This is a genomic window from Serratia sp. BNK-17 (genome assembly GCF_048684935.1).
Taxonomy (GTDB): Bacteria; Pseudomonadota; Gammaproteobacteria; order Enterobacterales; family Enterobacteriaceae; genus Serratia; species Serratia nematodiphila.
In genome coordinates, this window is the sequence record NZ_JBLQTR010000001.1 from 336117 (window position 1) to 451459 (window position 115343).

General features: G+C 60.4%; 103 protein-coding genes, 12 tRNA genes and 5 other RNA genes (2 of these 120 cut by a window edge). 52 read left to right on the top strand and 68 right to left on the bottom strand.

Annotated features, from left to right (window positions below; translation table 11 throughout):
* Together dmeF and ACMGF7_RS01660 are read left to right on the top strand one after the other, a co-directional pair.
* On the top strand, positions 1-238 hold the 3' end of the coding sequence (gene dmeF / locus ACMGF7_RS01655; protein ID WP_075201906.1) for a CDF family Co(II)/Ni(II) efflux transporter DmeF. The gene continues 731 nt to the left of window position 1, outside the view; 238 of the gene's 969 nt are visible here — the last part of the coding sequence; its start codon lies beyond the left edge, outside the window; its stop codon occupies positions 236-238.
* A gap of 32 nt (positions 239-270) precedes the next feature.
* Positions 271-753, top strand: coding sequence for a kinase inhibitor (locus ACMGF7_RS01660; RefSeq protein ID WP_049242115.1), 483 nt, complete (start codon positions 271-273; stop codon positions 751-753).
* Positions 754-817: 64 nt separating this feature from the next.
* On the opposite strand, the gene pgl is transcribed toward ACMGF7_RS01660, so the two are convergent.
* The gene (pgl, locus tag ACMGF7_RS01665; protein ID WP_197764060.1) at positions 818-1813 is read right to left on the bottom strand and encodes a 6-phosphogluconolactonase; all 996 of its coding nucleotides are present in this window, start codon (positions 1811-1813) and stop codon (positions 818-820) included.
* 178 nt (positions 1814-1991) lie between these two features.
* Between pgl and ACMGF7_RS01670 the strand changes: the two genes are divergently transcribed.
* Positions 1992-2810, top strand: a complete 819-nt coding sequence (locus tag ACMGF7_RS01670) for a pyridoxal phosphatase (RefSeq protein WP_033633884.1) — start codon at positions 1992-1994, stop codon at positions 2808-2810.
* Positions 2811-2841: 31 nt separating this feature from the next.
* Here the strand turns inward: ACMGF7_RS01670 and modC are convergent, their stop codons facing one another.
* From modC to ACMGF7_RS01715, 9 genes are all read right to left on the bottom strand, one after another.
* Entirely contained in the window at positions 2842-3909 is a 1068-nt protein-coding gene (gene modC, locus ACMGF7_RS01675) for a molybdenum ABC transporter ATP-binding protein ModC (protein WP_273890469.1), read from the bottom strand.
* Positions 3910-4599: a molybdate ABC transporter permease subunit gene (modB, locus tag ACMGF7_RS01680; protein WP_273890470.1), complete on the bottom strand. Its 690-nt coding sequence runs from the start codon at positions 4597-4599 to the stop codon at positions 3910-3912.
* Positions 4596-5369, bottom strand: a complete 774-nt coding sequence (gene modA, locus ACMGF7_RS01685; protein WP_273890471.1) for a molybdate ABC transporter substrate-binding protein — start codon at positions 5367-5369, stop codon at positions 4596-4598. The genes modB and modA overlap by 4 nt, the downstream gene beginning before the upstream one ends.
* Positions 5370-5527: 158 nt before the next feature.
* Positions 5528-5677 carry an AcrZ family multidrug efflux pump-associated protein gene (locus ACMGF7_RS01690; protein ID WP_004939813.1) on the bottom strand — a complete coding sequence of 50 codons (150 nt, stop codon included), beginning with the start codon at positions 5675-5677 and terminating at the stop codon, positions 5528-5530.
* Between the two features lie 145 nt (positions 5678-5822).
* Positions 5823-6611: an ABC transporter ATP-binding protein gene (locus ACMGF7_RS01695; protein ID WP_049242111.1), complete on the bottom strand. Its 789-nt coding sequence runs from the start codon at positions 6609-6611 to the stop codon at positions 5823-5825.
* A complete protein-coding gene (locus tag ACMGF7_RS01700; RefSeq protein ID WP_049242108.1) occupies positions 6608-7633 on the bottom strand; it encodes a FecCD family ABC transporter permease in 1026 nt (341 codons plus the stop codon). Before ACMGF7_RS01700 ends, ACMGF7_RS01695 begins: the two co-directional genes overlap by 4 nt.
* A gap of 1 nt (position 7634) precedes the next feature.
* A complete protein-coding gene (locus ACMGF7_RS01705; RefSeq protein ID WP_049242107.1) occupies positions 7635-8390 on the bottom strand; it encodes a class I SAM-dependent methyltransferase in 756 nt (251 codons plus the stop codon).
* 1 nt (position 8391) lies between these two features.
* A complete protein-coding gene (locus ACMGF7_RS01710) occupies positions 8392-9387 on the bottom strand; it encodes an ABC transporter substrate-binding protein (RefSeq protein ID WP_080356242.1) in 996 nt (331 codons plus the stop codon).
* A gap of 4 nt (positions 9388-9391) precedes the next feature.
* On the bottom strand, positions 9392-11554 hold the full coding sequence (locus ACMGF7_RS01715; RefSeq protein WP_049242104.1) for a TonB-dependent siderophore receptor: 2163 nt from the start codon (positions 11552-11554) through the stop codon (positions 9392-9394).
* A 188-nt stretch (positions 11555-11742) separates the two neighbouring features.
* On the opposite strand from ACMGF7_RS01715, the gene modE reads away from it, so the two are divergent.
* From modE to gpmA, 9 genes are all read left to right on the top strand, one after another.
* On the top strand, positions 11743-12534 hold the full coding sequence (gene modE / locus ACMGF7_RS01720; protein WP_015376996.1) for a molybdenum-dependent transcriptional regulator: 792 nt from the start codon (positions 11743-11745) through the stop codon (positions 12532-12534).
* 90 nt (positions 12535-12624) lie between these two features.
* Positions 12625-14112, top strand: coding sequence for a molybdate ABC transporter ATP-binding protein ModF (gene modF / locus ACMGF7_RS01725; RefSeq protein WP_197764057.1), 1488 nt, complete (start codon positions 12625-12627; stop codon positions 14110-14112).
* A 94-nt stretch (positions 14113-14206) separates the two neighbouring features.
* Positions 14207-14779, top strand: a complete 573-nt coding sequence (locus ACMGF7_RS01730) for a cysteine hydrolase family protein (protein WP_049242102.1) — start codon at positions 14207-14209, stop codon at positions 14777-14779.
* A 166-nt stretch (positions 14780-14945) separates the two neighbouring features.
* Positions 14946-15764, top strand: coding sequence for a CPBP family intramembrane glutamic endopeptidase (locus ACMGF7_RS01735; protein WP_164095984.1), 819 nt, complete (start codon positions 14946-14948; stop codon positions 15762-15764).
* Between the two features lie 286 nt (positions 15765-16050).
* Positions 16051-17103 (top strand): galactose-1-phosphate uridylyltransferase, encoded by a 1053-nt coding sequence (galT, locus tag ACMGF7_RS01740; protein ID WP_049242098.1) that lies wholly within the window; start codon positions 16051-16053, stop codon positions 17101-17103.
* A complete protein-coding gene (gene galK / locus ACMGF7_RS01745; RefSeq protein WP_021504595.1) occupies positions 17100-18251 on the top strand; it encodes a galactokinase in 1152 nt (383 codons plus the stop codon). Before galT ends, galK begins: the two co-directional genes overlap by 4 nt.
* Positions 18245-19288, top strand: a complete 1044-nt coding sequence (galM, locus tag ACMGF7_RS01750; protein ID WP_420286341.1) for a galactose-1-epimerase — start codon at positions 18245-18247, stop codon at positions 19286-19288. Before galK ends, galM begins: the two co-directional genes overlap by 7 nt.
* Before the next feature lie 197 nt (positions 19289-19485).
* A complete protein-coding gene (locus ACMGF7_RS01755) occupies positions 19486-19833 on the top strand; it encodes a PsiF family protein (RefSeq protein ID WP_033633898.1) in 348 nt (115 codons plus the stop codon).
* 216 nt (positions 19834-20049) lie between these two features.
* Positions 20050-20802: a 2,3-diphosphoglycerate-dependent phosphoglycerate mutase gene (gene gpmA / locus ACMGF7_RS01760; protein WP_004939834.1), complete on the top strand. Its 753-nt coding sequence runs from the start codon at positions 20050-20052 to the stop codon at positions 20800-20802.
* A 46-nt stretch (positions 20803-20848) separates the two neighbouring features.
* Here gpmA and ACMGF7_RS01765 read toward each other — a convergent pair whose 3' ends face one another.
* The 3 genes from ACMGF7_RS01765 to aroG form a co-directional block, all read right to left on the bottom strand.
* Positions 20849-21886, bottom strand: coding sequence for a M48 family metallopeptidase (locus ACMGF7_RS01765; RefSeq protein WP_004939835.1), 1038 nt, complete (start codon positions 21884-21886; stop codon positions 20849-20851).
* A gap of 7 nt (positions 21887-21893) precedes the next feature.
* Positions 21894-23084, bottom strand: a complete 1191-nt coding sequence (locus ACMGF7_RS01770) for a YjgN family protein (RefSeq protein ID WP_197798638.1) — start codon at positions 23082-23084, stop codon at positions 21894-21896.
* 267 nt (positions 23085-23351) lie between these two features.
* Positions 23352-24404 (bottom strand): 3-deoxy-7-phosphoheptulonate synthase AroG, encoded by a 1053-nt coding sequence (gene aroG, locus ACMGF7_RS01775; protein ID WP_004939837.1) that lies wholly within the window; start codon positions 24402-24404, stop codon positions 23352-23354.
* Between the two features lie 212 nt (positions 24405-24616).
* On the opposite strand from aroG, the gene ACMGF7_RS01780 reads away from it, so the two are divergent.
* The 3 genes from ACMGF7_RS01780 to zitB are packed head-to-tail and all read left to right on the top strand — an operon-like array spanning position 24617 to position 29381.
* Entirely contained in the window at positions 24617-25222 is a 606-nt protein-coding gene (locus ACMGF7_RS01780; RefSeq protein ID WP_049242094.1) for a response regulator, read from the top strand.
* Positions 25219-28419, top strand: coding sequence for an ATP-binding protein (locus ACMGF7_RS01785; protein ID WP_420286342.1), 3201 nt, complete (start codon positions 25219-25221; stop codon positions 28417-28419). The genes ACMGF7_RS01780 and ACMGF7_RS01785 overlap by 4 nt, the downstream gene beginning before the upstream one ends.
* Complete coding sequence (gene zitB, locus ACMGF7_RS01790; RefSeq protein WP_015376984.1) at positions 28419-29381, top strand: CDF family zinc transporter ZitB; 963 nt, start codon at positions 28419-28421, stop codon at positions 29379-29381. Before ACMGF7_RS01785 ends, zitB begins: the two co-directional genes overlap by 1 nt.
* A gap of 35 nt (positions 29382-29416) precedes the next feature.
* Here the strand turns inward: zitB and pnuC are convergent, their stop codons facing one another.
* The 24 genes from pnuC to cydA form a co-directional block, all read right to left on the bottom strand.
* Positions 29417-30142 (bottom strand): nicotinamide riboside transporter PnuC, encoded by a 726-nt coding sequence (gene pnuC, locus ACMGF7_RS01795; protein WP_021504601.1) that lies wholly within the window; start codon positions 30140-30142, stop codon positions 29417-29419.
* A 20-nt stretch (positions 30143-30162) separates the two neighbouring features.
* On the bottom strand, positions 30163-31224 hold the full coding sequence (gene nadA, locus ACMGF7_RS01800; protein WP_164095980.1) for a quinolinate synthase NadA: 1062 nt from the start codon (positions 31222-31224) through the stop codon (positions 30163-30165).
* A gap of 321 nt (positions 31225-31545) precedes the next feature.
* Positions 31546-31670: non-coding RNA, RtT sRNA (locus ACMGF7_RS01805), on the bottom strand.
* A gap of 74 nt (positions 31671-31744) precedes the next feature.
* A non-coding RNA gene (locus tag ACMGF7_RS01810) (RtT sRNA) lies at positions 31745-31869 on the bottom strand.
* A 75-nt stretch (positions 31870-31944) separates the two neighbouring features.
* Positions 31945-32069, bottom strand: a non-coding RNA gene (locus ACMGF7_RS01815) — RtT sRNA.
* 75 nt (positions 32070-32144) lie between these two features.
* A tRNA-Lys gene (locus tag ACMGF7_RS01820) sits at positions 32145-32220 on the bottom strand.
* 6 nt (positions 32221-32226) lie between these two features.
* A tRNA-Val gene (locus tag ACMGF7_RS01825) sits at positions 32227-32302 on the bottom strand.
* A gap of 45 nt (positions 32303-32347) precedes the next feature.
* Positions 32348-32471: non-coding RNA, RtT sRNA (locus tag ACMGF7_RS01830), on the bottom strand.
* 13 nt (positions 32472-32484) lie between these two features.
* Positions 32485-32560 (bottom strand) — tRNA-Lys (locus ACMGF7_RS01835).
* 152 nt (positions 32561-32712) lie between these two features.
* Positions 32713-32837: non-coding RNA, RtT sRNA (locus ACMGF7_RS01840), on the bottom strand.
* Positions 32838-32852: 15 nt separating this feature from the next.
* Positions 32853-32928 (bottom strand) — tRNA-Lys (locus ACMGF7_RS01845).
* Between the two features lie 7 nt (positions 32929-32935).
* Positions 32936-33011 (bottom strand) — tRNA-Val (locus ACMGF7_RS01850).
* A 29-nt stretch (positions 33012-33040) separates the two neighbouring features.
* A tRNA-Lys gene (locus ACMGF7_RS01855) sits at positions 33041-33116 on the bottom strand.
* Between the two features lie 178 nt (positions 33117-33294).
* On the bottom strand, positions 33295-34089 hold the full coding sequence (gene cpoB, locus ACMGF7_RS01860; RefSeq protein ID WP_004939852.1) for a cell division protein CpoB: 795 nt from the start codon (positions 34087-34089) through the stop codon (positions 33295-33297).
* A gap of 9 nt (positions 34090-34098) precedes the next feature.
* Positions 34099-34614, bottom strand: a complete 516-nt coding sequence (pal, locus tag ACMGF7_RS01865; RefSeq protein ID WP_004939853.1) for a peptidoglycan-associated lipoprotein Pal — start codon at positions 34612-34614, stop codon at positions 34099-34101.
* A 44-nt stretch (positions 34615-34658) separates the two neighbouring features.
* Positions 34659-35951 (bottom strand): Tol-Pal system beta propeller repeat protein TolB, encoded by a 1293-nt coding sequence (gene tolB / locus ACMGF7_RS01870; protein WP_004939856.1) that lies wholly within the window; start codon positions 35949-35951, stop codon positions 34659-34661.
* A gap of 132 nt (positions 35952-36083) precedes the next feature.
* Positions 36084-37310, bottom strand: a complete 1227-nt coding sequence (gene tolA / locus ACMGF7_RS01875) for a cell envelope integrity protein TolA (RefSeq protein WP_420286343.1) — start codon at positions 37308-37310, stop codon at positions 36084-36086.
* Between the two features lie 81 nt (positions 37311-37391).
* On the bottom strand, positions 37392-37820 hold the full coding sequence (gene tolR, locus ACMGF7_RS01880) for a colicin uptake protein TolR (RefSeq protein WP_004939859.1): 429 nt from the start codon (positions 37818-37820) through the stop codon (positions 37392-37394).
* Between the two features lie 12 nt (positions 37821-37832).
* Positions 37833-38516 carry a Tol-Pal system protein TolQ gene (tolQ, locus tag ACMGF7_RS01885; RefSeq protein ID WP_004939862.1) on the bottom strand — a complete coding sequence of 228 codons (684 nt, stop codon included), beginning with the start codon at positions 38514-38516 and terminating at the stop codon, positions 37833-37835.
* Complete coding sequence (gene ybgC / locus ACMGF7_RS01890; protein WP_004939863.1) at positions 38513-38917, bottom strand: tol-pal system-associated acyl-CoA thioesterase; 405 nt, start codon at positions 38915-38917, stop codon at positions 38513-38515. Before ybgC ends, tolQ begins: the two co-directional genes overlap by 4 nt.
* Positions 38918-39047: 130 nt before the next feature.
* On the bottom strand, positions 39048-39344 hold the full coding sequence (ybgE, locus tag ACMGF7_RS01895; protein ID WP_004939866.1) for a cyd operon protein YbgE: 297 nt from the start codon (positions 39342-39344) through the stop codon (positions 39048-39050).
* On the bottom strand, positions 39344-39457 hold the full coding sequence (gene cydX / locus ACMGF7_RS01900) for a cytochrome bd-I oxidase subunit CydX (protein ID WP_004939868.1): 114 nt from the start codon (positions 39455-39457) through the stop codon (positions 39344-39346). Before cydX ends, ybgE begins: the two co-directional genes overlap by 1 nt.
* Before the next feature lie 17 nt (positions 39458-39474).
* Positions 39475-40614 (bottom strand): cytochrome d ubiquinol oxidase subunit II, encoded by a 1140-nt coding sequence (gene cydB, locus ACMGF7_RS01905; RefSeq protein ID WP_015376980.1) that lies wholly within the window; start codon positions 40612-40614, stop codon positions 39475-39477.
* A 14-nt stretch (positions 40615-40628) separates the two neighbouring features.
* Positions 40629-42197 carry a cytochrome ubiquinol oxidase subunit I gene (gene cydA, locus ACMGF7_RS01910; protein WP_004939873.1) on the bottom strand — a complete coding sequence of 523 codons (1569 nt, stop codon included), beginning with the start codon at positions 42195-42197 and terminating at the stop codon, positions 40629-40631.
* Between the two features lie 683 nt (positions 42198-42880).
* Between cydA and ACMGF7_RS01915 the strand changes: the two genes are divergently transcribed.
* A complete protein-coding gene (locus ACMGF7_RS01915; RefSeq protein WP_049240190.1) occupies positions 42881-44779 on the top strand; it encodes a bifunctional metallophosphatase/5'-nucleotidase in 1899 nt (632 codons plus the stop codon).
* A gap of 72 nt (positions 44780-44851) precedes the next feature.
* On the opposite strand, the gene sucD is transcribed toward ACMGF7_RS01915, so the two are convergent.
* The 8 genes from sucD to sdhC form a co-directional block, all read right to left on the bottom strand.
* Positions 44852-45724 carry a succinate--CoA ligase subunit alpha gene (gene sucD, locus ACMGF7_RS01920; protein ID WP_197842919.1) on the bottom strand — a complete coding sequence of 291 codons (873 nt, stop codon included), beginning with the start codon at positions 45722-45724 and terminating at the stop codon, positions 44852-44854.
* A complete protein-coding gene (gene sucC, locus ACMGF7_RS01925; RefSeq protein ID WP_015376978.1) occupies positions 45724-46890 on the bottom strand; it encodes an ADP-forming succinate--CoA ligase subunit beta in 1167 nt (388 codons plus the stop codon). Before sucC ends, sucD begins: the two co-directional genes overlap by 1 nt.
* A 122-nt stretch (positions 46891-47012) precedes the next feature.
* Positions 47013-48230 carry a 2-oxoglutarate dehydrogenase complex dihydrolipoyllysine-residue succinyltransferase gene (gene odhB / locus ACMGF7_RS01930; RefSeq protein WP_015376977.1) on the bottom strand — a complete coding sequence of 406 codons (1218 nt, stop codon included), beginning with the start codon at positions 48228-48230 and terminating at the stop codon, positions 47013-47015.
* 64 nt (positions 48231-48294) lie between these two features.
* Positions 48295-51102, bottom strand: coding sequence for a 2-oxoglutarate dehydrogenase E1 component (gene sucA, locus ACMGF7_RS01935; protein WP_015376976.1), 2808 nt, complete (start codon positions 51100-51102; stop codon positions 48295-48297).
* A 275-nt stretch (positions 51103-51377) separates the two neighbouring features.
* On the bottom strand, positions 51378-52094 hold the full coding sequence (locus tag ACMGF7_RS01940; RefSeq protein WP_015376975.1) for a succinate dehydrogenase iron-sulfur subunit: 717 nt from the start codon (positions 52092-52094) through the stop codon (positions 51378-51380).
* 16 nt (positions 52095-52110) lie between these two features.
* Positions 52111-53877 (bottom strand): succinate dehydrogenase flavoprotein subunit, encoded by a 1767-nt coding sequence (sdhA, locus tag ACMGF7_RS01945; RefSeq protein WP_015376974.1) that lies wholly within the window; start codon positions 53875-53877, stop codon positions 52111-52113.
* A complete protein-coding gene (gene sdhD, locus ACMGF7_RS01950; protein WP_004939891.1) occupies positions 53878-54225 on the bottom strand; it encodes a succinate dehydrogenase membrane anchor subunit in 348 nt (115 codons plus the stop codon).
* A complete protein-coding gene (sdhC, locus tag ACMGF7_RS01955) occupies positions 54219-54608 on the bottom strand; it encodes a succinate dehydrogenase cytochrome b556 subunit (RefSeq protein WP_004939893.1) in 390 nt (129 codons plus the stop codon). Before sdhC ends, sdhD begins: the two co-directional genes overlap by 7 nt.
* Before the next feature lie 729 nt (positions 54609-55337).
* On the opposite strand from sdhC, the gene ACMGF7_RS01960 reads away from it, so the two are divergent.
* Positions 55338-56630, top strand: coding sequence for a citrate synthase (locus ACMGF7_RS01960; RefSeq protein ID WP_004939895.1), 1293 nt, complete (start codon positions 55338-55340; stop codon positions 56628-56630).
* A gap of 57 nt (positions 56631-56687) precedes the next feature.
* Here the strand turns inward: ACMGF7_RS01960 and nei are convergent, their stop codons facing one another.
* From nei to ACMGF7_RS02020, 12 genes are all read right to left on the bottom strand, one after another.
* Positions 56688-57479 carry an endonuclease VIII gene (gene nei / locus ACMGF7_RS01965; RefSeq protein WP_049240191.1) on the bottom strand — a complete coding sequence of 264 codons (792 nt, stop codon included), beginning with the start codon at positions 57477-57479 and terminating at the stop codon, positions 56688-56690.
* Positions 57480-57533: 54 nt separating this feature from the next.
* The gene (gene pcp / locus ACMGF7_RS01970) at positions 57534-58178 is read right to left on the bottom strand and encodes a pyroglutamyl-peptidase I (RefSeq protein ID WP_049186579.1); all 645 of its coding nucleotides are present in this window, start codon (positions 58176-58178) and stop codon (positions 57534-57536) included.
* An 8-nt stretch (positions 58179-58186) separates the two neighbouring features.
* Entirely contained in the window at positions 58187-59206 is a 1020-nt protein-coding gene (locus ACMGF7_RS01975; protein WP_004939900.1) for a DUF979 domain-containing protein, read from the bottom strand.
* Positions 59203-59934, bottom strand: a complete 732-nt coding sequence (locus tag ACMGF7_RS01980; protein ID WP_015376970.1) for a DUF969 domain-containing protein — start codon at positions 59932-59934, stop codon at positions 59203-59205. Before ACMGF7_RS01980 ends, ACMGF7_RS01975 begins: the two co-directional genes overlap by 4 nt.
* A gap of 55 nt (positions 59935-59989) precedes the next feature.
* The gene (gene pxpA / locus ACMGF7_RS01985; protein ID WP_049240192.1) at positions 59990-60730 is read right to left on the bottom strand and encodes a 5-oxoprolinase subunit PxpA; all 741 of its coding nucleotides are present in this window, start codon (positions 60728-60730) and stop codon (positions 59990-59992) included.
* On the bottom strand, positions 60720-61652 hold the full coding sequence (pxpC, locus tag ACMGF7_RS01990; protein WP_049186577.1) for a 5-oxoprolinase subunit PxpC: 933 nt from the start codon (positions 61650-61652) through the stop codon (positions 60720-60722). The genes pxpA and pxpC overlap by 11 nt, the downstream gene beginning before the upstream one ends.
* Positions 61646-62302, bottom strand: a complete 657-nt coding sequence (gene pxpB, locus ACMGF7_RS01995) for a 5-oxoprolinase subunit PxpB (RefSeq protein ID WP_049240193.1) — start codon at positions 62300-62302, stop codon at positions 61646-61648. Before pxpB ends, pxpC begins: the two co-directional genes overlap by 7 nt.
* Before the next feature lie 156 nt (positions 62303-62458).
* Positions 62459-63202, bottom strand: a complete 744-nt coding sequence (locus ACMGF7_RS02000) for a type 2 GTP cyclohydrolase I (RefSeq protein ID WP_004939910.1) — start codon at positions 63200-63202, stop codon at positions 62459-62461.
* A gap of 18 nt (positions 63203-63220) precedes the next feature.
* A complete protein-coding gene (locus tag ACMGF7_RS02005; protein WP_076740480.1) occupies positions 63221-64201 on the bottom strand; it encodes an MBL fold metallo-hydrolase in 981 nt (326 codons plus the stop codon).
* Between the two features lie 22 nt (positions 64202-64223).
* Positions 64224-65654 (bottom strand): deoxyribodipyrimidine photo-lyase, encoded by a 1431-nt coding sequence (phrB, locus tag ACMGF7_RS02010; RefSeq protein WP_197763900.1) that lies wholly within the window; start codon positions 65652-65654, stop codon positions 64224-64226.
* A 16-nt stretch (positions 65655-65670) separates the two neighbouring features.
* Positions 65671-66627, bottom strand: coding sequence for a YbgA family protein (locus ACMGF7_RS02015; protein WP_049240196.1), 957 nt, complete (start codon positions 66625-66627; stop codon positions 65671-65673).
* Positions 66628-66769: 142 nt separating this feature from the next.
* Positions 66770-66979 carry a YbfA family protein gene (locus tag ACMGF7_RS02020; RefSeq protein WP_004939916.1) on the bottom strand — a complete coding sequence of 70 codons (210 nt, stop codon included), beginning with the start codon at positions 66977-66979 and terminating at the stop codon, positions 66770-66772.
* A 441-nt stretch (positions 66980-67420) separates the two neighbouring features.
* Between ACMGF7_RS02020 and ACMGF7_RS02025 the strand changes: the two genes are divergently transcribed.
* From ACMGF7_RS02025 to kdpE, 6 genes are all read left to right on the top strand, one after another.
* A complete protein-coding gene (locus tag ACMGF7_RS02025) occupies positions 67421-67510 on the top strand; it encodes a K(+)-transporting ATPase subunit F (protein ID WP_016928742.1) in 90 nt (29 codons plus the stop codon).
* Positions 67510-69198, top strand: a complete 1689-nt coding sequence (gene kdpA / locus ACMGF7_RS02030; RefSeq protein ID WP_420286344.1) for a potassium-transporting ATPase subunit KdpA — start codon at positions 67510-67512, stop codon at positions 69196-69198. The genes ACMGF7_RS02025 and kdpA overlap by 1 nt, the downstream gene beginning before the upstream one ends.
* A 26-nt stretch (positions 69199-69224) precedes the next feature.
* Positions 69225-71294, top strand: a complete 2070-nt coding sequence (kdpB, locus tag ACMGF7_RS02035) for a potassium-transporting ATPase subunit KdpB (RefSeq protein ID WP_197763898.1) — start codon at positions 69225-69227, stop codon at positions 71292-71294.
* 18 nt (positions 71295-71312) lie between these two features.
* Positions 71313-71882 (top strand): potassium-transporting ATPase subunit KdpC, encoded by a 570-nt coding sequence (kdpC, locus tag ACMGF7_RS02040; protein WP_015376963.1) that lies wholly within the window; start codon positions 71313-71315, stop codon positions 71880-71882.
* Between the two features lie 73 nt (positions 71883-71955).
* Positions 71956-74652: a two-component system sensor histidine kinase KdpD gene (kdpD, locus tag ACMGF7_RS02045; RefSeq protein ID WP_049240199.1), complete on the top strand. Its 2697-nt coding sequence runs from the start codon at positions 71956-71958 to the stop codon at positions 74650-74652.
* Positions 74653-74668: 16 nt separating this feature from the next.
* The gene (kdpE, locus tag ACMGF7_RS02050) at positions 74669-75358 is read left to right on the top strand and encodes a two-component system response regulator KdpE (RefSeq protein WP_019454051.1); all 690 of its coding nucleotides are present in this window, start codon (positions 74669-74671) and stop codon (positions 75356-75358) included.
* Positions 75359-75385: 27 nt separating this feature from the next.
* Here the strand turns inward: kdpE and ACMGF7_RS02055 are convergent, their stop codons facing one another.
* From ACMGF7_RS02055 to seqA, 4 genes are all read right to left on the bottom strand, one after another.
* Positions 75386-75685 carry a DUF3861 domain-containing protein gene (locus tag ACMGF7_RS02055; protein ID WP_420286345.1) on the bottom strand — a complete coding sequence of 100 codons (300 nt, stop codon included), beginning with the start codon at positions 75683-75685 and terminating at the stop codon, positions 75386-75388.
* The gene (locus ACMGF7_RS02060) at positions 75685-76323 is read right to left on the bottom strand and encodes a PadR family transcriptional regulator (protein WP_049240200.1); all 639 of its coding nucleotides are present in this window, start codon (positions 76321-76323) and stop codon (positions 75685-75687) included. The genes ACMGF7_RS02055 and ACMGF7_RS02060 overlap by 1 nt, the downstream gene beginning before the upstream one ends.
* A gap of 191 nt (positions 76324-76514) precedes the next feature.
* Positions 76515-78158 carry a phosphoglucomutase (alpha-D-glucose-1,6-bisphosphate-dependent) gene (pgm, locus tag ACMGF7_RS02065; RefSeq protein ID WP_041922314.1) on the bottom strand — a complete coding sequence of 548 codons (1644 nt, stop codon included), beginning with the start codon at positions 78156-78158 and terminating at the stop codon, positions 76515-76517.
* Between the two features lie 77 nt (positions 78159-78235).
* The gene (gene seqA, locus ACMGF7_RS02070; protein WP_049240201.1) at positions 78236-78778 is read right to left on the bottom strand and encodes a replication initiation negative regulator SeqA; all 543 of its coding nucleotides are present in this window, start codon (positions 78776-78778) and stop codon (positions 78236-78238) included.
* A 224-nt stretch (positions 78779-79002) separates the two neighbouring features.
* Between seqA and ybfF the strand changes: the two genes are divergently transcribed.
* From ybfF to fur, 4 genes are all read left to right on the top strand, one after another.
* Entirely contained in the window at positions 79003-79776 is a 774-nt protein-coding gene (gene ybfF, locus ACMGF7_RS02075; protein WP_420286346.1) for an esterase, read from the top strand.
* Positions 79777-80032: 256 nt separating this feature from the next.
* The gene (ybfE, locus tag ACMGF7_RS02080) at positions 80033-80320 is read left to right on the top strand and encodes a LexA regulated protein (RefSeq protein WP_004939936.1); all 288 of its coding nucleotides are present in this window, start codon (positions 80033-80035) and stop codon (positions 80318-80320) included.
* A gap of 255 nt (positions 80321-80575) precedes the next feature.
* The gene (gene fldA, locus ACMGF7_RS02085; RefSeq protein ID WP_004939938.1) at positions 80576-81115 is read left to right on the top strand and encodes a flavodoxin FldA; all 540 of its coding nucleotides are present in this window, start codon (positions 80576-80578) and stop codon (positions 81113-81115) included.
* A gap of 329 nt (positions 81116-81444) precedes the next feature.
* A complete protein-coding gene (fur, locus tag ACMGF7_RS02090; RefSeq protein WP_004939939.1) occupies positions 81445-81891 on the top strand; it encodes a ferric iron uptake transcriptional regulator in 447 nt (148 codons plus the stop codon).
* A gap of 248 nt (positions 81892-82139) precedes the next feature.
* On the opposite strand, the gene ACMGF7_RS02095 is transcribed toward fur, so the two are convergent.
* The 5 genes from ACMGF7_RS02095 to nagE all read right to left on the bottom strand — a co-directional run bounded on the left by ACMGF7_RS02095 (position 82140) and on the right by nagE (position 91106).
* Positions 82140-84797: a beta-N-acetylhexosaminidase gene (locus tag ACMGF7_RS02095; RefSeq protein ID WP_420286347.1), complete on the bottom strand. Its 2658-nt coding sequence runs from the start codon at positions 84795-84797 to the stop codon at positions 82140-82142.
* Between the two features lie 13 nt (positions 84798-84810).
* On the bottom strand, positions 84811-85137 hold the full coding sequence (gene chiQ / locus ACMGF7_RS02100; protein ID WP_049240203.1) for a ChiQ/YbfN family lipoprotein: 327 nt from the start codon (positions 85135-85137) through the stop codon (positions 84811-84813).
* 46 nt (positions 85138-85183) lie between these two features.
* Complete coding sequence (gene chiP / locus ACMGF7_RS02105) at positions 85184-86587, bottom strand: chitoporin ChiP (protein ID WP_004939945.1); 1404 nt, start codon at positions 86585-86587, stop codon at positions 85184-85186.
* 577 nt (positions 86588-87164) lie between these two features.
* A complete protein-coding gene (gene glnS, locus ACMGF7_RS02110; protein WP_049240204.1) occupies positions 87165-88829 on the bottom strand; it encodes a glutamine--tRNA ligase in 1665 nt (554 codons plus the stop codon).
* 240 nt (positions 88830-89069) lie between these two features.
* Positions 89070-91106, bottom strand: coding sequence for an N-acetylglucosamine-specific PTS transporter subunit IIBC (gene nagE / locus ACMGF7_RS02115; RefSeq protein ID WP_033633925.1), 2037 nt, complete (start codon positions 91104-91106; stop codon positions 89070-89072).
* A 334-nt stretch (positions 91107-91440) separates the two neighbouring features.
* Between nagE and nagB the strand changes: the two genes are divergently transcribed.
* From nagB to ACMGF7_RS02175, 12 genes are all read left to right on the top strand, one after another.
* On the top strand, positions 91441-92241 hold the full coding sequence (nagB, locus tag ACMGF7_RS02120) for a glucosamine-6-phosphate deaminase (protein ID WP_004939952.1): 801 nt from the start codon (positions 91441-91443) through the stop codon (positions 92239-92241).
* Between the two features lie 18 nt (positions 92242-92259).
* On the top strand, positions 92260-93399 hold the full coding sequence (nagA, locus tag ACMGF7_RS02125) for an N-acetylglucosamine-6-phosphate deacetylase (RefSeq protein WP_015376951.1): 1140 nt from the start codon (positions 92260-92262) through the stop codon (positions 93397-93399).
* Between the two features lie 27 nt (positions 93400-93426).
* On the top strand, positions 93427-94647 hold the full coding sequence (gene nagC / locus ACMGF7_RS02130; RefSeq protein ID WP_049240205.1) for a DNA-binding transcriptional regulator NagC: 1221 nt from the start codon (positions 93427-93429) through the stop codon (positions 94645-94647).
* A 67-nt stretch (positions 94648-94714) separates the two neighbouring features.
* Entirely contained in the window at positions 94715-95467 is a 753-nt protein-coding gene (locus ACMGF7_RS02135; RefSeq protein WP_004939957.1) for an HAD-IIA family hydrolase, read from the top strand.
* Positions 95468-95657: 190 nt separating this feature from the next.
* Positions 95658-97100 (top strand): carbohydrate-binding protein, encoded by a 1443-nt coding sequence (locus ACMGF7_RS02140; protein WP_164095841.1) that lies wholly within the window; start codon positions 95658-95660, stop codon positions 97098-97100.
* A gap of 284 nt (positions 97101-97384) precedes the next feature.
* Positions 97385-99049: an asparagine synthase B gene (gene asnB / locus ACMGF7_RS02145; protein ID WP_004939961.1), complete on the top strand. Its 1665-nt coding sequence runs from the start codon at positions 97385-97387 to the stop codon at positions 99047-99049.
* 219 nt (positions 99050-99268) lie between these two features.
* Positions 99269-99345, top strand: a tRNA-Met gene (locus ACMGF7_RS02150).
* Between the two features lie 16 nt (positions 99346-99361).
* Positions 99362-99446 (top strand) — tRNA-Leu (locus ACMGF7_RS02155).
* A 30-nt stretch (positions 99447-99476) separates the two neighbouring features.
* Positions 99477-99551, top strand: a tRNA-Gln gene (locus tag ACMGF7_RS02160).
* 44 nt (positions 99552-99595) lie between these two features.
* Positions 99596-99670 (top strand) — tRNA-Gln (locus ACMGF7_RS02165).
* A 41-nt stretch (positions 99671-99711) separates the two neighbouring features.
* Positions 99712-99788, top strand: a tRNA-Met gene (locus ACMGF7_RS02170).
* A 4-nt stretch (positions 99789-99792) separates the two neighbouring features.
* Positions 99793-99867 (top strand) — tRNA-Gln (locus ACMGF7_RS02175).
* Positions 99868-99954: 87 nt separating this feature from the next.
* Here ACMGF7_RS02175 and ubiF read toward each other — a convergent pair.
* Positions 99955-101136, bottom strand: a complete 1182-nt coding sequence (gene ubiF / locus ACMGF7_RS02180) for a 3-demethoxyubiquinol 3-hydroxylase (protein ID WP_197763893.1) — start codon at positions 101134-101136, stop codon at positions 99955-99957.
* 197 nt (positions 101137-101333) lie between these two features.
* Here ubiF and miaB point away from each other — a divergent pair, with 197 nt between their 5' ends.
* The 12 genes from miaB to ACMGF7_RS02240 all read left to right on the top strand — a co-directional run bounded on the left by miaB (position 101334) and on the right by ACMGF7_RS02240 (position 113016).
* Positions 101334-102758: a tRNA (N6-isopentenyl adenosine(37)-C2)-methylthiotransferase MiaB gene (miaB, locus tag ACMGF7_RS02185; protein ID WP_004939964.1), complete on the top strand. Its 1425-nt coding sequence runs from the start codon at positions 101334-101336 to the stop codon at positions 102756-102758.
* A 118-nt stretch (positions 102759-102876) separates the two neighbouring features.
* The gene (locus ACMGF7_RS02190; protein ID WP_004939967.1) at positions 102877-103212 is read left to right on the top strand and encodes a zinc ribbon domain-containing protein YjdM; all 336 of its coding nucleotides are present in this window, start codon (positions 102877-102879) and stop codon (positions 103210-103212) included.
* Between the two features lie 234 nt (positions 103213-103446).
* On the top strand, positions 103447-104502 hold the full coding sequence (locus ACMGF7_RS02195) for a PhoH family protein (protein WP_004939969.1): 1056 nt from the start codon (positions 103447-103449) through the stop codon (positions 104500-104502).
* A complete protein-coding gene (gene ybeY, locus ACMGF7_RS02200) occupies positions 104499-104972 on the top strand; it encodes an rRNA maturation RNase YbeY (protein ID WP_004939970.1) in 474 nt (157 codons plus the stop codon). The genes ACMGF7_RS02195 and ybeY overlap by 4 nt, the downstream gene beginning before the upstream one ends.
* An 85-nt stretch (positions 104973-105057) precedes the next feature.
* Complete coding sequence (corC, locus tag ACMGF7_RS02205; RefSeq protein ID WP_004939973.1) at positions 105058-105936, top strand: CNNM family magnesium/cobalt transport protein CorC; 879 nt, start codon at positions 105058-105060, stop codon at positions 105934-105936.
* A gap of 7 nt (positions 105937-105943) precedes the next feature.
* Positions 105944-107473 carry an apolipoprotein N-acyltransferase gene (lnt, locus tag ACMGF7_RS02210; protein WP_044031767.1) on the top strand — a complete coding sequence of 510 codons (1530 nt, stop codon included), beginning with the start codon at positions 105944-105946 and terminating at the stop codon, positions 107471-107473.
* 394 nt (positions 107474-107867) lie between these two features.
* The gene (locus ACMGF7_RS02215; protein ID WP_004939976.1) at positions 107868-108764 is read left to right on the top strand and encodes an amino acid ABC transporter substrate-binding protein; all 897 of its coding nucleotides are present in this window, start codon (positions 107868-107870) and stop codon (positions 108762-108764) included.
* A gap of 213 nt (positions 108765-108977) precedes the next feature.
* Positions 108978-109718, top strand: a complete 741-nt coding sequence (locus tag ACMGF7_RS02220; RefSeq protein WP_004939979.1) for an amino acid ABC transporter permease — start codon at positions 108978-108980, stop codon at positions 109716-109718.
* Complete coding sequence (gene gltK, locus ACMGF7_RS02225; protein WP_004939982.1) at positions 109718-110392, top strand: glutamate/aspartate ABC transporter permease GltK; 675 nt, start codon at positions 109718-109720, stop codon at positions 110390-110392. The genes ACMGF7_RS02220 and gltK overlap by 1 nt, the downstream gene beginning before the upstream one ends.
* A complete protein-coding gene (locus ACMGF7_RS02230; RefSeq protein ID WP_004939983.1) occupies positions 110392-111117 on the top strand; it encodes an amino acid ABC transporter ATP-binding protein in 726 nt (241 codons plus the stop codon). Before gltK ends, ACMGF7_RS02230 begins: the two co-directional genes overlap by 1 nt.
* Before the next feature lie 113 nt (positions 111118-111230).
* Positions 111231-112163, top strand: a complete 933-nt coding sequence (gene rihA / locus ACMGF7_RS02235) for a pyrimidine-specific ribonucleoside hydrolase RihA (protein WP_015376943.1) — start codon at positions 111231-111233, stop codon at positions 112161-112163.
* Between the two features lie 148 nt (positions 112164-112311).
* Positions 112312-113016 carry an FMN-dependent NADH-azoreductase gene (locus tag ACMGF7_RS02240; protein WP_015376942.1) on the top strand — a complete coding sequence of 235 codons (705 nt, stop codon included), beginning with the start codon at positions 112312-112314 and terminating at the stop codon, positions 113014-113016.
* 40 nt (positions 113017-113056) lie between these two features.
* Here ACMGF7_RS02240 and ACMGF7_RS02245 read toward each other — a convergent pair whose 3' ends face one another.
* The gene (locus ACMGF7_RS02245; RefSeq protein ID WP_049242704.1) at positions 113057-113539 is read right to left on the bottom strand and encodes a zinc ribbon-containing protein; all 483 of its coding nucleotides are present in this window, start codon (positions 113537-113539) and stop codon (positions 113057-113059) included.
* Positions 113540-113825: 286 nt separating this feature from the next.
* Here ACMGF7_RS02245 and leuS point away from each other — a divergent pair, with 286 nt between their 5' ends.
* Positions 113826-115343 carry the 5' portion of a leucine--tRNA ligase gene (leuS, locus tag ACMGF7_RS02250; RefSeq protein ID WP_031299996.1) on the top strand. 1065 nt of this gene lie beyond the right edge of the window, so the window shows 1518 of its 2583 coding nt (coding positions 1-1518); it begins with the start codon at positions 113826-113828; its stop codon lies beyond the right edge, outside the window.

The following is a 115343-nucleotide window of genomic DNA, read 5'->3' on the forward strand; positions in this document are numbered from 1 at the left end:
TCAGACCCTGGCCACCTCCGGCCACCCACTCACGCTGACCGATTTGCATTTAGGCCGCATCGGTAAAGGAAAATATCATTGCGTCCTCGCCCTGAGCAGCGCCGATCGCGCCCTCACCGCCGATCGGGTGCGCCAACTGTTGGCCGTTCATCCCGAACTGGTGCATGTTACCGTCGAGATCAACCGCCCGCCGCTGGCACAAGGGGTTGTATTGTTCCACCGAAAAGATCTAGCTTAAGGGCTCTGCTTTTATCGCAACTGGGAGTCATTATGGCTTTTCGTTTGTACAGCAACGATCTGCAGGACGGCGGCACAATGCCGCAGACGCAGGTCTTCAACGGCATGGGCTACCACGGCGATAACCTGTCGCCCCACCTGGCCTGGGACGGCGTGCCCGCCGGCACCAAGAGCTTCGTCGTCACCCTGTACGATCCCGATGCCCCTACCGGCTCCGGCTGGTGGCACTGGGTGGTGGCCAATATTCCGGCCGACGTGCGTGAGCTGCCGCAGGGCGCAGGCTCCGGCAAAGCGCCGCTGCCGAGCGCCGCGCTGCAAACCCGCACCGACTTCGGCTCGGCCGGTTACGGCGGCGCCGCGCCGCCGAATGGCGAAAGCCACCGCTATCAGTTCACCGTGCATGCGTTGGACGTGGAGCGCATTGACGTGGATGAGGGTTCCAGCGGCGCGCTGGTGGGCTTCAACGTCCATTTCCACAGTCTCGGCAGCGCCACGCTGACGGTGATGTTCAACTGATCCCCCGCCAATAAAAAAGCGCGGTCAACCGCACCGCGCTTTCCACTCGAGTCAGGCTGACGAATTACTTCGCCAGCACGCTCACCCACATCGGGCCCTTGCCCACCGGATAACGCGCCAGCATCGTCAGCTCGCCGCTGCTCTGGTCAATTTCATGCACCGCGATGTGATCGGACTTCTGGCCGGACGAAATCACGAAGCGGCCGCTGTGATCGATATTGAAACCGCGCGGCTGCGTTTCGGTCGGATAATAGCCGGCCACGCTCAGCGTGCCGCCGTCTTCGGAAACGCTGAAGAGGGTCAGAATGCTGGCGGTGCGATCGCTGGTATACAGGAAGCGGCCGTTCGGCGTGATATGAATGTCCGCCGCCCAGCGGGTGCCGTCGAAATCGCTCGGCATGATGTCCAGCGTCTGCGTCACACTGTATTTGCCGCCGTTTTCCGAAATCGCCAGCACGTCTACCGTGCCGTTCAACTCATTGACGCAGTAGGCGAACTTGTCGTTGTGGTGGAACGCCATATGGCGCGGACCGGCGCCGGTAGCGATATCCACCGCGTCCTGCGCGTGCGGCGTCAGTTGGCCCGCCAGGCTCAGGTTAAACAGACGAATGCGGTCTTCTTTCAGACACGGCACCAGCACCAGTTGGTTGGTCGGATCGATGTTCGCCGAGTGCGGCGCGCTCAGGCCGTCGATCTGTTGGATCGGCGCCGTTACTACGCCGTCGTGGCCGATCGGGCTGATGCTGGCGCAGTTGCCGCTGTAGGAAGCGGAGAACAGGTAACGCCCCTGCAAATCGGTCGAGATATGGGTCGGGCTGCCCGGCAGCGGCGCCATGCCCGCCTGCTGCAACGTGCCATCCGCCTCGATGCGATAGCTGACGATACCGAACGCCGGACGCACGCCGACGTACAGGTGAGTCTTGTCCGGATGAAGGGTCATCGGCTGCACCTGGCCCGGCACGTCAACGGTTTGCAGCAGCGCCAGCGCGCCGGCGTCGTCCAACTGCCAGACGTGGATCTGCTGGCTCTCCGGGCTGGCGACATAAACGATTTGCTTCATGTGTTCTCCTTGCAAAGGGTAAAAGAGGAACCGGTTTCAGGCCGTTCGCTTGCCCCTAGCTTACCGCACATCCGTCGCATGGCAACCCTGCTTAGCACCGGAAGCTCACGCGGTTTTCTCCATAGGCTATCCGGTGTACCATCGGATTAATTTTATGGCTAACGATAACGAGAACCCTATGAGCTACCGCGTCATCGCCCTCGATCTTGACGGCACCCTGTTGGACAACCAAAAACGCATCTTACCGCAGTCGCTGGAAGCGCTGGCGCAGGCGCGCGCCGCCGGCGTCCAGGTGGTGGTGGTCACCGGCCGCCACCACGTCGCCATCCATCCGTTTTACCAGGCGCTGCAGATAGATACCCCGGCCATCTGCTGCAACGGCACCTACCTGTATGATTTTCAGCAGAAAAAGGTGCTGGCCGCCGATCCGCTGGCGAAAGATCAGGCCAAGCAGGTGCTGCAGATGCTCAAACAGACCGACATTCACGGGCTGATGTACGTTGACGACGCCATGCTGTATCAGGAACCGAGCGGCCACGTGATTCGCTCGCTGGCCTGGGCCGAAACTTTGCCGGCGGCGCAGCGCCCGACGCTGCTGCAGGTCGGCAGCCTGACGCAGGCGGCCGACGACGCGCAGGCGATCTGGAAATTCGCCACCTCGCACGCCGATATTCCGGCGCTGCGCGAGTTTGCCGACACGGTGGAAAAAGAGCTGGGGCTGGCGTGCGAATGGTCCTGGCACGATCAGGTGGATATCGCCAAAGGCGGCAACAGCAAAGGCAAACGCCTGCGTCAATGGGTAGAGTCGCAGGGGTTGAGCATGGATCAGGTGGTGGCGTTCGGCGACAACTACAACGACATCAGCATGCTGGAAGCGGTCGGGTTGGGCGTGGCGATGGGCAATGCCGATGACGCCATCAAGGAACGTGCCGATCTGGTGATCGCCGATAACCTGCAGCCGGGCATCGCCGAGGTGATCCGCACCCGCGTGCTGTAATCTTTTCGCCCTCCCGCCGGGAGGGTCTGCCTTAGCGGCTCTCGCGGCTGATAGACACGCTCTTCACCTGCGCATACAGCCACTGCCCGGGGCGGATCGCCAGTTCATCGCGCGCCCATGGCGTAATGCGCGCCCACAGCACGTGTTCGCCGACCGCCAGTTTCACTTCCACCTGTCCGTCCACGTCCAGACACTCGCTCACCTTGGCCGGCAAGACGTTGCGAATACTGCTGTTGACCGGCGGCTGCAGCACCAGCGAGACGTCGGCGGCGTTGATGCGGATGCGCAGTTGGGTGCCCAATTCAGCGTCGATGCCGCTGACCCACAGCCTTTGATCGCCAAGCGCCAGCGCCGTCATGGCATAACGTTGATGATGCTCAATCACGCTGACGCGCAGCACGCTGCTCTGATCTTCACGCTGCAGCCACGGCCGCAGCGCGCTGCTGGCCCAGACTTCTTCCAGCCCGCCGAACGCGCGCACTTCACCGCGATCCAGCACCATCACCTGCTCGGCCAGGCGCAGGATCTCGTCCAGGCTGTGGCTGACGTAAAGGATGGGGATGTTCACGTCCTGCGCCAACCGCTCCAGATACGGCAGCAGCTCGCGTTTGCGCGGCAGATCGAGCGAAGCCAGCGGTTCATCCATCAGCAGCAGTTCCGGCGCGGTCAGCAGCGCGCGGCCGATCGCCACCCGCTGTTTTTCACCGCCGGAGAGCGTCAGCGGCAGCCGGTTCAACAGCGGCCCGATGCCCAGCAGCTCGACGATGGTATTGAACTGCGCGCGCATGCCGACCGCCATGCCGTACTGCAGGTTGCCGCGCACCCGGTAGTGCGGGAACAGCCGCGCATCCTGAAACACATAGCCGATACGGCGCTTTTCCGGCGGCAGGCAGAGGCCGGAGGCGGTATCCACCAGCGTACGGCCATTGAGCGCGATACGCCCCTGCTGCAAACGGGTCAGGCCGCCGATGGCGTTGATCAGGGAGGTTTTGCCCGCGCCGGACAGGCCGAAAATCGCGGTGATGCCCTGCGCCGGCAAATCGGCGCGGACGTTGAGATTGAGGTCGCCCAGCTGCTGCGAGAAATCCAGCTCCAGCATTTACACCCCCATCCGTTTGCGGCCCCAGCGGGCCAGCCATTCGGACACCATCAGCGAAGCCAGCGACAGCACGATGGCGATCACGCACAGACGCGCGGCGGCGGCCTCCGCCCCCGGCGTTTCAATCAGCGTATACATCGCCAGCGGAATGGTGCGGGTTTCACCGGGAATGTTGGAGACGAAGGTGATGGTGGCGCCAAACTCCCCCAGCGAACGGGCGAAGGCCAGCACCACGCCGACAATGACGCCGGGCAGCGACAGCGGCAGCGTGATGGTGAAAAACACCCGCCACGGATTGGCGCCCAGCGTGCGCGCCGCCTGCTCCAGCCGGGTATCCACCGCCTCCAGCGCCAGCCGAATGGCGCGCACCATCAGCGGAAACGCCACCACCGCCGACGCCAGCGCGGCGCCGCGCCAGCTGAAACTGAAGCTGCAACCGAACCAGTCGTACAGCCACTCGCCGATAACGCCGCGCCGCCCCATGGCGATCAACAGCAAATAGCCGACCACCACCGGCGGCAGCACCAGCGGCAGGTGAATGACGCCGTCCAGCAGCGCCTTGCCGGGGAAGCGGCAACGCACCAGCACCCAGGCCATCAGAATGCCGAACGGCAGGCTGCAGACCACCGCCAAACCGGAGACTTTCAGGCTCAGCTCAACCGCCTGCCACTCGTACTCACTCAGAATCATTTACGCGGGGTGAATCCATAATGTTCGAAAATAGCGGCCGCTTCCGGGCTCTTCAGATAGGTATAGAAAGCGCTGACCGTCGGATTTTGACGATCTTTCACCATCGCCATCGGATATTCAACCGGTTTGTGGCTGTCTTCCGGGAACACGCCCACCACTTTCACCTTGTCGCTGGCGACCGCGTCGGAGCCGTAGACGATGCCGAGCGGCGCTTCACCGCGCTCCACCAGCGCCATGGCGCTACGCACATTGTTGGCGCGCGCCAGTTTCGGCTCCAATGCGCTCCAGGTGCCCAGGTGTTCCAGCGCTTCCTTAGCGTAGATGCCGGCCGGCACATGATCCGGATCGCCCACCGCCAGGCGGCCGCCGTTGAGCAGCTTGGCCCAGTCGGTCTGCTTGTCGATGGCGATCTTGTCTTGCTTATCGCTCTTGGCGGCGATCAGCACCAGTTCGTTGCCCAGCAGCGTGTAACGGGTGTCTTTCACCATCTGTTGCTTGTCGATGGCGTAATCCATCCACTGTTGGTCGGCGGAGATGAACAAATCGGCCGGGGCGCCCTGCTCAATTTGGCGCGCCAGCGTCGAGGACGACGCAAAGGAGGAAACCACCTGCACGTCCTTGCCTTTTTGATACTGGGTGGCGATGTCTTGCAGCGCATTGGTCAGCGACGCGGCGGCGAACACGGTGATCTTTTCCGCCGCCGCAGCCTGAGCCACCAGACCCGATGCCAGAACGATCCCGCCAACCCATTTAGTCCATTGCTGTTTCATTGTTTTTCTCCGCAAGTTAACGTGCATTATCACTCTTCGTTATATAAAAAATAATATAACGTTGCGCGAAAGCTTGTCATGCGGTTTATCGGCAAAGCGTGAGATAACTTGAGGAATGCCCGCCGGGGAATGCCGGCGGGTATCGGGATGGGGAACGGTCAGTGCTGGGTGCGGTTTTCTTTCGAACGGCCCACTTTGGAGAAGACGTTGAACACTTCGCCAAAACCGTAGATCAGGCCGAGAATGAGCGCCATGACCACCGGCACCATCACCACGGCGAACAACAGACTTTTCAATAATTCCAACATGATAGCCTCGCTTAACTGCCCATTGAGCGGCAAATGCCTTTCACCGCATATCAGGTTATTCTAACCCAAAAAAATCGGTAAAACGGAGTTATTTTAGCCAGCGAGGCGAAATTGTGATCGGCCAAACGTGCCCTTTCAGCCGCCCTCATCCCGGCGCGGGGTAATAGATCAACAGCGGCGCATAGCCGGCGGGCGCCGCCAGCCTGGCCTCCACACCATATACCGCGTGAATGTTCTCCGGCGTCAGCGCCTGCCGCGGCGCGCCCGCCGCACAGATCCCGCCCCGCTGCAGCAGCGCGACCCGATCGCAATAACAGGCCGCCAGATTAAGATCGTGCAGCGTCACCACCACGCTGAGTTTCAGCCGCCGCAGCAAGGCCATAAACTGCTGTTGATGGGCGATATCCAGATGATTGGCGGGCTCGTCCAGCAGCAGCCACGGCGTTTGCTGCGCCAGCGCGCGCGCCAGATGCACCCGCTGCCGTTCGCCGCCGGACAGCCGCTGCCAATCGCGATCGGCCAGGTGGCTGATGCCCACTTGCTCCATCGCCTGCCCGGCGAGGCGGCGATCCTCGGCGCCGAAACCGCGCCAGCGGCCGGTATGGGCCAGGCGCCCCAGCAGCACCGCCTCCTTCACCGGCAGCGCGAAGGCGCCGGGGGCGGATTGCTCGAGAAAGGCGATGCGCCTGGCGCGCTCCCGCCCGGAAAACGCGGTAATTTCGCGCCCTTCCAGCCAAACGCGGCCCCCGGCGGCGGGCTGCAGCCCGGCCAGCAGCTTGAGCAGCGTGGATTTACCGCTGCCGTTGACGCCGAGCACGCCGGTGACCTCACCGGGCAAGGCGCAGAAGCTGAGATTTTCCAGCACCGTACGCGCCCCCGCTCGCCAGCTCACCGCTTCGGCACACAGGCCAGAGCGCGCTTTTTCAATCGTCATGCATTGACCTTCCGATACAGCAACAGCAGGAATATCGGCACCCCCAGCAGTGCGGTCAGCACCCCGACCGGCAGCTCGCGCGGGGCAAACAGCGTTCTGGCCAGCGTGTCCGCCGCCACGGCGAACAGGGCGCCGCACAGCGCGCTGGCCGGCAACAGCAGCCGATGCCGCGAACCGACCAGCCGCCGGGCGACGTGCGGCACCGTCAGCCCGATAAACCCCACCGCGCCGCTGAACGCGACGATCGCCGCCGTCAGCGCGGTGGTCGCCACATACAGCAGCAGCTTCAGCGGGGCCACCGCCACCCCCAGCGAAGCGGCGGTCACGCCGCCAAACGCCAGCGCGTCCAGCTCACCCGCCCGCAGCCAGCAAAGCAGCAGCGCCGCCGCCAGCGCCAGCCCGCACAGCCCGACCTGCGGCCAGCGCGCGTCGCTGAACGATCCCAGCAGCCAGAACATCACGCCGCGCGTGGCGTTGGCGTCCGCCTGCCAGAGGGTGATCAGCGAAGTCAGCGCGGAGAGCAGCTGCGTCACCGCCACCCCGGCCAGAATAAACAGCGTGGACTCCCCCTGCAGCGAACGCCCGGCCAGCAGCATCACCAACGCAAACGCCGCCAGCGCGCCGATAAACGCCCCGCCGGACACCGACAGCAGGCCGCCTCCCAGCCCCAACACCAACACCGTCACCGCCCCCACGCCGGCGCCGGAGGAGATCCCCAGCACCCAGGGATCGGCCAGCGGGTTGCGGGTCAGCGACTGCAGCACGGTGCCCGCCAACGCCAGCCCGGCGCCGGCCAGCGCCGCCAACAGCGCGCGCGGCATCCGCAGCGACCAGATGATGCGCTGATACACCTCGGCATCGGACGCTGCGCCGCCGCTGACGCCGAGTACAATGCGCCAGGCGTCGCGCCACGCGATCGGCGCGGGCCCCGACAAGGTGGCGCCCAGCAGGGCCAGCGGCAGCGCCGCCGCCAGCAGCAACAACCAGCCGGCCTCACGGCCGGGCAGTAACCGCCGGCTCATGCTATTTCCAGCCTGCGATCACATAGTCGTCCAACAGTTGCCATACCGTCCCCGCCTCGCTGAAACCGGCTTGTCTGAGGGTCGCGAGCTGGAAATCCACCGGCGTCGGCGGCGGTACCGGGCGGCCGGCGAACAGCGCTTCGCGCTCGGCCTGATAAGCGGCCAAGGCCGGCGATTGCAGCGCGCCGGCGAACCAACGATCCCAATCCTCAACGCCGCTGTCCCAGGCGCGCTGTTGGGTCTGCTCGTCGTGCCGCTCCGCCAACGCTTTCAACCTCGGCTGACGGTGATCACAGCGCTGATGATCGGCATTGAGGAATACGCCGCCGGCGGCCAGCAGCCCGGCGACGTTACGGTACAATGCCAGCTGCTGCTCCGGCATCAGCCAGTGCAGCGCCGTGCTGGACACCGCCGCCTGCGGCGTAGGGCCGGACAGCACGGAAAAACAGGCCGGATCCGCCAGATCGGCCTGCAGAATGCGGATCCGATCGCCATACTCCGCCAGTGCGCCGCGCGCCACCGCCAGCAGCAGCGGATCGAGATCGATGGCGGTCACTCTGGCCTGCGGAAAGCGCTGCAAAATACGCAGGCTCAGCGATCCCGGGCCACAGGCCAGATCCAGCACGTGAAAATCCTGGCCGACGGCCAGCGCCAGCACGTCCAGCAGGGCGTTAAAACGCGCTTCGCGTTCGGCGATGTAGGCCGCCTGCTGGCGATCCCAGGAGTCCAGCAGCGAAGAGAATGAAACGGCAGTCATATCAAGGTTCCTTGTTGGAAAGCGTCGGAGCCTGCGGCGGCAAGGCCGCCAGGCCCCGAATCAAACGGCCCAGCGCCGCCACGGTGCGGGCGGAAGGGTCCATGTCGTAACCGGGGAGGATCACGTAGCGCCGCTGACGCACGGCGCGCAGCGTCGCGGTCAGCGGGTGATGCTCCAGAAAGGCGATCTTGTCGGCCGCGCTGTCGCCGAAGCCGCCGCGCGGCAGATCGCCAAGCACGATCGCATCCGGATCGCGGGCGGCGATAACCTCCCAGGACACCGTCGGCCACAGTTCGGGCAGATCGCCGAACAGGTTCTCGCTGCCGACGCTGCGGCTCAGCAAGCCTGGCGCGCCGCAGCAGCCGGCCACATAGGGCGTCTGCGCGCCGGCATACCACCACAGCAGACGCCGATGCGGCAATGGCGCGCGCTGCGGCTCAAGCGCCCTCAACTGCCCGCGCAGCCGTTCGATCAGCGCTTCACCGGCGCGGCTGACGTTGAAGATACGCGCCAGCTCCCGCAGCTCGGTGAAAATGTCTTCGAACGTCAGCGCGGCGGCGATCACGCTTTGCTGGCCGCTGCAGGCGCCGGGAGAGAGATAAGTGCCGATGCCCCATTCCGCCAGCCGCGCCCGATCGGGCGTTTCCGGGCTGTGCAGCCAGTAATAACTGGCCGAATAGACAAAATCCGGCCGCATCAGCAGCAACGCTTCCGCCGTGGGCGGCGCCGGGCTGGCAGGCGCCCGCAACGCCTCGGCCGGCGCCGTCGGCGCGGGATCGCGCGCGCGGTCATACCCGACCACGCCGATCGCACGGCCGGCCAGCCCCAGCGCCAGCAGGTTTTCCAGCGCCGGATTGGCGTAGACCAGCACCCGCTGCGGCGGCTGCGGGTAATCGCGCATTGCCCCACAATTGTGCAGGCTGACGGCATTGGCGGGCAGCGAGACGCCCCACATCAAGCCCAGGGCATACAGCAGCGAGTAAAACGAATGTTTCACGCCGTCAGAACCTGACCGACACGAAGGTTTCATAGCTGCGCGGCGGCGCAATCAGCGCCTGATCCGGATAGGTGCGCTGATAGGCGTACAGCTGGTTGGTGGCGTTGCGAATGCGGAAACCGACATCGACGATCGGCGTCAGCTGATAGTCCGCCGCCAGATCAAGCGTGGTGTACGCGCGCATCTTGCGCCGGTTGGCATCGTCGTTGTAACTGCTGCCGACGTAGCGCAGCGAAGAAGCCAGCCCCAAACGTTCCGTCGCCTGATAATGCACGCTGAGGTTGGCGGTCCAGTCCGGGATATAGGCCGGGCGATTGCCGTTGTAGCTGCGCAGCGGGCTACCGCCGCGATAGTCGTCGTAGCGGGCGTGCGTGTAGGCGGCGTTGCCGGCCAGCTCCCAGCGCTCGTCGGGACGCAGCACCACGCCAAGCTCGATGCCGCGCGACGTCTGCCTGCCTACCGCGTTCAACGCATCCGGCCGCTGCGCGTCGGGCACAAACAGGTTGTCCTTGCGCAGTTCGTACAGCGCCAGCGTCGCCTCGCCCTTGTTACCCCAAAACTGCCCTTTGGCGCCGGCCTCCCACTGGCGCGCTCGCGTCAGCGGCAGATCGATCTGCGCCGGGCTGAGGAAGAACAGATCGTTGCCCGGCTCCTGGCCGGTGGTGTAGTTGGCGTAGAGCGTGAGGTTATCGGTCAATGCATAGCTGGGGCCCAGGCTCCAGGTGCTGAAAACGTAGGTGCGCGCGCGGCTCTCTTCCTGCGGCCCCTGGAAGCGCCAGTCCATGTCCATATGGTTATAGCGCAACTGGCCCAGCAACGCTAAACGCTCGGTCAGGCTGAAGCGATCTTCAAGAAAGGCGGCGTACTGATTCTGGGTGACGTGGCGCACCGGCGCGCGTTGGCGATCGGTGCCCTGCGCGAACGGCTCTCTGGGCGGCGCGCCGAGCGGCACGTCTTCGGAACCGGGGAAACCGTTGGAGTAGTACTGAAAATGCCGCTTGCTCAGATCGAAGCCGACCAGCAACCGGTTATCGAAACCGGCAATGGCGCGATCGAACACCAGCGAACTGCGGTTGCCGATAAGATCGTCGTCGTGCGCCAGGGCGCCGAAAGAGTCGCGGTTGACGTCGCCGGGCCGGGCCGCCGCCGCAACGCGGAAACGCTCGACGTTGCGCCATTCGCGAAAGCCGCTGTAGTAATAGAATTGGTTATGCCATTCCACTTCGGGCGTCATAAACCAGTCCAGACCGGCCTGAAATGCGGTGGCGTTGCTCTGAATACGGCTGTCGGTCAGGTTGTTGTAATTGATGTCGCGCAGCTCGCCGGCAATGCGCCCATCCAGCAGCGGCGTGCCGTAGTAAGGGTTGTTGGTGCGGTTGAGCATGCGGTCCAGGCTCAGCGTCAACAGCGCATCGTCGGTCAGCTTAAACAGCAGCGAGCCGGAAACCCGCTTCTGCCGATCGCGCTCGTCCTGCACGTTGCTGCCGCTGTCGTTGCCGCTGACGTCCAGCCGGTACGCCACCGCATCGTCCACCAGCGCGCCGCCGGCTCCCAGATGCAAACGCTGGCTGCGGTAGCTGCCGAAGCCATAGTCGAGTTCAACCGGCTGGCGGCTGAAGGTCGGCCGCCGCGAGATCAGGTTGACGCTGCCGCCTGCGGCGCTCAGGCCGTTCAAGGCAGATCCCGGCCCGCGCAGTATCTCGATGCTGTCGTAATGCGCCGGATCGCCCAGCTGCAGCGTGCTGCCGGGCATTTCTACGCCGTTATACAGCCAGGCGATCGGCCGGAAACCGCGCGCGGAAAAGTTGTTGGACAACGTTGGCGAAGCGACGCCGGACAGACCGGTGGCGCGCTCGACGGCGGCAGCCAGCGAGCGATCGCCCCGCTGTTGGATCGCCCGCGCGCTGATGATATCGATGCTGCGCGGCGTCTCCCGAGCGGTCAGCCCGAGCTGTGACGCGCTGCGGCTCACGGCGTTCAACGCATCGTAGCGCCCGGCGGGAGCCGCCGCCTCCACGGTGAGATGTTCTTCGCATCCCGTGGCACTGCGGGCTTTATCGCAGTCGGCGGCGAAAGCCAGCGGCGCCGTCAGTGCGCCACCGACCCAGGCGACGGCCAGGCATAAAGATTTTCTGGGCGTGACAAGACGCCGGCGTGTCGTACTCATGTGGAGCATCCCTGTGGTGAAATAAAAACCGGCCGCAGCCGGCGTAAAGCCTTATCGTTTTTCTGTTATGTTATATTATAACAACAAAACAATGCCAGTCTTTATTACCCCGCTCTCCAGCGCACTGCGTTTGGCGCTTTGCCGCCAAATCGGCGACAATAAGATTTTTGCCGCCGACAGGATGCGCTATGCAGGCCGAAATTCTTCTGACTCTCAAACTCCAGCAAAAGCTGTTCGCCGATCCGCGCCGCATCGCGCTGCTGAAACAGGTGCAGCACACCGGCTCCATCAGCCAGGGCGCCAAACTGGCGGGCATCAGCTACAAAAGCGCCTGGGATGCCATCAATGAGATGAACCAGCTGGCGGAACAAACGGTGGTGGACCGCGCCACCGGCGGGAAAGGCGGCGGCGGCGCACAGCTGACGCGCTATGGCCAGCGGCTGATCCAACTGTATGACCTGCTGGGTCAGGTGCAGCAAAAGGCCTTCGACGTGTTGCAGCAGGACGATCTGCCGCTCGACAGCCTGCTGGCGGCCATCTCGCGCTTCTCGCTGCAAACCAGCGCGCGCAATCAATTCTTCGGTACCGTCATCGAACGCGATCATCAGCAGGTGCAGCAGCACCTGGCGATTTTATTGAACGACGGCAGCACTCGCCTGACGGCGGCCATTACCCAGCAAAGCGCCGACCGGCTGCAGCTGACGCCGGGCAAAGAGGTGCTGGCGCTGATCAAGGCGCCCTGGGTGCGGTTAAGCGTCGAGACGGCGGAACATGCCGGCGCGGATAACGCGCTGGCGGGCGTGGTGGCCGGCATTCAGCCAGGCGCCGAACACAGCGAGGTGCTGGTGACGCTGGCGGGGGGCGAAACCCTGTGCGCCACGCTGACGACGGCGGAGCTGCAGCGTCTGCAACTGAGCGTCGGCGCCGCCGTACACGCCCTGTTCAACGCCGACCACGTGATTGTCGCCACGTTGTGTTAAGCGCAACGTAACGTTGCATTTTTGTTGATTGACATCCCCCTGCAATGCGCCTATTTCTAAGGCAAATAATTGCAAAAAAAGGAACAGGTGATGTCGTCGTTGCACATTTCGCAAGGTTCATTCCGCTTAAGCGATACCCGCACCCTGACGCTGGACGCGCTGGAAATCCAGGCCGGCGACAGCTGGGCCTTCGTCGGCGCCAACGGCAGCGGCAAATCCGCCCTGGCGCGGGCGCTGGCCGACGAACTGGTTCTGCTCGGCGGCGAGCGCCGCAGCGACTTTCAGCACGCGGTGCGCATCTCCTTCGAACAGCTGCAAAAAATGGTCAGCGACGAGTGGCAACGCAACAACACCGATCTGCTCAGCGCGGACGAAGACGACACCGGCCGCACCGCGGCGGAAATCATTCAGGAAGAGGTGAAAGACGCCGCGCGCTGTGAGCGGCTGGCCGCACAGTTCGGCATCACCGCCCTGCTGACGCGCCGCTTCAAATACCTCTCCACCGGCGAAACGCGCAAGACCCTGCTGTGCCGGGCGCTGATGCCCGAGCCCGACCTGCTGATCCTCGACGAACCCTTCGACGGGCTGGACGTGCACTCACGCACGCAGCTCGCCGCGTTGCTGAGCGAGCTTTCCGCCCAGGGCCAAACCGTGGTGCTGGTGCTCAACCGGTTCGACGAAATCCCGGATTTTGTCCGGCGGGTGGGCGTGCTGGCGGACTGCACCCTGACCAGCCGCGGGCCGCGCAGCCAGGTGATGGCGGACGCGCTGGTGGCGCAGCTGGCGCACAGCGAAAATCTCAGCGGGCTGGCGCTGCCGGAAACCGAGGATCCGACGCAAAAAGTAGCCCTGCCGGCGGATCGGCCACTGATCGTCCTGCGTGACGGCGTGGTCAGCTATAACGATCGGCCGATCCTCAATCACCTCGACTGGCAGGTAAATCCCGGCGAACACTGGCAGATCGTCGGCCCGAACGGCGCCGGCAAATCCACATTGCTCAGCTTGATCACCGGCGATCATCCACAGGGCTACAGCAACGACCTGACGCTATTCGGCCGCCGCCGCGGCAGCGGGGAAACCATCTGGGAAATCAAACGCCATATCGGCTACGTCAGCAGCAGCCTGCATCTGGATTATCGCGTCAACACCAGCGTGCGCAACGTGGTGATGTCAGGGTTTTTCGATTCGATCGGCATTTATCAGGCGGTTTCGGATCGTCAGCGGCAGCTGACAGAGCAATGGCTGGCGCTGCTCGGGCTCAACGGCGCGCGCGGTGACGCCCCGTTCCACAGCCTTTCCTGGGGCCAACAGCGGCTGGCGCTGATCGCCCGCGCGCTGGTGAAACACCCGGCGCTGCTGATCCTCGACGAGCCGCTGCAGGGGCTGGATCCGCTCAATCGCCAGCTGGTGCGCCGCTTCATCGACGTGCTGATCGGCCAGGGCGCCACCCAGCTGCTGTTCGTCTCGCACCATGCCGAAGATGCGCCGCAGTGCATCACTCACCGCCTCAGCTTCGTGCCCGACGGCGAAGGCGGCTATGGTTACCAACAGCAACGGCTGGAGGCGGCCTCCGCCTGAAACGCGGCGTAAACATATCCGGCAACACTTCACCGCAGCACATCACATTTGGCCTTTTATCATAGAAAGGAAGAAGGCCATTTCTGGAGACGCCATGTCCGCTGCGTTGATTATCATCGACCTGATCGAAGATCTGATCGGGCCCAAAGGGCGCGCCAACCACTGCCACGAACAGGTGGCAGCGACCCACCTGCTCGCCAACGTCAATGCCGCCGCGGCCTATGCCCGGGTGCGAAAAATCCCGGTGATTTGGGTGCGGGTGGGATTCGCCGACGATTATCATGACATTCCGCCCCATTCGCCGCTGTTCAACCATCTCAAGCAGATCGGCGCGCTGCGGTTAAACGGCCCGGGCTGCCGCTGGATGCCCGAACTGCATCAGGAAGAGACCGATCTGCAGTTTGAAAAAACGGCAGTCAGCGCTTTCTCCGGTAACAATTTGTTAGCCTGGCTGCGGCAACATCGGTGCCACCATCTGCTGCTGGCGGGCGTCAGCACGCCGCTCGCCATCGAGAGCACCGCGCGGCAGGCGCACGACGCCGGCTTTCAGGTGACCGTACTGCACGATCTGTGCGCAGCCCCCACGCAGGAGATCCACCAGCAGAGCCTGGATACCCTGCAAAACCTGGCCGAAATCACCCGTTCGCAGGCCTGGATGAAAGGCTAACCCTCATCGCCGCCGGTCGTGTGGGCCGGCATCATGCACAAATGCATCACTGCCCCGACCTTTAGCGTCATCTTGGTGTGCTACTATCCGCTCTAGCGCTCAATTTCGCCATCATCGCACGCCGCAAAGGCGCTGAGCGCCGTGTACATATTTAAAGGGACATATTATGTGGGGCGTACTGGCTGCTTCGTTATTTTTCTTGCCGTTCAATCGGCTGATAGCCTGGGTGATCCTGGCCGCCTCGGCGGGCATGGGGCTTTATCATGGGGTACTGACGCCGCTCAGCCTGGGTTGCCTGTTGGCCATCGTGGCACTGGCGGGGCTGCGCCACCATTTTCGCGAGCAGCGTAATCTGGCGATTGCGCTCGAAGGGCTGGTGGTCGCCGGCTGCGTGGCGCTGTTCTTGCACCTGGTGCCGGGCATCCACAATCAGCTGATGATCGACGGCGAAAAAGCCGGCCCGCTCAGCGCACCGTTCACCATGTATTACAACTTCGATAAGGCGATGGTGCCCTTCCTGCTGTTCGCCTGCTTGCCCACGCTGTTTTCCGCCGAACGCGGCGGCAACGCCGGCAAAACGGGCTGGATTGCGCTGCTGCTGGCCGTGCCGGCGCTGTTGCTGCTGGCCGTCGCGCTGGGCGGCTTAAAAATCGAGTTGCATGCGCCCGCCTGGATCCTGCCTTTCGTGATGGCAAACCTGTTCTTCGTGTGCATGGCCGAGGAAGCGCTGTTTCGCGGCTACCTGCAACAGCGTCTCAGCCAGTGGCTGGGCGCCTGGCCGGCGCTGATCGTCGCCTCCCTGGTGTTCGGCGCCGCGCATCTGGCGGGCGGTACGCTGATGGTGATCTTCGCGACCCTGGCCGGGTTGATCTACGGCCTGGCGTGGATGTGGAGCGGCCGTCTGTGGGTGCCGATTCTGTTCCATTTCGGGCTTAACCTGACCCATCTGCTGTTCTTCACCTATCCGCTGTACCAGCATTCTTAGCGGCTGAAGCCGGCAGAGAGCCCCCTCTCTGCCGGCTGGTCGGGTGAAAACGCTATCACCGGCACCTCACCGCAATGCCCTCAATCACGTTGTCGCCCGCTTTTCTTCGCCCTTCCTGCGCTTTTCAATGAAGTGTAAACGATTCCATTTTTCGCGTTAGATCACCTTTTTACCCCCGCGGGCGTGCTATCTTTCTGCGCAATAGCCTCTCCCTGTTCAGCAACGGGCGTCTCAAGACGGTAATTGGAAGCGATTACACTTTCGTCGGCGCCAAGAAAGGAACCGTATGACGGAATTTAACCCTATCGATCATCCGCACCGCCGCTACAACCCGCTCAGCGGCCAGTGGGTGCTGGTTTCACCGCACCGCGCCAAGCGCCCCTGGCAGGGCCAACAAGAAGCCGTCCCGACGGAAACGCTGCCGACGCACGATCCCGACTGTTTCCTGTGCCCGGGCAATGCGCGCGTCACCGGCGATCGCAATCCGGATTATCGCGGTACCTATGTTTTCGCCAACGATTTCGCCGCGCTGATGAGCGATACGCCACCGGCGCCCGATAGCCAGGATCCGCTGATGCGCAGCCAGAGCGCGCGCGGCGTCAGCCGGGTGATCTGCTTCTCTCCCGATCACAGCAAGACCCTGCCCGAACTGGCGCTGCCGGCGCTGGAACAGGTGGTCGCCGCCTGGCAGGCGCAAACCGCTGAGCTGGGCAAGCACTATCCCTGGGTACAGCTGTTTGAAAACAAAGGCGCGGCGATGGGCTGCTCCAACCCGCACCCGCACGGGCAAGTCTGGGCCAACAGCTTTCTGCCGAACGAGGCCGAACGCGAAGATCGCCTGCAGCACGACTATTTTCAGGAACACGCCTCCCCGCTGCTGCTGGATTATGCGCAGCGCGAGCTGGCCGCAGGCGAGCGCATCGTGGTGAACACCGAACACTGGTTGGCGGTAGTGCCCTACTGGGCCGCCTGGCCGTTTGAAACGCTGCTGCTGCCGAAAGCGGCGGTGCAGCGCATCACCGATCTCAGCGCGGCGCAAAGCCAAGATCTGGCGCTGGCGCTGAAGAAGCTGACCAGCCGCTACGACAACCTGTTCCAGTGTTCCTTCCCCTATTCGATGGGATGGCACGGCGCGCCGTTCAACGGTACCGACAACCGGCACTGGCAGCTGCACGCCCATTTCTATCCGCCGCTGCTGCGTTCAGCCAGCGTGCGCAAGTTTATGGTCGGTTACGAGATGCTGGCGGAAACCCAGCGCGATCTGACCGCTGAACAGGCCGCAGAGCGTCTGCGCGCCGTCAGCGATATTCATTACCGTGAAGCCGGAGCCCAAGCATGAGCCTGAAACCGCTTACCCATTCCCTGTTTACCGAACACTTCGGCTACGCGCCGGCGTTGACCATCCAGGCGCCGGGGCGGGTGAACCTGATCGGCGAGCATACCGATTACAACGACGGCTTCGTGCTGCCCTGCGCCATCGATTACCAAACCGTCATCGCCTGCGCCAAGCGCGACGACCGCCAGATCCGCGTGCTGGCCGCCGATTATCAGAATCAGCAGGATCAATTCTCGCTCGACGAGCCGATCGTCAGCCACCCCGATCAGCGCTGGTCCGACTATGTGCGCGGCGTGGTGAAACATCTTCAGCGCCGCAACGCCGACTTCGGCGGCGCGGATCTGGTGATCGCCGGCAATGTGCCGCAAGGGGCGGGGCTCAGCTCCTCCGCCGCGCTGGAGGTGGCGGTGGGCCAGGCGCTGCAGGCGCTCTATCAGCTGCCGTTGGACGGCGTGGCGCTGGCGCTGAACGGCCAGGAGGCGGAGAACCAGTTCGTCGGCTGCAACTGCGGCATCATGGACCAGTTGATCTCCGCGCTCGGCCGGCGCGACAGCGCTCTGCTGATCGACTGCCGCTCGCTGGAAACCCGCGCGGTGCCGATGCCGGACAACGTCGCGGTGGTGATCGTCAACTCCAATGTGCAGCGCGGGCTGGTGGACAGCGAGTACAACACCCGCCGCACACAGTGCGAAGAAGCGGCGCGATTCTTCGGCGTCAAGGCGCTGCGCGACGTCAGCCCCGAACAGTTTGCAGCGCGTCAACATCAGTTGGATCCGTTGGTGGCCAAACGCGCGCGGCACGTCATCAGCGAGAACGCCCGCACGCTGGCGGCGGCCGACGCGCTGGCGGCCGGCGATCTGCAACGCATGGGGCGGCTGATGGCGGAATCCCACGCCTCGATGCGCGATGACTTTGAAATCACCGTGCCGCCGATCGATCGGTTGGTCGAGATCGTCAAAGCGACGATCGGCCCGCGCGGTGGCGTGCGTATGACCGGCGGCGGCTTTGGCGGCTGCATCGTCGCGCTGATGCCGCAGGATCTCGTGGAGACAGTGCGTGCCGCCGTGGCGCACGAGTATCCGCGGCAAACCGGCGGATTGCAGGAAACCTTCTATGTCTGCCAGGCTTCGCAGGGGGCCGGCCCATGCTGACGGTGAACACGGAAGCGGCGCCCGATGGGCAACCTTACCAGCTGACACTGCTGCAAAACGCCGACGGCATGACGGTGATGCTGATGGACTGGGGCGCCACCTGGCTGTCCGCCGTCTTGCCGCTCAAATCCGGTGAAAAGCGCGAGCTGTTGCTGGGTTGCCACAGCCCGGCGGACTACCCACGTCAGGGCGCCTATCTGGGCGCCACCGTCGGCCGTTACGCCAACCGCATCGCCAACGCCAGTCTGCCCATCGGCGGGAAACCCCATGCGCTGGCCGCCAATCAGGGTGCCCACCAGCTGCACGGCGGCCCCGACGGTTTTCATGCCCGCCGTTGGCGCCGGGTGCAGCATGATGCGCAGCAGGTCTGCTATGCGCTGCATTCGGCGGAGGGCGATCAGGGTTTCCCCGGCAATCTCGACGTGCAGGTTTGTTACCGCCTGACCTCGGATAATCGCCTGGAAATCAACTATCTGGCGCAGGTCGATCGCCCCTGCCCGGTCAATCTGACCAACCACGCCTATTTCAATCTGGACGGCGCCGGCACCGACGCCCGCGCCCAACGGCTGCAGCTGTTCGCCGATCGCTATCTGCCCGTTGACGCCGAGGGCATTCCCTGCGCCGATCTGACGCCGGTGGACGGCAGCGGCATGGATTTCCGCCAGCCGAAAACGCTGCTGCAGGATTTCCTGCGCGATTGCGACCAGCAGCGGGTAAAAGGCTACGATCACGCCTTTCTGCTGCATCGTACCTGCGGGGCGCTGGAGAGCCCGGCGGCGCATTTGTGGTCCGCCGACGGGCAAGTGCAAATGAGCGTGTTCACCGACGCGCCTGCGCTGCAGCTCTACAGCGGCAATTATCTGGCCGGCACGCCGGCGCGCGATGGCGGCAGCTACGCCAACCATGCCGGCGTGGCGTTGGAGAGCGAGTTTTTGCCGGACAGCCCGCACCACCCCGAGTGGCCGCAGCCGGACTGTTGGCTGCAACCGGGGAGCCGCTACCGCAGCGCCACGCATTATCAGTTTTATCCTATCTGACCCGCTACGCCCCTCGCCGTGCGGCCGGGGGCAATTTGTTATAAATGCTTACCTTTTAGCGCCATCCCCCCACCGGCGCCCACCTTCCCTTATTCCAAAGCGCGCACTACACTCAGGCTACCGTGATAAGCACAACGCCTTGTGCAACGTCACAATTTTCGGCCGATGGCGGCCAATCAATAGCTGAAGGAACACCTATGCGTCTGATTACTGCACTTCCATTGCTGGCGGGCTTAATGCTGAGCACCAATCTGATGGCGGCCGACGCGACGACGGCGACGAAAACGCCTTCGCCGGCGCAGGCGGCCCAACAGAAACGCATGACCGATTGCAACCAGCAGGCATCCACCAAGTCGCTGAAAGGCGCCGATCGCTCCACCTTTATGAGCACCTGCCTGAAGTCCGAAGGCACCGCTGCGTCCGGCAAAACCCTGACGCCGCAGCAGCAGAAAATGAAAAGCTGCAACGCCGACGCCAAGACCAAGGATCTGAAGGGCGACGCGCGTAAAACCTTCATGAGCAACTGCCTGAAAAAATCGGCCTGATTTTCCCTACGCCACGGCGCGTCCGGAGCGATTCCGACGTGCCGTTTCTCCCCCTTCCGCATCAGCCTGAACGATTCAGCTTTTTCCTTTCGCCAGCCCTTACTTTGCGGCAAGAAATTGGCTATGGTTAGACACTATCGATTGCCGAGCCCCGGCCCGCGGCAATATAATGATTTTCGTTATCATTGAAATGTCAGATTATTAAGGAGTTAAGCTATGGCTGTAACTAAGCTGGTTCTGGTGCGTCACGGCGAAAGCCAGTGGAACCAAGAAAACCGCTTCACCGGTTGGTATGATGTTGATCTGTCCGACAAGGGCCGCACCGAAGCGAAAGCAGCAGGCAAGCTGTTGAAAGAAGAAGGTTTCACTTTCGACTTCGCTTACACCTCCGTACTGAAGCGCGCGATCCACACCCTGTGGAACATCCTCGACGAGCTGGATCAGGCCTGGTTGCCAACCGAAAAATCCTGGAAGCTGAACGAACGTCACTACGGCGCGCTGCAGGGTCTGAACAAAGCGGAAACCGCGGAAAAATACGGCGACGAGCAGGTGAAACAATGGCGTCGCGGCTTTGCGGTGACCCCACCTGAGCTGACCAAAGAAGACGAACGTTACCCTGGCCACGATCCGCGCTACGCTTCGCTGACCGAGCAAGAGCTGCCGCTGACCGAAAGCCTGGCGCTGACCATCGATCGCGTTATCCCTTACTGGGACGAAGAGATCCTGCCACGCATCAAGAGCGGCGAGCGCGTGATCGTTGCGGCGCACGGCAACTCCCTGCGCGCGCTGGTGAAATACCTGGATAACCTGAGCGAAGATGAAATCCTCGAGCTGAACATCCCAACCGGCGTGCCGTTGGTGTATGAGTTCGACGAGAACTTCAAGCCAACCAAACGTTACTACCTGGGTAACGCCGACGAGATCGCAGCAAAAGCGGCGGCGGTAGCGAACCAGGGTAAAGCGAAGTAATTTCGCCCGTTCACGAAAAAGCCCCCGGTTTTCACCGGGGGCTTTTTTATTGCTGCTGCGCCATCGCCTCATTCACCGCGTCCAGCCGTTCCTGCATCGCCGGATGGGTGCTGAGCCAGGCAGGCAGCGCCCAGTCATCGGTCTTTTCTCGTTCAGGTGCCTGCGCCAACGCGCGGTAGATCGCCGCCATTTCCGCCAGCGAACGCCCCTGGCGCTGCATTTCCGCTATCGCAAACGCATCCGCCTCACGCTCCATCCCGCGAGAAAACTGCATCTCATTCACGAAGGACGCAGACTGCAGCAGCGTATCGCCGATGCCGCTGACGTCACCCGTCATCCACATCAGCGTCAACGCCACCAGTGACGAACGCACCAACATGCGCATCGGGTGACGATGAGCGTGATGCCCCATCTCATGCAGCATCACCGCCGCCAGGCCATCGTCGTTTTTTGACAAGGTGACCAGGCTATCGCTGAGCACCAGCGTGCCGTCGGGCAACATAAAGGCGTTCGGCGCACCGGGCGCCGCCATCAGCTTCAGCGAGAGCGGCGTGCGCTCCTGGCGCATCTCGGCCGGCATCACCTGCCGAAATAGCTGCTGCAACGCCCGTTGCCGCTCGGCCGGCAGTGCAGAGGGCGCGAAGCCGCTCTGGTCCAAAAACGTCTGCGTATGTTTGCCCAGCGTCTGTTCCACCGAGGTGGGGATGCGCATGGCGATCTCGCTGCTCGCCCACGGCAGCACCACGTAAACGTAAGCCACTACCGCCAGCAGCGTCATCAGCAGCGCCAGAGCGACGCCGCGTTTATGGCGTTCCAGGCGATGCACCCACCCTGGCGAACGGCGCTGATAGAACCAGCGGCGAAAGGCTGCGTCGTCGTCAGGCACAAAGCGCCCGCCGCCCTTGAAGGTGAGCGTCAGCGGAATATTACCCAGCGCGGCAGAAACGGTAATGTCCGTCAGCGGGATGTAACGCTGTTCATCCTGCCGCTGCAACGTCACGCCTTCGCCGCTTTCGTTCACCAGCAGACGAGCCGCCTCACGTGCGGCCCGTCCCGGCAACTGATAAGCGCCTTCAAGGATCATCGGCGCCTCAGAAGTTGCCGCCCAGATCCAGCGCCTGCAGCGCTTCTTCGGCCACCGCGCTGTTGGCACTTTCCTGATGCGCCGTAATGTCCAGCAGCGCCAGATCGCCTTCAACCGCCGTGCAGGCCGCCAGATAACGGGCATGACGCACTTCCGCCACCGGCGCCGCCAAACCGAGCGAGAACAGGGTAATCAGGGTATTGGTGATCAACAATCCCATGTATGGCAGCGTTTTCATTGAGGAATGCAGCTTGATGTCGCCGTTCAGCCTTGCCTGGTTAAACAGATAGTTGCGCTGGGCAACGACCTGGTAGCTGCTGGCCACCAGCGCGCCGATTAACAGCACCACCATCATCAGCAGAAGGCTGCTGATATTGTCCAGCACCAGCACATCAATGGCTTCGTTGGTTAACATTCCCATCAACACCATCTGATAGAGAGTAAAGAAGAACGAACCGATGCACACCAACGCGACCAACATGAATGGCAGGAATATGAGCAGGCCGAACAAGGCAAATTTGATAAAGGCCGATTTCTTCAGTTCGGCAATAAACGGAGTGCGCCCGAAGAACAGGTTATTAACGTACAAATCATGCTGCAGTGCGCTAATAATACCATTTACCGCCGCAAATGCCGGCACGGCCAAAATCAGCGTCAGCACCAGCATAAAAGCGATGGCGTTGATGCTGCCAAGACCGCTGCCAATGCCGAGCAAGATGATCAGACCGACATACAGCCCGATAATCAGCAATAACGGGCAGAACAGTAAAGCCCAATAGGCGCGCCCGGTGCGGCAGACATAATTAAATCGCACGCCGCGATAGCTCGACATAATCGCATTGTAGCGCCAGCTGCGGATAACGATCCACGGCAGCAGGGCAAGCAACACCAGCAAAGCCAGCAGCCCCAACAGTGGCGTTATCGCCAGCAAGATATAAAACACGATGATGCCGCCGATCACCAACAGCCGCCCTTTCAGAATTTGCAGCGGTTGTGCATGGTAGTCGAAACGATCGCCGTCCAATTCCGTGTTGCCGTAAAAATAGCGGCGACGGCGCACCGTCGCCCAGGCGGAATAGATTCCCAGGGTCAGGGCGGTCAATAATGCATTGACTAACCAAATAGCGAAGTACTCACCACCTTTCCCATGGAATTTAATCCGGTGCAGCCCCAGCGGCTGCGAGGTATTGTTTGTCATAATTCTTTCATCCTGAAAGGAATAAGGTCATACCACTCCCCGCTTATTAGGCCTGCGGGGTTTATGGAATAAAAAAAGCGTCTTATATAAGCACAATGCCGCGAGCAGTGACAATTATTCTTTTCTTAAATAGGAATAATGCGAAGGGGGTCGCTTAATGACTTAATTGGCCCATTAACTGTAAGCCTTAAAGTCGTGGAATATAGAGAAGTGCAATGGCAAAGATAAAACAAGGGCCCGCTATCGGGCCCTTTTCATTGTTTGCGGTTATCCGCGGCGCGCTTTTACCGCCGCCGCCAGATCGCGCAGCACGGTTTCGGTGTCCTGCCAGCCGATGCAGCCGTCGGTCACGCTCTTGCCGTAAACCAGCGGTTCGCCGCTTTCGAGGTTCTGGTTGCCTTCCACCAGGTGGCTTTCGATCATCACGCCGATGATCGCTTTTTCACCGCCGCTGATCTGCCCGCACACGTCCGCACTCACGTCCAGCTGCTTTTTGAACTGTTTGCTGCTGTTGGCGTGGCTGAAGTCGATCATCACCTGCGCCGGCAGCCCGGCTTTGCTCAGGCCGGCTTTGACGTCCTTCACGTGCGCCGCGCTGTAGTTCGGCTCTTTGCCGCCGCGCAGGATAATGTGGCAGTCGCCGTTGCCGCTGGTATTAACGATCGCCGAGTGGCCCCACTTGGTCACCGACAGGAAGCAGTGCGGCGCGCCAGCGGCGTTGATGGCGTCGATCGCCACCTTGATGGTGCCGTCGGTACCGTTCTTGAAACCGACCGGGCACGAGAGGCCGGAGGCCAGCTCGCGGTGCACCTGCGATTCCGTGGTGCGCGCGCCGATGGCACCCCAGCTCATCAGATCCGCCAGGTACTGCGGCGTGATCATGTCGAGGAATTCGCCGGCGGCCGGCAGGCCGCTGTCGTTGATCTCCACCAGCAGCTTGCGCGCCAGGCGCAGGCCGTCGTTGATGTTGAAGCTGTTGTCCATCTGCGGATCGTTGATCAGGCCTTTCCAGCCCACGGTGGTGCGCGGTTTTTCGAAGTATACGCGCATCACCACTTCCAGCTCGCCGCTCAGTTCTTCACGCAGCGCCAGCAGGCGCCCCGCGTACTCTTTGGCGGCTTGGGTATCGTGGATGGAGCAAGGGCCAATCACCACCAGCAGGCGATCGTCGCTGCCACGAAGGATATTGTGAATTGCGCTGCGGGCCTGGGACACCGTCTTTGCCGCGCGTTCAGTGGCCGGGAATTTCTCCAGCAGAGCCACCGGCGGCAGGAGTTCCTTAATATCATTAATGCGTAAATCGTCGTTTTGGTAATTCATAGCTTTTCCATTCGGTATCGAGGGGTATTTCGCAGTGCGTAACGGTGTAGATCCCAACAATCTAGCCTGTGGGACTGGCGCTGTAAATCACCTTTGCCCCCCTCCGCTGGAACCGCCAAATTAACAGCAGATTGTGCTGTTTCATCAGGGGAGCACAGAGCCTCCTTTTTCGCTATGCTAGCGATCGGAATATAAAGCGACCCGAGTTGAACATGCCTTCTCTGTTATTAGTTGATGACCACCCGGTGGTTCATGTCGCACTGGAAGCGGCGCTAATGAAATCATCCCGCCCCTACCGTCTGCAGGCGGCGCAGGACGACGTCCAGGCGCTGGCTCTGCTGGCCGAGGCCGCTTTCAGCCTGGTGATCCTGGATATCGGCCTGCCGCAGGTCGACGGGCTGCAGCTGTTGAAAAAAATCCGCCGCCACTACCCGCAACAAAAGATCCTGATCTATACCGCGCAGGAAGCCGATGTGTATGCGCGCATGGCGCATGCCGCCGGCGCCGACGGTTTCGTCAACAAAGGCAGCTCGCTGGCAGAGTTGGTGCAGGCGATCGAGCAGGTGCTGGGCGGTGAAACCAGTTTCCCCACTGCCGCGCTGGCCGAAGAAGCGCCGACGGCGGACGGCGGGCTGCTCACGCCCAAGGAGCTCGAAGTGCTGGGTTTGCTGAGCCAGGGGCTGTCCAACCTGCAGATCGCCGACCGGCTGCACATCAGCAACAAGACCGTCAGCACGCACAAGAAAAACATCCAGCGCAAAACCGGCGCCGGCAATTTGCTGGAGCTGGTGGCGGTGTTTAAAGAGCTGGCGCCATGATGCGCCGCGCCCTGCTGCTGCTGATCCTGTGGTGCGGCCTGGCGCAGGCGGGGGAGCCGGTGCGCTATCAGCTGGTCAGCAACCTGAATCCCCCCGAGAATATGCTGATCGTCGGCGAGAAAAATCCCTGGCGCGACCGCACGCTGCGCGTCGGCATCATCAGTGAGAACACCAGCCCGTACAACATCATTGTGGATGACGATCTGTATGGGCTGAACGCCGACTACCTCGGCTATATCCAGCAGGTAACCGGCATCCGCTTCGCCATTTACGGCTTCGCCGACCTGACCCAGCTGGAGCAGGCGCTGCACGACGGCAAGGTCGATCTGTTGTACGGCATCCCGCAGAGCGAAGCGCTGCACGGGCTGGAGATCTCCCAGCCTTACTACGTCAGCAACCTGCGCGTATTGCGCGATCGCAGCAACGATCGGCCGGTGATGCTCAATTCCGCCAACGCCCGCGTCGCGATCGGCGCGCTGACCGACATGCAGTCCGGCGGCGCCCTGCAGGCGGTGGCGTCGCAGATCCAGCGCTACGACAACAATCTGCAGGCGGTCTATTCGCTGCTGAACGGCAGCAGCGACTACTTTATCGCCGACGAGGCCAGCGCCAGCTTTATCATCGACCAGCTGCAGCTTGGCCAGCTCTATCAGATTGAAAGCAACGAGAACCTGGGCAACCTCTCCTTCGTGTTCGCCGCCGCCGATCCGCGGCTGATAGACACGCTGAACACCGCCATCGCCGACGCGCCGATGGAACTGATGAATGCCCTGCAGAGCCGCTGGAGCAAAAAGATCCCCAGCTACCTCGATACCGGCAATGCCGATCTGACGACGATGGAGAAGAATTGGGTAGCAAGCCACCGCGTGGTTTACTACGCCGCCATCGAGAACAACTTCCCGTTCGCCTACCGCGGTTCCGACGGCCAGCCGCGCGGCTACGCCATCGATATTCTCAACATCATCGCGCAAAACACCGGGCTGCGTTTCGCGCCGCTGTGGGCGCGCAATGCCGAGCAGGCCGATCAGCTGGTGCAGTCCGGCCAGGCCAGCTTCCGCGCCGCCCTGCCGCTGGCGCGCGGCGTCAAGGCGCGCTACGGCGCCAGCATGCCGATCCACCGTTCGCTGTGGGGCGTTTACGTCGGCCAGTATGCCAACGGCGTCTCGACCTGGGGCGATCTGGCCGGCAAGCGCATCGGCGTGCTGCAGGGCGATTTGGCTCAGGGGCTGGTGCCGGAGCAGGAACAGACCGTCAGCTTCGCCGACAGCAAGTCGATGTACGACGCGCTGGCCAACGGCCAGCTGGATGCGCTGGTGGATAACGTCATCTCCGCCAACTTTTTGGCGCTGTCGCGCTATTCCGGCGCCATCAAGCTGGCCTTCGCCGCCAACAACATCCCCTATCCGGTGGCCTTCGGCGTGCGCCGCGATCAACCGCTGCTGCTGGCGATCCTCGATAAGAACCTGATGCAGATCCCGGCGGATACCCTGCAATCGCTGCGCGACGAGTGGATCGTCGACCGCAGCAACCTGATCGACGCGGTGAACGACAACCGCATGCCGCCGCAGACCACCTGGCTGCTGGCGCTGTTGGCCGCCGCCACCGTGCTGCTGCTGGCGCTGACGCTGCGCCGTTTCATGCTGCAGCGCCGTGAAAAACGCGAACGCGAAGAGCTCGAGCAGGCGCGCCGCCGCGCCGAAGCGGAAAACCGCATGAAGAGCAAATTCCTCGCCACCGTCAGCCATGAACTGCGCACGCCGATGCACGCCATCCTCGGCCTGCTGGAACTGGAGCTCAAACGCCAACCTGCGCCGGAAGGCCTGCCGGTGATTTACAGTTCGGCCTCATCGCTGCTCAACTTGCTCAACGACCTGCAGGATCACGCGCGGCTGGAAACCGGGTCGTTGACGCTGGCGCCGAAACCGGTGGCGCTGCGCCCCTGGGTCGCGCGCATCGACGCCCTTTACCGGCCGCTTATCGGCGAACGGCCGTTGACCTTGAGCGTGGTGGCGGATCCGGCGCTGCCGGAGGCGGTGATTATTGATGGTGAGCGTTTACTTCAGGTGGCTAACAACCTGATAAACAACGCGATAAAGTTCACGCCGCGCGGCGCCATTCAGGTCGACGTCGGCTGGCGCGCACAGGATGAACGGCGGGGAGAGTTGCAGCTAACGGTGAACGACAGCGGCTGCGGCATCGCCGCCGATGAGGTAGGCAAGCTGTTTCAACCGTTTTACCGCGCGCGCGGCGCACAACGCATCTCGGTGCAAGGTACCGGTTTGGGCCTGTCGATCTGCAAAGAAATCGTCGAACAGATGGGCGGCCGCATCGAGTTGCACTCGCAGCCGGGCGTCGGCACCCGCGTCGAGGTCGCGATACCGGTCGAGCTGAGCGGCGCCGCGACGGCTGGCGCCCAGGAGGAGCACACCTTTGCTCTGCCGTCTTCCGCCTTGCGTACCGCGCTGATCGACGACCATCCCACCAATTTGTTGTTGCTGGAACGCCAGCTGCGCCACTTCGGGCTGCAGCCGGCCCGCTTTGAACAAGGCTATGCGCTGCTGAAGGCCCAGCGCCGGCAGCCTTTCGATCTGCTGTTTATCGACTATAACATGCCGCGCCCGGACGGCCTGACGCTGGCCAGGCTGATTCGCCGCGACGAACAGCGGCTACGGCGCCCGCCTTGCCGCATCGTGCTCTGCTCGGCAGACGTGCAGGAGTTTACCCGCATCCCGCCAGGGCTGGTGGCGATCGACCACTTCCTGACCAAGCCGATTTCACTGGCGGCGATCGGCCAGGTATTGGCTCAGCAACCGCAGGTTCAGGAAGAAAAGTCAGTCCTTACTGACCTGCGGCAAACGCTGGCCGAAATGGCGGGCGGCGATCGCGCCATGATGCAGCGGCTGGCGCAGACGCTCAGCGACACGCTGCGGCAAGACCGGCAGCGGCTCGCGGATGCCGTCGCCGCGAGCGACTGGCCACGCCTGGAACAGGCGGCGCACCGCATCAAGGGCAGCCTGCTGATGCTGCAGCTGCCGGAAGCCGCGCAGCTGTGCCAGCAACTGGTGGAAACCGCACGTCGGGGCGAGTTTGCCGCCGCCGCTTATACTAAATTAAAGGCGTTAGTGGCGCAGATAGAACCGGAGCTGGACGCTCTGCTCGCCGCCGCCCCCACTTTCGCTATGCATAAGGATGAATAATGTCGGACACTCCACACGTACACCTGCCGAAAGACAGTAATAGTAAACGCCTACTGACCGCTTTTTTAGTCACCGCCGTCTTTATGGTGGCCGAGGTGGTCGGCGGCCTGTTGTCCGGCTCGCTGGCGCTGTTGGCCGACGCGGGGCACATGCTGACCGATGCCGCCGCGCTGCTGGTGGCGCTGATGGCGGTGCACTTTTCCCAGCGCAAGCCCAACGCGCGCCACACCTTTGGCTATCTGCGCCTGACCACCCTGGCGGCCTTCCTCAACGCCGCGGCGCTGCTGGTGATCGTGGTATTCATCCTATGGGAGGCGATACGGCGTTTCTTCGAACCCCAGCCGGTGATGGGCACTCCGATGCTGATCATCGCCATAGCGGGGCTGCTGGCGAACCTGTTCGCCTTCTGGCTGCTGCATCGCGGCAACGAAGAGAAAAATATCAACGTGCGCGCCGCCGCGCTGCATGTGCTGGGCGACCTGCTCGGCTCGGTGGGCGCCATCGTCGCCGCCATCGTCATTCTCGCCACCGGCTGGACGCCGATTGACCCGATCCTGTCGGTGCTGGTCTCCTGTCTGGTGCTGCGCAGCGCCTGGCGGCTGCTGAAGGAGAGCTTCCACGAGCTGCTGGAAGGCACGCCGCAGGAGGTCGACATCGCCAAGTTGCAAAAAGACCTGTGCCTGAACATCCCGGAAGTGCGCAACATCCACCACGTACACGTCTGGCAGATCGGCGAACAGAAGCTGATGACGCTGCATGCGCAGGTGATCCCGCCGCATGACCACGATGGGCTGTTGCAACGCATCCAGGCTTATCTGTTGGAACACTACAAGATCGGCCACGTGACCATTCAGATGGAGTACCGGCACTGCGAGACGCCGGACTGCGGCATCAACCGGGCGCCGGAGCCGAGTGAACACTCACATGCCGAAGCGCATTCGCACCTGGGGCATCGCCACTAAGCCAAGAGGGCGCCATCACGGCGCCCTCTGCGTTGTTACGGAGCGGAAGATAACGGATTGGAATGGTTGCGCCCGGCGCTCTTGATCCACAGCCAGGAGCCGTTCAGGGCGATCAGCGTCAGAATGACATACTCCAGCGCCATCGCGTACACGCCCTGGTAGGCAAAGATCGCCACGCTGATGACATCGATCACCACCCACAGCAGCCAGTTTTCCACGTACTTGCGCGTCATCAGGATCATCGCCACGATGGAGAGCACCATCATCGCCGAATCCCAGAATGGGAAGGCGTCCGGCTGCAGCGTCGGCATCTGTACGTTCAGCCCCAGCCCTTGCATCACCGCCACCGCAATCTGCGTCAGCCAGGCGAACACGCGGTCAATATTGAAAGTCATCAGGCCGATGCCGATGACGCAAACCGCCGCCCAGGCCAACGCTTTCGGCAGCGGCAGCCAGCGGATCTGCAGCTCGGCCTGGTTATCCTGGGTTTGGCGGCTCCAGGCATACCAACCGTAAATATTGGCGCCGAAGAAAAACAGCTGCAGCAGCAGGCTGGCGTACAGCTGGATCTGGAAGAAAATCACCGCGAACAGCGTGACGTTGATCAGGCCGAACAGGTAGTTGATGATTTTTTCCTTGCTGGCGTACCAGATGCACAGCAACCCGAACAGTGTGCCGATGGCTTCGATCCACGACAGATCGTAACCGCCCGCGCCAAGCGGAATATGCACCAGAATATTGCTGGTACTGAAGAAGCTCATGAGGTCATCCTTTTAAACGGTTAAGCGTTGCCTTTAACCTGCATCTTAAGCTGAGCGGCGAAATCCAGCATGCGGTTCAGCGGCACCAGCGCCTTTTCACGCAGCGCGGCGTCCACATGGATCTCATGCTGCGCGCCCCCCTGCTCCAGCCCTTCGGCAATCGCCTTCAGGCCATTCATCGCCATCCACGGGCAATGCGCGCAGCTGCGGCAGGTCGCGCCGTCTCCGGCGGTCGGCGCCTCGAACAGTTCCTTGTCCGGACAAGCCTGCTGCATCTTGTAAAAGATACCGCGATCGGTGGCGACAATCAGCTGTTGATGCGGCAATGTTTTCGCCGCCTGAATCAGTTGGCTGGTCGATCCTACCGCATCCGCCAGCTCGACCACCGCCTGAGGCGATTCGGGATGCACCAGGATGGCCGCCTGCGGATAGAGCGCCTTCATGCGCCGCAGCGCCTGGGTCTTAAACTCGTCATGGACAATGCAGGCGCCTTGCCAACACAACACGTCGGCACCGGTCTGCTTCTGCACATAGCTGCCGAGATGACGATCCGGCGCCCAGATAATTTTCTCGCCCAGGCTATCCAGATGCTCGATCAGTTCGACGGCGATGCTGGAGGTCACCACCCAGTCAGCGCGCGCTTTGACCGCCGCCGAGGTGTTCGCATAGACCACCACGGTGCGATCGGGATGACTGTCGCAAAACGCATGAAACTCCTCTTCCGGGCAGCCCAGATCCAGCGAACATTCGGCAAACAGCGTCGGCATCAGCACCTGCTTTTCCGGGCTGAGGATCTTGGCGGTCTCCCCCATGAAGCGCACGCCGGCCACCAACAGCGTCGAAGCCGGATGCGCGCTGCCAAAACGCGCCATTTCCAGCGAATCCGCCACGCAGCCGCCGGTTTCTTCCGCCAGCGCCTGGATTTCCGGGTCGGTATAATAATGGGCGACCATTACCGCGTTGCGCTGCTTGAGTAGGGTTTTGATCTTCTCGCGATAAAAGGCTTTTTCCGCTACGTCCAGCGGTACCGGTTTCGGCGGGAAGGGATACACCGCCGCGTTGACATCAAACATTTCACTCATCGCTGCAATCTCATGCTAGGCTGGGCGCCTGCCGCGTGAATATCGCCTGCCGTAACGCCCCTCGTTTTATATACTAAACAAAATACCTAAAACCGCGCGAAAAGTCCGCTGATATTTTCATATTTACGCACTCAGTGTTTAATAGATTAAAAAGACAGACATTGACCACGCAGATCCCGGCGGATAATGTCCTGGTGGGGGCGTATGGCGTTCAGAGAAAAGCGGGATGATGATCGGTGTGTTGTTGAAACGAGAAAGCAGGGATTCAGGTTGGGGTGCTGCAGATGCGAAAAAAGCGCCAAAAGGCGCTTTTTTCTGAATTGGTGGGTCGTGCAGGATTGATTCGGCCTCTGGCCTCACCCTGCGGGCAACGCTGCGCGTTGTCGTATCGCTACGCGATGCTCGAACCTGAACGCAGGATCTCACCCGCACGACTCAGTGGGCCATGTCAGTAAGAGGATAAAGGCAGAGCCAGGTGGCGCAGATGCGAAAAAAGCGCCAAAAGGCGCTTTTTCTGAATTGGTGGGTCGTGCAGGATTGATTCGGCCTCTGGCCTCACCCTGCGGGCAACGCTGCGCGTTGTCGTATCGCTACGCGATGCTCGAACCTGAACGCAGGATCTCACCCGCACGACTCAGTGGGCCATGTCAGTAAGAGGATAAAGGCAGAGCCAGGTGGCGCAGATGCGAAAAAAGCGCCAAAAGGCGCTTTTTTCTGAATTGGTGGGTCGTGCAGGATTGATTCGGCCTGTGGCCTCACCCTGCGGGCAACGCTGCGCGTTGTCGTATCGCTACGCGATGCTCGAACCTGAACGCAGGATCTCACCCGCACGACTCAGTGGGCCATGTCAGTAAGAGGATAAAGGCAGAGCCAGGTGGCGCAGATGCGAAAAAAGCGCCAAAAGGCGCTTTTTTCTGAATTGGTGGGTCGTGCAGGATTCGAACCTGCGACCAATTGATTAAAAGTCAACTGCTCTACCAACTGAGCTAACGACCCGCAGTGTGGTGGGTGATGACGGGCTCGAACCGCCGACCCCCTCCGTGTAAAGGAGATGCTCTACCAACTGAGCTAATCACCCACTGCTGTGGTACTGCTATTTTTCACACCTTGCTCTATCAAAGAGTGGTGGGTCGTGCAGGATAACTCGGCCTTTGGCCTCGCCCTAACGGGCCATCACCGGGGTGATGTTGTCTCGCTTTGCGAGACTCGAACCTCTACGGTTCTCATCCTGACGATTTAACACCTTGCTCTATCAAAGAGTGGTGGGTCGTGCAGGATTCGAACCTGCGACCAATTGATTAAAAGTCAACTGCTCTACCAACTGAGCTAACGACCCACTGATGTGGTTTACTGCTGATGGCGAATAGGTTACAAAAACCGACTCGCGGAAAACAAGGATGGGGATGTTCAGGACAACTCGACGGGTACTCGACTCGGACCTTTACTTTGCCACATCAAACCGATTCTGAAGCTGCCATTCTCTAAGAATGGTGGATCGTGCAGGATAACTCGGCCTTTGGCCTCGCCCTTGCGGGCCATCACCGGAGTGATGTTGTCTCGCTTCGCGAGACTCGAACCTTTACGGTTCTCATCCTTTACGATTCTCTATTGCAGCCATTCTCTAAGAATGGTGGGTCGTGCAGGATTCGAACCTGCGACCAATTGATTAAAAGTCAACTGCTCTACCAACTGAGCTAACGACCCATAACAGTGGTGGGTGATGACGGGCTCGAACCGCCGACCCCCTCCGTGTAAAGGAGATGCTCTACCAACTGAGCTAATCACCCACTGTTGTGGTTACTGCTACTTCAGAAATTGGTGGGTCGTGCAGGATTCGAACCTGCGACCAATTGATTAAAAGTCAACTGCTCTACCAACTGAGCTAACGACCCAATTTCCCTGCCGCTTTAACATCTTGCAAGATGTCTTGGCAACGGCGGCATATATTACTAATTTATCTTGGCAGCGCAACCTAAATTTTTTACCGATGCGTTCAACTGCTTGTTCTTCACGCGAATGAGCCCAGAAATCGGTCAAATCGACTAACTTCTGGGCTCATTTTTCTAACCGTTAACCGCCTACGCGACTTTTCGCCTGCTTGGCCGCCGCACTGGTTGGGTATTGTTTAATCACCTGCTGGAACACGGCCTTGGCTTTATCAGCCTGCCCTTTTTCCTGCATGATGATACCCACCTTGTACATGGCGTCCGGCGCCTTCGGTGATTTAGCGTAATTCTTCACCACCACCGCAAAATAATAGGCCGCATCGTCTTTTTTACCCTTGTTGTAGAACAACTGGCCCAGCCAATAGTTGGCGTTGGGCTGGTAAGTAGACTTCGGGTACTGTTTTACGAAGGACTGAAAGGCGGAAATCGCCTGGTCGTACTGTTTTTTTTCCAGCGCCAGAGAAACAGCGGCGTTGTAATCGCTGTTCTCATCACCGCCGCTCGGCGTTGCAGAAGCGGCTGCAGGCGCGCTGCTGCCCGCATCGGAAGATGCGCCTGCGGCTGCCCCGCCGGCAGCGCCCGCTGCCGCAGAGGCGCTCTGAGCGCCGCCCTGGCTGAGGCTATCCATCTGTTGATAGATTTGCTTCTGGCGTTCAACGACCTGATTCAACTGATACTGGCTTTCCTGGATTTGCCCACGGAGAGAATCAATGTCGCGTTGATTGTCAGAGAGTTGCTGCTGGAGTTGGTTTAAAAGCTGGCCTTGAGCATTGCTGATGCGCTCAAGCGAGGTGACACGGTCTTCGACCGAGCCGGAGCCGACATTACTGATTGGCGCTTGGGCAGTAGCGGCCCAAGGGGCCGCTACGCCAACCAGTAACGACAGACTCAACAGGTGACGTCTGAAGTTACTGTTCATGCGATTCTCTTAGTAAACCAGAACGGCACGACGGTTTTTAGCATAAGCCGCTTCGTCGTGGCCCAGTACTGCTGGTTTTTCTTTACCGTAAGAAACGATAGAGATCTGGTCAGCGGAAACGCCTTTACCCTGCAGGTACATTTTAACGGCGTTAGCACGACGCTCACCCAGAGCGATGTTGTATTCCGGCGTGCCGCGTTCGTCAGCGTGGCCTTCAACGGTCACTTTGTAAGACGGGTTGTTACGCAGGAATGCAGCGTGCGCGTCCAGCATCTGAGCGAATTCGGAGCTTACGTCATACTTGTCCAGGCCGAAGTAAACGATGTTGTTCTTCTGCAGTTCTTGCATCTGCAGACGAGCTTGTTCTTCGGAAGACAGGTTGCTGCTGCCGTTTTCCATACCAGTGCCGGCGCCAGCGCCCATACCAGATTGGTCGTTGTTCGCGCTTTTGTTAGAACTACAAGCTGCTACAGCCAGAACTGGCAGTGCCAGCAGAAGCCCTTTCAGCACTTTGTTCAGTTGCATTTCTTTGATCCTTTTATAGTTTGCCATACATATTTACACATGCATCACAGATACGGCGACCAGGCAGGGAATTTGACCTGTCCATCAGTTGCCGGAAGACGCGCTTTGAAACGCCCATCAGTTGACACCAACTGCAGCACGGAGCCCATACCTTGCGTGGAGCTATAGATCACCATGGTGCCGTTTGGCGCAATACTAGGCGTTTCATCCAGGAAGGTGCCGGTCAAAACCTGAACGGCGCCCGATCCAAGATCTTGTTTGGCGATGTGTTGTGCACCACTGTTGGTGCTCACCATCACCAGGAATTTACCATCGGAGCTGACTTCAGAATCCTGGTTCTGAGAGCCTTCCCACGTCAGACGCTGCGCGGCACCGCCGCTGGCGCTGATTTTATAAATCTGCGGACGCCCGCCCTGGTCGGAGGTAAACGCCAGAGACTGGCCATCCGGGAACCAGGTCGGTTCGGTGTTGTTGTTGCGGCCATCGGTCAGCTGCGTGATCTGGCCGGAGCCGAGGTTCATCACGTACAGGTTCAGGCTGCCGCTCTTGGATAGCGCGAAGGCCAGCTTGCTGCCGTCCGGCGAGAACGCCGGCGCACCGTTGTGGCGCGGGAACGAGGCGATCTGGCGGATAGCGCCGTTAGCCAGGGTCTGCACCACCAGCGCAGAGCGGCCGCTCTCGAAGGTCACGTAAGCCAGTTTGCTGCCGTCCGGCGACCAGGCCGGCGACATCAGCGGCTCAGGCGAACGGTGCACCGTGAACTGGTTGTAACCGTCGTAATCCGCTACGCGCAGCTCATACGGGAATTTCCCGCCGTTGGTCTGCACCACGTAGGCGATACGGGTGCGGAACGCGCCCTTGATGCCGGTCAGCTTCTCGAACACTTCGTCGCTGGCGGTATGGGCAGAATAACGCAACCACTGTTTGGTCACTTTATACTGGTTCTGTGCCAAGACAGTGCCCGGCGAACCCGAGGTGTCCACCAGTTGGTAGGAAATCAGGTAGCTGCCGTCGGCGCCAGGTTGAACCTGGCCGACCACCACTGCGTCGATGCCCAGCGCAGTCCAGGCCGCTGGCGTCACTTCAGACGCGGAGGTCGGTTGCTGCGGCATGCGCGCCACGTCGATCGGGTTGAATTTGCCGCTGTTGCGCAGATCCGCGCCGACAATCTTGCCGATATCTTCCGGCGGCGTGCCTGGGCCCGCCCATTTAAACGGCACCACGCCAATCGGGCGAGCGGAGTCGACCCCTTGGGTGATTTCAATGCGAACTTCCGCGTGCAGCACGGACGCCCACAGAATTAAAAAACCTAGCGCTACTCGAAATGCCTGCTTCATCTCATCTCCCTTATCCAGGCGGGATGCCTGCGATAAATTAGCAGAATTTTAACAAACCAACTTACGCAAAACTACATAATCCCTGTTGGTTACCTTAGTACATCCCTGTGATATTACTCACTCAATCAACCGTTATTGCGGTTTGAATTCAAGGATAGAATTCTTAAAGTGCTGATAAACGGCATCGCTCGGCGGCTTCGGTATATGCGCCAACTTGGCGGCAGAGACCGCGGCCTGACACAAAGCAGGATCGCCGCCCGCCGCTTGTACACTTATCAACAGGCCGTCCGGCGCCAGCTTGATACGCAGGTCGCAGGTTTTGCCGGCGAACGAACTGGCGTCATAGAATTTGCTCTGAATCGCCCCTTGGATCTGCCCCATATAACCGCTGATATCCGCCCCGCTGGCGCCAGCCGTCTTGGCATTGCCCTGCCCGGCCGGTTTACCGTCGCCCTTCGATTTGGCACCGCCGCCCTTCGGCGCGTTCTTGCCGTCCGCCAGGCCGCCAAACAGATCGCTAACTTCCTCCGATTGTTTCGCAGCCTCAGCGGCAGCCTTCTTCTTGGCGTCCGCAGCGGCTTTTTTGGCGGCAGCCGCTTTCTCTGCCGCAGCTTTCTTCTCTGCTTCAGCGGCAGCCTTCTTCTCGGCTTCCGCTGCGGCTTTTTTCTCAGCTTCAGCGGCCGCTTTCTTCTCCGCAGCCTCTGCAGCTTTTTGCTCTGCCGCGGCGGCGGCGGCTTTCTTCGCCTCTTCCGCCTGTTTCTTGGCGGCGGCTGCGGCGGCCGCTTCTTTCTTGGCTTCCGCTTCGGCTTTCTTCTGGGCTTCCGCCTGCGCCTTGGCGACCTTGTCCGCTTCAGCCTTCGCCTTGGCGGCGGCGGCTTCGGCGACCTTCTGTTGCTCTTTGGCTTTCGCTGCGGCGGCTTCCGCCGCTTTTTGCTGCTCGGCAGCCTGCTTCTGCTGCTCCGCCGCCTTCTGCTGTTGCTCAGCCTGCGCTTTGGCGTCCTGCGCGGCTTTCTCCTGCGCCGCCAAACGCTCTTTCTCCAGCTCTTTCAGGCGCTGCTGTTGCTCCGTCTGCTTCTGCTGAAGCTCTTCGGCCTGTTGCTCCGCTTTTTTCTGGCGCTGCTTTTCGGCACGCTGCGCATCGTTGCTCTGCTGCTGCTGGCGGTTGTACTGCTCAACCACCGCGCCGGGATCGACCATCACCGCACCGACCACGGTGCCATCGCCACCGCCGCCGGCGCCCATGTCGACCTTTTCCTGCAGCGATCCCCAAATCAGCAGGGCAATCAATATGAAGTGCAGAACGACCGAAACAATAACGGCGCGGTTCAGCTTATCGTTTTGCTCAGTTGCCTTTACCAAAATAGATTCCCAAAAACTGGTGTTGCTTATACGGGGTTCCTGGGCCGCAGCGCAGGAACCGGGTTGCCGTTGGCCTTACGGTCAGATCGGCTGGGTCATCAGCCCCACGGAAGCCACGCCCGCCTGATGGAGAATATTCAATGCCTTGATAATCTCATCGTAAGGGACTTCCTTCGCACCGCCGATCAAAAAGACCGTTTTCGGGTTAGCCGCCAAACGCGACTTGGCTTCGGCCGCGACTTGCTCAGGCGGCAGCAGCTCCATACGGTTGTGATCCACCACCAGGGTGTATTGACCTACACCGGAAACCTCGAGGATCACCGGCGGATTGTCATCGCTGGACACCGTCTTGGAATCGGTGGCGTCCGGCAGGTCAACCTCCACGCTCTGCGTGATGATTGGCGCGGTTGCCATAAAGATCAGCAGCAGCACCAGCAACACGTCGAGCAGCGGAACGATGTTAATTTCGGACTTCAGCTCACGCCGACTACGTCCACGTACTCTCGCCATGCTACCTCCTACTTATTTGCTGTCGCTGGAGAAGGCCTGACGATGCAGAATAGCGGTGAACTCTTCCATAAAGTTGTCGTAATTCTGCTCAAGCTTGTTGACGCGCTGGTTGAGACGGTTGTAGGCCATTACCGCCGGGATGGCGGCGAACAGACCGATCGCGGTGGCGATCAGCGCTTCGGCGATACCCGGCGCCACCATCTGCAGCGTGGCTTGCTTCACCGCGCCCAGCGCGATAAAGGCGTGCATGATCCCCCACACGGTGCCGAACAGGCCGATGTACGGGCTGATCGAACCGACGGTGCCGAGGAACGGAATATGGGTTTCCAGCGTTTCCAGTTCGCGGTTCATCGAAATGCGCATCGCGCGCGACGCCCCTTCGATCACCGACTCCGGCGCATGGTTGTTGGCGCGGTGCAGGCGGGCGAACTCTTTGAACCCGGAATGGAAGATCTGCTCAGAACCGGTCAGGCTATCGCGACGCGCCTGACTTTCCTGGTACAGACGGGAAAGCTCGATACCGGACCAGAATTTGTCTTCAAAGGCTTCGGCGTCACGCGTCGCCGCATTGAGGATACGGGTGCGCTGAATGATGATCGCCCAGGAGGCTACCGAGAAGCATATCAAAATCAACATGATAAGCTTAACCAGCAGGCTCGCCTTCAAGAATAAATCTAGGATGTTCATGTCAGTCACTGCTTAAACTCCGCGACAATAGACTTAGGAAGCGCTCTTGGCTTCATTTGGTGTGGATCAATACAGGCAATCAGGACATCTGCCTGGCTCAGTAGGGCCCCGTCAGAATTGACAATGCGTTGAGCAAACGTGAGAGAAGCCCCGCGCAGAGAGGTGATTTCACTCTGGACCTCCAGTTGCTCGTCGAGACGAGCCGGAGCCAGATAATCCACCGTCATGCGCCGGACGACAAAAGCGACTTGTTCACTGAGCAGCTGCTGTTGATGAAAGTTGTGCTGACGCAGCATCTCTGTGCGCGCTCTTTCAAAAAAGGCGACGTAGCGGGCGTGATAGACCACACCACTGGCATCGGTATCCTCGTAGTAAACGCGAACCGGCCATCGAAACAACGTATTACTCACTCTACTTCCCAGCAATGCAATTTAACGCTGCTACTATACGCAAGACGGATCGGGTTGGGAATGGGTTACAAGATGGGAATGAAAATAATTATGGGCCGTGAGGGCCCATAACGTGGGGACATCGGGGAGATTATAAAGAAACGTAAAGTAATCCTGCGCACAAGATCACAATTGCAGGAAGCGGCGCGAAAAAAGCGCGCCAGACGCTGCGCTGCGGGCGAAATCCGAAACCGTGGATCACTCCGGCGCATACGGCCCAAATCAGCAACAGCCCTTCCCAAATCTCCAGCGAGCTGGTTTTGGCGGCGAAACGCGTCGGATCCCAGAACACGCACCCCGCCAAAATCAACGCCAGCACCAGGGAAAGGGCCCGAACCGGGCCCTTGTCGGTGACAGCGTACAGCTTGTCAATCACGGACGAGCTCATTACTTACCGTCTTGCTGAGCTTTGGTCGCTTCGCTCTGCTCAAGCGCCAGCGCCGTGATGATGCCGAAGGCGCAGGCAAGAAGCGTTCCGAGAATCCAGGCAAAATACCACATGGTTTAGCTCCTTATCCTTAGTACAGCGAATGCTTGTTGTTTTCGATGTAGTTCTTGTCGAGGCGACCGAACATTTTGTAGTACGACCAGCTGGTGTACGCCAAAACGATAGGCACGAAAATCGCCGCCACGACGGTCATCACTTTCAGCGTCAACAGGCTCGACGTCGCGTCCCACATGGTCAGGCTGACGTTAGGCACGGTGCTGGACGGCATCACGAACGGGAACATGGTGACCCCGGCGGTGAGGATGACGCAGGCGATGGTCAGCGACGAAGTGACGAACGCCAGCGCGCCTTTCTCCAGACGCGAGAACAGGATGGTGAACAACGGCAGCACCACGCCCAGTGCAGGCAAGGCCCACAGCAGCGGATACTTGTTGAAGTTGATCAGCCATGCGCCGGCCTGATGCGCCACTTCTTTACGCAGCGGGTTGGATTCCGCCATGGTGTCCAGCGCCGAAGTGATCACGTAGCCGTCGATGCCTTTCACCAGCCACACACCCGCCAGCAGGAAGCATACCGCCATGATCAGCGTCGCGATCTGCGCTGCGGCGCGTGACCGCAGGTGGATCTCGCCGGTGGTGCGCATCTGCAGGTAGGTCGCGCCCTGAGTGACCAGCATGGTCAGACTGACCACGCCTGCCAACAGACCGAACGGATTCAGCAGTTGGAAGAAGTTGCCGGTGTAGAACAGACGCAGGTATTCGTCCACATGGAACGGCACGCCCTGCAGCAGGTTGCCGAACGCCACGCCGAATACCAACGCAGGCACGAAGGAACCGATGAAGATGCCCCAGTCCCACATGTTGCGCCAGCGGCTGCTCTCCAGCTTGGAACGGTAGTCAAAACCGACCGGGCGGAAGAACAAGGCCGCCAGCACCAGGATCATGGCGACGTAGAAGCCCGAGAAGGCCGCTGCGTAGACCATCGGCCAGGCGGCGAACAGCGCGCCGCCGGCGGTGATCAGCCACACCTGGTTACCGTCCCAGTGCGGGGCGATGGAGTTGATCATCACCCGGCGCTCGGTATCGGTTTTACCGATGATGCGCACCAGGATGCCGACGCCCATGTCGAAACCGTCGGTGACGGCGAAGCCGATCAGCAGTACGCCAACCAGCACCCACCAGATAAATCGCAGTACTTCATAGTCAAACATACGTGGACTCCTGTTTAGCGCGCTTCCTGCACGGCGGCAGTCGGTTGTTCAAAGTGGTAGCGGCCGGTTTTCAGGCTGCTTGGACCCAGACGCGCAAACTTGAACATCAGGTACATTTCAGCCACCAGGAACAGGGTGTACAAGCCGCAAATCAGCCCCATCGAGAACAGAATGTCGCCCGCGGTCAGCGAAGAGTTGGCGACTGCAGTCGGCAGCACCTCACCAATCGCCCACGGTTGACGGCCGTATTCCGCCACGAACCAGCCGGCTTCCACCGCGATCCACGGCAGCGGCAGGCCATACAGCGCCGCACGCAACAGCCATTTTTTCTGGCCGATGCGGCCGCGCACCACGCTCAGGAAGGACAGGCCGATAATCAGCAGCATCAGCACGCCACAGGCCACCATGATGCGGAAGGCGAAGTACAGCGGCGCCACGCGTGGAATGGAGTCCTTGGTCGCCTGCTGGATCTGCGCTTCCGTCGCGTCGCTGACGTTCGGGGTATAACGCTTCAGCAGCATGCCGTAGCCCAGGTCTTGCTTGGTTTTGTTGAATTCCGCACGCACCGCAGGATCGGTATTGCCGCCGCGCAGCTCTTCCAGCAGCTGGTAGGCTTTCATGCCGTTGCGGATGCGCACTTCATGTTGCGCCAGCAGATCTTTCAGGCCAGTGACCTGCGTGTCGGTGGAACGCGTGGCGATCAGGCCAAGCGCATACGGGATCTGAATAGAGAAGGAGTTTTCCATCTTGTCCTGATCGGGAATGCCGAACAGGGTGAAGGACGCCGGCGCCGGCTGGGTATCCCACTCCGCTTCGATGGCGGCCAGTTTGGTTTTCTGTACGTCGCCCATTTCGTAACCGGATTCGTCACCCAGCACGATCACCGACAGCACCGCAGCCATGCCGAAGCTGGCGGCGATGGCGAAGGAGCGTTTGGCGAAAGCGATGTCGCGGCCCTTCAGCAGGTAGTAAGCGCTGATGCCCAGCACGAACATGGCGCCGGTGGTGTAGCCTGCAGCCACGGTGTGAACGAATTTCACCTGCGCAACCGGGTTAAGCACCAGCTCGGAGAAGCTGACCATCTCCATGCGCATGGTTTCGAAGTTGAAATCCGACGCGATCGGGTTCTGCATCCAGCCGTTGGCGACCAGGATCCACAGCGCGGACAGGTTTGAGCCGAGGGCCACGAACCAGGTTACCGCCATGTGCTGCACCTTGCTCAGACGATCCCAGCCGAAGAAGAACAGGCCGACCAGCGTCGATTCAAGGAAGAACGCCATCAAACCTTCGATGGCCAGTGGGGCCCCGAAGATATCGCCGACGTAGTGAGAGAAATACGACCAGTTGGTCCCGAACTGGAACTCCATGGTCAAACCGGTGGCCACACCCAGAGCAAAGTTAATCGCAAATAACTTTCCCCAGAATTTGGTCATATCTTTATAGATTTGTTTGCCAGACAGGACATATACCGTTTCCATAATTGCCAGCAAGAACGCCATACCGAGCGTTAATGGGACAAATAAGAAATGGTACATCGCCGTTAAAGCAAACTGTAAGCGCGACAGTTCGACAATATCAAACATCTTGACTCCTTGCTCCTCGCAGGAAGACTCCGACACGCGGTTATCGGCATACTTCTTTCAAAGCCGCCAGTAACGCCCCGCAGTGAATGCCCTTAAACACAACAAATTTGATCCAGCTTCTCCGCTTTCAACCGCACACTCGGCCAATAGCCCCTCGGGCCGCCGACAAGCACGCCACTGAAAACCGACAACGGGTAACAAATGCAACAAGATCAACCATCCATAATCACAACATGGATGATACTCGCCCAATCCCACACAATAAATAGGTTTTTACGTGACGTGGGTTGGACTTTTGGTTACAGGTCAAATCTTAGCCGAAAGAGGTACTTCGGGCTAATTTGATCTGAGACAATTTAAGCCTATCCGCATATTATTTCCATATTCATCAGCACATTTCGCCTATTTTTCTTGAGGGCATGTTGCGCAATGGTTTAATTGTTTTTTAATGATATTTTTGTGTTAAATAAATGTAATTTAAAAGAGCCGCCATTGTATTATTACGCGCTTATTCTGCGACATAATTAACCTTTTATTTCCATTAAGCCGTGACAGTGATTGCAGTCACAAAACAACAAATCTCTCTCCAATATTAGTCTATTTCTCGCGATGGGATCGTAAAGGTTGCGATTTTGTAGCAAAATGACCACTTATGTTAAAATTCCATTGAGTGACAATAAGTTATGAAAAAAATCATCTTTGCCTCTGTCTTGGGACTCTCGGGAAACGCCATGGCCGCCGAAACGGTAAACATCACCCTGCTGGGCACCTCCGATCTGCACGGCACCTTCGTGCCCTGGGACTACGCCAGCGACACGGAAAACCTGGCGGGCAGCCTGAGCCAGATAGCCACTCAGGTCAAAAAGGTGCGCGCCGAGCAGCCTAACCTGATCCTGGTGGACGCCGGCGACACTATTCAGGGCAACTTCGTTGAAACCTTCAAGCATGAGGCCATCAGCCCGATGATGCTGGGCCTCAATGCGCTCAATTACGATGTCTGGGTGATGGGCAATCACGAGTTCGACTTCGGCCTGCCGGTGCTGGCCACCCCGCTCAAGCAGTTCAAGGGCGCGGCGCTGGCGGGCAACATCGTCTGGGACAACGGCAAGCCTTATCTGCCGGCCTACACCATCCTCGAACGCCAGGGCGTGAAGATCGGCATTATCGGCATGGACACGCCGATGACCGCTGAATTCGCCAAGGGCACCGATCGCATCAAAGGGCTGAACTTCACCGATCCGGTGCAGGCGGTGAAACAGGTCATCAAACAAATCGACGGCCAGGTCGACGCCATCGTACTGGTGGCGCATATGGGCATCGACAACGAGAACCAGCGCCCGGGCACCGGCGTGGCCGACATTGCCAACGCCAACCCGGAACTGGCGGCAATCGTCGCCGGCCACATGCATGTGAAGATCGACAAGGCGGTGGTCAACGGCGTCATCATCACCGAACCGGACAAATACGGCCGCGCGTTGTCACGCATCGATCTGCAATTTGAACGCCGCGACGGCAAATTCACGCTGATCGACAAAAACAGCTACACCTACCCGATCAAAGGTCTGACGCCGGACAGCGCCATGCAGGCTCTCTACCAGCCGTATCATGACATTTTGCGCGCCAACGCCAACCGGGTGGTAGCGAAGCTGAGCGGCAGCGATCTGGTGCCTGCCGACGAGTTCCGCGGCATTCCTCAGGTGCACGTGCAGGACACCGGCATCAGCGCGCTGTTCCAGCAGGCCGCCCGGCACTATGCGCCGCTGGCGCAGGTGATCGCCCTGCAGATCGACAACGATCGCGCCAAGCTGGACGTCGGCGACATCAAGGCCAAGGATATCGCCTTTAACTACCAATACGCCGGCGGCGAGATCACCGTTTATCAGCTTAACGGTAAAGCGCTTAAACGCTACATGGAGTGGTCCGCCGGCTACTTCAATCAACTGCAGCCGGGCGACGTCACCTACAGCTTTAACCCGGCGCGGCGTTCGTCCAAATATTCCACCAACGATTTCTTCGATGGCGTCACTTACACCATTGATCTGCGCCAACCCGCCGGTTCGCGCATCGTCGATCTGCGCCTGGCGGACGGCACGCCGGTCACGGACGATATGCCGATCCGTCTGGGCATGAACAGTTACCGCATGGGCCACCTGACGCAAAAGGGCGGCGCGCTGGAAGGGCAATCCTTCCCGGTGCTGTTCGACAGCAAAGCGCAGTACGGTGAAGAAGAAGGCACCATTCGCCACCTGGCCCTGCGCTACCTGACGGAAGTGAAACACGGCCAATACCAGGGCGTGCCGCCGCAGCGCTGGAAACTGATCGGCATGGAGGGATACGAACCGCAGCGGGCGATCGTTAAACGGCTGCTGAATGAAGGCGTTATCCAGGTGCCGACCACCGACGATGGCCGCTACACCAACGTCGCCTCGATCAACGTCAAAGACGCGCTGTTCCGCAACGCCGACGATTACCGCGCCGCCCTCGCCTCGCTGGAGCAGCAGCGGCAAGCCGCCGCGGATCCGGTGCAGCAGCGCCGCCTGCAGGATCGGATCGCGCTGATCAAGGCGCTCAACGGTTTCTGAGTTTCGCCCATAAAAAAGGCCACCCAATGGGTGGCCAAACATGTCGAGATATTGTTATTTCGTACTAGGTTCTTAGTGCTTCAGCACCGCTTTTACCGCATCGCCGATGTCCGCCAGGCTGCGGACGGTTTTCACGCCCGCCGCTTCCAGCGCAGCAAACTTCTCGTCTGCCGTGCCTTTGCCGCCGGCGATGATGGCGCCTGCGTGGCCCATACGCTTGCCTTTCGGCGCGGTCACGCCGGCGATGTAGCCGACAACCGGTTTGGTGACGTGTTCTTTGATGTAAGCCGCCGCTTCTTCTTCAGCGCTGCCGCCGATCTCACCGATCATCACGATCGCTTCGGTCTGCGGATCCTGTTGGAACATCTTCAGGATATCGATGAAGTTGGAGCCCGGGATCGGGTCGCCGCCGATACCCACACAGGTGGACTGGCCCAGACCGGCATCGGTGGTTTGTTTCACCGCTTCATAGGTCAGGGTGCCGGAGCGGGAAACGATGCCCACTTTGCCCGGCAGGTGGATGTGGCCAGGCATGATGCCGATTTTGCACTCGCCCGGGGTGATCACGCCAGGGCAGTTCGGCCCGATCATGCGCACGCCGGCTTCGTCCAGCTTCACTTTCACGGTCAGCATGTCCAGGGTCGGGATGCCTTCGGTGATGGTGATGATCAATTTGATGCCGGCATCGATCGCTTCCAGAATGGAGTCTTTGCAGAACGGCGCTGGAACGTAGATGACCGAGGCCGTCGCGCCGGTCGCTTCAACCGCTTCGCGCACGGTGTTGAACACCGGCAGACCCAGGTGCTGAGTGCCGCCTTTGCCTGGGGTGACGCCGCCAACCATTTTGGTGCCGTAAGCGATAGCTTGTTCGGAGTGGAAAGTCCCCTGGCTACCGGTGAAGCCCTGGCAAATTACTTTGGTGTTTTTATCGATTAAGATGGACATTATTTACCCTCCACTGCTGCAACAACTTGCTGAGCCGCATCAGTCAGGCTGGTCGCAGCAATGATATTCAGGCCGCTGTCCGCCAGTTTCTTGGCGCCCAGTTCGGCGTTGTTCCCTTCCAGGCGCACCACGACCGGGACGTTAACGCCCACTTCAGCCACTGCGCCAATGATGCCGTCGGCGATCAGATCGCAACGTACGATACCACCGAAGATGTTAACCAGAACCGCTTTCACCTTGTCGTCGGACAGGATGATTTTGAACGCTTCGGTCACGCGCTCTTTGGTCGCGCCGCCGCCTACGTCCAGGAAGTTGGCCGGTTCACCGCCGTGCAGTTTAACGATGTCCATGGTGCCCATCGCCAGACCGGCGCCGTTCACCATGCAGCCGATGTTGCCGTCGAGGGCAACGTAGTTCAGCTCCCACTGGGCCGCACGGGATTCACGCTCGTCTTCCTGAGAAGGGTCACGCATTTCACGCAGTTCAGGCTGACGGAACAGGGCGTTGCCGTCGGCGCCCAGTTTGCCGTCCAGGCACACCAGATCGCCCTGCTTGGTGATCACCAGCGGGTTGATCTCAACCATCGCCAGGTCGCGCTCCAGGAACAGCGTCGCCAGGCCCATGAAGATCTTGGCGAACTGGCTGACTTGCTTGCCGGTCAGGCCCAGTTTGAAGGCCAGCTCACGGCCCTGATAAGGCTGTGGACCCGCCAACGGATCGATGGTCATTTTGTGGATCAGTTCTGGGGTTTCTTCCGCTACTTTCTCGATTTCCACGCCGCCTTCGGTAGACGCCATGAATACGATGCGACGGGTCGCGCGGTCTACGACGGCGCCCAGGTACAGTTCTTTATCGATGTCGGTCGCCGCTTCAACCAGGATCTGGTTAACCGGCTGGCCCAGCGCGTCAGTCTGGTAAGTCACCAGGCGCTTGCCCAACCAGGCTTCCGCGAAAGCACGGATATCTTCTTTGCTGTTGACGACTTTAACGCCGCCCGCTTTACCGCGGCCGCCAGCATGAACCTGACATTTCACCACCCACGGGCCGGAGCCGATTTTGGATGCGGCTTCTTCTGCTTCACGCGGAGTGGTACAGGCGTAACCGGTCGGTGCCGGCATGCCATACCGAGCAAACAGCTGTTTTGCCTGATATTCGTGTAAATTCATGATGTTCTATCCATTCAGTTCTGAAGGTTTTTAGCCGGACCATTATTACGCGGTAAACCGCATGGTTTTCCGGCCACATAGCACAGAGTGCGGGCGCGGCACGCCGCGCCCGGCAAGGGTTACTAGACGTCCAGCAGCAGACGAGCCGGATCTTCCAGCATCTCTTTGACCGTCACCAGATAACCGACGGATTCCTTACCGTCGATCAGGCGGTGGTCATAAGACAGCGCCAGATACATCATCGGCTGGATCACCACCTGACCATTGACCGCCATTGGGCGATCTTTGATGGCGTGCATGCCCAGGATGGCGCTCTGCGGCGGGTTGATGATCGGGGTGGACATCAGCGAGCCGAATACGCCGCCGTTGGTAATGGTGAAGTTACCGCCGGTCAGCTCTTCCACGGTCAGTTTGCCGTCGCGGCCCTTAACGGCCAGCTCTTTGATTTTCTTCTCGATGTCAGCCATGCTCATGGCGTCTACATCGCGCAGTACCGGCGTCACCAAGCCGCGCGGGGTAGAAACCGCGATGCTGATGTCGAAGTAGTTGTGGTAAACCACGTCGGAACCGTCGATCGACGCGTTCACTTCCGGGAAACGCTTCAGCGCTTCAACCACCGCCTTGATGTAGAAGGACATGAAGCCCAGACGCACGCCGTGGCGTTTCTCGAAGGCTTCGCCGTACTGCTTGCGCAGATCCATGATCGGCTGCATGTTGATTTCGTTGAAGGTGGTCAGCATCGCGGTGCTGTTCTTCGCTTCCAGCAGACGCTCGGCGACGCGTTTGCGCAGGCGGGTCATCGGCACGCGTTTTTCGCTGCGGCCGGCCAGAGCCGGCTGCGGTGCGGCTTCAGCGGCGGCGGCCGGTTTGGCGGCGGCGCCGCCTTTGGCCAGGTGCGCTTCCACGTCTTCACGAGTGATGCGGCCACCCACGCCGGTGCCTTTGATGGCGCCGGCATCGAGGTCGTGTTCGGCGATCAGGCGGCGAATCGCCGGGCTGAGCGCGTCATTGCTTTCTTCTTCCAGGCTCGCGGTCGCGCGCTGTGCAGGCGTGGACTCTTTCTCCTGGCTCTTCTCGGCGGTCGGCTTGCCGGAGCTGTCGCCTGGGCGGATGCGGCCGAGCAGCTGGCGAGACAGCACGGTCGCGCCCTCTTCTTCCACGATAGCATCGAGAATGCCCGCTTCACTGGCCGGCACTTCCAACACCACTTTGTCGGTTTCGATTTCAACCAGGACTTCATCACGCTGCACGCTGTCGCCCGGTTTTTTGTGCCAGGTGGCTACGGTCGCATCGGCAACCGATTCAGGAAGGTCAGGAACCAGAATATCTACGCTACTCATTTAGCTTTCCCTTAAGTTTTTTATCATCTGCTTGCCGGCCCCTCGGCCGGCAAGCGAGCGAACATTAGTCAATATTCAGCGCGTCGTTCACCAGAGCCTGCTGCTGCTTCTGGTGTACGGACATATAGCCCACCGCCGGAGAAGCGGAGGCCGGACGTCCTGCGTAACGTAAAGAAGCCCCGAACGGCACCACTTCACGGAAGTTGTGTTGGCTGCAGTACCAGGCGCCCTGGTTCAGCGGCTCTTCCTGACACCAGACGAAATCATGCACGTGAGAGTATTGCTCCAGCACGGCCTGCACGGCCTGATGCGGGAACGGATACAGCTGCTCGATGCGCACGATGGCCACGTCTTTCTGCTCGTTCTTGCGACGCTGTTCCAGCAGGTCGTAGTAGACCTTGCCGGAGCACAGCACGACGCGCTTGACCGCTTTCGGATCCAAGTCGTCGATCTCGCCGATCGCCGGCAGGAAGGTGCCGTTGGCCAGCTCGTCCAGCGAAGAAATCGCCAGCGGGTGACGCAGCAGCGACTTCGGCGACATCACCACCAACGGACGGCGCATACCGCGCAGCGCCTGGCGACGCAGCATATGGTAAACCTGCGCCGGCGTGGACGGGACGCACACCTGCATGTTCTGCTCTGCGCACAGCTGCAGATAGCGTTCCAGACGCGCGGAAGAGTGCTCAGGGCCCTGGCCTTCATAGCCGTGCGGCAGCAGCATCACCAGGCCGCACATACGGCCCCATTTTTGCTCGCCGGAGCTGATGAACTGGTCGATAACAACCTGTGCGCCGTTGGCGAAGTCGCCGAACTGCGCTTCCCAGATGGTCAGCGTGCGCGGTTCCGCCGTGGCGTAGCCGTATTCGAACGCCAGCACCGCTTCTTCGGACAGCACGGAGTCCCAGACCTTGAATTCGCCCTGGCCGCTGTGGATGTTCGCCAGCGGAACATAGACCGAACCGTTTTTCTGGTTGTGCACCACCGCGTGACGGTGGAAGAAGGTGCCGCGACCGGCGTCTTCGCCGGAGATGCGGATTGGAATGCCTTCATCCGCCATGGTGGCGTAAGCCAGCGTTTCGGCGGCGCCCCAGTCGAACGGCTTGTTGCCTGCGGCCATCTCGGCGCGGTCCGCGTAGATTTTCGCCACACGCGACTGCATTTCGATCGCTTCCGGCACGGTGCTGATGCGGCGGCCCAGCTCCTGCAGACGCTTCATCTCAACCTTGCTCGGGTACTCTTCGTCCCACTCGTGGTTCAGGTACGGCGACCAGGTGAAGGAGTGCAGGTTCATCGGACGCCACTCTTCAACCACGCAATCGCCGCGGTCGAGCGCATCACGATACAGGTTGACCATTTCCGTGGCATCTTCCAGGCTGGCCACTTTCTGTTCGGTCAGAACGTCAGCGTAGATTTTGCGCGGCGTAGGGTGTTTCTTGATCTTCTGATACATCACCGGCTGGGTGGCGCTCGGCTCGTCGGCCTCGTTGTGCCCATGGCGACGGTAGCAGACCAGATCGATCATCACGTCACGCTTAAAGGTGTTACGGAAATCCAACGCCAGGCGGGTGACGAAGGCCACGGCTTCCGGATCGTCCGCGTTAACGTGGAAGATCGGTGCCTGAACCATTTTGGCGATGTCGGTGCAGTATTCGGTAGAGCGCGCATCCAGCGGGTTGGAGGTGGTGAAACCAACCTGGTTGTTGATGACGATACGCACGGTGCCGCCCACTTCGTAGCCGCGAGCCTGAGACATGTTCAGGGTTTCCTGAACCACGCCCTGGCCGGTGATGGCGGCGTCGCCGTGGATGGTGATCGGCAGCACCATGTTGCTGCGCGCTTCGTCCAGACGATCGCGACGGGCGCGTACCGACCCCATGACCACCGGGCTGACGATCTCCAGGTGCGACGGGTTGAACGCCAGCGCCAGGTGAACCATGCCGCCTTCGGTTTCCACGTCGGAGGAGAAGCCCTGGTGATATTTCACGTCACCGGTGCCGAGGTGTTCTTTATGCTTGCCGGCGAATTCGTCGAACAGATCGGCCGGCTTTTTGCCCAGCACGTTGATCAGCACGTTCAGACGGCCGCGGTGGGCCATGCCCAACACCACTTCGCGCGTGCCGTTCTTGCCGGCGTGGCGCACCATCTCTTTGAGCATCGGCACCAGCGCGTCGCCGCCTTCCAGCGAGAAGCGTTTGGCGCCCGGGAATTTGGCGCCCAGGTAGCGCTCCAGGCCTTCCGCCGCGGTCAGCTCGTTCAGGAAACGGCGTTTTTCGTCGGCGGTAAAGCTGGCGCGCCCCACCACCGACTCGATGCGCTGCTGGATCCAGCGTTTCTCTTCGGTGTTGGTGATGTGCATGTACTCAGCGCCGATCGACCCGCAATAGGTCTGTTTCAGCGCGGCGTACAGATCGCCCAGCTTCATGGTTTCTTTGCCGATGGCGAAAGAGCCCACGTTGAAGGTTTCCTGGAAATCGGCTTCGGTCAGGTTGTGGTAAGCGGGATCAAGGTCAGGAACTTGCTCGCGCTGCCACAGGCCGAGCGGATCGAGGTTGGCATGCTGATGCCCGCGGAAGCGGAAGGCGTTGATCAGCTGCAGTACCTTGACCTGTTTGGCGTCGGTTTCCGGATCGGTGATGGTGGTGTTGTAGCGCGCGGAGTCTTTCGCCAGGCGGCGGAAGTAATCGCGCGTTTGAGAGTGAAGCTGATCGGGTTTGACACCCGCGGTTGGTAGCTGTTGAAAAATGGAACGCCAGCTATCTTCAACGGAACCCGGATCGGTTAAGAAGTCTTCATAGAGCTGCTCTATGTAAGACTGGTTCGCGCCCGCCAGATAGGAGGAATCCAGCCAGGCCTTCATTGCGCCGTTCTGCATCATGATCCCTTAAGCTTTGAAGCTTTAGTTTTCGCCGTGGTTAACATAATTACCGTGATGAATACGGTTTGCCGTAAAACGGTTCACTCGACGTACTTGCGGCCATGTCGGCCCGATACGTTCTGTTATGGACCTTGCGGTCCCTTACAAGGAACCTCTAAAAACCGGCGGAAGAACCAGGCTGCATAGCGCCGCAGCCGCGGGTCAGTTTTTAGAGGTTCCCTCCCCTATGGGACGTGCGCCGGAAAAGAGCCCGGCGCAGCATCTCATTCCGTTTATGCGCCGCGTTGCAGCAGCATGGACTTGATATGCCCGATCGCACGCGTCGGGTTCAAGCCTTTAGGACATACACTGACACAATTCATAATGCTATGGCAGCGGAAAACACTAAAAGCGTCGTCCAGATCATCTAAACGTTCTTGCGTTTCCGTGTCACGGCTGTCGATCAGGAAGCGATACGCCGCCAACAGACCGGCTGGGCCGATGAACTTGTCCGGGTTCCACCAGAACGATGGGCAAGAGGTCGAACAGCAGGCGCACAGGATGCACTCGTACAGACCGTCCAGCTTGGCGCGCTGCTCCGGCGACTGCAGGTGCTCGCGCGCCGGCGGGTTCTTGCCGTCGTTCAGCAGGTATGGCTTGATCTTTTCATATTGGGTATAGAACTGGCCCATATCCACCACCAGATCGCGCACCACCGGCAGGCCCGGCAGCGGACGGATCACGATCTTGCCGTTGCCTTTGCGCAGCGACGAAACCGGGGTGATGCACGCCAGGCCGTTTTTACCGTTCATGTTCAGGCCGTCGGAACCGCACACGCCTTCGCGGCATGAACGACGGAACGACAGGGTCGGGTCTTTTTCTTTCAGCTGGATCAACGCATCCAGCAGCATCATGTCGCGACCTTCTTCCGCTTCCAGGGTGTAGTCCTGCATGTGCGGCGCGTCATCGACATCCGGGTTGTAGCGATAAATGGAAAATTCGAGTTTCATCTGTCGATCTCCGCAATTAGTAAGAACGCACTTTCGGCGGGAATGCCGGGCGCAGCTTCGGTTGCATGTTCACTTCGCGGCGCGTCATGCTTTCCGATTGCGGCAGATACAGCGAATGGCACAGCCAGTTGGCGTCATCGCGTTCCGGATAGTCGAAGCGGCTGTGCGCGCCACGGCTCTCGGTACGGAAGTTGGCCGACACGGCGGTGGAATACGCGGTCTCCATCAGGTTATCCAACTCCAGGCATTCGATGCGCTGGGTGTTGAACTCGCTGGAGGTATCGTCCAGGCGTGCGTTCTTCAGACGTTCACGGATCACTTTCAGTTCTTCCAGGCCCTTGGCCATCGCATCGCCTTCGCGGAATACCGAGAAGTTGTGCTGCATGCAAGACTGCAGCGCTTTGCGAATTTCGACCGGGTCTTCGCCGGAACGGGTGTTGTTCCAACGGTTCAGACGATCCAGCGAAGCTTCCACGTCGGAGTCGCTGGCGTCACGGCTCACACCCTGCTCTTCCAGCGATTCCTGCAGGTGCATGCCGGCGGAACGGCCGAACACCACCAGGTCCAACAGCGAGTTGCCGCCCAGGCGGTTGGCGCCGTGCACCGATACGCAGGCGATTTCGCCCACGGCGAACAGCCCCGGGATCACCACGTCTTCGCCTTTCTCGTTCACGGTCAGCGCCTGGCCGGTCACCTTGGTCGGAATGCCACCCATCATATAGTGACAGGTTGGGATAACCGGGATCGGCTCTTTCACCGGATCGACGTGCGCGAAGGTGCGGGACAGTTCCAGAATGCCCGGCAGGCGGGATTCCAGCACCTCTTTGCCCAGGTGATCCAGCTTCAGCTTGGCGTGCGGGCCCCAAGGACCGTCGCAGCCGCGGCCTTCGCGGATTTCGATCATGATCGAACGGGCAACCACGTCGCGGCCCGCCAGATCTTTGGCGTTCGGCGCATAACGCTCCATGAAGCGCTCGCCGTGCTTGTTCAGCAGGTAGCCGCCTTCGCCGCGGCAGCCTTCGGTCACCAGCACGCCCGCGCCGGCGATGCCGGTCGGGTGGAACTGCCACATTTCCATGTCCTGCACCGGCACGCCGGCGCGCAGCGCCATGCCGACACCGTCGCCGGTGTTGATGTGGGCGTTGGTGGTGGACTGGTAAATGCGGCCAGCGCCGCCGGTCGCCAGCACGGTGGCCTTGGCTTTGAAGTAAACCACTTCACCGGTTTCGATGCAGATAGCCGTGGTGCCGACCACCGCGCCGTCCTGGTTTTTCACCAGATCAAGCGCATACCACTCGGAGAAGATGGTAGTGTGGTTTTTCAGGTTCTGTTGATACAGGGTGTGCAGCAGCGCATGGCCGGTACGGTCGGCTGCGGCTGCGGTACGCGCCGCCTGCTCGCCGCCGAAGTTCAGCGACTGGCCGCCGAACGGGCGCTGATAGATGCGGCCGTCGTCCAGACGAGAGAACGGCAGCCCCATGTGTTCCAGTTCCAGAATCGCTTCCGGGCCGGTTTTACACATATATTCGATGGCGTCCTGGTCACCGATATAGTCGGAACCTTTCACCGTGTCGTACATATGCCATTCCCAGTTGTCCTCGTGGCTGTTGCCCAGCGCGACGGTGATGCCGCCCTGTGCGGACACGGTATGGGAACGGGTCGGGAAAACTTTGGACAGCAGGGCACAGGTCGAGCCCGCTTGGGAAATTTGCAGCGCGGCACGCATGCCCGCACCGCCGGCGCCGATTACGACGGCATCAAACTCTCTGACTGGCAGTTTCATTTAAGCACCCCACACTACGATTGTTCCGTACAGTAAATAGACCAGCAACGCGACCACGACAGCCAGCTGCAACACCAGGCGAACCGCCAGCGGCTTGACGTAGTCCGTCAGCACCTGCCACAGCCCGATCCAGGCGTGCACCAGAATCGACAGCAGGGTCAGCAGAGTGAACACTTTCGTAATGGAAGTGGCGAAGAAACCGCGCCAGATGTCATAAGTGAGTTCCGGAGCCGTGACGAAAAAGCCCAGGATATACAGGACGTACAGGGTAATGATGATAGCGGAAGCGCGCAGCAGCAGCCAATCGTGCACGCCGTTGCGCCCTAATGCAGAAACGTTGTTTACCATACGAGGACTCCAGCCAGAACTGACAGCACGACGGTCAGACCGATCGCCACCTGGGCGGAACGGGTGCCGGCGGCCAAACTCTCTTCGATGTAGCCAAAATCCATTAACAAGTGACGGATGCCACCGCAAATGTGATAGGCCAGCGCCGTGAGGATGCCCCAGAATATGAATTTGACGATGAAGCTATTCATGATGGCGGCCGCCTGCAGGAACCCCTCTTGGGAAGAGAGTGACAGGCCCAGCAGCCAGAGGAGGATACCCACGGCAACGAAGGTAATTACGCCAGAGACTCGGTGTAAGATAGACGCTATCGCAGTTACGGGGAACCGGATCGTTTGCAGATCCAAGTTGACAGGTCGTTGTTTTTTCACGTATTTGCCCACACAGCTCTTATTATTTTCCTTCCTCCGGGCCTGGGCGGGGATCAGACAGCGTTAAGAGCCTAAAACCCTTACACGTCACGCGCTCAAACATCAACATCCTCTGTGCTCAAACGGCGCGCATTTATAACGCTGGGTGCTCCTACTTCAGGGTAATCCGGAGACCTGGCGGCAGTATAGGAGGATCACATTCTGATTACAATTCTCATACAACCGCTTTGATAACATTTCCCCCGAACAGTGATTCAGATCACGGATTTCACAATTAGTGCAAAATTAATTATCTGATTTGACAAGAGATCAACATTTCCATTACATATAGGGGCACAAACGGTCCTATGATGCGCTATGGGTCAGCAGATACACTTCCTCCCGGGTTCGAGTTATGCAACAGTGTATTTGGCGAACCTATCCCAATAGCCGTTGTTTCCCGCTCGAGTTTGCCGGCGTCAAAAGCAAATAAAGCACATAAAAACAGATTATTGGGATAGGTTCACATCTCTTCGAACAGCTCATAGGTAAGATTAACAGACTATAACGAATTACTATGAATCGTTAACAACTGGTCACCCGTCTCGTTCGCCTGGTCAGCACTCTGTACCCTACCCGCGCACAGTTGCGCAGTCGCTCACAGAGTTAGCGTCCGCACCATTTTTTTGCGGGCAACCTGCAGAGATTTAAGGTATTTCAGTTGTTAGTGGTTTTAAAAATAAGGCGCTAAGGAGACAGTAAATGACTGATAAGAAAGCGACGCTAACCATTAACGACAGCGAAGCTCCGATCGAACTGGGCGTATTGACACCGACACTGGGCCCTGATGTCCTCGATGTCCGCGCTCTGGGTTCCAAAGGTTATTTCACATTTGATCCCGGCTTTACCTCCACCGCTTCTTGCGAATCCAAGATTACCTTCATCGACGGCGACAAAGGCGTGCTGCTGCACCGCGGCTTCCCTATCGAGCAGCTGGCGAAAGAATCTTCCTACCTGGAAGTGTGCTACATCCTGCTGTACGGCGAGACCCCAACGCCGGAAGAGTTCGAGACCTTCAAAACCACCGTTACCCGCCACACCATGATCCACGACCAGATCACCCATCTGTTCCGTGGCTTCCGTCGCGACTCGCACCCGATGGCGGTGCTGTGCGGCGTGACCGGCGCGCTGGCGGCGTTCTACCACGATGCGCTGGACGTCAACAACGAGCGTCACCGTGAAATCACCGCGTTCCGTCTGCTGTCCAAAATGCCGACCGTGGCCGCGATGTGCTACAAATACTCCCTGGGCCAGCCGTTCGTTTACCCGCGCAACGATCTGTCCTACGCCGGCAACTTCCTGCACATGATGTTCGCCACCCCGTGCGAAGAGTACGTGGTGAACCCGGTACTGGAACGCGCCATGGATCGCATCCTGATCCTGCACGCCGACCATGAGCAGAACGCCTCTACCTCGACCGTGCGCACCGCCGGCTCTTCCGGCGCCAACCCGTTCGCCTGCATCGCGGCCGGCATCGCCTCCCTGTGGGGGCCGGCGCACGGCGGCGCCAACGAAGCGGCGCTGAAAATGCTGGAAGAGATCAAGACCGTCGAGCACATTCCGGAATTCATCAAGCGCGCCAAGGACAAGAACGACTCCTTCCGCCTGATGGGCTTCGGCCACCGCGTGTACAAGAATTACGATCCGCGCGCCACCGTGATGCGCGAGACCTGTCACGAAGTGCTGAAAGAGCTGAACAAGAAGGACGACAACCTGCTGCAGGTGGCGATGGAGCTGGAACACATCGCGCTGAACGACCCGTACTTCATCGAGAAGAAACTGTACCCGAACGTCGACTTCTACTCCGGCATCATCCTGAAGGCGATGGGCATTCCTTCTTCCATGTTCACCGTGATCTTCGCCATCGCGCGCACCATCGGCTGGATCGCCCACTGGAACGAAATGCACGACGAAGGCATCAAAATTGCCCGTCCGCGTCAGCTGTACACCGGCTATGCCGAGCGTGATTTCAAATCCCAGCTGAAAACCAAGTAAGCCGCTTCCCCGGCTGAAACCGCACAGCGCCGCCCTTTCGGGCGGCGTTTTTTTTGGCTATTTCTGGCAGCCCGGGCACCAATAAAACGGCCGCGACGACAGCTCGGTACGCACGATCATCCCACCGCAGCGCTCACAGGGCTCGCCGCTGCGATGAAACACCTTGAAGCGAAACAGCGCGCCGTGATGCCGGTTGTCATCCGCCTGCCCGCGCGTCTGGTAGGAAAGGCGCGGCACCGCCAGCAATGCCTCCGCCAGGTCGCGCAGCGCCTCTGGCGCCAGATCCTGTGGTTTGTGCTGCGGCGCCAACTCGGCCTGCCACAGGATTTCGGCTCGCAGATAGTTGCCCAATCCGGCAAGAAACGCCTGATCGAGCAGCATGCCGCTCAGCTGCCTGCGACGAAAACGCGGCGTCAGCAACCGCTCCGCCACATCGTCTACCGTCAGCGACATGTCCAACACATCGGGGCCGATGCGTTGCAAAAACGGGTGTTGCTCTATTTCCTCGCGCGGCCCGACGGTAATGTCGGAAGCGCTGTAGAGCAAAATCGCGCTATGAGCGGTTTCCAGCCGCACCCGCAGATCGCGCTTGGTCTCCGGCGTCTCCCCGGCCGCCGCCACTTTCCACACGCCGTACAGCTGGTTGTGGCTGTACATCGTCAACCCGTTGGAGAAATGGGTCAGCAGCGCCTTGCCGCGCGGCTCGATGGCGACGATACGCTCGCCGAGCAGACGCTGGCGATAGTGCTTCAACTGGGGAAAAGCGAAATCGACGGCGGTCAGCGGCTGCTCGATCACCGCCGCCGCCAGTTTGTCCGCCGCCCGGCGGATCTCCGGTCCTTCCGGCATAGACCACTCCTTACATAGACCCGGCGCAGCCCGATGCGCCGGGGATTCTCTTGATTAATGCGTTGCGCCGCCCGCCACTTTCAGATCGTGTTCCACCTGCAACGCGATGGAAACGGCCAGCTCCAGCGCAAACAGCACCGTCGAGGCCGCCATGCTCGGTGCGCCGGGGTGCGCCGCCGCCTGTTCCGGCAGGTACGGGATATGAATAAACCCGCCCTTCACCTCGCGCTGGCCGCTCAACCGATGCAGCAGGCCGTACATGACATGGTTGCACACGTAGGTGCCGGCGGTCTGCGAAACGGAGGCCGGAATGCCGGCCTCGCGCATCGAGCTGACCATCGCCTTGATCGGCAAGGTGCTGAAATAGGCCGCCGGACCGCCGGCGACGATCGGCTCATCCACCGGCTGCTGCCCCTGATTATCGGGGATACGCGCGTCGTCGACGTTGATCGCCACCCGTTCAATCGTGATATCGGTGCGGCCGCCGGCCTGGCCGACAGCCAGCACCATCACCGGCTGCACCTCGTCGATCGCCGCATTGAGCGCCTCCAGCGCCGCGCCGAACACGCACGGCAGCTGGCGCGCCACAATGCGCGTACCCACCAGCTCCATATCATTGAGCTGCTTCACCACTTCCCAGGAAGGGTTGAGCCGCTCGCCGCCAAACGGCTCAAAGCCGGTAATCAATACTTTTTGCATCCTTACTCCTACAGGAACATCAGGAAATACAGCAGGAACACGTTAACCAACAGCAGCAGCACGCCGGTCGGCACCTGCGCCTTGATCACCGCATTCTTGTCCGGCAGCTCCAGCAGCGCCGCCGGCACAATGTTGAAGTTCGCCGCCATCGGCGTCATCAGGGTGCCGCAATAGCCGGAGAACATGCCGATCGCCGCCATCACCGCCGGGTTGCCGCCGTGTTGCAGCACCAGGATCGGAATGCCGATGCCGGCGGTGACGATCGGGAACGCGGCGAAGGCGTTACCCATCACCATGGTCAGCACCGCCATACCGATAGCGTAGACCGCCACGGCGATAAAGCGGTTATCCACCGCCAGATACTCCTGGGTCAAATGCGAGATCGCGGTGCCGACGCCGGCGACGGTAAACAGCAGGCCAAGCGTGGCGAGGATCTGCGGCAGAATGAACGCCCAGCCGATCGAATCCAGCAGGCGCCGCGCTTCCTGCACCGGCTGCAACGCCTTCTCATGGGTCATTTTCACCGCGATCGCCAGGCCAATCAGGCAGCCGACGGTCATCGAGAACAGGGTGATCAGCGTCGCATGGTTACCGCTGCCAAACACCGCGCTTTGCAACGCCGGAATATTGTTGAACAGCAGCACGCCGATCACCGTCACCACCGGGATCGCCAGCGCGGGGATAAACAGCTTGTTGCCCAGGCGCTTGGCGCTGGCCTCGCGCTCCTGCGGCGTTCGCTGATGATAGCTGCCGAGGCGCACGCCGCCGAAGCCGGCGATCAGGGCCATCACCACCACCACCACGCCAACGATGATGTGCAGCATGCGTTTCTCGTTGCTGCCTTCGCCGAGCACGTCGCCCAGCAGGCGGTAAGTCCAGTCGCCGACCAGGAACACCAGGCCGTACAGCCCCCAAAACAGCCCGGTAGTGATGCGGCGCGGGTTGGCGCGATCGCGGAAGGACATCACCGCCACAATCAGCAGCACCGCGCCGGCCAGCCAGTAGAGATATTGTTGCTGGAAGTTCATCGTGCTTCCCCCTTCGCCTGCAGCGCCGCCTGATTCAGCTGCGCCAGCTCGGCACTCAGCTGTTTATCCATCCGATACAGCCGGAAGGCGTGGATCAGGAAAGCGAAAATGGCGGTCGGAATGCCCCACAGCGCGATATGCAGCGGCTCGGTCTGAATGCCACCGGACTCCAGCATAAAGTTGTGCATGAAGATGATCGCGCCGAAGGCCACGAAGATATCTTCGCCGAAGAACAGCCCGACGTTGTCGGTGGCGGCCGACATGGCGCGCAGGCGGTGGCGGGTGCGCTCCGGCAGCTCGCCGTAGCGGTTTTCCGTCGCCCCTTCCGCCATCGGCGCCAGCAGCGGCCGCACCATCTGCGGGTGCCCGCCCAGGCTGGTCAACCCCATCGCCGCGGTGATCTCGCGCACGAACAGGTATACGATCAGCAAACGGCCGGCGGTGGCGCTTTTGATCCTGGCGATCCACGCCTGCGCCCGCTCTTTCAACCCGTGGCGCTCCAGCAGGCCGATCACCGCCAGCGGCAGCAGCAGGATCAGCGGCAGGTTACGGGTGTTGAGAAAGCCCTCACCGAGCTTTTCCAGAATGACGTCCAGCGGCATCAGCGCCGCCAGACCGGTGATGATGCCGGCGGCGATCACCACCAGCACCGGATTGAAACGCAATACAAACCCGACCACGATAGCGGCGATGCCGATCAGTGGCCAGAGATTCACGGCCTGTTCCATAGTCTTCCCTCGATATTTTCTAATAATTTTTTTGTTTGTGATGTTGTGTCTTGCTTTACTGCTCTGCGCTGACGCGGATCCCCTGCTGAACAAAACTGTCCCGCAGCTTGCGCGCATACGCCAGCGCATGCTCACCGTCCCCATGCAGGCAGACGGTTTCCGCCTGTACGGGGGCCCAGACGCCATCCACGCTGCGCACCCGGTGATGGCGCACCATCTCCAGCGTTTGCGCCAGCGCCTGTTCGTCATCCTCGATCAATGCCCCCGGCAAACCGCGCGGCACCAGCGTGCCGTCGGCCTGATAACCGCGATCGGCGAACACCTCCTGCCGGGTGGTCAGACCGAGCCGTTGCCCGGCGCGGATCAGCACGCTGCCGGCCAGCCCCACCAGCCGCAGCGCCGGATCGACCGCCTGCACCGCCCGGGCGATCGCTTCCGCCAGCGCCGGCTCAACCGCCGCCTGGTTGTACAGCATGCCGTGCGGCTTGACGTGCACCATAACTCCGCCCTCAGCACGGGCGATGGCCGCCAGCGCCCCGAGCTGATACACCACCTGCGCGTAGACCGTTTCCGGCGGCAGCTGCATGCGGGTCCGGCCGAAGTTCTCCCGATCGGGAAAACTCGGGTGGGCGCCGATCGCCACGCCGTACTGCAATGCCCAGCGCACCGACTGACGCATGGTCTGCGCATCGCCGGCGTGGAAGCCGCAGGCGATGTTGGCCGAACTCACCAATTGCAGCAGCGCCTGGTCGTTGGCGCAGCCCTCGCCGAGATCGGCGTTCAAATCAACGATCATGTAACCCCCAGGCAATCTGTCGAAGGAAGAGATCCTGCTCGGCCTTGGCGCGCTGCGCCTCGGCCAGTGAGCAGAGAACGAAGTGGATCGGTTCGCCGAGACGGATCTGCGCCAAATGGTAGAGATCGGCTTCGATCACGCAGGCAATGCGCGGGTAACCGCCGGTGGTTTGCGCATCGGCCATCAGCACGATCGGCTGGCCGTTGTGCGGCACCTGCACCACGCCGGGCAGCAGGCCGTGCGACAGCATCTCGCGGCCGGTGGTGCGCGCCAGCGGCGTGCCGCCGTGCAGACGGTAGCCCATGCGGTTGCTCTGCGGGCTGAGCTGCCAGGCGGTACGCCAAAACGTCTCCTGTGCCTCTTCGCTGAATTCAGCGTACTCCGGCCCCGGCAACGCGCGGATGCGGTTGGTGAACAGCAGCTGTTTCACGCCACAGGAATGTTGCGGTTGAGCGGCGGAGTTGCCGAGCGGCAACCGGTCGCCGTCCTTCAGATTACGCCCCTCGCATCCGCCAAAGGCGGCTTTCATGTCGGTGCTGCGCGAGCCCAGCATTTCCGGCACGGCGATGCCGCCGGCGATCGCCAGGTAGCTGCGCATGCCGCGTTTCGGCGTGCCCAGCGTCAGCCGCTGCCCCTTTTTCACCGGATAGCGCCAGCCGGTCCACAACGGCTTGCCGTCCAGCTGCGCGTCGCAGCCGGCGCCGGTCAGGGCGATCCAGCCTGCGCGGGTAAACTCGGCGCTGAACTGGCCGAGGGTGATCTCCAGCCCGGCGGCCTCCGGCGCATTGCCCACCAGCAGGTTGGCGATCTTCAGCGCCGGTTGATCCAGCGCGCCGCCGGTGCTGATGCCCAGACGGCGGAATCCCTCGCGGCCCAAATCCTGCACCGTGGTATAGATGCCGGCGCGCAGAATAATCAGCATACGCCCTCCTTCTGCGGCACGAAGCGTACGTTATCGCCCGGACGCAGCAACGTCGGCGGCATTTCATGCGGATTGAACAGCGCCAGCGGAGTGCGGCCAATCAGCTGCCAGCCGCCGGGCGTCACCAGCGGATAGATGCCGGTCTGGCCGCCGCCGATGCCGACGGAACCGGACGCCACCGCCAGACGCGGTTCAGCGCGGCGCGGCGTCGCCAGTTGTTCCGGCATGCCGCCCAAATAGGAGAAGCCCGGCTGAAAGCCGAGGAAATAGACCACATAGGCCGCCGCCGCGTGGCATTCCACCACCTGTTGCGGCGTCATGCCAGTATGACGCGCCACCTCATCCAGGTCGGGGCCCTGTTTCCCGCCGTAGATAACCGGAATATCCACCTGACGCGATTCCGGCGTCAGGCGCTCTTTGCTCTCCCACCCCTGCTGCAGCAATGCCAGCATCGCTTCGGCGTCGGCCTGCGGCGTATGCAGCAGCAGCGTCAGGTTATTCATCCCCGGCACCACTTCCCGCACGTCGGGATGGTGATTCAGCTTTTCCGCCAGCGCCCAAATGCGCTGCTGGCTCGGTAACGTCACCGGCGGCGACAGTTCAAGCACTACCGCTCTTTCACCCAACAGGTAATAACGTGCTTGTTGCACCCTTATTCTCCTTATTATCGCGCTGAAAAACACACCAGTTATGCGTGACGCGGCCCCGGCTGTCAATAGAACGCAACCATAAGGAAAATAAGGAAATAGCGCGGTAAAAGGATTCAGCCGGCGCGCAGGCCGGGCTGGATCCGGGGAAGAAAAAGATCAGGCGGGATTCGGGATATCGATAAAGGTCACATCAAAGCCGTGGTGCTGGGCCAGCCAGTCCCCCAACGCCTTCACGCCGCCGCGCTCGGTGGCGTGGTGACCGGCGGCGAAGAAATGCACGCCCATTTCGCGCGCGCTGTGAATGGTCTGCTCAGAGACTTCACCGCTGATGAACGCATCGACGCCGAAGCGCGCCGCGCTGTCGATAAAGCCCTGGCCGCCGCCGGTGCACCAGGCCACTCGGCGAATATGCTCAGGCGCGTTATCGCCGCAGTGCAGCACCGCGCGCCCCAGCCGGCTTTCGATGCGCTGTTGCAGCGCTTCGCCGGTCAGCGGCTGTTCGAATTCCCCGTGCGGCACCAGCGGCTCGATTTCACCAATCACCCGAATGCCCAGCGCCTGCGCCAGCTGCGCGTTGTTGCCCAGCACCGGATGCGCGTCCAGCGGCAAATGATAGCCGTACAGGTTGATGTCGTGGGTCAACAGCGTTTTCAGGCGGTTGCGCTTCATGCCGCGCACCGCCGGTGCCTCGTTTTTCCAGAAATAGCCGTGATGCACGATAATCGCGTCGGCCTGATGCGCCACCGCGGCGTCCAGCAGCGCCTGACAGGCGGTGACGCCGGTCACGATGCGCTGTACATGCGCACGCCCCTCTACCTGCAAACCGTTGGGGGCGTAGTCCTGAAACGCCGCGGCGTTCAGTTCCGTGTTGATCAGTTGTTCCAGATCGAGGTTACGCATTCTCTTCTCTCTTCATAGTCAAAATGTCTGCCGGTCGCCCTGCGCCATCAGGATGAATTTCACCCCCAGATCGTTGCCCTGCGCCAGCTGCTGCGCAATGGCGGCGCGCGTGTCTTCGCCCTGCTTCAAGCTGGGCTTGATGTGGCTGATGACCACCGGCAGACCGTTCAGCGAGCCTTCACCGCCGCTGTACTGCGTCAGGTTCTTCAGCTCCTTCAGCAGCCAGGCCGGCGTCAGATGGCCGTACAGATGTTTGTCCTCCACCCCGTTGGGGTAAGAGGTTTCGATAATCATGCCCTTGAGCTTTTTCTGCTCGACAAGCGGCCCCAGCACGCGCCAGACGGTATCGAGATCGCGCGACTGCTCCACCTTATCCGGCCCGGTATCGCCGAAATAGGCGAAGAACTCGTTGCCGTTGGAAATCAGCAGCATCGACGACGGGTAGCGATCGTGGCTGAGCGGATACATCACGCCGGTCAACCCGGTCAGGCCGAGGGTAAATCGCTGCTGCGGCCGCACCGTTTGCAGCCGGTAGGTGCCCAGCCGCGCACCGTTGCCGGCGTCGGTAAAGTTCGGCCAGGCCTTCCAGTTAAAGTAGTGATTACGCAGGGTCAGCACAGTGTCCGCCTGGGCGTAAACGGTTTTTTTATTGTCTTCCGGCGAGCCGACGATCAGCCCCGCCACGTGGTCCAGATGGCCGTGGCTGATAAAGTAGCTGCCGATCAACTGCCGAAACACGTAGCCCTGTGGCGTGTAAGGCGCGGCCAGCTCGGGGGTCACCTGCGGGAAACTGCCCTTCTCCAGCCCTTTGGCGATGCCCGGCAGCAGTGAGCCGGCGTCCAGCGCCACATACTGCGGCTGATTGTCGCTGCGGATCAGGTAGGAAGTCAGGTTGCCGTCGCTGACGCCGCCGTCGACGCCCAGCGCCACCACGTCAAAGCCGGCGATCGCCAGCGCGGAATAGCCGCTCAGGCACAGGGCCAGCACCTTTTTCATCATTACGTCGCTCCTTGCAGTTGCCTCAAGACTCTCCCCGTTTCGCCGCCTCGAACGCCGCCAACGTCTCCACGCGGGCTTGTTTGTGATCGACGATCGGCAGCGGGTAGTTCAGCGTACGGCGCTGCTTTTCCGCCCAGCGGTGGGGGTAATGGATGTCATTGTCGGGCACATCCGCCAGTTCCGGCAACCATTTACGGATGAAAGTGCCTTGTGGATCAAAACGTTCACCCTGTGTCGTCGGGTTGAAGATGCGGAAATACGGCGCAGCGTCGGTGCCGGTGGAAGCCGCCCACTGCCAGCCGCCGTTGTTGGCCGCCAGATCCCCGTCCAGCAGTTGCGACATGAAGTAGCGCTCCCCGGCCCGCCAGTCGATCAGCAGATCCTTCACCAGGAAACTGGCGCTGATCATGCGCAGCCGGTTATGCATCCAGCCGGTAGCGTTCAGCTGGCGCATGGCGGCATCGACGATCGGATAGCCGGTCTCGCCCCGCTGCCAGGCCTGCAGCTTCGCCGCGTCATCGCACCAGCGCACTTTGTCCGTCCAGGCGATAAACGGCCGATGGCGGCACAGCTCGGGATAGGCCACCAGCAGATGGCGGTAGAACTCGCGCCAAATCAGCTCGTTCAGCCAGGCGAAAGCGCCGCTCTCGCGATCTTCCAGCAGCTGCGGGCATTCGGCGCGCAGGCGGTTAAAACACTGGCGCGGCGACAGCGCGCCGATCGCCAGATAAGGCGACAGGCTGCTGGTGCCGGCGATGGCGGGCAGATCGCGCTGGCGAAGGTAATCCTGCACTTGCTCACGGCAAAAGGCGCGCAGCCGCTGCAGCGCGGCCTCCTCGCCGGCGGGATAGTCATCCCCGATCTCCGCCGCGGGATAATCGAACGCCGCCGGCGCTTCAGGCGCTGGCAACGCGCCATCGGCACGGATCTTCGGCGCCGGCAGGCAGCTCACGTCGGACTCAGTCAGGCGCTGAATAAAGGCGTTGCGAAACGGCGTATAAACCTTGTACATCTCGCCGCCGCCGGTTAGCACGCTGCCCGGCGGCAACAGCAGGCTGTCATCAAAACCGTGGCACGTTACCCGTCCATTCAACTGCTGCTCCAGCCGCGCATCGCGGCGCCGTTCATTCAGTTCGTACTGGCGGTTGTAAAACAGCGCGTCCACCTGCTCTCGCCGGCAATACTCCGCCAGCCAGTCGATCGACGCGGCAAAGTCCGTGCCGGCATGGCAATGCAGCGCAATGCCCTTTTGCGCCAGCGCCTGCTGTACCGCCCGCAGGCTGGCGTGGATCAGCGCCGCCTGCCGCGGCGCCATCTCATGCTGCCGCCACTGCTGCGGGGTGGCGATAAACACCGCCAACACCCGGGCTTTGGGATCGCTGCAGGCGGCGTGCAGCGCTTTGTTGTCGGTGATACGCAGATCGTTACGCAACCAGACCAGATGCGTGGTCATAAAATTCCCTTGTCAATCAATGGCCGTAACGCAAACGCAGCGCCTCCGGATAAGGTTCGAAATAGCGTTGTTCCGTCAGATAACTGTCGGGGTATTCCGCCATGTAATGCTTAAGCAAGGCGATCGGCGCCAGCAGCGGCTGCATGCCCTGCCGGTAGCGGTCGATCAGGTGCGCCAGCTCCTGGCGCTGCGCCGCGCTGAGCTGGCGGCGGAAGTACCCCTGCACGTGCATCAGCACGTTGGTATGGTTGCGGCGCGTCGCCTTGTGCGCCAACAGCGCCATCAGGCGGCTGCGGTATTCCACGGCGAATGCCTCCAGCGAGTCCCAGCGATGAATGTCGGCGACGAAACGCCCCAGTTCGCGGTACGCCGGCTGCGAATGCGCCAGCAGTGACAGCTTGTAGCGGCTGTGAAACGCGATCAGCCCGCCGCGGGTCAGCCCCTGGCGCCACAGCATATTCAACTCATACAGCGCGTACACCCGTTCAATGAAGTTTTCCCGCAATGCCGCATCCTGCAATCGTCCGTCTTCTTCCACCGGCAGCCACGGCATCTGACGCAGCAGTTCGGCGGTAAACAGCCCGACGCCGTTTTTACGCGAGTCCTTGCCGTTCTCACTGTAGACCCGCACCCGCTCCAGGCCGCAGCTCGGCGACTTGGCGCAGACGATATAACCGCACAGGTGCTGCAACGCGGCCACGCGCTGCGCGGAGAAACTGCGCATCTCCTCGGTCAGATCCACGCCGGCGTCGTTGCTGTAGCGCATCGCCGGCCAGGGCTGCGCCTGTTTCACCAGGCGCAGCGCCGGGCGCGGCGTGGGCAGACCGATCGCCATTTCCGGGCAAACGGGCTCAAAGCGCACATAGGGCGCCAACTGTTCTACCGCAAAGGCCAGCCGCTTGTGGCCGCCGTCGAAACGCACCGCGTCGCCCAGTAAACAGGCGCTGATGCCGATAGGGATCTTGTCGCTCATACCGCTCTCCCGCGTTGTTAGCCGATTGAGGAAAGTGTAGAAGAACGGCTTGCCGAATACGACCTTACGTTGGGTAGGGGCGGCCAAGGCATAAAAAAAACCCCCGCCGCAGGGCGAGGGTTGTTCGTGAATCGGCAGTGACTCAGTAGAAATCGCAGGACGCCAGTTCCGCCTGCTGCAGCCAGACCGGCTTATCGCTGGTTTTTGACCAGACGCGGTGCAGGTAGCTGTAAAAACGCCCGCGATCGCTGCGGAACAGCATCACCGGCAGGGCCAAAATGCCCGCGATAACCACTGCGCTGCGGCGCAGGAGAATCCGATGCAGTGAATAAGCGTGATAGGTCGTAGACATGCGAACCTCCTTAAAAACGCCTGCCGTTGATTTGTCAGGGAAAACGGCGTCGGCGCATCAAATGAACAATCGGTAATTTGGTAACTGGACAAAATTTTAGCGCACTTGATGAAAGTTTACTACTCATCCGACCACTAAATCGCACAAAAAATCGCTAATCACCGCGGCGATTCGTAATTTTGTTACAATCAAGTTAATTTTTAACTAAACATGGGTTACATTGTGGTTATTATTCGGTTCTTCATCCCACGCCCCAGCCCCGGCTTATTCACGCATCAGGCGCAATCTCGCCGCAAGCAGGCTGCCTGAAACGGCCAATTTCCGCTGAAATTTCAGCCATTTTTATACTTTTTTTACACCTGCCCGCGCGATTTTTTCATCTTCTTTCTACCCCTCTCCCTACACTGCCTCTATCAAAAACAACACCTCTGGAGGTGTCCCGTGAGTTTCAGCGTTATTGGTGGTGCGCTGTTGGTTCTGCTGCTGTTGGCCTATCTGGTCTACGCCCTGTTTAACGCGGAGGATTTCTGATGGCGGCTTCAGCCTTTTTACTGATCGCCAGTTTCCTGCTGGTGCTTCTGCTGCTGGCCCGGCCGCTGGGCGGTTTTATGGCGCGCCTGATCGAAGGTGAGCCGCTGCCTGCGCTGCGCACAGTGGAAGCCGGCGTCTGGCGCGCCTGCGGCATCCGCGCCACCGAGATGAACTGGTGGCAGTACGCGCTGGCGATCCTGGCATTCAACCTGCTCGGCCTGGCGCTGCTGTTCGCCTTGCTGATGACGCAGGGCTCGCTGCCGCTCAACCCGCAAGGCTTCCCGGGCCTCTCCTGGGATCTGGCGCTCAACACCGCCGTCAGCTTCGTCACCAACACCAACTGGCAGGCCTACAGCGGCGAAAGCGCCCTCAGCTATTTCAGCCAAATGGCCGGGCTGGCGGTGCAGAACTTCGTCTCCGCCGCCACCGGCATCGCCGTGGCCTTTGCGCTGATCCGCGCCTTTACCCGCCGCGCCGGCAAGACCGTCGGCAACGCCTGGGCCGATCTGTTCCGCATCACGCTGTACGTGCTGCTGCCGATCGCGCTGCCGATCGCCCTGTTCTTCGTCAGCCAGGGCACGCTGCAAAACTTCCTGCCTTACCTGCACGTCACCACGCTCGAAGGCGCGCAGCAGACGCTGCCGATGGGGCCGGTCGCCTCGCAGGAAGCGATCAAGATGCTCGGCACCAACGGCGGGGGGTTCTTCGGCGCCAACTCGGCGCATCCGTTCGAAAACCCGACCGTGCTGACCAACTTCGTGCAGATGCTGGCCATCTTCCTGATCCCCTGCGCGCTGTGCTTCTCCTTCGGCCAGCTGGCCGGTGAAAACCGCCAGGGCCACGCGCTGATCTGGGCGATGGCGCTGATCTTCGTGGTGGCGGTGGTGGTGGTGATGGTTGCCGAGCTGGCGGGCAACCCGCACCTGAGCGCGCTGGGCGCCGACAGCAACATCAATATGGAAGGCAAAGAGTCGCGCTTCGGCATTCTCGCCACCAGCCTGTTCTCGGTGGTGACCACCGCCGCGTCCTGCGGGGCGGTCAACGCCATGCACGACTCCTTCACCGCGCTGGGCGGCATGGTGCCGATGTGGCTGATGCAGATCGGTGAAGTGGTGTTCGGCGGCGTCGGCTCCGGCCTGTACGGCATGCTGCTGTTCGTGCTGCTGACGGTGTTTATCGCCGGTCTGATGATCGGCCGCACCCCGGAATACCTGGGCAAGAAAATCGACGTTTACGACATGAAGATGACCGCGCTGGCGATCCTGGTCACGCCGACGCTGGTGTTGCTGGGCAGCGCGCTGGCCATCGGCACCGACGCGGGCCGCGCCGGCATCCTCAACCCGAGCGCCCACGGCTTCAGCGAAGTGCTGTATGCCCTGTCTTCCGCCGCCAACAACAACGGCAGCGCCTTCGCCGGGTTGAGCGTCAATACGCCGTTCTACAACCTGCTGCTGGCCTTCGCCATGTTCGTCGGCCGCTTCGGGGTGATCCTGCCGGTGCTGGCGATCGCCGGTTCGCTGAGCGCCAAGCCACGCCAGCCGGCGGGCAACGGCACCCTGCCGACCTATGGGCCGCTGTTTATCGGCCTGCTGATCGGCACCGTGCTGCTGGTGGGGGCGCTGACCTTCGTGCCGGCGCTGGCGCTGGGCCCGGTGGCCGAGCATTTGCAACTTTGGTTGGCAAACTAACCGACGTCACAGAGAGAGAATAAGAGATGACTCGCAAACAACGCGCGCTGTTTGAACCGGCTCTGGTGCGCACCGCGCTGATCGATGCGCTGAAAAAACTGGACCCTCGCGTTCAATGGCGCAATCCGGTGATGTTCGTGGTGTATATCGGCAGCCTGCTGACCACCGCCATCTGGCTGGCGATCCTCACCGGCCAGACCGACGGCGCCGCCGCCTTTACCGGCAGCGTCGCCCTGTGGCTGTGGTTCACCGTGCTGTTCGCCAACTTCGCCGAAGCGCTGGCCGAAGGTCGCAGCAAGGCCCAGGCGGAAAGCCTGAAGGGCACCAAGAAAACCAGCTGGGCGAAAAAGCTGGCCGGCCCGCGCCGCGACGGCGCCACGGAGAAAGTGGCCGCCGAGAGCCTGCGCAAAGGCGATATCGTGCTGGTGGAAGCCGGCGATACCATCCCGTGCGACGGCGAGGTGCTGGAAGGCGGCGCTTCGGTGGATGAAAGCGCCATCACCGGCGAATCCGCCCCGGTGATCCGCGAGTCCGGCGGCGACTTCTCCTCGGTCACCGGCGGCACCCGCGTGCTGTCCGATTGGCTGGTGGTGCAGTGCAGCGTCAACCCGGGGGAAACCTTCCTCGATCGCATGATCGCCATGGTGGAAGGCGCCAAGCGCCGCAAAACGCCGAACGAAATCGCGCTGACCATCCTGCTGGTGGCGCTGACCATCGTGTTCGTGTTGGCCACCGCCACCCTGTTCCCGTTCTCGCAATACAGCGTCGAGGCGGCCGGCAGCGGCAGCGTGGTCACCATCACCGTGCTGGTCGCGCTGCTGGTTTGCCTGATCCCCACCACCATCGGCGGCCTGCTGTCCGCCATCGGCGTGGCCGGGATGAGCCGCATGCTCGGCGCCAACGTGATCGCCACCAGCGGCCGCGCGGTGGAAGCCGCCGGCGATGTGGACGTGCTGTTGCTGGATAAAACCGGCACCATCACGCTGGGCAACCGTCAGGCTTCGGAGTTCCTGCCGGCGCCGGGCGTGAAAGAGCAAGAGCTGGCGGATGCCGCGCAGCTGGCCTCGCTGGCGGACGAAACGCCGGAAGGCCGCAGCATCGTGGTGCTGGCCAAACAGCGTTTTAACCTGCGCGAACGCGATCTGCAGGCGCTGAACGCCACCTTCGTGCCCTTCTCCGCCCAGACCCGCATGAGCGGCGTCAACGTGCAGGAGCGCATGATCCGTAAAGGCGCAGTGGACGCCATTCGCCGCCACGTCGAATCCAATCAGGGCCACTTCCCGCGGGCGGTGGACGATCTGGTGGAAAGCGTGGCGCGCACCGGCGGCACGCCGCTGGTGGTGGCGGAAGGCGCCCGGGTGCTGGGCGTGGTGGCGCTGAAGGATATCGTCAAGGGCGGCATCAAGGAACGCTTCAATGAGCTGCGCAAGATGGGCATCAAAACGGTGATGATCACCGGCGATAACCCGCTGACCGCAGCGGCGATCGCCGCCGAAGCCGGGGTGGACGACTTCCTGTCGGAAGCCACGCCGGAAGCCAAGCTGGCGCTGATCCGCCAGTATCAGGCGGAAGGCCGTCTGGTGGCGATGACCGGCGACGGCACCAACGACGCCCCGGCGCTGGCGCAGGCCGATGTGGCGGTGGCGATGAACTCCGGCACCCAGGCCGCCAAAGAGGCGGGCAACATGGTCGATCTGGATTCCAACCCGACCAAGCTGATCGAAGTGGTGCATATCGGCAAACAGATGCTGATGACGCGCGGCTCGCTGACCACCTTCAGCATCGCCAACGACGTAGCCAAATACTTCGCCATCATTCCGGCGGCGTTCGCGGCCACCTATCCGCAGCTGAACGCGCTGAACGTGATGCACCTGCACTCCCCCGCCTCCGCCATCATGTCGGCGGTGATCTTCAACGCCCTGGTGATCGTGTTCCTGATCCCGCTGGCGCTGAAAGGGGTGAGCTACAAACCGATGAGCGCCGCGGCCCTGCTGCGCCGCAACCTGTGGCTGTACGGGGTCGGCGGTCTGCTGGTGCCGTTCGTCGGCATCAAACTGATCGACCTGTTCCTGGTCGCGCTGCACGTCGCCGGTTAACCATTGAGGGAAATGAACATGACATATTTACGACCTGCGCTGGTGATGTTGATCCTGCTGACGCTGATCACCGGCATCGCCTATCCGCTGCTGACCACCGGGCTGGCGCAGCTGCTGTTTTCGGGCGCGGCCAACGGTTCGCTGCTGTACCAGGGCGACAAGGCGGTCGGCTCCGCGCTGATCGGCCAGAACTTCACGCGCGCCGACTATTTCTGGGGCCGCCCGTCGGCCACCGGCGATTCGGCTTATAATCCACAGGCCTCCGCCGGCAGCAACCTGGCGGCCACCAACCCGGCGCTGGATAAGGCTATCGCCGAACGCGCGGCGCAGCTGCGCCAGGCCAATCCGGCCATGAGCGGCCCGATCCCGGTGGATCTGCTGACCGCCTCCGGCAGCGGACTGGATCCGCAGATTTCGATCGCCGCGGCGCGGTATCAGCTGGCGCGGGTCGCGGCGGCGCGTCATCTGCCGCCGGAACAGGTCGCCAAACTGATCGAAGACAACACCGATCGGGCCACGCCCAACTTCATGGGGGAATCGGTGGTCAACGTGCTGAAGCTGAACCTGGCGCTGGATGCATTGAAGTAGCGCGCCGTATTCAGCATAGTGATAGGGTTCGGCGTGCCGAACCCCTTTTTGCTTGGTAACACAAGGAATTGTCATGGTCGAAGAAGAACAGCAGCGTCCCGATCCCGATAGCCTGCTGGCGCTGGCCAATGAAAAACCGCGCGGCCGGTTGAAGGTATTCTTCGGCGCCTGCGCCGGCGTGGGCAAAACCTACGCCATGCTGCAGGAGGCCCAGCGTTTGCGCGCTCAGGGGCTGGACGTGCTGGTCGGCGTGGTGGAAACCCACGGCCGCAGCGAGACCGCCGCCCTGCTCGACGGCCTGGCGCTGTTGCCGCAAAAGCGCATCCAGCATCGCGGCCGGCTGGTGCATGAATTCGATCTCGACGCCGCGCTGGCGCGCCATCCGGCGCTGATCCTGATGGATGAACTGGCGCACAGCAACGCCCACGGTTCGCGCCACCCCAAACGCTGGCAGGATGTGGAAGAGCTGCTGGACGCCGGCATCGACGTGTTGACTACCGTCAACGTGCAGCATTTGGAAAGTCTGAACGACGTGGTGGGCGGCGTGACCGGCGTGCGGGTGCGCGAAACGGTGCCCGACCACGTGTTTGACGAGGCCAGCGAAGTGGTGCTGGTCGATCTGCCGCCGGACGATCTGCGCCGACGGCTGCACGAAGGCAAAGTGTATATTCCCGGCCAGGCCGAGCGCGCCATCGAGCATTTTTTCCGTAAAGGCAACCTGATCGCCCTGCGCGAGTTGGCGCTGCGCCGCACCGCCGATCGGGTCGATGACCAGATGCGCGAGTTTCGCGACACCCAGGGGCGCGAGAAAGTGTGGCACACCCGCGACAGCATTCTGCTGTGCGTCGGCCACAACAGCGGCAACGAAAAGCTGGTGCGCATCGCCGCCCGCCTGGCGGCGCGGCTCGGCTGCCACTGGCATGCGGTCTACGTGGAAACCCCCAAGCTGCACCGGCTGCCGGAAAACCAGCGCCGCGCCATTCTGCGCGCGCTGCGGCTGGCGCAGGAGCTGGGCGCCGAAACCGCCACCCTGGCCGATCCGTCCGAAGAGCGCGCAGTGCTGCGCTACGCCCGCGAACATAACCTCGGCAAAATCATCATCGGCCGCCGCAGCGAGCAACGCTGGAAGCTGCGCGGCAGCTTCGCCGATCGCCTCGGCCGGCTGGGCCCGGATCTCGATCTGGTGATCGTCGCGCTGGACAGCGACGTCGCACAGCCGCCGCCGGGCAAGGAGCACGACGGCCGCAGCTTCAATGAGAAATGGCGCATGCAGCTGCGCGGCTGCGCGGTGGCGGTGGCGCTGTGCGCGCTGATCACCCTGCTCTCGCAGTGGCTGCTGCCGGGCTTCGATCAGGCCAACCTGGTGATGGTCTACTTGCTCGGCGTGGCGATCGTCGCGCTGTTCTTCGGCCGCTGGCCATCGGTGCTGGCGGCGGTGATCAACGTCGCCAGTTTCGATCTGTTCTTCGTCCAGCCCGAATGGTCGTTCGCCGTCAGCGATATGCAGTATCTGCTGACCTTCGGCGTGATGCTCGCCGTCGGCATCATCATCGGCAACCTGACCGCCGGGGTGCGTTATCAGGCCCGGGTGGCGCGCTACCGCGAGCAGCGGGCGCGCCATCTGTACGAAATGTCACGCGGGCTGAGCCGCGCGCTGACCGTGGCCGACATCGCCAACACCAGCCGTCATTTCCTCTCCAGCAGCTTCCAGGCGAAAACCGTGCTGCTGCTGCCGCAGGAAGACGGCCGGCTGCAGCAAATGATCGGCGAGGAAGGCGGGCTGCTGTCGGTAGACGAAGCCATCGCACGCTGGAGTTTCGATAAAGGCTTGCCGGCCGGCGCCGGCACCGACACTCTGCCCGGCGTGCCTTACCAGCTGCTGCCGCTCAATACCCCCAAACAGACCTTCGGCCTGTTGGCGATCGAACCCAACAACCTGCGCCAGCTGATGGTGCCGGAACAACAGCGGCTGCTGCAAACCTTCGCAGTGCTGATCGCCAGCGCGCTGGAACGGCTGCACCTGGCGCGCAGCGCCGAAGAAGCCAAGCTGGACGCCGAACGCGAACAGCTGCGCAACTCGCTGCTGGCGGCGCTGTCGCACGATCTGCGCACGCCGCTGACCGTGCTGTTCGGCCAGGCGGAAATTCTCACGCTGGACCTGGCGGCCGAAGGCTCCAATCACGCCACCCAGGCCAGCCAAATCCGCCAGCAGGTGCTGAGCACCACCCGGCTGGTGAACAACCTGCTGGATATGGCGCGCATCCAGTCCGGCGGTTTCAGCCTGCGTAAAGAGTGGCAGTCGCTGGAAGAGATCGTCGGCGCCTCGCTGCACATGCTGGAGCCGCTGCTCAGCCAGCATCCGATCGTGGTCGAGCTGCCGCCGGAACAGATCCTGGTCAACTGCGACGGCAGCCTGCTGGAACGGGTGTTCACCAACCTGTTGGAAAACGCCAATAAATACGCCGGCGCCGAGGCCACCATCGGCATTCGCGCCCGCACGCTGCCCGAGTGGCTGGAAGTCGAGGTCTGGGATAACGGCCCCGGCATCCCCGCCGATCAGCTGCAGCTGATTTTCGACAAGTTTTCACGCGGCAATAAAGAGTCGGCGATCCCCGGCGTCGGCTTGGGGTTAGCCATTTGCCGTGCCATTATTGAAGTGCATGATGGCCGCATCTGGGCGGAAAACGGCGCCAACGGCGGCGCCAGCTTCCGCTTCGTGCTGCCGCTGGAAAAACCGCCCGAGATCGACGGCGATGCCTTCGATCTGTAATCAACGCAGGGGAAACGTGAGCATAACGCCAACCAACATTCTGATTGTTGAAGATGAAAAAGAGATCCGCCGCTTCGTGCGCACCGCGCTGGAGAGCGAAGGCCTGCGGGTGTTTGAAAGTGAAACCCTGCAACGTGGGCTGATTGAGGCCGGCACGCGCAAACCGGATCTGATCATCCTTGATTTGGGCTTGCCGGATGGCGACGGGCTGAGCTACATCCGCGATCTGCGGCAGTGGAGCGCCATTCCGGTGATCGTGCTGTCGGCGCGCAACGCCGAAGAGGACAAAATCGCCGCGCTGGACGCCGGCGCCGACGACTATCTCAGCAAACCGTTCGGCATCGGCGAACTGTTGGCGCGGGTGCGTGTCGCGCTGCGCCGTCACTCCGCCAGCCAGCAGGAAAGCCCGCTGGTGAGCTTTTCGGAAATCACCGTCGATCTGGTCAACCGCCGGGTGCTGCGCAACGACGAAGATCTGCACCTGACGCCGATAGAGTTTCGCCTGTTGGCGGAGCTGCTGGCCAACGCCGGCAAGGTGATTACCCAACGCCAGCTGCTGAGCCACGTCTGGGGGCCGAACTACGTGGAACACAGCCACTACCTGCGCATCTACATGGGCCATCTGCGGCAGAAGCTGGAAGCCGATCCGGCCCGGCCCAAACACCTGCTGACCGAAACCGGCGTCGGCTACCGTTTCATGCCTTAACCCCGACGGGCGCGGTTTGCCGCGCCGTTACGCCGCCGGGCCCTTCTTCAATCCGACCATAAATTCCTTGAACGCCTCGCGCAGCGGAGCGAACACCGGGTGTTTGCGGTTTTCGATCATCACTTCGGAGAACAGTTTCAACCCCACGGCGAAGGCCGCGCTCTGCTCAAGGCCGAAGTTCAGATCGTCACGCGCCCGAATGCGCTCGACGATCTCAAGAATATCGTCATGGTTGGTCACCTCAAAACTCAGCGGTGCCTTCTCGACGGGGTTGCCCTGGCGGTCGCTCAGGGCTTCAACGGTAATGTTAAAACGGTAGCCGGGCATCAGTTCTCCTCCTGCTGCGTGGGTTGAATGTGCATTTCGTTTTCGATCGCCGCCACGGCGGTCAACAGTGCGGCGTTGATGCGCTCCACCTGCTGCGGCGTAAGATCGGCGCGCATCACGTTGCCGCGCAGCAGACTGCGCAGACGGTTCATGGCGTCGTAAATGCCTTCCGCCAGGTTGCCGTGCCGATGATGCTCGCGGCCGGCGCCCGCCAGACGCGCCAGAATGACTTCAACCACCTGTTGATGCTTTTGCAGCTCGCCCTCGCCCGCCGAGGTGATGCGATAGCTTTTGCGGCCGTTGCCGGTGGTGAGCGGTTCGAGAAAATCCTGCTCTTCCAGCAGCGTCAGCGTGGGGTAAATCACCCCCGGGCTCGGCACATACAGGCCGGAAGAAGCTTCTTCTATTGCTTTGATCAACTCGTACCCGTGGCTGGGCTTGCGCGCCACCAGCGCCAGCAACACCAGACGCAGATCGCCGTGTTCGAACAGACGATGACGCCCGCCGCGGCCGCCGCGGCCGCCACGGCCATGCTCTTCGCCGTCGCCGCCGAAGTGATGGCGTCCACCGCGATGACGGCGCCCCTCTTCACATTCATGATGGTGATGATGCCGGTGTAAACCTAATCGATGAAACATAGGGTGATACCTCGCTTTAACAGTGAACATCAATACGAGGTTGTTTAGATATATCTAAACAGCGTCGATAACGCTAATCTAGATCGATATATCTAAATGCGCAAGCGCGTGCCGTGAAAAAGATATATCTAAATTACAGGCATAAAAAAAGCGCTGTAAAAACAGCGCTTTTTATCAGACGAGAACAACGATTATTTGGCGGAAGCCAGCACTTCGCTGACGATTTCGACCGCTTCGTGCTCGATTTTCTCGCGGTGTTCCGCCCCGAGGAAGCTCTCGCAGTAGATCTTGTATGCCTCTTCGGTACCGGAAGGACGGGCCGCGAACCAACCGTTGTCGGTCATCACTTTCAGGCCGCCGATCGACGCGCCGTTGCCCGGCGCTGCGGTCAGACGCGCGGTGATCGGGTCCCCGCCCAGCGTACTGGCCTTGACCATCTCCGGCGACAGCTTGGACAGCGCCGCTTTCTGCGCATGGGTTGCCGGCGCCTGGATGCGGTTGTAGCTTGGCGCACCGAAGCGCTTGGCCAGATCGTCATAGTGATGCTGCGGATTTTCACCGGTTACCGCGGTGATTTCAGCCGCCAGCAGGCACATGATGATGCCGTCTTTGTCGGTCGACCAAGGCTGGCCGTTGAAGCGCAGGAACGAGGCCCCGGCGCTCTCTTCGCCGCCGAAGCCCAGGCTGCCGTCGAACAGGCCGTCCACGAACCATTTGAAACCGACCGGCACTTCCACCAGCTTGCGGCCCAGGTCAGCCACCACGCGATCGATCATCGCGCTGGACACCAGCGTTTTACCTACCGCCACATCGGCGCCCCACTGCGGGCGATGCCGGAACAGGTAGTTGATGGCTACCGCCAGATAGTGGTTCGGGTTCATCAGGCCCTTCGGCGTGACGATGCCGTGACGGTCGTAATCCGGATCGTTGGCGAACGCCAGATCGAATTTGTCGCGCAGCGCCAGCAGGCCGGCCATCGCCGACTCGGACGAGCAGTCCATGCGGATGATACCGTCGTGATCCAGGTGCATAAAGCGGAAGGTCTGATCGATGGAGTCGTTCACCAGCGTCAGATCCAGCTTGTAGTGCTCCGCCACGCGCTGCCAATAGGCGATGCCGGAGCCGCCGAGCGGATCTACGCCCAGTTTCAGGCCGGCGCGTTGAATGGCCGGCATGTCGACCACGTCAACCAGGCCTTCGACATAAGGCTGCACCAGATCTTTGGCGTGCAGGTGGCCGCTGTTCCAAGCCTTGTCCAGCGACTGGCGCTGAACGCCTTTCAGCTGCTGCGCCAGCAGTTCGTTGGCGCGCTTTTCGATCACCGACGTCAGGTTGGTGTCAGCCGGACCGCCGTTCGGCGGGTTGTACTTGATGCCGCCGTCTTCCGGCGGGTTGTGGGACGGCGTAATGACGATGCCGTCAGCCTGCGCGCCGCCGCGGCGGTTGTGGCACAGAATGGCGTGCGATACCGCCGGCGTTGGCGTGAAGCCGTTGTTTTCCTGCACGATCACATCGACGCCGTTGGCGGTCAGCACTTCCAGCACGGAAATGAAGGCCGGTTCGGACAGCGCATGGGTGTCCTTGCCCACATAGCATGGGCCGGTAGTGCCCTGCTGATGACGAACTTCGGCGATCGCCTGAGCGATGGCGAGGATGTGCGCTTCGTTGAAGCTGTGGCGCTGCGCGCTGCCGCGGTGGCCGGAGGTACCAAACTTCACCGCATGTGCGGCATTGCCGGCTTCCGGTTGCAGCACATAGTACTGCGACGTCAGCTGGGCTACGTTGATCAGATCGCTTTGACGGGCGGGCTGCCCGGCACGTGGATTATTCGCCATCGACATATCTCCCTAATCCCTGTCGGTGACCGGGCAAATACGTCGCGCACGGCCATCATGACGGGCTGTTCGCTAAATTAGACGGTACCGCAAACTTTCTCGATCAGTTCCGCCGGGAACTGCATGGTCTGCATGATGTGTTCGATCATGCTGCGCTTGCGGCCGGTATTGGTATTGGTGATCACCCAGTAAGGGGTGCCCGGTACATGCTTCGGCTTGGTATGCGTGCCATTGGCCAGCAAGGTCTGCTGATCGCCGGCGAAATAGGTGCGGGTACGGCCGGTCAACGCCTCGGTGGCGGCGGCGAAACCGGCGGCATCGAGAGTATACAGCGTAGACAGCACCAGCATGAAACGGTTGACCGCTTTGTTCTGCTCGGCATATTCATCCGACAACAGCAGCTCACGCACAGCGCGCACGCGATCGCGCGGACGCTGCGCGGACGCCGTTTTTTCCAGCTCGACGGACGGCGGCGCACTGGCGGCAGGCAACGCGCGCACCGGCTGCCCGGCGGTGAATTTCAACATGCGGCGTAAAATATCGGACGCGCTTTCACCGATGTGTTGCGTGTGGCTGGCAATATAACGGTAAAGCTCTTCGTCGACTTCAATAGTTTTCATCTTTATCCAATACTGTTTTTTCTACTTAGAACCTGAAGCCAGATCCTGCATTCAAGCCATGGGATTATAAGGTTAAAAGCGCTGGGGCGAACACAACAATGTGCCTCCGGACTGAAAATGCAGACTAATACCTATAGCCGGCACTGCCAAGCCCGCGCCGCGAAAATTCCGCATGATTCATCGTGCGATTCAATCATGATACCCTAATCTGAATCTCTCTCAGTATGAACTTCGCCATGAAATTACATTATCAACTGCTGGCCGCCGAGTCAGAGGCGCTGCCGGTGCTGCTGATCCACGGGCTGTTCGGCAATCTGGACAACCTGGGCGTGCTGGCGCGCGATCTGCATAAACAGCACAGTGTGATCAAGGTCGATTTGCGCAACCACGGCCTCTCCCCGCGCGCCGACGACATGAACTACCCCGCCATGGCGCAGGATCTGCTGGCGCTGCTCGACGAACTGCAGCTGGAGAAAGCGATCGTCATCGGCCACTCGATGGGCGGCAAAGCGGCGATGGCGCTGACCGCCATCGCGCCCGAGCGCATCGCCAGGCTGATCGTGATCGACGTCGCGCCGGTGGATTACCAGACCCGACGCCACGACGAGATCTTCGCCGCGCTGAAGGCCGTCAGCGCCGCCGGCATCACCCAGCGCCAGGCGGCCGCCCAGCTGATGCGCGACTACCTGCAGGAAGAAGGCGTGATCCAGTTCCTGCTGAAGTCCTTCCATCACGGTGAATGGCGCTTCAACCTGCCGGTGCTGATCGAACGCTACGAAGACATCACCGGCTGGCAGGAAGTCCCGGCCTGGCCACACCCGACCCTGTTCATTCGCGGCGGCCTGTCGCCGTACGTGCAGGACAGCTACCGTGCAGACATCGCCCGCCAATTCCCGCAGGCACGCGCGCACGTCGTCGCCGGCACCGGCCATTGGGTGCACGCCGAAAAACCGGAAGCGGTGCTGCGCGCCATCCACCGTTTCCTCGGCGAAGCCTGAAAAACGCGCTCACCTGACGAAAAAACGCGCTAAAGATAACGGCTTAGCGCGTTTAGCCCGCAGTTAGGCATTGTCGCCGCTCCATCTGCTGGGGTAATATGGCGCGCTATAATTTTGCCGCCGCGCCAGCGCGTTCGCGAACGCCGGTTCGGGGGTAAATTTGGGTTAGGGTTTATTGGCCCGAAGTGTGTTAACCGATGCCTCCGGAAGCGTGCGAGCGCTTTTTGATGCAAACTCCCTTGCAGTACCGCTACCTATGGCAAAAGAACAAACGGATCGCACGACGCTGGATCTGTTCGCAGATGAACGCCGTCCGGGGCGCCCGAAAACCAACCCGCTTTCCCGCGATGAACAGCTTAGAATCAATAAGCGCAATCAGTTACGGCGCGATAAAGTGCGCGGATTGCGGCGCGTAGAGCTGAAAATCAACGCGGATGCGGTGGACGCCCTGAACAAACTGGCGGAACAGCGCAACATCAGCCGCAGCGAACTCATCGAGCAGATGCTGTTGGCGCAACTGGCGGAAGAACAGCCGGAACATTGATCTCTTCGGCCGCACGCGCGGCGCGGCGTTAAGGACAACGCCGGATCGACCACGCTTTTCTTCATCCTTCGGCATCGCATAAATGCGATAAAACCCCGGCGCCACTTTCTGGCATGATACGCATTTACCGGTAAGAGACTGCGCCTGTCGGCGCCCGCCACCGTGGCGAAAGGCTCTTGCCATGGCATCATTTTAATCGGCGGCAGTGCCGGCGCCGAGTAATGCAATTAATTGAATTTAAAGGTTATACGCGATATGGCTACTGTAGGCATTTTCTTTGGCAGCGACACTGGCAATACCGAAAACATTGCCAAAATGATCCAGAAAATTCTCCAGAAACAGTTTGGCGACGACGTCTCTGAAGTGCACGACATCGCCAAAAGCAGCAAAGAAGACCTGGAAGGGTTCGATATCCTGCTGCTGGGTATCCCGACCTGGTACTACGGTGAAGCGCAGTGTGACTGGGACGATTTCTTCCCGACGCTGGAAGAAGTCGATTTCAACGGCAAACTGGTGGCGCTGTTCGGCTGCGGCGACCAGGAAGACTACGCGGAATACTTCTGTGACGCGATGGGCACCATCCGCGACATCATCGAACCGCGCGGCGCGGCCATCGTTGGCCACTGGCCGACCAAAGGCTACCACTTCGAAGCTTCCAAAGGCCTGGCGGACGACAACCACTTCATCGGTCTGGCGATCGACGAAGACCGTCAGCCGGAGCTGACCAACGAGCGTGTCGACGCCTGGGTCAAACAGATCGTCGAAGAGCTGAGCCTGGCCGATATCGTCGGCTAAACGCCGGGACTGGCGAAAGGTTGAACAAAGGCCCTGTAAAGTGCATAGTGTGCCGACAGGGCCGTCATCGGCAACAGGGATTGCTGCGATAGAAGCTACAGATTTGTAACTTCCCACCCCGTCACGGTAGACTGAGATATCGGTTTATCCCATCCATCAAGGCGTTGCATGTAAAACATGCAATAGTGCAATTATATCTTTGTTAACAACCGGCGGTTTCCATTTAGTACAACCGGTTCTATAATGAGACGCATTAACTCTTTGTGCCGACCGATGCCACAGGCGAGTACGCCTCAACTTGATTAGCATAGTAACAGGACTGAATTCGCATGACCGACAACAACATCGCATTGAAGAAGGCCGGCTTAAAAGTCACGCTTCCGCGACTCAAAATCCTGGAAGTACTGCAAAATCCGGAATGCCATCACGTCAGTGCGGAAGATTTGTACAAAAAACTGATTGATATGGGCGAAGAGATCGGCCTGGCAACGGTTTATCGCGTACTGAACCAGTTTGACGATGCGGGCATTGTGACACGTCACAACTTCGAAGGCGGCAAGTCCGTGTTCGAGCTGACCCAACAGCATCACCACGATCACCTGATTTGCCTGGACTGCGGCAAAGTGATCGAATTCAGCGACGAATCCATCGAAGTGCGCCAGCGTGATATCGCCAAGCAGCACGGCATCAAGCTTACCAACCACAGTCTGTACCTGTACGGCCACTGTGAAACCGGTGACTGCCGCGAAGACGAATCGCTGCACGACAAGAAATAAGCCTCACCGGCTATGAGAAACCGCCTCACATTGAGGCGGTTTTTTTATGCCCGCCGTACAACGGGCAAAAAAATCCCCGGGCAAGCCGGGGAAAGATCATGTCATGAAATACTACAATTGCAGCGGCACTGCGACTCCACGTACTGCTCTCACTTCGACATCCGCCCCACGCCGGCACGCGCGGGGGCGAACGCATTCCCCCTTCGTTAAGCGGCCCGCCGCCATGACGACAGGCCGATGTGCCGGGCTTAGACCTTCTCGGCGCGGCTGTAACGTTTACCGTCCGGACTGACCGAACGCACCTGCACCTCACCCGATACCGCCGGCTTGGCCTTGGCGTCATAACGCTGCCACTGCTTGCCGCCGTCGGTGGAGTACTCGATGCCCAATCCCGGCAGCGCGATATTCGCTTCCAGCTTGCCGCCCGCCACACGAGCGCCCGGCACCGGCAGACGGTAGGCGACGCCGCCTTTGTCCAGCTTGGCCAGTTCTCGTTGGCCCAGGATATTGGCGAAGCGCAGCCAGTCTTTCTCCAGCGCCTTGGTGTCGACAAAGTGGGTTTCCCCGCCTTTGTATTCACGGCCGGCGCGATAGTCCTGCTCCCAACCGGCGCGGTGCCAAGCGCGTTCCGCTACCGACAGCGCGCGCGGGAAGATCATGTATTCCATCTGCGGATCGGTGCGCTGGGTTTCGCTCCACAGCTGAGCGGACAGACCGTAGGCGCCCGGCCACGGCTTGTCGCTTTTGGCGTTAAAGTGGTTGCCGTCGCGGTCGACCGAGGTTTCCGCGTTCTGCGGCATGTTGTCCGGCGCGAAGCTGAACACCTTGCGCTCGTCGCTGGAGCGTGTGCCCCAGTAGTAACCACGCTCGTCCGGGTTCACCTCGTAAGGGAAGTCCATGTAGACGTAGTCCGGGTTGGAGACCACCACTTCATATCCTTTGTTGGCCCAGTCGTTGACGCTATCGAAACCGCCCCAGTACAACGTATCCCAGAAGTTGACGCCCACGCGCGAGGTGGCGAACGCCTTTGCGTTCTCGGCGTCTTTCAAGCCGTCTTGCCAGGCCTGCATTCTGTCGATACCGTGCGCCTTCACCAGCTTGCTGACCTCCTGGCCGAAGTAGCTCGGCAGGTGTTCCATGTCGGCCACCTTGCCTTCTTTGATCATCGTCTGGCAAACCTGCGACTTGGCCCACGGCTTGTCTTCGTTGCTCTGGTCGATGACGCCTTTACCCGGCTCCGGTTTCGCCTTGTCGGTATAGCCGGCGCCCAGGCGGATGTTTTTCGCCTCATCGCCGCCGAAGTGCCAGGTTTTGATCGGCTGCCCGGCTTCTTTATGCATCTGGGCAATCTCGCCAATCACCTTGTCGACAAAGCGCTGGGAGGAATCCAGGCACGGGTTCAGGTAGCTCTGGCGGTTAAAGAACTGCACCGAGGTGGTATTGGAGGTATCGGTCGGATCCACCAGGCGGAACTCGTTGGCCTCCTGCTCTTTGCCGGCGGCATGCAGTTTCTTGTAGCGCGCTTCCATAGAGACCACCGCCGCGCGGGCGTGCGCCGGCATGTCGATCTCCGGGATCACCTCAATCTGGCGCGCCTGGGCGTATTTGATGATGTCGATATAGTCCTGACGGCTGAAGAAGCCGCCGTAGACGTCCGGCCCCTGGCCGTACTGCGGCAGCAAGCAGGTGGTTTCGCTCAGATCGTGGCAGCGCTGGCCGCCGACCTCCGTCAGCTCCGGCAAACCGGGGATCTCGATGCGCCAGCCTTCGTCATCGCTCAGGTGGAAGTGGAATTTATTGAGCTTGTAAGCCGCCATCTGATCCAGCAGACGCAACACCGCGTCCTTCTTATGGAAGTTGCGCGCCACGTCGAGGAAAATGCCGCGATACTGGAAGCGCGGCGCATCGCTGGCGTCCAGCGTGGCGATCTTGCCGCTGCCGTCGCTCGGCACTAACGACAGGATCGACTGCAACCCGTAGAACACCCCGGCCTGATCGAAGCCGATCACCCGCGCCTCTTTCTTACCGATTTTCAGCTCATAGGCACCCGACACCGCCATCGCGCCTTTAAACTTGTCCGGCTGGATGTCGGTCTTGATCGGGTAACCGTTGGCCTGAACCGGCACGCCCAGCAGCGCGAAACGCTGGTTGACGACGTCCGCCGCCGGCTTGACCAGCGTGCTCAGATCCGGCGATACCCCTTTGCGCAGGTCGGCGTCCTGTGCGTGGATCTTCACCTGCATCGGCGTCGGCACGATCTGGCCGCGCAGCGCGCCGGCGGGCAACGTCTGCAGATCGGCATTGCTGACAAAGCGCGAAGCCGGCGTCATCAGAATGTTTTTGTCGTCCTTGGTGCGCTTCCACTGATCGCCGGTGAACGGCGCTACGAACTGGTCCAGGTTTTCGGTGTCGGTATTCGCCAGCATTTTCGGCTTGGCGTCGCCGGAGGTGGCATACCAGCGCGGCAGGAAGTCGTTTCTGAACAGCTGCCAGTATTCGGCGACCACCGGGATTTCCACCGCCTTACCGGCCGGGAAACCGCTGAATTTGGCGGTCGGCTCCAGCTTGTACAGATCGCCGGTCAGATGCGCGATCTTGAACTGATCGTTATCCACCCGCAGGGTCTGGCGCGGGCTGTGGAAATAGATGACCCAGTCTTTGCCGTCGATCGCCCGGCCGTTGTTGCTGAGGGTGAACAACACCCGGTTGCAAGAGGCCCAGTCGGCGCCCAGCGCCGCACAATCCACGCCGTTTTCGCCGGCGCGGTTATCCAGCATTTTCACGTTCAGCTTCAGCTGGCTCAGCTGATCCACCAGCTGTTGATCGGCCATGGCATTACCCATTCCGCCCAGGAATCCCATCGTTGCCGTCAAAGCGGCCAGTGCGCTCAGTTTGAATGCGTTCATCTTCTCGTCCTTCTTAATTATTGTTATCGCGAATTTCTTGCCACAGCTTGCCGCACTTGGCGTCGTAAGCCTGACCGTTACCGCTGTGCACCGCCATAATGCAGTTCTGATAATCCATCACCCGCACCGTTTCCTGCTCAGCAAACTGCTGGTGCTGTTTCTCTTGTTTCAGCACGTTCAGCACCGCCTTGCAGGGCTGCAGACGCTCCGGCGAGCCTTCGGCGGTGTTGATGCAGGCGCTGTAAGCCTGCTTCAATTTGGCGTCTTCCGGCGGCGCGGCGGGTTGCGCGCAGGCGCTCAAGAGCGCGGCGGCCGCCAACATCAGCATGATTTTTTTCATCGTTGAATTCCCTTAACTGCCCCCGGCGACGAGGCCGGGGAACGCATCAGAAGATGGTGAATGGCGCGATGACCATGAACTTGACGTCTTTCTCGTCCTGGAAGATGTTGCCGTAACCGCCGCCCCAGCTCGGGATGTTGGTGTGGTTGTCATACTGGGTGTAGTGCAGCTTGATCAGCGTGCCCTTGGCGCGCCCTTCCTGGATGGTGTACATCGCGTCCAGGCTCCAGGCGCTCTCTTTCAGGCGCTGGCTCTGATCGTAGATCGGATTGGTGCTCGGCTTGGCGTCCCAGGCGTAAACGTAGGAGCCGCCGACCGCCATGCCCGGCAGGTTCCAGTTGCTGAGGTCATACATCACGCCGGCGTACACCGCTTTCTCGCCGTTGGCGTTAAAGTCGGAGCGGTTATCCCACCACACGTCCAGGCGGCCGTTGGACGAGGCGTAGGTCGGGGTCATGCGCTGCAGGAAGAAACCCTGGTTGCCTTCCGCCTTGACCATGGTGCCTTCCAGACGCCAGTTGAACTGGCCGGTGGTGTAACCGAAGGTCAGCGCCTGCAGCCAGGCCAGCCCGTCGTAGATGCTGTTCGGATCGTTCTTGTCGCTGATGCGATCTTCCGCACCGTAGAACTGGTAACTGGTGGTCAGCGGGTTGCCCAGCACATCGAATTTGTAAGACGCCTTGGTGAAGTACTGATTCACGTAACCCTGGGCCTGGCCGAAGGCGGCTTCCAGCACCAGATCGTTTTTGAAATCGTACTTGGCGCCCAGCGAGTGCAGGTAGGAGACGCGGGTTTTCTTATCGTTCTGGCGGAAGTCGTCCACCTCGATATGCCACGGCGCCTTGTATTTGTCGGCCCACATGTAGGAGAAGCTCAACGCGCCGGCATCGCCGTAGTCGAACTTGGCGCCGGCCTCGGCGCCCTGATAGGTGCCCGGCATAAAGCTCCAGTGCGGCGCCAGCAGGGTTTGGCCGCTCGGCTGAATATAGCCGGCGCGCGCCCAGACCGGGCCGTATTTGAACTTGGCGGCGGCTTTGTACAGGCTGACGCCGCCTTTGTCACCGGAATAGTCTTCGTCGTAGGTACGGTTTTTTGAGGAGAACGCGATCTCGTTAGGGTGGCCGCTGGCGCTGGATTCCGCCAGCTCGATGGCGGTAAAGGCACCGACGTCCAGACCGAACATGTCCCAGGCATAGCCCGACGCGAAATCCAGGCTCAGGTTGGCGGTAGAGTGCGACAGGTTGGTGGTGTATTGGTTGTAATCCTTGCTGTCCGGATTGAGATCTTTACGGTCGCGCTCACGTTGCCAGTAATAGATGCCGCCGGTCAGCGTGGAGTCATCGATAAACCCTGCGGCTTTCGCCTCAGGCGCCATGGCAAACCCTGTTCCCAACAGCGCGCCCGCGACTGCGAGCGCCAGCGTTTTACGCTGAGCACCGTGCGTACCCATATTGAAATTCCTCTTTGACTTAACTTAAAAGTTGCAGCCGCCTGTGTTCACCACTGCCCTGCACGACTGCCAATAAAAAACCCGAACGGGTAAAAAAATTGCCGACGAGATGTTATTCCCACAGCACTAATTGCTACAGACAGACTATTTTTCGCGACGCGAATTATCAAATGAAAAATGCGGGAGATTTGTCAAAATATGACAAGGAGCACATATCAGTGAGATTTTGTTACGCCGGTGTTCATGGAAGGTGTCGAATAAAAAATTCAATTAAATCAGAATAAATTGAGATATAAGGTCAACCAGAGACGATTAATGGTTTCAGCCTGACCAAATCCGTCATTCAGACAATAAAAATTGAGAGCGCTCTCCAAATGAAATTAATTCGCATCACGAATATATAAGTAAAAATTAAGGCTATTAAGTCCAATATCAGAAAACTTATTGATTAACGCACCGAGGTTAATTAAGCACAGCCCGGAATAACGCTGCAGGAATAGATGATTTGCTCAATGGCAGACATAAAAAAAGCGCGGCCTAAGCCGCGCTGATTCATTAATTTCCAAGGCGAATAAGATTAGCCTTCGATTTTCGCCCAGGTATCACGCAGGCCAACGGTGCGGTTAAACACCAGATGGTCGGCCGACGAGTAACGGTTGTCGGCACAGAAGTAGCCTTCACGCTCGAACTGGTAGGCCTTCTCCGGCTGAGCGGCCGCCAGACTCGGCTCAACGAAACCGTGCTTGATGACCAGCGATTCCGGGTTGATGGTGGAGAGGAAATCCTCCGCCGCGCCCGGGTTAGGCACGCTGAACAGGCGATCGTACAGGCGAATTTCCGCCGGCAGCGCGTGCGCCGCGGACACCCAGTGGATCACGCCCTTCACCTTGCGGCCGTCGGCAGGATCTTTGCTCAGCGTTTCCGCATCGTAGCTGCAGAAGATGGTGGTGATCTCGCCCGCTTCGTCCTTCTCGACGCGCTCGGCCTTGATCACGTACGCATTGCGCAGACGCACTTCCTTACCCAGCACCAGACGCTTGTACTGCTTGTTGGCTTCTTCGCGGAAGTCGGCGCGATCGATATAGATCTCACGGCTGAACGGCACATCGCGGCTGCCCATTTCCGGCTTGTTCGGGTGGTTAGGCATGGTGACCATTTCCACCGCATCGCCCATGTTCTCGATGACGATTTTCACCGGATCCAGCACCGCCATGGCGCGCGGGGCGTTCTCGTTCAGATCGTCGCGAATGCAGGATTCCAGCGCCACCATCTCGACGTTGTTGTCTTGCTTGGTCACGCCGATGCGCAGGCAGAACTCGCGAATCGAGGCGGCGGTATAACCGCGGCGGCGCAGACCGGAGACGGTCGGCATGCGCGGGTCATCCCAACCTTCGACGATCTTCTCGGCCACCAGTTGGTGCAGCTTGCGCTTCGACATGATGGCGTATTCGAGGTTCAGACGCGAAAACTCGTACTGCCGCGGGTGGCAAGGAATGGTGATGTTATCCAGCACCCAGTCATACAGACGGCGGTTATCCTGGAACTCCAGGGTGCACAGCGAATGGGTGATCCCTTCCAGCGCATCGGAAATGCAGTGGGTGAAATCGTACATCGGGTAGATGCACCATTTGTTGCCGGTCTGGTGGTGTTCGGCGAACTTGATGCGGTACAGCACCGGATCGCGCATCACGATAAACGGCGAAGCCATATCGATCTTGGCGCGCAGGCAGGCGGCGCCTTCGGCGAACTCGCCGTTGCGCATCTTCTCGAACAGCGCCAGGTTCTCTTCCACGCTGCGGTCGCGGTACGGGCTGTCTTTGCCCGGCGAGGTCAGGGTGCCGCGATATTCACGGATCTGCTCCGGCGACAGCTCATCGACGTAGGCCAGCCCCTTGGTAATCAGCTCAACCGCATACTGGTGCAGTTGATCGAAATAGTCTGAGGAGTAATGAACGTTGCCGCTCCACTCAAAGCCCAGCCACTCCACGTCGTGCTTGATTGACTCCACGAACTCGATGTCTTCTTTCACCGGGTTGGTGTCATCGAAACGCAGGTTGCACTGGCCCTGATAGTCCTTGGCGATGCCGAAGTTCAGGCAGATGGACTTGGCGTGGCCGATATGCAGATAGCCGTTAGGCTCCGGCGGGAAACGGGTATGTACCGACGTGTGTTTCCCCGACGCCAGATCTTCATCGACGATCTGACGGATAAAATTGGTTGGGCGGGCTTCAGCCTCACTCATTTCACTGTTCCTCAATGCAAAGCGCTACACATAACCGCCTATGATCCAACAAGCCACGTCTGGAAACAACCGTTTGTTTCACGAAAAATGCGGCATATTGCACCATCAGCGCGCAGCGCAACGCCGTGGAGCGAAATGGGATAAAAAAAGCGGGAAGAGATTGCTCTCTTCCCGCCAAGTCGGGGCAAACTCCGCCATGATGCGTGACCGGCCCCGGGTACTACTCAGGTAAAAACAGCCTTATTTCTGGATCTCGTACAGCTTGGTCTGACCGGCGACCACAGAGCCGCTGGCCAGTGCCGCCAGGCCGGCATAGTCGTCAGAGTTGCTGACTACCACCGGGCTTATCATCGAACGCGCATTGGCGTTCAGGTAATCCAGATCCAGTTCCAGAATCGGTTGACCGGCTTTCACTTCCGCGCCTTCCTCCACCAGGCGTTTGAAGCCCTGGCCTTCCAGCGCGACGGTGTCGATCCCCATGTGCACCACGATCTCAGCGCCCTTGTCGGTTTCCAGGCAGAAGGCGTGGTTGGTATTGAAGATTTTCACCACGGTGCCGTCAGCCGGCGACACCACGATGTTGTCGGTCGGGCGAATCGCCAGGCCGTCGCCTACCGCCTTGCTGGCGAAGGCTTCGTCCGGCACCTGATCGAGCGCCACCACTTCACCGGTTACCGGCGCCACCAGCGTTTCAAACGCGGCTTTCGGTGCGTTCGGCACCGCCTGCGGTTTGGCTTCTGCAGCAGGGGCCGCCGCCGGAGCCGCCGCTGCCGCTACCGGGCCGGACGCGATCACGTTGCGCATCGCGCTGGCGATAAGTTCGGCACGAGTGCCGACGATCACTTGCACGCTCTGCTTGTTCAGGCGAATAACGCCCGATGCACCGAGGCGTTTCGCCAATGCGTCGTTCACCAGCGCGGAGTCTTTCACGTTCAGGCGCAGACGGGTGATGCAGGCATCGATGCCGGTCAGGTTGTCGGAACCGCCGATCGCGCCGACGTAGCGACGGGCCAGCGTGGTGGTTTCGTTCTCGTCTTTACCGGCGTTGCTGTCGACGTTGACGTCGTAGCCGTCGGTTTCGTCACCGGCAACCGCCAGTTCGCGGCCCGGGGTCATCAGGTTGAACTTATTGATGGTGAAGCGGAACACCACGTAGTAGATGACAAAGAACACCAGGCCTTGCGGGATCAGCATGTACCAGTGGGTCGCCAGCGGGTTGCGGGAAGACAGCACCATATCCACCAGGCCGGCGCTGAAGCCGAAACCGGCGATCCAGTGCATGCTGGCGGCGATGAACACCGAGATACCGGTCAGCACGGCGTGGATTACGTACAGCACCGGCGCCACGAACATGAAGGAGAATTCCAGCGGTTCGGTGATACCGGTAAAGAAGGCGGCGAACGCGGCCGCCAGCATGATGCCCGCCACTTTGGCTTTGTTCTCAGGACGCGCGCAGTGATAAATGGCCAGCGCCGCACCCGGCAGACCGAACATCATGATTGGGAAGAAGCCCGCCTGATAACGGCCGGTGATACCGACAACCGCTTTACCGGCTTCGATCGACTGCTGGCCGCCGAGGAAGTTAGGGATATCGTTGATGCCGGCCACGTCGAACCAGAACACCGAGTTCAGCGCGTGGTGCAGGCCAACCGGGATCAGCAGGCGGTTGAAGAAGGCATAGATGCCCGCGCCGACCGAGCCCATTTTCTGGATGTGTTCACCGAAGTTCACCAGACCGTTGAAGATCACCGGCCAGATGTACATCAGAATGAAAGCCACCAGGATCATCAGGAAGGAGATGAGGATCGGCACCAGGCGGCGGCCGCTGAAGAACGACAGCGCCTTAGGCAGCTCGACGCCGCTGAAGCGGTTGTACACTTCGGCGGAAATGATGCCCACCAGAATACCGACGAACTGGTTCTGGATCTTGCCGAACGCGGCAGGCACCTGATCCAGCGGGATCTTCTGAATCATCGACACGGCGGCCGGCGAACAGAGGGTGGTCAGCACCAGGAAGCCGACGAAGCCGGTCAACGCGGCGGCGCCATCCTTGTCTTTGGACATACCGTAGGCCACGCCGATAGCGAACAGCACCGACATGTTGTCGATGATAGCGGAGCCGGATTTAATGAAGAAAGCGGCGAGCGCGTTGTCGCCGCCCCAACCAACAGGGTCAATCCAGTACCCGACGCCCATCAAGATGGCGGCGGCGGGCAGCGTGGCGACCGGCACCATCAGCGCCCGTCCCACCTTTTGCAAATAACTAAGAATGTTCACCTTTTCCCCCTATGTTGTCCGCGGACGGACCCTATTAGTAGTTTATTTGGAGCTCTCACTACCTTTTTAGAAACAACGCATGGCACGTATCACTCATGCCGAGTGTAAAAAATTTATTTTGTATCGCAAATTAAAACCTCCCTTTTTGTGATAAATATCACCAAAAAGTAGTCTTTACCTCCCAGATTGCTGGCCATCACACAAAACTTATTTTATCATTCAAAAAATCAACCGGACGGACGATTCACGCGAGAATCATAAAGCTGGGTTACGCTTAGGACTCCCGCAGGCCCGTACAGTATAGCTTTAGTTTACTTATCCCAAGAGGTGTTAGATGAGACTTATCCCACTGAAAGATACCGCACAAGTCGGCAAATGGGCCGCGCGTCATATCGTTCAACGCATCAACGCATTCAAGCCAACCGCAGAGCGCCCGTTTGTACTCGGCCTGCCTACCGGCGGCACGCCGCTGGAAGCCTACAAACATCTGATTGCGATGCACAAAGCAGGTGAAGTAAGCTTTAAGCATGTTGTGACTTTCAACATGGACGAGTACGTTGGCCTGCCGCAGGAACACCCGGAAAGCTACCACACCTTCATGTACCGCAACTTCTTTGATCACGTTGATATTCCTCGTGAAAACATCAACCTGCTGAACGGCAACGCTGCGGATGTCGACGCCGAGTGCCGCCAGTACGAAGAGAAGATCAAGTCTTACGGCAAAATTAACCTGTTCATGGGCGGCGTGGGCATCGACGGCCATATCGCGTTCAACGAGCCGGCTTCGTCCCTGGCTTCGCGCACCCGCATCAAAACGCTGACCGAAGACACCCGCATCGCCAACTCGCGCTTCTTCGGCGGCGACGTCAGCCTGGTGCCGAAATATGCGCTGACCGTCGGCGTGGGCACGCTGCTGGACGCGGAAGAAGTGATGATCCTGGTCACCGGCCACGCCAAGGCGCAGGCGCTGGAAGCCGCAGTGGAAGGCAACATCAACCACATGTGGACCATCAGCTGCCTGCAGCTGCACGCCAAAGCGGTGGTGGTGTGCGACGAACCGGCCACCATGGAACTGAAAGTCAAAACCGTCAAATATTTCCGCGAGTTAGAAGCGGAAAGCGTGAAAAGTCTTTAATCTTTGCAGGGGGCTACGATGTTCGCTTTAACCCACGGCCGAATCTATACCGGCCACGACGTACTTGATGACCATGCAGTCATTATCGCTGATGGGCTGATCGAGAAAGTCTGCCCGGTGGCTGAATTGCCCGCCGGCATCGAAACGCGCGACCTGGGTGGCGCCATCCTGGCCCCCGGGCTTATCGACGTGCAGCTGAACGGCTGCGGCGGCGTCCAGTTCAACGATTCGCTGGAAGCGATCTCGGAAGAAACGCTGGAGATCATGCAGCGCGCCAATGAGAAATCCGGCTGCACCAGCTATCTGCCGACGCTGATCACCAGCAGCGACGAATTCATGAAGCACAGCGTCGACGTGATGCGCGCTTATCTGAAAAAGCACCAAAATCAGGCGTTGGGCCTGCACCTGGAAGGGCCGTATCTCAGCCCGGTGAAAAAAGGCACCCACAACCCGGCGTTCATTCGCAAGCCGACCCAGGACATGATCGATTACCTGTGCGCCAACGCCGACGTGATCACCAAGGTGACGCTGGCGCCGGAAATGGTTGAGCCGCACTTTATCAAGCAGCTGACCGAGGCCGGCATCGTGGTCTCCGCCGGCCACTCGAACGCCACCTACGATCAGGCGCGCACCGGCTTCGCCGCCGGCATCAGCTTCGCCACCCACCTGTACAACGCCATGCCGTATATCACCGGCCGCGAACCGGGGCTGATGGGGGCTATCTTCGACACGCCGGAGGTCTATACCGGCATCATCGCCGACGGCCATCACGTGGCCTGGGCGAGTATCCGTAACGCCAAACGCCTGAAAGGTGATAAATTGGTCTTGGTCACCGACGCGACCGCACCGGCGGGTGCAGATATTGACCAATTTATTTTCGCCGGTAAAACAATATACTATCGGGACGGGCTGTGCGTGGATGAGAACGGCACCCTGAGCGGTTCCGCGCTGACCATGATCGAAGCGGTGCAAAACAGCGTCGAGCATATCGGCATCGCGCTGGACGAAGCGCTGCGCATGGCGACGCTGTACCCGGCGCGCGCGATCGGCGCCGATCGCCGTCTGGGCACCATCGAAGCCGGCAAGGTGGCTAACCTGACCGCCTTCACCCGTGATTTCAAGATCACCAAAACGCTCGTTAACGGTAACGAGGTTTAATTCAATGAACAGCGAGTAACATTATTGATGAGCACTGGCGGACAAGCACAAATAGGGAACGTTGACTTAGTCAAACAACTTAACGGCGCGGCAGTTTATCGCCTGATCGACCAACAGGGCCCGATCTCGCGCATTCAAATCGCCGAACTCAGCCAGCTCGCCCCCGCCAGCGTCACTAAGATTACTCGCCAGCTGCTGGAGCGCGGGCTGATCAAAGAAGTCGATCAGCAAGCCTCCACCGGCGGCCGCCGCGCGATCTCCATCGTGTCGGAAACCCGTTATTTCCATACCGTCGCGGTGCGCCTCGGCCGCCACGACGCCACCATCACGCTGTATGACATGAGCGGTAAGTCGCTCAGTGAAGAACACTATCCGCTGCCGGAACGTACCCAGGAAACGCTGGAGAATGCGCTGTTTGCCGCCATCGCCCAATTCATTGAAGCGAACCAGCGCCGCCTGCGCGAACTGATCGCCATCGCGGTGATCCTGCCTGGCCTGGTGGATCCGGCGCTGGGCGTGGTGCGCTATATGCCGCACATCAGCGTCAGCAACTGGGCGCTGGTAGACAACCTGCAGCAGCGCTTTAACGTCACCAGCTTCGTCGGCCACGACATCCGCAGCCTGGCGCTGGCGGAGCACTACTTCGGCGCCACCCGCGACTGTGAAGACTCGATTCTGGTGCGCCTGCACCGTGGCACCGGCGCCGGCATCATCGTCAACGGGCAGATTTTTCTCGGCAACAACGGCAACGTCGGCGAGATCGGCCATATCCAGATCGATCCGCTCGGCGAACGCTGCCACTGCGGCAACTTCGGCTGCCTGGAGACGGTGGCCGCCAACGCGGCGATCGAACAGCGCGTGCGCCAGCTGCTGAGCCAGGGCTACCCGAGCAAACTGACGCTGGAAGACTGCGGCATCAACGCCATCTGCAAGGCCGCCAACCGCGGCGATCTGCTGGCCAGCGAAGTGATCGAACACGTCGGCCGCTATCTGGGCAAGGCGGTGGCCATCGCCATCAACCTGTTCAATCCGCAGAAGGTGGTGATCGCCGGTGAGATCACCGAAGCGGACAAGGTGCTGCTGCCGGCGATCCAAAGCTGCATCAATACTCAGGTGCTGAAGGACTTCCGCAAAAATCTGCCGGTGGTGACCTCCGAACTCAATCATCGCTCGGCGATCGGCGCTTTCGCCCTGGCCAAACGCGCGATGCTCAACGGCGTGCTCTTGCAGCGATTGCTGGAAAGCTGATCCGCCGCTTCTGGCAGGTGTGTTATCGTCACTTCTTGCCTGCCGTAATCATGAGAAACAGCGACAAATGAAAATCAAAAACGTTATATGCGATATCGACGGCGTGCTGCTGCATGACAATACGCCGGTGCCCGGCGCCGATCTGTTCTTGGCGCGCATCCAGGAACAAGGCATGCCGCTGGTGGTGCTGACCAACTACCCATCACAGACCGCACAGGATTTGGCGAACCGCTTCGCCGCCGCCGGGCTGGAAGTGCCGGAGAGCGCGTTCTATACCTCGGCGATGGCCACCGCCGACTTCCTGCGCCGTCAGGAAGGTAAAAAAGCCTATGTGGTCGGCGAAGGCGCGCTGATCCATGAGCTGTACAAAGCCGGTTTCACCATCACCGACATCAACCCGGATTTTGTGATCGTCGGTGAAACTCGCTCTTACAACTGGGACATGATGCACAAAGCCGCCTACTTCGTCAGTAACGGCGCGCGCTTTATCGCGACTAATCCGGATAGCCACGGCCACGGCTTCTCGCCGGCCTGCGGTGCCCTGTGCGCGCCCATCGAGAAGATCACCGGCCGCAAGCCGTTTTATGTCGGCAAGCCCAGCCCGTGGATCATTCGCGCCGCACTGAACAAAATGCAGGCGCACTCGGAAGAGACGGTAATCGTCGGCGACAACCTGCGCACCGACATTCTGGCGGGCTTCCAGGCCGGCCTGGAAACCGTGCTGGTGCTGTCCGGCGTCTCCACGCTGAGCGACATCGAAACCATGCCGTTCCGTCCGAGCTACGTCTACCCTTCCGTCGCCGATATCACCATCTTCTGATGCGGCCATGGCGGCCGCCCGGCCGCCATTATTTCCTTCTCCCTCAGCGTCAGTTTGAATTTAATTCGTTCATGGCCGCAAAAGGTTTCAGCCTGCCTGCGCTAAAAATCCTCATTATAAATTTACGCCCCGCCAATAGCTGATATTGCCGGCGAGCGGAAAACTCTTACCCCTAATTAATGAGGCTACCATGAGCACCAATAACATTATTAATGCCGTCGCCGCCGATGACGCGGCCATTATGCCGTCTATCGCCAATAAAAAGATCCTGATGGGTTTCTGGCACAACTGGGCCGCCGGCGCCAGTGACGGCTACCAGCAAGGGCAGTTCGCCACGATGAACCTGACCGACATTCCCGCCGAATACAACGTGGTGGCCGTCGCCTTTATGAAAGGCCAGGGCATCCCGACCTTCAAGCCTTACAACCTGTCCGACGCCGAGTTCCGCCGCCAGGTGGGCGTGCTGAACAGCCAGGGCCGCGCGGTGCTGATCTCCCTCGGTGGCGCAGACGCGCATATCGAGCTAAAGACCGGCGATGAAGACAAGCTGAAAGACGAGATTATTCGCCTGGTGGAAGTCTATGGCTTCGACGGCCTGGATATCGATCTGGAACAGGCGGCGATCGGCGCCGCCAATAATAAAACCGTCTTGCCTGCGGCATTGAAAAAAGTAAAAGACCATTACGCCGCGCAGGGAAAAAACTTTATTATCAGCATGGCGCCGGAATTTCCGTATTTGCGCACCAACGGCACCTATCTGGATTATATCAACGCCCTCGAAGGCTATTACGACTTTATCGCGCCGCAATATTACAATCAGGGCGGCGACGGTATTTGGGTGGATGAACTCAACGCCTGGATCACGCAGAATAACGACGCCATGAAAGAGGACTTCCTCTACTATCTGACGGAAAGCCTGGTCACCGGCACCCGCGGCTATGCGAAGATCCCGGCGGCGAAATTCGTCATCGGCCTGCCAAGCAACAACGATGCCGCCGCCACTGGCTACGTGATCGACAAACAGGCGGTGTATAACGCTTTCTCGCGCCTCGACGCCAAAAACCTGTCGATCAAGGGCCTGATGACCTGGTCAATCAACTGGGACAACGGCAAGAGCAAAGCCGGCGTCGCCTACAATTGGGAGTTCAAAACCCGCTATGCGCCGCTGATTCAGGGCGGCGTCACCCCGCCGCCGGGAAAGCCTAATGCGCCGACGGCGCTGACGGTCGCCGAGCTGGGCGCCACCTCGCTGAAACTGAGCTGGGCCGCCGCCACCGGCGCCTCACCGATCGCCAGCTACACCATCTACCGCAACGGCAACCCGATCGGCCAAACCGCCGGCCTGTCGCTGGCCGACGGCGGTCTGACGCCGGCGACCCAGTACAGCTACTTCGTTACCGCGACCGATAGCCAGGGCAATACCTCGCTGCCGAGCAGCGCGCTGGCGGTCAAAACCGCCAACGACGGCACGCCGCCCGATCCGGGGGCGCCCGAGTGGCAGAACAACCACAGTTACAAGGCTGGCGACGTGGTGAGCTATAAAGGCAAGAAATATACCTGTATCCAGGCGCACACCTCCAACGCCGGCTGGACGCCGGACGCCGCCTTCACCCTGTGGCAGCTCATCGCCTAATCGCTAATCGATTGCCGGCCAAACTGGCCGGCAATCCCGCCATCACGCTAAAAATTGCATAATCGATAATTTTTCACGTCGATAACTGAACATCCGTTAAAAACCACACCTAAGCAAACAACTATTTCTCAACGCATGGCTAAAACGCTTGCATCTCCCGCAGCTTTTGGCGCATTTTCATAACCACAGCGCAGCAAAACCGGGTTATCGCTGATAAATCGGCAATGCTGCCCATAACAGTAAAAAACAACATCACAGTCATAAAAGCCCGTTAGGAGAGTTGTATGTGTTCTATTTTCGGTGTGCTCGATCTGAAGTCCGATCCCGTTGAACTGCGTAAGAAAGCGCTGGAGCTGTCACGTCTGATGCGCCACCGCGGCCCGGATTGGTCCGGCGTTTACGCCAGCGACAAAGCCATTCTGGCTCACGAACGCCTGTCGATCGTCGACGTCAACAATGGCGCTCAACCGCTGTACAACGCTGCGCACACCCACGTTCTGGCGGTCAACGGCGAAATTTACAACCATCAGGCGCTGCGCCAACAGCTGAGCGACCGCTACGCGTTCCAGACCGGTTCCGACTGTGAAGTGATCCTGGCGCTGTACCAGGAGAAAGGTCCGGACTTCCTCGACGATCTGCAAGGCATGTTCGCCTTCGCCCTGTATGACACCGAAAAAGACGCCTACCTGATCGGCCGCGATCACCTGGGCATCATTCCGCTGTACATGGGCCACGACGAGCACGGCAACCTGTACGTCGCCTCGGAAATGAAAGCGCTGGTGCCGGTGTGCCGCACGATCAAGGAATTCCCGGCCGGCAGCTACCTGTGGAGCCAGGACGGTGAGATTCGTGAATATTATCGCCGCGACTGGTTCGATTACGACAGCGTCAAGGACAACGTGACCGACGCCGCCGCCCTGCGCACCGCGCTGGAAGAGTCGGTGAAAAGCCACCTGATGTCCGACGTACCTTACGGCGTGCTGCTGTCGGGCGGGCTGGATTCCTCGGTTATCTCGGCGATCACCAAGAAGTACGCCGCGCGCCGCGTGGAAGATCAGGAACGCAGCGAGGCCTGGTGGCCACAGCTGCACTCCTTCGCTGTCGGGCTGGAAGGCTCGCCGGATCTGCGCGCCGCGCAAGAGGTGGCCAACCATCTGGGCACCGTGCACCATGAAATCCACTTCACCGTACAGGAAGGCCTGGACGCCATCCGCGACGTGATTTATCACATCGAAACCTACGACGTCACCACCATTCGCGCCTCGACGCCGATGTACCTGATGTCGCGCAAAATCAAGGCGATGGGCATCAAGATGGTGCTTTCCGGCGAAGGCGCGGACGAAGTGTTCGGCGGCTACCTGTACTTCCATAAGGCGCCGGACGCCCGCGAATTCCACGAAGAGACCGTACGCAAGCTGCTGGCGCTGCACATGTTCGACTGCGCGCGCGCCAACAAGGCGATGTCCGCTTGGGGCGTCGAAGCCCGCGTGCCGTTCCTGGACAAGAAATTCCTCGACGTGGCGATGCGCATCAACCCGAAAGATAAAATGTGCGGCAACGGCAAAATGGAAAAACATATCGTTCGCGAATGTTTCGAGTCCTATTTGCCGGCCAGCGTGGCCTGGCGCCAGAAAGAGCAGTTCTCCGACGGCGTCGGCTACAGCTGGATCGACACGCTAAAAGAGGTGGCTGCGCAGCAAATCAGCGATCAACAGCTCGAAACCGCGCGTTTCCGCTTCCCGTACAACACGCCGACCTCGAAAGAAGGCTACCTGTACCGCGAGATCTTCGAAGAGCTGTTCCCGCTGCCGAGCGCCGCCGAATGCGTGCCGGGCGGCCCGTCCGTCGCCTGCTCGTCCGCCAAGGCCATCGAATGGGATGAATCGTTCAAGAAGATGGACGATCCTTCCGGCCGCGCCGTCGGCGTGCACCAGGCCGCCTATAAATAAACACGCGGCGTTTTCCCTTGGGGCGGGCCTTTTGGCCCGCCTTTTTGTTGCCTTTTCCGCCCGCCAACTGCCTGAATTGCCGATTTTATCGCCATAATGTTCACAACCCAGACAAACGGCGCTTCCGGGCGCTTTTTCGGGAAAAAACTTGTTGACGCAAATCGGTCATATACGCATAATGCGCCCCGCAACGCCGATGAAGGCAAAGCAAAAAAAGAGGGCTACGTAGCTCAGCTGGTTAGAGCACATCACTCATAATGATGGGGTCACAGGTTCGAATCCCGTCGTAGCCACCATCTCTTTTTTGCATTTGCGGGAGTGGCGAAATTGGTAGACGCACCAGATTTAGGTTCTGGCGCCGCAAGGTGTGCGAGTTCAAGTCTCGCCTCCCGCACCATTTCTCTTCATCGTCGGCGCAGTATGTTGATGGGGTATCGCCAAGCGGTAAGGCACCGGTTTTTGATACCGGCATTCCCTGGTTCGAATCCAGGTACCCCAGCCATATTCTTTCGGGAACGGGGTTTCAACATAAGATTTGTTTGCAGGTGGGGTATCGCCAAGCGGTAAGGCACCGGTTTTTGATACCGGCATTCCCTGGTTCGAATCCAGGTACCCCAGCCATAACAAACTGCTTGCAAATCAAAGAAGTAAAAAGTAACATCGGCTACGTAGCTCAGCTGGTTAGAGCACATCACTCATAATGATGGGGTCACAGGTTCAAATCCCGTCGTAGCCACCATAATTGGGGTGTCGCCAAGCGGTAAGGCTCTGGTTTCTGATACCAGCATACCCAGGTTCGAATCCTGGCACCCCAGCCATATTTAGAAAAGCCCGCTTCGGCGGGCTTTTTGCTGTCTGGCGTTCAGCCATCCTTAATAGGCCCAGCCGCCGCTGAGCCCTGTCGGTTACAATCCCAAGGCGTACTTCAACGCATGTTCTTTCAGCTTGCCCGCCCGCTGCGCGGCCATCAGCGCCAGATTGCGCGCCACGTTCAGCGGAGCCAGGTTATTGCTGAAGGCGGTATAGAACAGATCCATGCCGCTCTGCATCAGCAGATTGTCGGTACGGCGGCGGCGCTGATAACGCAGCAGTACCGCCTCGCTGCTCCAGTCCTCTCCCTGCTCCCGCGCATCGCTCAATACGTTCAGCAAGGCATCCACGTCGCGATACCCCAGATTGACGCCCTGCCCCGCCAGCGGGTTGATGGTATGTGCCGCATCCCCCAGCAGCGCCAACCCCGGCAGCACGTAGCGCTGCGCATGACGCCGCGTCAGCGGGAACGAACCGGCGGCGTGCACCTTGACCGGGCCCAGTCGCGCCGGGAAAGCGGCGGCGATCTCACGCTCCAGCTGCGCCGGCGGCATCGCCTGCAGCTGGCGAATGCGCTGCGGGCTGTCATACCACACCAGCGATGCCCAGCTGTCGTACAGCGGCAGAAAGGCGCGCGGCCCGGACGGGAAGAAGCGCTGCCAGGTCACATCCTGCTGCGGCGCGCCGGTATCGACGGTGATCAACATGCACGCCTGGCGATACTGCCAGCCGTTGGTGCCGATCGCCGCCAGCTTGCGCACCTGCGAGTTAGCGCCATCGGCGCCGATAACCAGCCGCGCCTGCAGCGTTTCACCGCTGTCCAGCGTCAGCTGCCAGGCCTTGTCCGCCCGTTGCAGCGATTGCAGCCTGGCGGGGCACAGCAACGTCAGATTGGCGCACTGCGCGAACTGCTGCCACAGCGCCAACTGCAGAATACGGTTTTCCACCATAAAGCCCAGCTCCGGCAGCCCCAGTGACACCGCGTCGAACGCCACCCGCGACGATGCCCATTCCCAGGTCTCCAGCCGGCGATACGGCGCCGTGCGCATCGCCGTCACGGCCGGCCAGGCGCCGAGCTGTTTCAGCAGCCCCACCGAGGTGCAGCCGATAGCGGAAATGCGCAGGTCCGGCGGGCTTTGCGCCTCGAACGCCTGCGGCGCCTGATGTTCCAGCAACACCACCGACCAGCCCGCCTGCGCCAGCCCGAGGGCCGCCGCCGCGCCGACCATGCCGCCGCCCACCACCACCGCGTCATACCGATTTTGAGATGTCTTCATATTGGCTATGTTTTCTGTGTGAATGCTCACCATCCCACCCGGCATGGCGTTTTGCGCAGTGTACCGGATTTTCGCTTCGGCTTCAGGTTGCGTGCCATTTTCCCCCGCGCTGGTCACAACGGCGGCAAATGATTACAATACGCGCCCTGCATGTCGCGTAACGCAACTTTCGCTCCGCACTGAGTAATGGCAAGTCAATGACGAAAAAACTACATATCAAAACCTGGGGCTGCCAGATGAATGAGTACGATTCATCGAAAATGGCCGACCTGTTGAACAGCACGCACGGCTTCGAGTGGACCGACAACGCCGAAGAAGCGGACGTGCTGTTGCTGAACACCTGCTCGATCCGCGAAAAAGCGCAGGAGAAAGTTTTCGCCATGCTGGGGCGCTGGCGCTTGCTGAAAGAAAAGAACCCGTCTGTCATCATCGGGGTCGGCGGTTGCGTGGCCTCGCAAGAAGGGGAACTGATCCGCAGCCGCGCGCCCTGCGTCGACGTGGTATTCGGCCCGCAGACCTTGCACCGCCTGCCGGAAATGATCAACCACGTTCAGGGCACCCGCAGCCCGGTGGTTGATATCAGCTTCCCGGAGATCGAAAAATTCGACCGTTTGCCGGAACCGCGCGCCGAAGGCCCGACCGCGTTCGTGTCGATCATGGAAGGCTGCAACAAATACTGCACTTTCTGCGTGGTGCCTTACACCCGCGGTGAAGAAGTGAGCCGCCCGAGCGACGACGTGCTGTTCGAAATCGCCCAGCTGGCGGCGCAGGGCGTGCGCGAGGTCAACCTGCTCGGCCAAAACGTCAACGCTTACCGCGGCGCCACGCATGACGGCGATATCTGCTCGTTCGCCGAACTGCTGCGCCTGGTGGCGGCCATCGACGGCATCGATCGCATTCGCTTCACCACCAGCCACCCTATCGAGTTCACCGACGATATCATCGCGGTGTACGAAGACACGCCGGAGCTGGTCAGCTTCCTGCATCTGCCGGTGCAGAGCGGTTCGGATCGCATCCTGACCATGATGAAACGCGCGCATACCGCGCTGGAGTACAAGGCGATTATCCGCAAGCTGCGCAAGGCGCGCCCGAACATTCAGCTCAGCTCCGATTTCATCGTCGGTTTCCCGGGCGAGAGCCAGGCCGACTTCGAACAGACCATGAACCTGATCGCCGACGTCAACTTCGACGTCAGCTTCAGCTTCATCTATTCGTCGCGCCCGGGCACCCCGGCGGCGGACATGGTTGACGACGTCAGCGAAGAAGAGAAAAAGCAGCGGCTGTACATTCTGCAGGATCGCATCAACCAGCAGGCGCTGCAGTTCAGCCGCCGCATGCTCGGCACCGTCCAGCGCATTCTGGTGGAAGGCACCTCGCGCAAAAGCGTGATGGAACTGGCCGGGCGCACGGAATGCAACCGTGTGGTAAACTTCGAAGGCACGCCTGACATGATCGGCCAGTTTGTCGACGTGGAAATTACCGAGGTGCTGACCAACACCCTGCGTGGCGCAGTGGTGCGCACCGAACAGCAGATGGATCTGCGCGTACATGAATCCCCGCAGTCGGTGATCGCCCGTACCCGCAAAGAAAACGCGCTGGGCGTCGGCATTTACCAGCCCTGACGCCGCGGCGGCCGCCTTATCGCCGCCCGTTCGCGCTACTCCTTACCGTTTCTCCGCCGGGCGTCCGCGCCCGGTGATGTTTTTTTTTATTTTTTTATTGTTGAAGAGGCGACATAACATGCAACTCCCACACTGCCCGAAGTGCAACTCCGAATACACCTACCAGGACAATGCCCTGTTCATCTGCCCTGAGTGCGCCCATGAGTGGAGCGACAGCGCCCCGGCGGAAGATCAGGACGCGCTGATCGTCAAAGACGCCAACGGCAACCTGCTGGCGGACGGCGACGCGGTCACCGTGATCAAGGACCTGAAGGTTAAAGGCAGCTCCTCGATGCTGAAAATCGGCACCAAGGTGAAAAACATTCGTCTGGTGGAAGGCGATCACAACATCGACTGCAAAATCGACGGTTTCGGCCCGATGAAACTGAAATCCGAATTCGTGAAAAAGAACTGATTCCCAGCTGTCTTGTCCTGTGATGACGCGGCGGGCTTTGCGCCCCGCCGCGTTTTTTCCTTGTCTTCCCTTGAATTCCGCCGACGGCGCACAGATAGATCAGCGGTAAACTTGCGCCGTTGCAGCGCACCATGAATAATTCAAGAAAGAGAGTATTCAGGCTCGTCCTGAACGCGCGCGTCCCGGACGCGCTATGTGACATCAACCAGGCCCGATGTGACCTAGAGGAATAGTTTGAACGTCGCAACACAAGAAATTTTGTTAGAGCCCGCAGACAACCAGCGTTTGCTCAGCCTGTGCGGCCCGTTTGATGACAACATCAAGCAACTCGAGCGCCGATTGGGCATCGAAATCAATCGCCGCGACAACCGTTTCAAGCTGGTCGGCAAGAACCTGTGCGTGGTCGCCGCCGCCGATATCCTGCGCCATCTTTACGTGGATACCGCGCCGATTCGCGGCGTGATCCCGGATATCGATCCGGAGCAAATCCATCTGGCGATCAAAGAGAGCCGGGTGCTGGAACAGGTCGCCGACAGCGTGCCGGATTACGGCAAGGCGGTCACCATTAAAACCAAGCGCGGCATGGTGAAACCGCGCACGCCTAACCAGGCGCAATACATCGCCAACATTCTCGATCACGACATCACCTTCGGCATCGGCCCGGCGGGCACCGGCAAAACCTACCTGGCGGTCGCCGCCGCGGTGGATGCGCTGGAACGCCAGGAAATTCGCCGCATTCTGCTGACCCGCCCCGCGGTCGAAGCCGGCGAAAAGCTGGGCTTCCTGCCGGGCGATCTGAGCCAGAAGGTCGATCCTTATCTGCGCCCGCTGTACGACGCCCTGTTCGAAATGCTGGGCTTCGAGCGCGTGGAGAAGCTCATCGAACGCAACGTGATCGAAGTCGCGCCGCTGGCCTATATGCGCGGCCGCACGCTGAACGACGCCTTTATCATTCTGGATGAGAGCCAGAACACCACCATCGAACAGATGAAGATGTTCCTGACGCGCATCGGTTTCAACTCGAAGGCGGTCATCACCGGCGACGTCACCCAGATCGACCTGCCGCGCAACCAGAAATCCGGCCTGCGCCACGCGGTGGAAGTGCTGTCGGACGTGGAAGAGCTGAGCTTCAACTTCTTCCACAGCGAAGACGTGGTGCGCCACCCGGTGGTGGCCCGCGTGGTCATCGCCTATGAGGCCTGGGAAGCGGCCGAACAGAAACGCAAAGACGCGATTGCCGAACAACGTAAGCGCGAGGCGCTCGCCGCCTCCGAGCAGGAGACACCATGAGCCAGGTGATTTTGGATTTGCAGATTGCCTGTGAAAGCAGCGACGGCCTGCCGGACGAGGCCACCTTCCAGCGCTGGCTGGAAGGCGTGCTGCCGCAATTTCAGGAAGAGGCCGAGGTGACCGTGCGTCTGGTGGACGAAGCGGAAAGCCACGAGCTGAACCTGACCTACCGCGGCAAAGACAAACCGACCAACGTGCTCTCTTTCCCGTTCGAAGCCCCGCCGGGCATCGAGCTGCCGCTGCTCGGCGATCTGATCATCTGCCGCCAGGTGGTGGAACAGGAAGCGATTGAGCAAGGCAAGGCGCTGGAGGCCCACTGGGCGCATATGGTTGTCCACGGCAGCCTCCATCTGCTAGGGTATGACCACATCGAAGACGATGAAGCCGAAGAAATGGAGTCTTTGGAAACCGAAATCATGCACGGACTGGGCTATCCTGATCCGTACCTGGCGGAAAAAGACCCCGTCTGACGTCAGCCGTTTACCCTACAGCCCCTCTGCGGGGCTGTCGCTGACGCCCCTTAACTCTGACATGAGTGACAGTAACGAAAACGCCATGAGCGACGACCATTCACAAAGCAATGACAGCCCCAGTCCCAAGAAGGGGTTCTTTACTCTTATCCTTAACCAGTTGTTCCACGGCGAGCCCAAAAACCGTGGCGATCTGGTCGAGCTGATCCGCGATTCCGAACAAAACGACCTGATCGATCCCGATACCCGCGACATGCTGGAAGGCGTGATGGATATCGCCGAACAGCGCGTGCGCGACATCATGATCCCCCGCTCCCAGATGGTGACGCTCAAGCGCAACCAGACGCTGGAAGAGTGCCTGGACGTGATTATCGACTCCGCCCACTCGCGTTTCCCGGTGATCAGCGAAGACAAAGATCACATCGAAGGCATCCTGATGGCCAAGGATCTGCTGCCGTTCATGCGCGCAGATTCCGAGCCGTTCAGCATCGACAAGGTGCTGCGCACCGCGGTGGTGGTGCCGGAAAGCAAGCGCGTCGACCGGATGCTGAAAGAATTCCGCTCCCAGCGCTATCACATGGCGATTGTCATTGACGAATTCGGCGGCGTGTCCGGCCTGGTCACCATCGAAGATATCCTGGAACTGATCGTCGGCGAAATCGAAGACGAATATGACGACGAAGACGATCTGGATATCCGCCAGCTCAGCCGCCACATGTACACCGTGCGCGCGCTGGCCCCGATCGAAGACTTCAACGAAGCCTTCGGCACCCACTTCAGCGATGACGAGGTCGATACCATCGGCGGTCTGGTGATGCAGGCCTTCGGCCACCTGCCGGCGCGCGGGGAAACCATTGAAATCGAAGGTTACCTATTTAAAGTTGCCATGGCCGACAGTCGACGTATCATCCAGGTTCATGTAAAAATTCCGGACGATTCTCCACCACCGAAACTGGAAGATTAAATCCAACATGGCTAAAGCCTCATTACTTGAACGCCAGCGGGTTCGCGCCCTGCTGGCGCTGTTGTCAGGTGCCGGCGGGACGCTGGCGTTCTCGCCCTACGACTTCTGGCCCGCGGCCATCGTCTCCCTGTTCGGCCTGCTGGCCGTTACCCTCAATCGCACCACCAAACAGTCCGCCCTGCTCGGCTTTGTCTGGGGCTTCGGGCTGTTCGGCAGCGGCATCAACTGGGTGTATGTCAGCATCGCCGATTTCGGCGGCATGCCGTTCGCCGTCAACGTCTTCCTGGTGGTACTGCTCGCCGCTTACCTGTCGCTGTACACCGGGCTGTTCGCCGGGCTGCTGACGCGCCTGTGGCCGGCCACCAGTTGGTGGCGGCTGGCCATCGCCGCGCCGGCGCTGTGGCAGGTGACCGAATTCCTGCGCGGCTGGGTGCTGACCGGCTTCCCGTGGCTGCAGTTCGGCTACAGCCAGATCAACGGCCCGCTGAAGGGCATCGCGCCGCTGCTGGGTGTTGACGCCATCACCTTTGTGCTGATGGCCATCGCCGGCCTGCTGGTGTACGCCGTCAATCAACGGCGCCTGTCGGCAGCCGTGATCGCCGCCGCGCTGCTGCTGTTGCCGTGGCCGCTGCGCCAGCTGCAGTGGTTTACCCCGCAGCCGGAGAAAGCGGTGAACGTCGCCATGGTGCAAGGCAACATTCCCCAGTCAATGAAGTGGGATCCGAGCATTCTGCTCAGCACGCTGCAAACCTATCTGGACGAAACCCGCCCCTACATGGGCAAGGCGCCGATCATCATCTGGCCAGAGTCCGCCATCCCTGACTTCGAGCCGCGTCAGAACGGCTTCCTGATCATGATGGATGACCTGATGCGGGCGAAGAACAGCAGCCTGATCACCGGCATCGTCGATGCGCGCGCCACCCCACAAGGCGTGCAGGAATACAACAGCGCCATCGTGCTGGGCGAACCGACGCCGTACAGCTACCCGGCCAAAGATCGCTACAACAAGCATCACCTGGTGCCGTTCGGCGAGTTTGTGCCGCTGGGTGAACTGCTGCGCCCTATCGCGCCGTTCTTCAATCTGCCGATGTCCGGTTTCAGCCGCGGCGACTACGTGCAGCCGCAGCTCAGCGTACGCGGCTACAACCTGACGGCGGCCATCTGTTACGAGATCGTGCTGGGCCAGCAGGTGCGCGATAACTTCCGCCCGGACACCAACTTCCTGCTGACCATCTCCAACGACGCCTGGTTCGGCCACTCCATCGGCCCGTGGCAGCACTTCCAGATGGCGCGCATGCGGGCGCTGGAGCTCGGCCGGCCGCTGCTGCGCAGCACCAATAACGGCGTCACCGCCGCGGTGGATGCGAACGGCGAGGTGATCGCCGAGATCCCGCAGTTTACCCGCCAGGTGCTCGAAGTGAAGGTCACACCGACCACCGGCGTCACGCCTTATGCGCGTTTCGGCGCCACACCGCTGTGGGTGATTACCCTGCTGCTGGGCGGCTGGGCGCTGATGTTGGGCTTGCGCCGCAAATAATCCTCTTCGCCGGGGCGCGCCCGCCGCGCCCCGCGTTCCCGTCAATATCCCCGCCTCAGTCAGAAAACGTCGTTAAATCAACGCGGCTGGCACACTCCTTGCTTTTATCTATGGCGACATCGCGCACCGGTTTACTTTTGCTGACGTTTTGTCGCACCTGCGCACATTTTGGGTGCATTAAGCGCACCGCGCGGGTGCGCCGACGTTTTGTTGCATTGATTTGGTGCGCGCGGCGTCTCAAAAAATGAAACATTTTAGTTTCAAGGTGTTCACAATCGGTTATTTTTTAACAGCGTTCAGTTCATAAGACTATCTTTATAACTTGAGCAATAAACAGTCGATTTAACCTGACGCTCTTTAGTCAGAGCCACAACAACAGCAAAGGAGTTGGACCATGCAAATGCGTAAATTGGCGTTATCGTTACTGCTGCTCGGTGCGGCAGGTAGCGTGGCGCATGCGGAAGACCTGACCGGTACGCTGAAGAAAATCAAAGACAATGGCGTGATCGTTGTCGGCCACCGCGAATCGTCAGTGCCGTTCTCCTACTACGACAACCAACAAAAAGTTGTGGGCTACTCTCAGGACTACTCCAACCAAATCGTTGAAGCCGTTAAGAAAAAGCTGAATGCGCCGAATCTGCAGGTGAAAATGCTGCCGATTACCTCGCAGAACCGCATCCCGCTGCTGCAAAACGGCACCTATGATTTCGAGTGCGGATCCACCACCAATAACCTCGAGCGCCAGAAACAGGCCGCCTTCTCCGACACCATTTTCGTGGTCGGCACCCGCTTGCTGGTGAAAAAGGGCTCCGACATCAAAGACTTTAAAGACCTGGCCGGCAAACCGGTGGTGGTCACCTCCGGCACCACCTCCGAAGTGCTGCTGAACAAGCTGAACGACAGCGACAAGATGAACATGCGCATCATCAGCGCCAAAGACCACGGCGATTCCTTCCGCACTCTGGAAAGCGGCCGCGCCGTGGCCTTCATGATGGATGATGCCCTGCTGGCGGGCGAACGCGCCAAGGCCAAGAAACCGGATCAGTGGGAAATCATCGGCACGCCGCAGTCGAAAGAGGCCTACGGCTGCATGCTGCGCAAAGACGATCCTGAGTTTAAAAAGCTGGTCGATGACACCATCGCCCAGGCGCAAACCTCCGGTGAAGCGGCCAAGTGGTTTGAGAAATGGTTCAAGCAGCCTATTCCACCGAAAAACCTCAACATGAACTTCGAACTGTCGGACGACATGAAGCAACTGTTCAAAGAGCCAAACGACAAAGCGTTGAACTAAATAGAACAAAAGCCGGCGCGGCCGCCAGGCCAAACCGGCCCAGTTGATGACTGGGACAGACAGGAATGAGGGGGGCCGTTCCCCTCCCTCATTTTCCCCAAGGCGCATCACCGACACCCGTACACAACAAGCCAGCCAGACTGGCCGCGTGGCGATCGGCGCTCATCAAGTCATCAATCTTCGGCGCCCTGCGCCCGTTTATCGGAGTTTGTTATGTCAATAGATTGGAACTGGGGTATCTTCCTGCAGCAGGCCCCGTTTGGGAACACCACTTACCTCGGCTGGATCTGGTCCGGCTTTCAGGTCACGGTGGCCCTCTCCGTCTGTGCCTGGATTATCGCTTTCTTCGTCGGTTCACTGTTCGGTATCTTGCGTACCGTGCCCAACCGCTTTCTTTCCACCCTCGGCACCTGTTACGTCGAACTGTTCCGCAACGTGCCGCTGATCGTGCAATTCTTTACCTGGTATCTGGTGATCCCCGAGCTGCTGCCGGCCAATATCGGCACCTGGTTCAAAACCGAGCTGGATCCCAACGTGCAGTTCTTCGTCTCTTCCATGCTCTGCCTGGGGCTGTTTACCGCCGCCCGCGTTTGCGAACAGGTGCGCGCCGCCATTCAGTCCCTGCCGCGCGGCCAGAAAGCCGCCGGGCTGGCGATGGGCCTGACGCTGCCGCAAACCTACCGCTACGTGCTGCTGCCGAACGCCTACCGGGTGATCGTGCCGCCGATGACCTCGGAGATGCTCAACCTGGTCAAAAACTCCGCCATCGCCTCCACCATCGGCCTGGTGGACATGGCCGCACAGGCCGGCAAGCTGTTGGATTACTCCGCACACGCCTATGAATCCTTTACCGCCATCACGCTGGCTTATATCGGCATCAACGCCGTTATCATGCTGTTTATGCGTCTGGTCGAAAAGAAAGTGCAGTTGCCTGGCAACCTGGGGAGTAAATAATGTACGAATTTGACTGGGCGTCGATCGTCCCAAGCTTCCCTTATCTGCTGCAAGGCATGGTGATCACGCTGAAGATCACCGTGACCGCCATCGTGGTCGGCATCCTGTGGGGCACCGTGCTGGCGGTGATGCGTCTGTCGCCGTTCAAGCCGATAAGCTGGTTCGCCACCCTGTACGTCAACCTGTTCCGTTCGGTGCCGCTGGTGATGGTGCTGCTGTGGTTCTATCTGGTGGTTCCAAGCTTATTACAACAGGTTCTAGGGCTGTCGCCGAAAACCGATATTCGCCTGATCTCGGCTATGGTAGCCTTTTCCCTGTTTGAAGCGGCCTATTACTCGGAAATCATCCGCGCCGGTATCATCAGCATCTCGCGCGGCCAATCCTCCGCCGCGCTGGCGCTGGGCATGACCCACTGGCAGTCCATGCGGCTGGTGATCCTGCCGCAGGCGTTCCGCGCCATGGTGCCGCTGCTGCTGACCCAGGGCATCGTACTGTTCCAGGATACCTCGCTGGTTTACGTACTGAGCCTGGCCGACTTCTTCCGCACCGCGTCGACCATCGGCGAACGCGACGGCACCCAGGTTGAAATGATCCTGTTCGCCGGTTTTGTCTATTTTGTTATCAGCCTCGCCGCCTCTGCGCTGGTAAGCTATTTGAAGAAAAGGACTGTTTGATGATATCCCTGAAAAATGTTTCCAAGTGGTACGGTCACTTCCAAGTGTTGACCGATTGCACCACCGAAGTGAAAAAAGGCGAAGTGGTCGTCGTCTGCGGTCCTTCAGGTTCCGGCAAATCCACCCTGATCAAAACCGTCAACGGCCTGGAGCCGATCCAGCAGGGAAGCATCCTGGTGAACGGCACCCCGGTCAACGACAAGAAAACCAACCTGGCGCAGCTGCGTGCCAAAGTCGGCATGGTGTTCCAACACTTTGAGCTGTTCCCGCACCTGTCTATCATCGACAACCTGACGCTGGCGCAGGTGAAAGTGCTCAAGCGCGATAAGACCGCCTCACGCGAGAAGGGCCTGAAGCTGCTTGAACGCGTCGGCCTCTCCGCCCATGCCAACAAGTTCCCCGGCCAGCTGTCCGGCGGCCAGCAGCAGCGCGTCGCCATCGCCCGCGCGCTGTGCATGGATCCTATCGCCATGCTGTTCGATGAACCGACCTCGGCGCTCGATCCGGAAATGATCAACGAAGTGCTGGACGTGATGGTCGAACTGGCGAACGAAGGCATGACCATGATGGTGGTAACCCACGAAATGGGCTTCGCCCGCAAGGTGGCGAATCGGGTAATCTTTATGGACGAAGGCAAAATCGTCGAAGACCGCAACAAAGACGATTTCTTCAACAACCCCGAGTCCGATCGCGCCAAGGACTTCCTGGCCAAGATCCTGCACTAAACGCTCTCGGTGCGCCCCGCCAGGGGCGCATCTTTTCTCCCGGCACTAAAAGCGCTTGTTTCTCCCCGGTTTTGATCCGATGCTCGCTGGATAACAAACAGAGGAGAAAGAACATGCCCCGCCCTATTATCATCGATTGCGATCCCGGCCTCGACGACGCCATCGCGCTGGCCATGGCGCTGCGTTCGCCGGAGCTGGACGTCAAAGCCATTACCACCTCCGCCGGCAACCAGACGCCGGAGAAAACCCTGCATAATGCGCTGGGCCTGCTGACCCTGATGCAGCGCGAGGACATCCCGGTCGCCGCCGGCGCCGGCGGCCCGCTGATGCGCGAGCTGGTGATCGCCGACTATGTCCACGGCAAAACCGGCATGGGCAACACCCACCTGCCGACGCCGACCCTCAAACCCGATCCCCGCGGCGCCGTCGAGCTGATCGCCGACCTGCTGCGCGCCAGCCCACAGCCGATAACCCTGGTGGTGACCGGCCCGATGACCAATATCGCCCTGCTACTGGCCCAGCATGCCGAGTTGAAAAGCCGCATCGAGCGCATCGTATTCATGGGCGGCGGCATGAACGCCGGCAATACTACGCCGGTGGCGGAGTTCAACATCTTCGTCGATCCCGAAGCCGCCGAAATGGTGCTGAAATCCGGCGTGCCGCTGACCATGGCCGGGCTGAACGTCACCCATCAGGCGCTGGTGTTGCCGCAGGATATCGAGCGCATTCGTCAGATAGACAATCCGGTCGCGCAGGCGGTCGCGGAGATGCTCGATTTTTATCTGCCGCTGTACCTCAGCCATCCGCGCGGCCTGCCCGGCGCAGCGATGCACGATCCCTGCACCATCGCCTGGCTGCTGGCGCCACAGCTGTTCACCGGCGTAGAACGCTGGGTCGGCGTGGAGACCAAAGGGGAATACACCGTCGGCATGACGGTGGTGGACTATTTCCAGCAAACCGGCAACGCGGCCAACGTGGAAGTGCTGACCGGCATCAACCGCGAGGGCTTTATCGATCTGCTGGCCGAGCGCGTAGCGCGTTATTGATCCTATCGGGGCGCGCTCGCGCCCCTCGTTCAACTTTTTTGATTTAACTCAGCGAATTTTTGCGCTATCACTGTTCATCGCTTGCCTCTACCATGCGTTTACACCGACTGACATCGTTACCGATTAGCCTTCGCCTGGAGATAAGCCAATGAGCCGCGTACTGGTCCTGAAATCAAGCATTCTGGGTGAATATTCCCAGTCTGGAAAATTAGTCGATTTTTTTGTTGAACAATGGCGTGAAACTCACCCTGAAGACACGTTTACCGTGCGTGATTTGGCCAACCCAACGCTGCCGGAGCTGGATGGTGAAGTGATGGCCGGCTTTACCGCCGGCGACAAACCGCTGACGCCGCATCAGCAAAGCACCCTGGCGCTGTCCGATGAGCTGATTGCCGAGCTGAAATCGCACGACACGCTGATCATCAGCGCCCCGATGTACAACTTCAACATCCCGACGCAGCTGAAGATCTACTTCGATCTTATCGCCCGCGCCGGCCAGACGTTCCGCTATACCTCCGCTGGCGCCGAAGGGCTGGTGACGGGCAAGAAAGCGATCGTCATCTCCAGCCGCGGTGGCATCCACGCCGACACGCCGACGGATCTGATCACGCCGTACGTGAAGTTGTTCCTGGGCTTTATCGGCATCACCGACGTTGAATTCGTGCTGGCGGAAGGCTTCGCCTATGGCCCGGAAGCGGCGGAGAAAGCCGCCCAGGACAGCCGCATCGCAGTCGTGCAAAAAATCCCGGCCGGCGTCGCCGTACCGGCCAGCGCACCGGCGCAGGCGGACGTTGCCCCGGCAACCGTCAGCGGCGGTTTCCTGAGCAACCTGCTGAAGAAACTGTTCCGTTAAACGCCGGCCTTAGCGTTCCCCGCCCTGGCGGGGAACGTCATCAAGGTTCAAACGGCCGGCGCTGGAACTGGTCGTGACCGCATTTCGGGCAGAGCGGCAGCACCTCCGGCGTGTAAAACGCCAAATGGTAGTGACACTGCTCGCACACCAGATTGCCCAGCCCCACCACTTCACCGCTGTGGTAAACGCCGTGGTGGCTGACATCCTTGAACACCTCGCGCCACTCCAGCTGGGTTTTGTCGGTGATATCCGCCAGTTCCTGCCACAGGCTCTCTTTGATCACGCGCATAAACACGCTGTCGGTAAACTCGTCCCGGCTCTCCTGATAGCTGCGAGCGAACTCCTCCAGATCGCGCCGCACCGCCTGCGTCACCTGCAGCACTTCGTCGCGCGTCAGATCTTCGGCCTCGTTCAAGCGCCGCTCCGCGCTGGCCACCAGTTCATCGATATCGCGTTCGCCGTTTTTCAGGCGTTCGCTCAGCGATGCCACCAATTCGCGGTAATACTGAGCAACCTTGTTCATAGACTCTCCTCAATAAACGCTGCGCCGGACTTGGCTGTAGGGATCCCCCCTAAGCTACTTGTTCTTATTTTAGCCGTAAATGACTGATGTCACTTGGCAAGACGCGGGATCCGCAGGTTGTGAGCCGCGTCATGACGGCGTTTTTTTTAAATGCGCCGAGTCAGGCGCTTGGAGTTGTTGCCGGGAGGTCTTATCAGCTATGCTATGCGGATCTACGAATACTAAATGTTCATTGCGTTGCCTCTGACCGGGGCAACGGTTTACACCTACAGGACCACCGGCCGCCATGCAAGAGCAATACCGTCCAGAAGACATAGAATCGAACGTACAGCTTCACTGGCAAGAGAAGCAGACTTTCAAAGTTACCGAAGACGACAGCAAGGAAAAGTACTACTGCCTATCCATGCTGCCTTACCCGTCCGGCCGACTGCACATGGGCCACGTTCGTAACTACACTATCGGCGACGTGATCTCGCGCTATCAGCGCATGCTGGGCAAAAACGTACTGCAGCCGATCGGCTGGGATGCGTTCGGCCTGCCGGCGGAAGGCGCAGCGGTGAAAAACAACACCGCGCCGGCCCCGTGGACCTACGACAACATCGAATACATGAAGAACCAGCTGAAACTGCTGGGCTTCGGCTACGACTGGGATCGCGAAATCGCCACCTGCCAGCCGGAATACTATCGCTGGGAACAGTGGTTCTTCACCAAGCTGTATGAAAAAGGCCTGGTCTACAAGAAGACCTCGGCGGTGAACTGGTGTCCGCACGATCTGACCGTGCTGGCCAACGAACAGGTTATCGACGGCTGCTGCTGGCGCTGCGACACCAAGGTCGAGCGTAAAGAGATCCCGCAGTGGTTCATCAAAATCACCGCTTACGCCGATCAGCTGCTGAACGATCTGGACACGCTTGAAAGCTGGCCGGAGCAGGTGAAAACCATGCAGCGCAACTGGATTGGCCGCTCCGAAGGCGTGGAAATCACCTTCGACGTGGCGGACAGCGAAGAGAAGCTGACGGTTTACACCACCCGCCCGGACACCTTCATGGGCGCCACCTACGTGGCGGTCGCCGCGGGCCACCCGCTGGCGCAACAGGGCGCGCGCAACAACCCGGCGCTGACCGAGTTCATCGACGAATGCCGCAACACCAAAGTGGCCGAAGCAGAAATGGCGACGATGGAGAAGAAAGGCATGCCGACCGGCCTGTTCGTGGTCCACCCGCTGAGCGGCGAGAAGCTGCCGGTGTGGGTCGCCAACTTCGTGCTGATGGAATACGGCACCGGCGCCGTGATGGCAGTACCGGCGCACGACCAGCGCGACTGGGAATTCGCCACCAAATATGATTTGCCGATCAAACCGGTGATCCTGAACCTCGACGGCAGCCAGCCTGACGTGAGCGCCGAAGCGATGACCGACAAAGGCGCGCTGTTCAACTCCGGCGAGTTCGACGGTCTGGACAATGAAGCGGGCTTCAACGCCATCGCCGACAAACTGGTCGCCAAGGGCGTAGGCCAGCGTAAGGTTAACTACCGTCTGCGCGACTGGGGTGTCTCCCGCCAGCGTTACTGGGGCGCGCCAATCCCGATGGTGACGCTGGAAGACGGCACCGTAATGCCGACGCCGGAAGACCAGCTGCCGGTGATCCTGCCGGAAGACGTGGTCATGGACGGCATCACCAGCCCGATCAAGGCCGACCCTGAGTGGGCGAAAACCACCGTCGACGGCCAGCCGGCGCTGCGCGAAACCGACACCTTCGACACCTTTATGGAGTCCTCCTGGTACTACGCGCGCTACACCTGCCCG

Excerpts from the sequence above, each read along its gene's own strand:
- chiQ (WP_049240203.1), bottom strand. The coding sequence starts at position 85,137 with ATGAAAAAAATCATGCTGATGTTGGCGGCCGCCGCGCTCTTGAGCGCC.
- glnS (WP_049240204.1), bottom strand. The coding sequence starts at position 88,829 with ATGAGTGAGGCTGAAGCCCGCCCAACCAATTTTATCCGTCAGATCGTC.
- phrB (WP_197763900.1), bottom strand. The coding sequence starts at position 65,654 with ATGACCACGCATCTGGTCTGGTTGCGTAACGATCTGCGTATCACCGAC.
- ACMGF7_RS01670 (WP_033633884.1), top strand. The coding sequence starts at position 1,992 with ATGAGCTACCGCGTCATCGCCCTCGATCTTGACGGCACCCTGTTGGAC.
- modF (WP_197764057.1), top strand. The coding sequence starts at position 12,625 with ATGTCGTCGTTGCACATTTCGCAAGGTTCATTCCGCTTAAGCGATACC.
- ACMGF7_RS02135 (WP_004939957.1), top strand. The coding sequence starts at position 94,715 with ATGAAAATCAAAAACGTTATATGCGATATCGACGGCGTGCTGCTGCAT.
- tolB (WP_004939856.1), bottom strand. The coding sequence starts at position 35,951 with ATGAAGCAGGCATTTCGAGTAGCGCTAGGTTTTTTAATTCTGTGGGCG.
- aroG (WP_004939837.1), bottom strand. The coding sequence starts at position 24,404 with ATGAATTACCAAAACGACGATTTACGCATTAATGATATTAAGGAACTC.
- ACMGF7_RS02055 (WP_420286345.1), bottom strand. The coding sequence starts at position 75,685 with ATGCCCGGCTACCGTTTTAACATTACCGTTGAAGCCCTGAGCGACCGC.
- seqA (WP_049240201.1), bottom strand. The coding sequence starts at position 78,778 with ATGAAAACTATTGAAGTCGACGAAGAGCTTTACCGTTATATTGCCAGC.
- nagB (WP_004939952.1), top strand. The coding sequence starts at position 91,441 with ATGAGACTTATCCCACTGAAAGATACCGCACAAGTCGGCAAATGGGCC.
- ybeY (WP_004939970.1), top strand. The coding sequence starts at position 104,499 with ATGAGCCAGGTGATTTTGGATTTGCAGATTGCCTGTGAAAGCAGCGAC.
- ACMGF7_RS02005 (WP_076740480.1), bottom strand. The coding sequence starts at position 64,201 with ATGATGAAAAAGGTGCTGGCCCTGTGCCTGAGCGGCTATTCCGCGCTG.
- kdpC (WP_015376963.1), top strand. The coding sequence starts at position 71,313 with ATGACATATTTACGACCTGCGCTGGTGATGTTGATCCTGCTGACGCTG.
- sucD (WP_197842919.1), bottom strand. The coding sequence starts at position 45,724 with ATGTCCATCTTAATCGATAAAAACACCAAAGTAATTTGCCAGGGCTTC.
- asnB (WP_004939961.1), top strand. The coding sequence starts at position 97,385 with ATGTGTTCTATTTTCGGTGTGCTCGATCTGAAGTCCGATCCCGTTGAA.
- ACMGF7_RS01765 (WP_004939835.1), bottom strand. The coding sequence starts at position 21,886 with ATGATCCTTGAAGGCGCTTATCAGTTGCCGGGACGGGCCGCACGTGAG.
- ACMGF7_RS02190 (WP_004939967.1), top strand. The coding sequence starts at position 102,877 with ATGCAACTCCCACACTGCCCGAAGTGCAACTCCGAATACACCTACCAG.
- ACMGF7_RS02000 (WP_004939910.1), bottom strand. The coding sequence starts at position 63,202 with ATGCGTAACCTCGATCTGGAACAACTGATCAACACGGAACTGAACGCC.
- pxpA (WP_049240192.1), bottom strand. The coding sequence starts at position 60,730 with ATGATCGTTGATTTGAACGCCGATCTCGGCGAGGGCTGCGCCAACGAC.
- ACMGF7_RS02220 (WP_004939979.1), top strand. The coding sequence starts at position 108,978 with ATGTCAATAGATTGGAACTGGGGTATCTTCCTGCAGCAGGCCCCGTTT.
- cydB (WP_015376980.1), bottom strand. The coding sequence starts at position 40,614 with ATGTTTGACTATGAAGTACTGCGATTTATCTGGTGGGTGCTGGTTGGC.
- nagA (WP_015376951.1), top strand. The coding sequence starts at position 92,260 with ATGTTCGCTTTAACCCACGGCCGAATCTATACCGGCCACGACGTACTT.
- pxpC (WP_049186577.1), bottom strand. The coding sequence starts at position 61,652 with ATGCTGATTATTCTGCGCGCCGGCATCTATACCACGGTGCAGGATTTG.
- galM (WP_420286341.1), top strand. The coding sequence starts at position 18,245 with ATGCTGACGGTGAACACGGAAGCGGCGCCCGATGGGCAACCTTACCAG.
- ACMGF7_RS01785 (WP_420286342.1), top strand. The coding sequence starts at position 25,219 with ATGATGCGCCGCGCCCTGCTGCTGCTGATCCTGTGGTGCGGCCTGGCG.
- fur (WP_004939939.1), top strand. The coding sequence starts at position 81,445 with ATGACCGACAACAACATCGCATTGAAGAAGGCCGGCTTAAAAGTCACG.
- pnuC (WP_021504601.1), bottom strand. The coding sequence starts at position 30,142 with ATGAGCTTCTTCAGTACCAGCAATATTCTGGTGCATATTCCGCTTGGC.
- kdpD (WP_049240199.1), top strand. The coding sequence starts at position 71,956 with ATGGTCGAAGAAGAACAGCAGCGTCCCGATCCCGATAGCCTGCTGGCG.
- nagC (WP_049240205.1), top strand. The coding sequence starts at position 93,427 with ATGAGCACTGGCGGACAAGCACAAATAGGGAACGTTGACTTAGTCAAA.
- ACMGF7_RS01695 (WP_049242111.1), bottom strand. The coding sequence starts at position 6,611 with ATGACGATTGAAAAAGCGCGCTCTGGCCTGTGTGCCGAAGCGGTGAGC.
- pal (WP_004939853.1), bottom strand. The coding sequence starts at position 34,614 with ATGCAACTGAACAAAGTGCTGAAAGGGCTTCTGCTGGCACTGCCAGTT.
- sucA (WP_015376976.1), bottom strand. The coding sequence starts at position 51,102 with ATGCAGAACGGCGCAATGAAGGCCTGGCTGGATTCCTCCTATCTGGCG.
- zitB (WP_015376984.1), top strand. The coding sequence starts at position 28,419 with ATGTCGGACACTCCACACGTACACCTGCCGAAAGACAGTAATAGTAAA.
- nadA (WP_164095980.1), bottom strand. The coding sequence starts at position 31,224 with ATGAGTGAAATGTTTGATGTCAACGCGGCGGTGTATCCCTTCCCGCCG.
- chiP (WP_004939945.1), bottom strand. The coding sequence starts at position 86,587 with ATGGGTACGCACGGTGCTCAGCGTAAAACGCTGGCGCTCGCAGTCGCG.
- ACMGF7_RS02245 (WP_049242704.1), bottom strand. The coding sequence starts at position 113,539 with ATGAACAAGGTTGCTCAGTATTACCGCGAATTGGTGGCATCGCTGAGC.
- ACMGF7_RS01960 (WP_004939895.1), top strand. The coding sequence starts at position 55,338 with ATGACTGATAAGAAAGCGACGCTAACCATTAACGACAGCGAAGCTCCG.
- lnt (WP_044031767.1), top strand. The coding sequence starts at position 105,944 with ATGGCTAAAGCCTCATTACTTGAACGCCAGCGGGTTCGCGCCCTGCTG.
- gpmA (WP_004939834.1), top strand. The coding sequence starts at position 20,050 with ATGGCTGTAACTAAGCTGGTTCTGGTGCGTCACGGCGAAAGCCAGTGG.
- cpoB (WP_004939852.1), bottom strand. The coding sequence starts at position 34,089 with ATGAACAGTAACTTCAGACGTCACCTGTTGAGTCTGTCGTTACTGGTT.
- sdhA (WP_015376974.1), bottom strand. The coding sequence starts at position 53,877 with ATGAAACTGCCAGTCAGAGAGTTTGATGCCGTCGTAATCGGCGCCGGC.
- fldA (WP_004939938.1), top strand. The coding sequence starts at position 80,576 with ATGGCTACTGTAGGCATTTTCTTTGGCAGCGACACTGGCAATACCGAA.
- ACMGF7_RS01690 (WP_004939813.1), bottom strand. The coding sequence starts at position 5,677 with ATGTTGGAATTATTGAAAAGTCTGTTGTTCGCCGTGGTGATGGTGCCG.
- ACMGF7_RS02240 (WP_015376942.1), top strand. The coding sequence starts at position 112,312 with ATGAGCCGCGTACTGGTCCTGAAATCAAGCATTCTGGGTGAATATTCC.
- ACMGF7_RS01780 (WP_049242094.1), top strand. The coding sequence starts at position 24,617 with ATGCCTTCTCTGTTATTAGTTGATGACCACCCGGTGGTTCATGTCGCA.
- modA (WP_273890471.1), bottom strand. The coding sequence starts at position 5,369 with ATGAAACAGCAATGGACTAAATGGGTTGGCGGGATCGTTCTGGCATCG.
- ACMGF7_RS02230 (WP_004939983.1), top strand. The coding sequence starts at position 110,392 with ATGATATCCCTGAAAAATGTTTCCAAGTGGTACGGTCACTTCCAAGTG.
- ACMGF7_RS01660 (WP_049242115.1), top strand. The coding sequence starts at position 271 with ATGGCTTTTCGTTTGTACAGCAACGATCTGCAGGACGGCGGCACAATG.
- galT (WP_049242098.1), top strand. The coding sequence starts at position 16,051 with ATGACGGAATTTAACCCTATCGATCATCCGCACCGCCGCTACAACCCG.
- ACMGF7_RS02060 (WP_049240200.1), bottom strand. The coding sequence starts at position 76,323 with ATGTTTCATCGATTAGGTTTACACCGGCATCATCACCATCATGAATGT.
- ACMGF7_RS01730 (WP_049242102.1), top strand. The coding sequence starts at position 14,207 with ATGTCCGCTGCGTTGATTATCATCGACCTGATCGAAGATCTGATCGGG.
- ACMGF7_RS01915 (WP_049240190.1), top strand. The coding sequence starts at position 42,881 with ATGAAAAAAATCATCTTTGCCTCTGTCTTGGGACTCTCGGGAAACGCC.
- rihA (WP_015376943.1), top strand. The coding sequence starts at position 111,231 with ATGCCCCGCCCTATTATCATCGATTGCGATCCCGGCCTCGACGACGCC.
- kdpB (WP_197763898.1), top strand. The coding sequence starts at position 69,225 with ATGACTCGCAAACAACGCGCGCTGTTTGAACCGGCTCTGGTGCGCACC.
- gltK (WP_004939982.1), top strand. The coding sequence starts at position 109,718 with ATGTACGAATTTGACTGGGCGTCGATCGTCCCAAGCTTCCCTTATCTG.
- odhB (WP_015376977.1), bottom strand. The coding sequence starts at position 48,230 with ATGAGTAGCGTAGATATTCTGGTTCCTGACCTTCCTGAATCGGTTGCC.
- nei (WP_049240191.1), bottom strand. The coding sequence starts at position 57,479 with ATGCCGGAAGGACCGGAGATCCGCCGGGCGGCGGACAAACTGGCGGCG.
- kdpA (WP_420286344.1), top strand. The coding sequence starts at position 67,510 with ATGGCGGCTTCAGCCTTTTTACTGATCGCCAGTTTCCTGCTGGTGCTT.
- galK (WP_021504595.1), top strand. The coding sequence starts at position 17,100 with ATGAGCCTGAAACCGCTTACCCATTCCCTGTTTACCGAACACTTCGGC.
- ubiF (WP_197763893.1), bottom strand. The coding sequence starts at position 101,136 with ATGAAGACATCTCAAAATCGGTATGACGCGGTGGTGGTGGGCGGCGGC.
- ACMGF7_RS02215 (WP_004939976.1), top strand. The coding sequence starts at position 107,868 with ATGCAAATGCGTAAATTGGCGTTATCGTTACTGCTGCTCGGTGCGGCA.
- ACMGF7_RS01700 (WP_049242108.1), bottom strand. The coding sequence starts at position 7,633 with ATGAGCCGGCGGTTACTGCCCGGCCGTGAGGCCGGCTGGTTGTTGCTG.
- ACMGF7_RS02140 (WP_164095841.1), top strand. The coding sequence starts at position 95,658 with ATGAGCACCAATAACATTATTAATGCCGTCGCCGCCGATGACGCGGCC.
- ybfF (WP_420286346.1), top strand. The coding sequence starts at position 79,003 with ATGAACTTCGCCATGAAATTACATTATCAACTGCTGGCCGCCGAGTCA.
- pcp (WP_049186579.1), bottom strand. The coding sequence starts at position 58,178 with ATGCAAAAAGTATTGATTACCGGCTTTGAGCCGTTTGGCGGCGAGCGG.
- tolR (WP_004939859.1), bottom strand. The coding sequence starts at position 37,820 with ATGGCGAGAGTACGTGGACGTAGTCGGCGTGAGCTGAAGTCCGAAATT.
- ybfE (WP_004939936.1), top strand. The coding sequence starts at position 80,033 with ATGGCAAAAGAACAAACGGATCGCACGACGCTGGATCTGTTCGCAGAT.
- cydA (WP_004939873.1), bottom strand. The coding sequence starts at position 42,197 with ATGTTTGATATTGTCGAACTGTCGCGCTTACAGTTTGCTTTAACGGCG.
- sucC (WP_015376978.1), bottom strand. The coding sequence starts at position 46,890 with ATGAATTTACACGAATATCAGGCAAAACAGCTGTTTGCTCGGTATGGC.
- ACMGF7_RS01715 (WP_049242104.1), bottom strand. The coding sequence starts at position 11,554 with ATGAGTACGACACGCCGGCGTCTTGTCACGCCCAGAAAATCTTTATGC.
- ACMGF7_RS02020 (WP_004939916.1), bottom strand. The coding sequence starts at position 66,979 with ATGTCTACGACCTATCACGCTTATTCACTGCATCGGATTCTCCTGCGC.
- ACMGF7_RS01940 (WP_015376975.1), bottom strand. The coding sequence starts at position 52,094 with ATGAAACTCGAATTTTCCATTTATCGCTACAACCCGGATGTCGATGAC.
- ACMGF7_RS02015 (WP_049240196.1), bottom strand. The coding sequence starts at position 66,627 with ATGAGCGACAAGATCCCTATCGGCATCAGCGCCTGTTTACTGGGCGAC.
- modC (WP_273890469.1), bottom strand. The coding sequence starts at position 3,909 with ATGCTGGAGCTGGATTTCTCGCAGCAGCTGGGCGACCTCAATCTCAAC.
- corC (WP_004939973.1), top strand. The coding sequence starts at position 105,058 with ATGAGCGACGACCATTCACAAAGCAATGACAGCCCCAGTCCCAAGAAG.
- pgm (WP_041922314.1), bottom strand. The coding sequence starts at position 78,158 with ATGGCGAATAATCCACGTGCCGGGCAGCCCGCCCGTCAAAGCGATCTG.
- ACMGF7_RS01735 (WP_164095984.1), top strand. The coding sequence starts at position 14,946 with ATGTGGGGCGTACTGGCTGCTTCGTTATTTTTCTTGCCGTTCAATCGG.
- miaB (WP_004939964.1), top strand. The coding sequence starts at position 101,334 with ATGACGAAAAAACTACATATCAAAACCTGGGGCTGCCAGATGAATGAG.
- pgl (WP_197764060.1), bottom strand. The coding sequence starts at position 1,813 with ATGAAGCAAATCGTTTATGTCGCCAGCCCGGAGAGCCAGCAGATCCAC.
- cydX (WP_004939868.1), bottom strand. The coding sequence starts at position 39,457 with ATGTGGTATTTTGCCTGGATTCTCGGAACGCTTCTTGCCTGCGCCTTC.
- ACMGF7_RS01755 (WP_033633898.1), top strand. The coding sequence starts at position 19,486 with ATGCGTCTGATTACTGCACTTCCATTGCTGGCGGGCTTAATGCTGAGC.
- ybgE (WP_004939866.1), bottom strand. The coding sequence starts at position 39,344 with ATGAGCTCGTCCGTGATTGACAAGCTGTACGCTGTCACCGACAAGGGC.
- ACMGF7_RS01975 (WP_004939900.1), bottom strand. The coding sequence starts at position 59,206 with ATGAACTTCCAGCAACAATATCTCTACTGGCTGGCCGGCGCGGTGCTG.
- modE (WP_015376996.1), top strand. The coding sequence starts at position 11,743 with ATGCAGGCCGAAATTCTTCTGACTCTCAAACTCCAGCAAAAGCTGTTC.
- ACMGF7_RS01980 (WP_015376970.1), bottom strand. The coding sequence starts at position 59,934 with ATGGAACAGGCCGTGAATCTCTGGCCACTGATCGGCATCGCCGCTATC.
- modB (WP_273890470.1), bottom strand. The coding sequence starts at position 4,599 with ATGATTCTGAGTGAGTACGAGTGGCAGGCGGTTGAGCTGAGCCTGAAA.
- ACMGF7_RS01770 (WP_197798638.1), bottom strand. The coding sequence starts at position 23,084 with ATGACAAACAATACCTCGCAGCCGCTGGGGCTGCACCGGATTAAATTC.
- ACMGF7_RS02095 (WP_420286347.1), bottom strand. The coding sequence starts at position 84,797 with ATGAACGCATTCAAACTGAGCGCACTGGCCGCTTTGACGGCAACGATG.
- sdhD (WP_004939891.1), bottom strand. The coding sequence starts at position 54,225 with ATGGTAAACAACGTTTCTGCATTAGGGCGCAACGGCGTGCACGATTGG.
- ACMGF7_RS01705 (WP_049242107.1), bottom strand. The coding sequence starts at position 8,390 with ATGACTGCCGTTTCATTCTCTTCGCTGCTGGACTCCTGGGATCGCCAG.